The sequence below is a fragment of the Azonexus fungiphilus genome, from assembly GCF_003634965.1.
Lineage (GTDB): Bacteria > Pseudomonadota > Gammaproteobacteria > Burkholderiales > Rhodocyclaceae > Azonexus > Azonexus fungiphilus.
Map to the genome: position 1 here is coordinate 1 of NZ_RBXP01000019.1, position 113,172 is coordinate 113,172.

The 113,172-nt window shown below is 66.8% G+C and carries 106 protein-coding genes and 1 tRNA gene (1 of these 107 only partly in view); 58 read left to right on the top strand and 49 right to left on the bottom strand.

What is annotated here, in order from left to right; all coding sequences use genetic code 11:
* The 11 genes from DFR40_RS14880 to DFR40_RS14930 form a co-directional block, all read right to left on the bottom strand.
* Window positions 1-593: retention module-containing protein (locus tag DFR40_RS14880; protein ID WP_121459293.1), on the bottom strand; the 593-nt coding region annotated here is incomplete at its 3' end.
* 84 nt (window positions 594-677) lie between these two features.
* Window positions 678-1,289 (bottom strand): response regulator transcription factor, encoded by a 612-nt coding sequence (locus DFR40_RS14885; RefSeq protein WP_211329815.1) that lies wholly within the window; start codon window positions 1,287-1,289, stop codon window positions 678-680.
* Entirely contained in the window at window positions 1,289-2,707 is a 1,419-nt protein-coding gene (locus tag DFR40_RS14890) for an HlyD family type I secretion periplasmic adaptor subunit (protein WP_121459294.1), read from the bottom strand. The genes DFR40_RS14885 and DFR40_RS14890 overlap by 1 nt, the downstream gene beginning before the upstream one ends.
* Window positions 2,704-4,869, bottom strand: a complete 2,166-nt coding sequence (locus DFR40_RS14895; protein WP_121459295.1) for a type I secretion system permease/ATPase — start codon at window positions 4,867-4,869, stop codon at window positions 2,704-2,706. Before DFR40_RS14895 ends, DFR40_RS14890 begins: the two co-directional genes overlap by 4 nt.
* Window positions 4,870-4,967: 98 nt before the next feature.
* The gene (locus DFR40_RS14900; protein ID WP_121459296.1) at window positions 4,968-6,239 is read right to left on the bottom strand and encodes a 6-phosphofructokinase; all 1,272 of its coding nucleotides are present in this window, start codon (window positions 6,237-6,239) and stop codon (window positions 4,968-4,970) included.
* Window positions 6,240-6,243: 4 nt separating this feature from the next.
* Window positions 6,244-6,897 carry an adenylate kinase gene (gene adk / locus DFR40_RS14905; RefSeq protein ID WP_121459297.1) on the bottom strand — a complete coding sequence of 218 codons (654 nt, stop codon included), beginning with the start codon at window positions 6,895-6,897 and terminating at the stop codon, window positions 6,244-6,246.
* A gap of 85 nt (window positions 6,898-6,982) precedes the next feature.
* Window positions 6,983-7,753, bottom strand: coding sequence for a 3-deoxy-manno-octulosonate cytidylyltransferase (kdsB, locus tag DFR40_RS14910; protein WP_425453965.1), 771 nt, complete (start codon window positions 7,751-7,753; stop codon window positions 6,983-6,985).
* A complete protein-coding gene (locus tag DFR40_RS14915) occupies window positions 7,753-7,929 on the bottom strand; it encodes a Trm112 family protein (protein WP_121459299.1) in 177 nt (58 codons plus the stop codon). Before DFR40_RS14915 ends, kdsB begins: the two co-directional genes overlap by 1 nt.
* The gene (lpxK, locus tag DFR40_RS14920; RefSeq protein ID WP_121459300.1) at window positions 7,910-8,917 is read right to left on the bottom strand and encodes a tetraacyldisaccharide 4'-kinase; all 1,008 of its coding nucleotides are present in this window, start codon (window positions 8,915-8,917) and stop codon (window positions 7,910-7,912) included. The genes DFR40_RS14915 and lpxK overlap by 20 nt, the downstream gene beginning before the upstream one ends.
* The gene (locus DFR40_RS14925) at window positions 8,917-9,333 is read right to left on the bottom strand and encodes an ExbD/TolR family protein (protein WP_121459301.1); all 417 of its coding nucleotides are present in this window, start codon (window positions 9,331-9,333) and stop codon (window positions 8,917-8,919) included. Before DFR40_RS14925 ends, lpxK begins: the two co-directional genes overlap by 1 nt.
* 3 nt (window positions 9,334-9,336) lie before the next feature.
* Window positions 9,337-9,942 (bottom strand): MotA/TolQ/ExbB proton channel family protein, encoded by a 606-nt coding sequence (locus tag DFR40_RS14930; RefSeq protein WP_121459302.1) that lies wholly within the window; start codon window positions 9,940-9,942, stop codon window positions 9,337-9,339.
* A gap of 285 nt (window positions 9,943-10,227) precedes the next feature.
* Here DFR40_RS14930 and xseA point away from each other — a divergent pair, with 285 nt between their 5' ends.
* The 3 genes from xseA to DFR40_RS14945 all read left to right on the top strand — a co-directional run bounded on the left by xseA (window position 10,228) and on the right by DFR40_RS14945 (window position 16,055).
* Window positions 10,228-11,580 carry an exodeoxyribonuclease VII large subunit gene (gene xseA / locus DFR40_RS14935; protein WP_121459303.1) on the top strand — a complete coding sequence of 451 codons (1,353 nt, stop codon included), beginning with the start codon at window positions 10,228-10,230 and terminating at the stop codon, window positions 11,578-11,580.
* Window positions 11,581-11,616: 36 nt separating this feature from the next.
* Complete coding sequence (locus tag DFR40_RS14940; RefSeq protein ID WP_028996082.1) at window positions 11,617-12,204, top strand: superoxide dismutase; 588 nt, start codon at window positions 11,617-11,619, stop codon at window positions 12,202-12,204.
* A gap of 95 nt (window positions 12,205-12,299) precedes the next feature.
* The gene (locus DFR40_RS14945) at window positions 12,300-16,055 is read left to right on the top strand and encodes an ATP-binding protein (protein WP_121459304.1); all 3,756 of its coding nucleotides are present in this window, start codon (window positions 12,300-12,302) and stop codon (window positions 16,053-16,055) included.
* 7 nt (window positions 16,056-16,062) lie between these two features.
* Here the strand turns inward: DFR40_RS14945 and DFR40_RS14950 are convergent, their stop codons facing one another.
* From DFR40_RS14950 to DFR40_RS14960, 3 genes are all read right to left on the bottom strand, one after another.
* Window positions 16,063-16,506 carry an SET domain-containing protein-lysine N-methyltransferase gene (locus DFR40_RS14950; protein WP_170160243.1) on the bottom strand — a complete coding sequence of 148 codons (444 nt, stop codon included), beginning with the start codon at window positions 16,504-16,506 and terminating at the stop codon, window positions 16,063-16,065.
* A gap of 102 nt (window positions 16,507-16,608) precedes the next feature.
* Window positions 16,609-27,486: a hemagglutinin repeat-containing protein gene (locus DFR40_RS14955; RefSeq protein ID WP_121459306.1), complete on the bottom strand. Its 10,878-nt coding sequence runs from the start codon at window positions 27,484-27,486 to the stop codon at window positions 16,609-16,611.
* Window positions 27,487-27,499: 13 nt separating this feature from the next.
* The gene (locus DFR40_RS14960; protein ID WP_121459307.1) at window positions 27,500-29,203 is read right to left on the bottom strand and encodes a ShlB/FhaC/HecB family hemolysin secretion/activation protein; all 1,704 of its coding nucleotides are present in this window, start codon (window positions 29,201-29,203) and stop codon (window positions 27,500-27,502) included.
* A 269-nt stretch (window positions 29,204-29,472) separates the two neighbouring features.
* Between DFR40_RS14960 and DFR40_RS14965 the strand changes: the two genes are divergently transcribed.
* The 7 genes from DFR40_RS14965 to DFR40_RS14995 all read left to right on the top strand — a co-directional run bounded on the left by DFR40_RS14965 (window position 29,473) and on the right by DFR40_RS14995 (window position 36,459).
* Window positions 29,473-30,135, top strand: a complete 663-nt coding sequence (locus tag DFR40_RS14965) for a response regulator (RefSeq protein WP_121459308.1) — start codon at window positions 29,473-29,475, stop codon at window positions 30,133-30,135.
* Complete coding sequence (locus DFR40_RS14970) at window positions 30,132-31,451, top strand: sensor histidine kinase (protein ID WP_121459309.1); 1,320 nt, start codon at window positions 30,132-30,134, stop codon at window positions 31,449-31,451. Before DFR40_RS14965 ends, DFR40_RS14970 begins: the two co-directional genes overlap by 4 nt.
* Window positions 31,452-31,530: 79 nt before the next feature.
* A complete protein-coding gene (locus tag DFR40_RS14975; RefSeq protein ID WP_121459310.1) occupies window positions 31,531-31,839 on the top strand; it encodes a DUF485 domain-containing protein in 309 nt (102 codons plus the stop codon).
* Window positions 31,839-33,599, top strand: coding sequence for a cation acetate symporter (locus DFR40_RS14980; RefSeq protein ID WP_121459311.1), 1,761 nt, complete (start codon window positions 31,839-31,841; stop codon window positions 33,597-33,599). Before DFR40_RS14975 ends, DFR40_RS14980 begins: the two co-directional genes overlap by 1 nt.
* A 204-nt stretch (window positions 33,600-33,803) precedes the next feature.
* Window positions 33,804-34,058: a DUF4212 domain-containing protein gene (locus DFR40_RS14985; protein ID WP_121459312.1), complete on the top strand. Its 255-nt coding sequence runs from the start codon at window positions 33,804-33,806 to the stop codon at window positions 34,056-34,058.
* A gap of 9 nt (window positions 34,059-34,067) precedes the next feature.
* On the top strand, window positions 34,068-35,924 hold the full coding sequence (locus DFR40_RS14990; RefSeq protein ID WP_121459313.1) for a sodium:solute symporter family protein: 1,857 nt from the start codon (window positions 34,068-34,070) through the stop codon (window positions 35,922-35,924).
* 127 nt (window positions 35,925-36,051) lie between these two features.
* The gene (locus DFR40_RS14995) at window positions 36,052-36,459 is read left to right on the top strand and encodes a hypothetical protein (protein ID WP_245985700.1); all 408 of its coding nucleotides are present in this window, start codon (window positions 36,052-36,054) and stop codon (window positions 36,457-36,459) included.
* Between the two features lie 11 nt (window positions 36,460-36,470).
* On the opposite strand, the gene DFR40_RS15000 is transcribed toward DFR40_RS14995, so the two are convergent.
* From DFR40_RS15000 to DFR40_RS15010, 3 genes are read right to left on the bottom strand one after another with little or no spacing between them, the layout of a single operon-like run.
* Window positions 36,471-36,983, bottom strand: a complete 513-nt coding sequence (locus tag DFR40_RS15000) for a chorismate--pyruvate lyase family protein (protein WP_121459314.1) — start codon at window positions 36,981-36,983, stop codon at window positions 36,471-36,473.
* Window positions 36,983-37,426, bottom strand: coding sequence for a DUF192 domain-containing protein (locus DFR40_RS15005; protein WP_121459315.1), 444 nt, complete (start codon window positions 37,424-37,426; stop codon window positions 36,983-36,985). The genes DFR40_RS15000 and DFR40_RS15005 overlap by 1 nt, the downstream gene beginning before the upstream one ends.
* Window positions 37,427-37,981, bottom strand: coding sequence for a pseudouridine synthase (locus DFR40_RS15010; protein ID WP_245985702.1), 555 nt, complete (start codon window positions 37,979-37,981; stop codon window positions 37,427-37,429).
* 115 nt (window positions 37,982-38,096) lie between these two features.
* Between DFR40_RS15010 and DFR40_RS15015 the strand changes: the two genes are divergently transcribed.
* The 13 genes from DFR40_RS15015 to secF all read left to right on the top strand — a co-directional run bounded on the left by DFR40_RS15015 (window position 38,097) and on the right by secF (window position 53,059).
* Window positions 38,097-40,388 (top strand): cyanophycin metabolism-associated ABC transporter, encoded by a 2,292-nt coding sequence (locus DFR40_RS15015; protein WP_121459317.1) that lies wholly within the window; start codon window positions 38,097-38,099, stop codon window positions 40,386-40,388.
* Between the two features lie 10 nt (window positions 40,389-40,398).
* Entirely contained in the window at window positions 40,399-40,869 is a 471-nt protein-coding gene (locus DFR40_RS15020) for a cyanophycin metabolism-associated DUF1854 family protein (protein ID WP_121459318.1), read from the top strand.
* A gap of 128 nt (window positions 40,870-40,997) precedes the next feature.
* Window positions 40,998-43,241 carry a cyanophycin synthetase gene (locus tag DFR40_RS15025; RefSeq protein WP_121459319.1) on the top strand — a complete coding sequence of 748 codons (2,244 nt, stop codon included), beginning with the start codon at window positions 40,998-41,000 and terminating at the stop codon, window positions 43,239-43,241.
* A gap of 21 nt (window positions 43,242-43,262) precedes the next feature.
* The gene (cphA, locus tag DFR40_RS15030; protein ID WP_121459320.1) at window positions 43,263-45,845 is read left to right on the top strand and encodes a cyanophycin synthetase; all 2,583 of its coding nucleotides are present in this window, start codon (window positions 43,263-43,265) and stop codon (window positions 45,843-45,845) included.
* A complete protein-coding gene (gene cobA / locus DFR40_RS15035; protein ID WP_121459321.1) occupies window positions 45,838-46,587 on the top strand; it encodes a uroporphyrinogen-III C-methyltransferase in 750 nt (249 codons plus the stop codon). The genes cphA and cobA overlap by 8 nt, the downstream gene beginning before the upstream one ends.
* A complete protein-coding gene (locus DFR40_RS15040) occupies window positions 46,584-46,982 on the top strand; it encodes a Rap1a/Tai family immunity protein (protein ID WP_121459322.1) in 399 nt (132 codons plus the stop codon). The genes cobA and DFR40_RS15040 overlap by 4 nt, the downstream gene beginning before the upstream one ends.
* A 25-nt stretch (window positions 46,983-47,007) precedes the next feature.
* A tRNA-Leu gene (locus tag DFR40_RS15045) sits at window positions 47,008-47,092 on the top strand.
* Window positions 47,093-47,153: 61 nt separating this feature from the next.
* A complete protein-coding gene (gene queA, locus DFR40_RS15050) occupies window positions 47,154-48,197 on the top strand; it encodes a tRNA preQ1(34) S-adenosylmethionine ribosyltransferase-isomerase QueA (protein ID WP_121459323.1) in 1,044 nt (347 codons plus the stop codon).
* A complete protein-coding gene (locus tag DFR40_RS15055; RefSeq protein WP_121459324.1) occupies window positions 48,194-48,715 on the top strand; it encodes a GNAT family N-acetyltransferase in 522 nt (173 codons plus the stop codon). The genes queA and DFR40_RS15055 overlap by 4 nt, the downstream gene beginning before the upstream one ends.
* On the top strand, window positions 48,697-49,809 hold the full coding sequence (gene tgt, locus DFR40_RS15060; RefSeq protein ID WP_121459325.1) for a tRNA guanosine(34) transglycosylase Tgt: 1,113 nt from the start codon (window positions 48,697-48,699) through the stop codon (window positions 49,807-49,809). Before DFR40_RS15055 ends, tgt begins: the two co-directional genes overlap by 19 nt.
* Before the next feature lie 40 nt (window positions 49,810-49,849).
* Window positions 49,850-50,173: a preprotein translocase subunit YajC gene (yajC, locus tag DFR40_RS15065; RefSeq protein WP_121459326.1), complete on the top strand. Its 324-nt coding sequence runs from the start codon at window positions 49,850-49,852 to the stop codon at window positions 50,171-50,173.
* A 48-nt stretch (window positions 50,174-50,221) separates the two neighbouring features.
* A complete protein-coding gene (gene secD, locus DFR40_RS15070; RefSeq protein ID WP_121459327.1) occupies window positions 50,222-52,099 on the top strand; it encodes a protein translocase subunit SecD in 1,878 nt (625 codons plus the stop codon).
* A 12-nt stretch (window positions 52,100-52,111) separates the two neighbouring features.
* Window positions 52,112-53,059, top strand: coding sequence for a protein translocase subunit SecF (gene secF, locus DFR40_RS15075; RefSeq protein WP_121459328.1), 948 nt, complete (start codon window positions 52,112-52,114; stop codon window positions 53,057-53,059).
* Between the two features lie 82 nt (window positions 53,060-53,141).
* Here the strand turns inward: secF and DFR40_RS15080 are convergent, their stop codons facing one another.
* From DFR40_RS15080 to rsxA, 19 genes are all read right to left on the bottom strand, one after another.
* Window positions 53,142-55,586 (bottom strand): putative bifunctional diguanylate cyclase/phosphodiesterase, encoded by a 2,445-nt coding sequence (locus DFR40_RS15080; RefSeq protein ID WP_121459329.1) that lies wholly within the window; start codon window positions 55,584-55,586, stop codon window positions 53,142-53,144.
* A 323-nt stretch (window positions 55,587-55,909) separates the two neighbouring features.
* Entirely contained in the window at window positions 55,910-57,115 is a 1,206-nt protein-coding gene (nifS, locus tag DFR40_RS15085) for a cysteine desulfurase NifS (RefSeq protein ID WP_121459330.1), read from the bottom strand.
* A gap of 43 nt (window positions 57,116-57,158) precedes the next feature.
* Window positions 57,159-58,055 (bottom strand): Fe-S cluster assembly protein NifU, encoded by an 897-nt coding sequence (nifU, locus tag DFR40_RS15090; protein ID WP_121459331.1) that lies wholly within the window; start codon window positions 58,053-58,055, stop codon window positions 57,159-57,161.
* A 10-nt stretch (window positions 58,056-58,065) separates the two neighbouring features.
* Window positions 58,066-58,389, bottom strand: a complete 324-nt coding sequence (locus tag DFR40_RS15095) for a HesB/IscA family protein (protein WP_121459332.1) — start codon at window positions 58,387-58,389, stop codon at window positions 58,066-58,068.
* A 122-nt stretch (window positions 58,390-58,511) separates the two neighbouring features.
* Entirely contained in the window at window positions 58,512-58,931 is a 420-nt protein-coding gene (locus DFR40_RS15100) for a hypothetical protein (RefSeq protein WP_121459333.1), read from the bottom strand.
* Window positions 58,931-59,260, bottom strand: coding sequence for a hypothetical protein (locus DFR40_RS15105; RefSeq protein WP_147431345.1), 330 nt, complete (start codon window positions 59,258-59,260; stop codon window positions 58,931-58,933). Before DFR40_RS15105 ends, DFR40_RS15100 begins: the two co-directional genes overlap by 1 nt.
* An 8-nt stretch (window positions 59,261-59,268) precedes the next feature.
* Entirely contained in the window at window positions 59,269-59,487 is a 219-nt protein-coding gene (locus DFR40_RS15110) for a CCE_0567 family metalloprotein (RefSeq protein WP_121459335.1), read from the bottom strand.
* A gap of 10 nt (window positions 59,488-59,497) precedes the next feature.
* Window positions 59,498-59,947 (bottom strand): NifX-associated nitrogen fixation protein, encoded by a 450-nt coding sequence (locus DFR40_RS15115; protein ID WP_121459336.1) that lies wholly within the window; start codon window positions 59,945-59,947, stop codon window positions 59,498-59,500.
* Window positions 59,937-60,407, bottom strand: coding sequence for a SoxR reducing system RseC family protein (locus DFR40_RS15120; protein WP_121459337.1), 471 nt, complete (start codon window positions 60,405-60,407; stop codon window positions 59,937-59,939). The genes DFR40_RS15115 and DFR40_RS15120 overlap by 11 nt, the downstream gene beginning before the upstream one ends.
* Window positions 60,404-60,883 carry a NifB/NifX family molybdenum-iron cluster-binding protein gene (locus DFR40_RS15125; protein ID WP_121459483.1) on the bottom strand — a complete coding sequence of 160 codons (480 nt, stop codon included), beginning with the start codon at window positions 60,881-60,883 and terminating at the stop codon, window positions 60,404-60,406. The genes DFR40_RS15120 and DFR40_RS15125 overlap by 4 nt, the downstream gene beginning before the upstream one ends.
* Window positions 60,846-62,249, bottom strand: a complete 1,404-nt coding sequence (nifN, locus tag DFR40_RS15130; RefSeq protein ID WP_121459338.1) for a nitrogenase iron-molybdenum cofactor biosynthesis protein NifN — start codon at window positions 62,247-62,249, stop codon at window positions 60,846-60,848. The genes DFR40_RS15125 and nifN overlap by 38 nt, the downstream gene beginning before the upstream one ends.
* Window positions 62,250-62,367: 118 nt before the next feature.
* Complete coding sequence (gene nifE, locus DFR40_RS15135) at window positions 62,368-63,765, bottom strand: nitrogenase iron-molybdenum cofactor biosynthesis protein NifE (RefSeq protein WP_121459339.1); 1,398 nt, start codon at window positions 63,763-63,765, stop codon at window positions 62,368-62,370.
* A 120-nt stretch (window positions 63,766-63,885) separates the two neighbouring features.
* Window positions 63,886-64,158 carry an RnfH family protein gene (locus DFR40_RS15140; protein WP_121459340.1) on the bottom strand — a complete coding sequence of 91 codons (273 nt, stop codon included), beginning with the start codon at window positions 64,156-64,158 and terminating at the stop codon, window positions 63,886-63,888.
* Window positions 64,159-64,169: 11 nt separating this feature from the next.
* Entirely contained in the window at window positions 64,170-64,838 is a 669-nt protein-coding gene (locus tag DFR40_RS15145; protein WP_121459341.1) for an electron transport complex subunit E, read from the bottom strand.
* Between the two features lie 9 nt (window positions 64,839-64,847).
* Entirely contained in the window at window positions 64,848-65,453 is a 606-nt protein-coding gene (gene rsxG / locus DFR40_RS15150; RefSeq protein WP_121459342.1) for an electron transport complex subunit RsxG, read from the bottom strand.
* Between the two features lies 1 nt (window position 65,454).
* Window positions 65,455-66,540, bottom strand: a complete 1,086-nt coding sequence (locus DFR40_RS15155; protein ID WP_121459343.1) for an RnfABCDGE type electron transport complex subunit D — start codon at window positions 66,538-66,540, stop codon at window positions 65,455-65,457.
* A gap of 58 nt (window positions 66,541-66,598) precedes the next feature.
* Window positions 66,599-68,116 (bottom strand): electron transport complex subunit RsxC, encoded by a 1,518-nt coding sequence (rsxC, locus tag DFR40_RS15160; protein ID WP_121459344.1) that lies wholly within the window; start codon window positions 68,114-68,116, stop codon window positions 66,599-66,601.
* Window positions 68,117-68,126: 10 nt separating this feature from the next.
* The gene (locus DFR40_RS15165; RefSeq protein WP_121459345.1) at window positions 68,127-68,654 is read right to left on the bottom strand and encodes an RnfABCDGE type electron transport complex subunit B; all 528 of its coding nucleotides are present in this window, start codon (window positions 68,652-68,654) and stop codon (window positions 68,127-68,129) included.
* Window positions 68,655-68,666: 12 nt separating this feature from the next.
* Window positions 68,667-69,245 (bottom strand): electron transport complex subunit RsxA, encoded by a 579-nt coding sequence (gene rsxA, locus DFR40_RS15170; protein WP_121459346.1) that lies wholly within the window; start codon window positions 69,243-69,245, stop codon window positions 68,667-68,669.
* A gap of 278 nt (window positions 69,246-69,523) precedes the next feature.
* Here rsxA and nifL point away from each other — a divergent pair, with 278 nt between their 5' ends.
* Window positions 69,524-71,056 (top strand): nitrogen fixation negative regulator NifL, encoded by a 1,533-nt coding sequence (gene nifL, locus DFR40_RS15175; RefSeq protein WP_121459347.1) that lies wholly within the window; start codon window positions 69,524-69,526, stop codon window positions 71,054-71,056.
* A gap of 16 nt (window positions 71,057-71,072) precedes the next feature.
* The gene (gene nifA, locus DFR40_RS15180; protein ID WP_121459348.1) at window positions 71,073-72,689 is read left to right on the top strand and encodes a nif-specific transcriptional activator NifA; all 1,617 of its coding nucleotides are present in this window, start codon (window positions 71,073-71,075) and stop codon (window positions 72,687-72,689) included.
* Window position 72,690: 1 nt separating this feature from the next.
* Here the strand turns inward: nifA and tpx are convergent, their stop codons facing one another.
* Window positions 72,691-73,194 (bottom strand): thiol peroxidase, encoded by a 504-nt coding sequence (gene tpx / locus DFR40_RS15185; RefSeq protein ID WP_121459349.1) that lies wholly within the window; start codon window positions 73,192-73,194, stop codon window positions 72,691-72,693.
* Between the two features lie 182 nt (window positions 73,195-73,376).
* Here tpx and DFR40_RS15190 point away from each other — a divergent pair, with 182 nt between their 5' ends.
* The 4 genes from DFR40_RS15190 to DFR40_RS15205 are packed head-to-tail and all read left to right on the top strand — an operon-like array spanning window position 73,377 to window position 74,819.
* Window positions 73,377-73,706 (top strand): (2Fe-2S) ferredoxin domain-containing protein, encoded by a 330-nt coding sequence (locus tag DFR40_RS15190; RefSeq protein ID WP_121459350.1) that lies wholly within the window; start codon window positions 73,377-73,379, stop codon window positions 73,704-73,706.
* A gap of 4 nt (window positions 73,707-73,710) precedes the next feature.
* Window positions 73,711-73,980, top strand: a complete 270-nt coding sequence (locus tag DFR40_RS15195) for a nitrogen fixation protein NifZ (RefSeq protein WP_121459351.1) — start codon at window positions 73,711-73,713, stop codon at window positions 73,978-73,980.
* A gap of 3 nt (window positions 73,981-73,983) precedes the next feature.
* Entirely contained in the window at window positions 73,984-74,517 is a 534-nt protein-coding gene (locus tag DFR40_RS15200) for a flavodoxin (protein WP_121459352.1), read from the top strand.
* Complete coding sequence (locus tag DFR40_RS15205; protein WP_121459353.1) at window positions 74,514-74,819, top strand: hypothetical protein; 306 nt, start codon at window positions 74,514-74,516, stop codon at window positions 74,817-74,819. Before DFR40_RS15200 ends, DFR40_RS15205 begins: the two co-directional genes overlap by 4 nt.
* A gap of 6 nt (window positions 74,820-74,825) precedes the next feature.
* On the opposite strand, the gene DFR40_RS15210 is transcribed toward DFR40_RS15205, so the two are convergent.
* Together DFR40_RS15210 and DFR40_RS15215 are read right to left on the bottom strand one after the other, a co-directional pair.
* Window positions 74,826-75,761, bottom strand: a complete 936-nt coding sequence (locus DFR40_RS15210; RefSeq protein WP_121459354.1) for a GlxA family transcriptional regulator — start codon at window positions 75,759-75,761, stop codon at window positions 74,826-74,828.
* A 15-nt stretch (window positions 75,762-75,776) separates the two neighbouring features.
* Window positions 75,777-76,127 carry a hypothetical protein gene (locus DFR40_RS15215; protein ID WP_121459355.1) on the bottom strand — a complete coding sequence of 117 codons (351 nt, stop codon included), beginning with the start codon at window positions 76,125-76,127 and terminating at the stop codon, window positions 75,777-75,779.
* 189 nt (window positions 76,128-76,316) lie between these two features.
* Between DFR40_RS15215 and DFR40_RS15220 the strand changes: the two genes are divergently transcribed.
* Window positions 76,317-76,817, top strand: a complete 501-nt coding sequence (locus DFR40_RS15220) for a hypothetical protein (protein WP_121459356.1) — start codon at window positions 76,317-76,319, stop codon at window positions 76,815-76,817.
* Window positions 76,818-76,924: 107 nt separating this feature from the next.
* Window positions 76,925-77,257: a Qac family quaternary ammonium compound efflux SMR transporter gene (locus DFR40_RS15225; protein WP_121459484.1), complete on the top strand. Its 333-nt coding sequence runs from the start codon at window positions 76,925-76,927 to the stop codon at window positions 77,255-77,257.
* A gap of 146 nt (window positions 77,258-77,403) precedes the next feature.
* Here DFR40_RS15225 and DFR40_RS15230 read toward each other — a convergent pair whose 3' ends face one another.
* The 3 genes from DFR40_RS15230 to DFR40_RS15240 all read right to left on the bottom strand — a co-directional run bounded on the left by DFR40_RS15230 (window position 77,404) and on the right by DFR40_RS15240 (window position 79,990).
* Window positions 77,404-78,504, bottom strand: a complete 1,101-nt coding sequence (locus DFR40_RS15230; RefSeq protein WP_121459357.1) for an NADH:flavin oxidoreductase/NADH oxidase — start codon at window positions 78,502-78,504, stop codon at window positions 77,404-77,406.
* An 87-nt stretch (window positions 78,505-78,591) separates the two neighbouring features.
* Window positions 78,592-79,455, bottom strand: a complete 864-nt coding sequence (locus DFR40_RS15235) for an NAD(P)-dependent oxidoreductase (RefSeq protein WP_121459358.1) — start codon at window positions 79,453-79,455, stop codon at window positions 78,592-78,594.
* A gap of 13 nt (window positions 79,456-79,468) precedes the next feature.
* Window positions 79,469-79,990: an SRPBCC family protein gene (locus DFR40_RS15240; RefSeq protein WP_121459359.1), complete on the bottom strand. Its 522-nt coding sequence runs from the start codon at window positions 79,988-79,990 to the stop codon at window positions 79,469-79,471.
* A 109-nt stretch (window positions 79,991-80,099) separates the two neighbouring features.
* Between DFR40_RS15240 and DFR40_RS15245 the strand changes: the two genes are divergently transcribed.
* Window positions 80,100-81,032 (top strand): LysR family transcriptional regulator, encoded by a 933-nt coding sequence (locus DFR40_RS15245; RefSeq protein WP_121459360.1) that lies wholly within the window; start codon window positions 80,100-80,102, stop codon window positions 81,030-81,032.
* 167 nt (window positions 81,033-81,199) lie between these two features.
* Here the strand turns inward: DFR40_RS15245 and DFR40_RS15250 are convergent, their stop codons facing one another.
* The gene (locus DFR40_RS15250; protein ID WP_121459361.1) at window positions 81,200-82,543 is read right to left on the bottom strand and encodes a (Fe-S)-binding protein; all 1,344 of its coding nucleotides are present in this window, start codon (window positions 82,541-82,543) and stop codon (window positions 81,200-81,202) included.
* A 174-nt stretch (window positions 82,544-82,717) separates the two neighbouring features.
* Between DFR40_RS15250 and DFR40_RS15255 the strand changes: the two genes are divergently transcribed.
* Genes DFR40_RS15255 through DFR40_RS15285 form a run of 7 tightly spaced genes read left to right on the top strand, consistent with a single transcriptional unit; the run spans window position 82,718 to window position 86,613 of the window.
* Window positions 82,718-83,029: an HvfA family oxazolone/thioamide-modified RiPP metallophore gene (locus tag DFR40_RS15255; protein ID WP_121459485.1), complete on the top strand. Its 312-nt coding sequence runs from the start codon at window positions 82,718-82,720 to the stop codon at window positions 83,027-83,029.
* A 57-nt stretch (window positions 83,030-83,086) separates the two neighbouring features.
* Window positions 83,087-83,620 carry a peroxiredoxin-like family protein gene (locus tag DFR40_RS15260; RefSeq protein WP_121459362.1) on the top strand — a complete coding sequence of 178 codons (534 nt, stop codon included), beginning with the start codon at window positions 83,087-83,089 and terminating at the stop codon, window positions 83,618-83,620.
* On the top strand, window positions 83,620-84,462 hold the full coding sequence (locus DFR40_RS15265) for an HvfB family MNIO-type RiPP peptide maturase (RefSeq protein ID WP_121459363.1): 843 nt from the start codon (window positions 83,620-83,622) through the stop codon (window positions 84,460-84,462). Before DFR40_RS15260 ends, DFR40_RS15265 begins: the two co-directional genes overlap by 1 nt.
* A 2-nt stretch (window positions 84,463-84,464) precedes the next feature.
* On the top strand, window positions 84,465-85,193 hold the full coding sequence (locus tag DFR40_RS15270; RefSeq protein WP_245985703.1) for an HvfC family RiPP maturation protein: 729 nt from the start codon (window positions 84,465-84,467) through the stop codon (window positions 85,191-85,193).
* Between the two features lie 51 nt (window positions 85,194-85,244).
* The gene (locus DFR40_RS15275) at window positions 85,245-85,757 is read left to right on the top strand and encodes an HvfX family Cu-binding RiPP maturation protein (protein WP_121459365.1); all 513 of its coding nucleotides are present in this window, start codon (window positions 85,245-85,247) and stop codon (window positions 85,755-85,757) included.
* Entirely contained in the window at window positions 85,754-86,392 is a 639-nt protein-coding gene (locus DFR40_RS15280; RefSeq protein WP_245985704.1) for a sigma-70 family RNA polymerase sigma factor, read from the top strand. The genes DFR40_RS15275 and DFR40_RS15280 overlap by 4 nt, the downstream gene beginning before the upstream one ends.
* Window positions 86,386-86,613: a zf-HC2 domain-containing protein gene (locus DFR40_RS15285; protein WP_121459366.1), complete on the top strand. Its 228-nt coding sequence runs from the start codon at window positions 86,386-86,388 to the stop codon at window positions 86,611-86,613. Before DFR40_RS15280 ends, DFR40_RS15285 begins: the two co-directional genes overlap by 7 nt.
* Window positions 86,614-86,619: 6 nt before the next feature.
* Here the strand turns inward: DFR40_RS15285 and DFR40_RS15290 are convergent, their stop codons facing one another.
* Window positions 86,620-89,250: an autotransporter outer membrane beta-barrel domain-containing protein gene (locus DFR40_RS15290; RefSeq protein ID WP_170160245.1), complete on the bottom strand. Its 2,631-nt coding sequence runs from the start codon at window positions 89,248-89,250 to the stop codon at window positions 86,620-86,622.
* Between the two features lie 338 nt (window positions 89,251-89,588).
* Between DFR40_RS15290 and DFR40_RS15295 the strand changes: the two genes are divergently transcribed.
* The 12 genes from DFR40_RS15295 to DFR40_RS15350 all read left to right on the top strand — a co-directional run bounded on the left by DFR40_RS15295 (window position 89,589) and on the right by DFR40_RS15350 (window position 97,965).
* On the top strand, window positions 89,589-90,113 hold the full coding sequence (locus tag DFR40_RS15295) for a YgjP-like metallopeptidase domain-containing protein (RefSeq protein ID WP_121459368.1): 525 nt from the start codon (window positions 89,589-89,591) through the stop codon (window positions 90,111-90,113).
* Between the two features lie 84 nt (window positions 90,114-90,197).
* The gene (locus DFR40_RS15300; protein ID WP_121459369.1) at window positions 90,198-90,875 is read left to right on the top strand and encodes a superoxide dismutase; all 678 of its coding nucleotides are present in this window, start codon (window positions 90,198-90,200) and stop codon (window positions 90,873-90,875) included.
* Window positions 90,876-91,018: 143 nt separating this feature from the next.
* Complete coding sequence (gene nifB, locus DFR40_RS15305; RefSeq protein WP_121459370.1) at window positions 91,019-92,518, top strand: nitrogenase cofactor biosynthesis protein NifB; 1,500 nt, start codon at window positions 91,019-91,021, stop codon at window positions 92,516-92,518.
* Complete coding sequence (locus tag DFR40_RS15310; protein WP_121459371.1) at window positions 92,519-92,797, top strand: 4Fe-4S binding protein; 279 nt, start codon at window positions 92,519-92,521, stop codon at window positions 92,795-92,797.
* On the top strand, window positions 92,797-93,264 hold the full coding sequence (locus DFR40_RS15315; RefSeq protein WP_121459372.1) for an ArsC/Spx/MgsR family protein: 468 nt from the start codon (window positions 92,797-92,799) through the stop codon (window positions 93,262-93,264). The genes DFR40_RS15310 and DFR40_RS15315 overlap by 1 nt, the downstream gene beginning before the upstream one ends.
* Entirely contained in the window at window positions 93,242-94,513 is a 1,272-nt protein-coding gene (locus DFR40_RS15320; RefSeq protein WP_121459373.1) for an FprA family A-type flavoprotein, read from the top strand. The genes DFR40_RS15315 and DFR40_RS15320 overlap by 23 nt, the downstream gene beginning before the upstream one ends.
* Before the next feature lie 14 nt (window positions 94,514-94,527).
* Window positions 94,528-94,815, top strand: a complete 288-nt coding sequence (locus DFR40_RS15325; RefSeq protein WP_121459374.1) for a 2Fe-2S iron-sulfur cluster-binding protein — start codon at window positions 94,528-94,530, stop codon at window positions 94,813-94,815.
* An 84-nt stretch (window positions 94,816-94,899) separates the two neighbouring features.
* On the top strand, window positions 94,900-95,262 hold the full coding sequence (locus DFR40_RS15330) for a 2Fe-2S iron-sulfur cluster-binding protein (RefSeq protein WP_121459375.1): 363 nt from the start codon (window positions 94,900-94,902) through the stop codon (window positions 95,260-95,262).
* 4 nt (window positions 95,263-95,266) lie between these two features.
* Window positions 95,267-95,839 (top strand): nitrogen fixation protein NifQ, encoded by a 573-nt coding sequence (locus tag DFR40_RS15335; RefSeq protein WP_121459376.1) that lies wholly within the window; start codon window positions 95,267-95,269, stop codon window positions 95,837-95,839.
* Window positions 95,818-96,771, top strand: coding sequence for an ADP-ribosyl-[dinitrogen reductase] hydrolase (gene draG, locus DFR40_RS15340; RefSeq protein ID WP_121459377.1), 954 nt, complete (start codon window positions 95,818-95,820; stop codon window positions 96,769-96,771). Before DFR40_RS15335 ends, draG begins: the two co-directional genes overlap by 22 nt.
* Window positions 96,772-96,844: 73 nt before the next feature.
* Window positions 96,845-97,261: a YkgJ family cysteine cluster protein gene (locus DFR40_RS15345; RefSeq protein WP_121459378.1), complete on the top strand. Its 417-nt coding sequence runs from the start codon at window positions 96,845-96,847 to the stop codon at window positions 97,259-97,261.
* Between the two features lie 218 nt (window positions 97,262-97,479).
* The gene (locus DFR40_RS15350) at window positions 97,480-97,965 is read left to right on the top strand and encodes an RNase H family protein (protein WP_121459379.1); all 486 of its coding nucleotides are present in this window, start codon (window positions 97,480-97,482) and stop codon (window positions 97,963-97,965) included.
* Here the strand turns inward: DFR40_RS15350 and DFR40_RS15355 are convergent.
* On the bottom strand, window positions 97,950-98,810 hold the full coding sequence (locus tag DFR40_RS15355; protein WP_121459380.1) for a LysR family transcriptional regulator: 861 nt from the start codon (window positions 98,808-98,810) through the stop codon (window positions 97,950-97,952). The genes DFR40_RS15350 and DFR40_RS15355 overlap by 16 nt on opposite strands.
* Window positions 98,811-98,907: 97 nt before the next feature.
* On the opposite strand from DFR40_RS15355, the gene DFR40_RS15360 reads away from it, so the two are divergent.
* On the top strand, window positions 98,908-100,101 hold the full coding sequence (locus DFR40_RS15360; RefSeq protein ID WP_121459381.1) for a YbfB/YjiJ family MFS transporter: 1,194 nt from the start codon (window positions 98,908-98,910) through the stop codon (window positions 100,099-100,101).
* Here the strand turns inward: DFR40_RS15360 and DFR40_RS15365 are convergent.
* From DFR40_RS15365 to DFR40_RS15375, 3 genes are all read right to left on the bottom strand, one after another.
* Window positions 100,098-103,091: a bifunctional diguanylate cyclase/phosphodiesterase gene (locus tag DFR40_RS15365; RefSeq protein WP_121459382.1), complete on the bottom strand. Its 2,994-nt coding sequence runs from the start codon at window positions 103,089-103,091 to the stop codon at window positions 100,098-100,100. The two genes, DFR40_RS15360 and DFR40_RS15365, sit on opposite strands and share 4 nt — an antisense overlap.
* Before the next feature lie 100 nt (window positions 103,092-103,191).
* Entirely contained in the window at window positions 103,192-103,575 is a 384-nt protein-coding gene (locus DFR40_RS15370) for a bacteriohemerythrin (RefSeq protein WP_121459383.1), read from the bottom strand.
* Window positions 103,575-104,129 carry a hypothetical protein gene (locus tag DFR40_RS15375; RefSeq protein ID WP_121459384.1) on the bottom strand — a complete coding sequence of 185 codons (555 nt, stop codon included), beginning with the start codon at window positions 104,127-104,129 and terminating at the stop codon, window positions 103,575-103,577. The genes DFR40_RS15370 and DFR40_RS15375 overlap by 1 nt, the downstream gene beginning before the upstream one ends.
* Window positions 104,130-104,330: 201 nt before the next feature.
* On the opposite strand from DFR40_RS15375, the gene DFR40_RS15380 reads away from it, so the two are divergent.
* From DFR40_RS15380 to DFR40_RS15390, 3 genes are read left to right on the top strand one after another with little or no spacing between them, the layout of a single operon-like run.
* Window positions 104,331-105,548 (top strand): porin, encoded by a 1,218-nt coding sequence (locus tag DFR40_RS15380; protein ID WP_121459385.1) that lies wholly within the window; start codon window positions 104,331-104,333, stop codon window positions 105,546-105,548.
* Between the two features lie 6 nt (window positions 105,549-105,554).
* Entirely contained in the window at window positions 105,555-105,986 is a 432-nt protein-coding gene (locus tag DFR40_RS15385) for a type 2 periplasmic-binding domain-containing protein (protein WP_121459386.1), read from the top strand.
* 7 nt (window positions 105,987-105,993) lie between these two features.
* Window positions 105,994-108,363, top strand: coding sequence for a putative bifunctional diguanylate cyclase/phosphodiesterase (locus tag DFR40_RS15390; RefSeq protein ID WP_170160246.1), 2,370 nt, complete (start codon window positions 105,994-105,996; stop codon window positions 108,361-108,363).
* 1 nt (window position 108,364) lies between these two features.
* Here DFR40_RS15390 and DFR40_RS15395 read toward each other — a convergent pair whose 3' ends face one another.
* Window positions 108,365-109,204, bottom strand: a complete 840-nt coding sequence (locus tag DFR40_RS15395) for an SIR2 family protein (RefSeq protein ID WP_245985705.1) — start codon at window positions 109,202-109,204, stop codon at window positions 108,365-108,367.
* Between the two features lie 285 nt (window positions 109,205-109,489).
* On the opposite strand from DFR40_RS15395, the gene DFR40_RS15400 reads away from it, so the two are divergent.
* The 3 genes in view from DFR40_RS15400 to DFR40_RS15410 are tightly spaced (at most 5 nt apart) and all read left to right on the top strand, a layout consistent with a single transcriptional unit that may run on beyond the window.
* Window positions 109,490-110,626: a response regulator gene (locus DFR40_RS15400; RefSeq protein WP_211329816.1), complete on the top strand. Its 1,137-nt coding sequence runs from the start codon at window positions 109,490-109,492 to the stop codon at window positions 110,624-110,626.
* The gene (locus DFR40_RS15405; RefSeq protein WP_121459389.1) at window positions 110,623-111,264 is read left to right on the top strand and encodes a histidine phosphatase family protein; all 642 of its coding nucleotides are present in this window, start codon (window positions 110,623-110,625) and stop codon (window positions 111,262-111,264) included. The genes DFR40_RS15400 and DFR40_RS15405 overlap by 4 nt, the downstream gene beginning before the upstream one ends.
* Window positions 111,265-111,269: 5 nt before the next feature.
* Window positions 111,270-113,172, top strand: partial view of a response regulator gene (locus DFR40_RS15410; RefSeq protein ID WP_121459390.1) — the 5' end (the start) only. Its footprint extends 2,333 nt past the window's final position; 1,903 of the gene's 4,236 nt are visible here — the first part of the coding sequence; the start codon lies at window positions 111,270-111,272; its stop codon lies off the right edge, out of view.

Here is a 113,172-nt window from a genome sequence, read left to right on the forward strand (position 1 = left end):
TTCAGCTCCACAGGATTCGCCGACGTCGTGCTGAACGCCACATCAAACACCAGCGCCTGGCCTTCCGCTACATCAGCGTCTCCAATCGTCAGGACGATCGGCTCTTCAGCCGGCAGAACCGCCGCCTGCAGGGTATCTTCCGGAGCACCGCGCTCGGTCGCATAACCGTAGGACTGGCCGGACACCGACTCGACCACACGCAGGAACTCGACGAAGGAATGGCCTTCGTTACCGGCTGCGATTTCACCGGCAGCCGGGGCTTCAAGCAGGGCATCGAGATCGCCACCTTCGGTCAGGGCGCTGGCCAGCTGATCGAAACCTCCGCTGGTTCTGGCGACCGCACTGTCGCTGGCATCGGGTTTTTCCTGGGCAGCGACTTCGGCATCGACCTTGACCGCTTCGCGTTCGCTGACCACCATGTTCCGGCCATCGGCCATGGTCAGGACGACCTGTGCGCCATTACCGGAGACGACGGTGTCGCCCTCGCGAATGACATCGCCGGCTTTCAGACGACGCAGATTGCCTGCGCTGTCGCGGGCATAAGCTTCGCCAGTAAGGGAGGAAACCTTGGCAATAACGTTGGCTTGGGCCATGACACAACTCCTGACACTATGGGTGATGACCTAGTGTAGGGAGCGAAATGCCGATTGCCTATTGCACCAAAGTACAGTTTTCAATCAGCGCCCGGCGCCGTTGATCTTGAGTGAAAGCTGCAGCCGGTCGCGGACCCCGGTTTTCTCGAAAATCGCGGTCAGATGGGCCTTCACCGTCCGCTCAGCGATCGCCAGGCGATCGGCGATCTCCTTGTTGCTGGCTCCGCCGGCAACCATCCGGGCCACCTGACGCTCGCGCTCGGACAGCAACTCGAGCAAGCTGCCGCTCTCTGCCGTCGCCCCCTGACCGAGAATGCGCGCGGTGTTGCCGATCAGTTGCTGGAGCAATCGCTGTCCGACCCAGAGGCCGCCGTTCTCGACGACCAGGGCCACCTGCTGCAGGACCTCGGGCGCGGCATGGGTGTTGCAGCAACCGGCGGCGCCGGCAGCCAGAACATCGAGGATCAGGGCATCGTCGGGCTGATCGGCAAGGACGACGATGAACTTGCCGGGGACGAACAAGGGCGGCAGGACATCCGTGTGTTTCTCGCCGGCACGCAACCGGCACCAGCGAATCTTGCCGGCACCTGGCTGGACGCGGTTGCCCACCGAACGCAGGACGACGTTCGCCGCCGGCATCGCTGCACGCCAGTTGGGCAGCATCCGTGCTTCGCTATCGATGATCTCGTCGTTCATCAACGCTCCGTCATGGCGACGCTCTTGGCCCGCAAGACCGGCTTGAGCAGGTAGGTGAGGACGCTCTTCTTGCCGGTCAGGATATCGACTTCGGCAACCATCCCGGGAATGATCGGCAGATTGGCATCGCCAAAACCGGGCTTGTTGGTCCGTACGCGAACGAGATAGAAGGCGTTGCCCTTGTCGTCCATGACCGTATCGGCACTGATGTGCTCGAGCGTCCCCTCGAGACCACCGTAGATCGAGAAATCGTAGGCCGAAAACTTGACCATCGCCGGCTGCCCGGGCCTGAGGAAGGCAATGTCGCGGGGCAGGACACGTGCCTCGAGCAGCAATGCATCCTCGAGCGGGACGATCTCGATCATGTCCTTGCCGGCCTGGACGACGCCACCCACGGTATTGACCAGCAGGCGCTTGACGACGCCCTTGACCGGCGAGCGGATCGATGACTGCTTGACACGATCCGAGAGGGCAACGCTGCCCTCGGCCAGCCCGCTGAGCTTGGTGGTCGTTTCCGAGAGTTCCTTGCCGGCATCGTTGCGGAAACTCAGCTCGACTTCCTCGATCTTGCGCCGAGCCTCGTTGATCGCTGCCTGGGCACGGGTGATCTGGGCGCCGGCCATATCGCGCTCGCCGCGGTAACGCGAAACGTCGCGCTCGAGACGCAGCAGTTCGACTTCCGAGACAGCGCCGGAATTGATCAGCGGGCGGGTCTGCGACAGCTCCTGCGAGGTCAGGTCGTACCCCTGGGCGGCCTGGGCCCGGCGGGCGCTGGCTTCGTTCAGTTCCTGCTGACGCTGGGCCAGCTGCTGGCGAGCAATCGACAGCGCCGCCTCGAGTTCGCTGGTACGTGCGGCATAAAGCTGGCGTTCCTGCTCGACGATTTCCGGCGTTTCAGCGATCACCTCGGGCGGCGGCACGAACGCAGTACCGTCCGAAATCGCCCGCAGGCGGGCCGCCTTGGCCAGCAGACCGAGATACTGCGCCCGGTTTTCCTTGACCGACGAAACGAAGCGGGTTTCGTCGATCTTAATCAGCAACTGGTCTTCCTCGACGATATCACCCTCGCGCACCAGGATGTCGGAAACCAGACCACCATCGATCGACTGCAGGATCTGCAGCTGGCGCGACGGAATCACCCGCCCCTCGCCGCGGGTCACTTCGTCGAGCTGGGCGAACGCTGCCCAGATGATGAAGATGACGAAGACGATCCCGATCGAACGCAGCAGCACCCGGGCCCGCAGCGGCTCCTGACGCAGCATCGCCAGGTCGGCATCAGTGGCGAAATCGACGACCTCGACCTCCTCGCGGTTGGGCAAACGCCCGAGCAGGCGCTCCAGGTAGGGCTTGGCCCGCACTGCAATGCGCTCGAGCCACAGGTGTACGCGCTGCGCCAGTTGCCTCAGCCGCCCGATCATGACTTTCTCCCGATGCGACCGCTCTGCAGCGCCTGGATCACCTGATCGCGCGGACCGTCGGCGACCACCTTGCCTTCGTCGATGACGATCACCCGGGTGGCCAGGTCGAGCAGGCTGTTGCGGTGGGTGACGATGATCACCGTCTTGTGCGCCGCAATCGACTGCAGACGCTGCTTGAACTGCTGCTCCGAGGAGAAATCCATCGCACTGGTCGGTTCGTCGAGCATCAGGATCGGCGGATCCATCAGGAAGGCGCGGGCGATCGCGACGCCCTGGCGCTGGCCGCCGGACAGCGAATCGCCGCGCTCGCCGATCATCATGTCGAAACCGTCCGGATGACGATTGACGAACTCGCTCAAGCCGCCGGCCTCGGCTGCGGCAAGGACGGTCGCATCGTCGGCATAGGGCGCGCCGATGGTGATGTTGTCGCGCAGCGTGCCGTAGAACAGGGTGACGTCCTGGGCGACGTAGCCGATATTGCGGCGCAGGTCGGCCGGATCGAGCTGGCGGACATCGACGCCGTCGATGCTGACGGCGCCCCCGGTCGCCTGGTAGAGGCCCATCAGCATCTTCTGCAAGGTCGTCTTGCCGGAACCGACGCGGCCGATGACAACCACCTTCTCGCCGGCCTTGATGCTGAAGTTGATGCCGCGCAGCGCCGCCACCTGGGCGTTCGGGTAGCTGAATTCGACGTCGCGGAACTCGATGTCGCCGCGCAGTTCAGGGCGATGCACGAAACTGGCATCGGCCGGCCGCTCGACCGGATTGCTCATGACCTGTTCGAGCGAGGTCAGCGAGACCTTGGCATTGTGATACTGCATGAGCAGGCCGACCATCTGTCCGAGTGGGGCGACGGCGCGCGAGGAGAGCATGGTGCCGGCAATCAGCCCGCCCATGCTGAGCATGCCCTCGCCGATCAGGTAGACACCGACGATGATCACCGCGACATTGACCAGTTGCTGAATTTCCATCGCGCCATTGGTGGCGGCGGCGGACAGGAAGCGCATCTGGTTGTTGACGCGCGAGACGAAGGCCACCGACTTTTCCCACTTGGCCTGCATGATGCTCTCGGCCCCCTGGGTCTTGATCGTTTCCAATGCCGTCAGGCTTTCGATCAGCGTCGCGTTGCGCAACGCGCCGGCGCGATAGGTCGTTTCCGAAAGCTCGTGCATCTTGTGCTGGAGGACGTAGGCGTAGACCAGGACCAGGATCATCGCCGCCAGCACCGGCAGGATCAGCGGCCAGGCGATGATGCCGATGACCAGCAGGAAGAGAAGCGCGAACGGCAGGTCGATGAAGGTGGTCACCGTCGCCGAGGTGATGAAGTCGCGCACCGATTCGAACGAGCGCAGGTTGGAGGCGAACGAGCCGACCGCCGCCGGCCGCGCCTCCATGCGTACACCGAGCACGCGCTCCATGATCTTCGCCGACAGTTGCATGTCGATGCGGGCACTGGCGAGGTCGATGAAATAGCCGCGCAGGGTGCGCAGCACGAAATCGACGCCGACCACGAGGACGATGCCGAGCGCCAGCACCCACAAGGTCTCGAGCGCCCGGTTGGGGACGACCCGGTCATACACGTTCATCGAGAACAGCGGCAGGCAAAGTGCCAGCACGTTGATCAGCAGTGCCGCCGCCAGTACGTCGCGATACACCGGCCACTGGTCGGCCAGCGCCCCCCAGAACCAGTGGCGCAACTTGACCTCGCCGACCTGCGGCGTACGCTTGTCGAAACGGAAATGCGGACGGGCGAAGATGGCGACGCCGGCATAGCGCGCCGCCAGTTCGTCGCGGCCGACCAGTACCGTGCCCTGGCCGGTTTCCGGGAAAAGCAGGCGGGCGTTGTCGCCGGATTCGTCCCAGCCGAGCAGGACGCAGGCTTCCTCGCCCTTGAGCATGAGCACCGCCGGCAGCAGCAACTGGTCGATGTTGCTCAGCGAACGGCGCACCAGCTTGGCCGACAGGCCGGCGCGGGCAGCCGCGCGGGCGAACAAAGAGGGGGTCAGCAAGCCGCCCTCGAGCGGCAGACCGGTGACGAGCGCCGCCCGTGTCGCCGGACGGCCATGGATGCGGGTCAACTCGACCAGACAATCAAGCAGGGGATCGTGATGCAACAAATCCTCGCGGACCCCGGTCGTCACGCTCGCCACAGAAATGCTCATGCCTCTCGTTACCCCCTGTTTTCCTGGTTCCCGATTCTAACCTCAGCCTTTCGCCATAATTGCAAAACATTGCAAAGGAATTTGACGGTCGACCGCCGTTACGGCACAAAATCGGGCAGGCGGCGCGCCACCCGCCGGTTGGCCAGGCGGACGTAGTCGGGTAGACCGGCGCGATAAGGCGGCGGATCCTCGCCCTCGATCAGCGGCTGCAGGTAGGTGCGGCAGGCGTCGGTGATGTGGAAACCGTCCGCCGAGATGAACTCGGCCGGCATCCGGTGTTCGCGGTTGGCCACTGCGCTCAGCGGCACTTCGCCGATTTCCCAGCGGTAGGGGCGATCGGCGAGCCGGCGCAGGCTGAGCATGATGTTGGTTTTTCCCTGAACCGCCCGGTCGACCGCGGCAACCCCGAGGGCGTGCGCCTGCGCGACGTCGGTCCCGGAAGCCAGGTGGCGCGCCGCCCGTTGCAGGTAGTCGGCAAGCGCCAGATGGTATTTGTAGCCAAGACGGGCATGGATCAACTCGGCCACGAAACGGCCGACACCGCCGGCCCGGGTGTGGCTGGGCAGTTCGTCCGAGGCACGACCGCCGATCTCGCAGCCGCCGTCGTCGCACAGGCCTTCGGCGACGGCGATGGCGCAATAGCCGTGGCGGCGGACGCAGGCATCGACACGCGCCAGGAAGCGGTCGGCGTCGAAGGGAACTTCGGGAAACAACAGGATGTGCGGCGGATCGCCCTCGCGTTCGCTGGCCAGGCCGGCGGCAGCGGCGATCCAGCCGGCGTGGCGGCCCATCGCCTCGAGGATGAAGATGCGGGTCGAGGTGCGCGCCATCGAGGCGACATCGAAGCCGGCCTCGCGCATCGAGGTGGCAACGTACTTGGCGACCGAACCGAAACCGGGACAGGTGTCGGTCAGCGCCAGGTCGTTATCGACCGTCTTGGGAATGCCGATCACCGTCAGCGGGTGACCGAGCGCAGCGAGCGTTTGCGACAGGTGCCAGGCGGCGCCCATGGTGCCGTCGCCGCCATTGAAGAAGAAATAGCCGATCTCGTGCGCCCGGAAAACCTCGACCAGGCGTTCGAAGTGGGCCCGGTGCGTGGCCAGCGGGCCAAGATGGTAGCGGCTCGAGCCGAAGGCGCCCCCCGGGCAGTAGCGCAGGCGGGCGATGTCCTCGTCGGACTCGAGACTGGTGTCGATCAGGTCCTCGGTCAGCGCCCCGAGAATCCCGTCGTGGCCGGCATAGACCTTGCCGATCCGTTGCGGATGCAGCAAATGCAGACGGCGTGCTTCCTGGATCAGGCCGCACGCCGTCGCGTTGATCACGGCGGTGACGCCTCCCGACTGCGCGTAGAAGGCATTCCTCGCCGCCATCGGTTTACTTCAGGGCGTTGAAGACCGCCGCAGTGATGCTGTCGACGCTGCCGACACCAGCGATCTTGCGCACCTTCGGCGCCGCGGCATCGCCCGCTGCAGCCCACTGGCCGTAGAAATCGACCAGTGGCTTGGTCTGCGAGTGATAGACGTCGAGCCGCTTCTTGACCGTTTCTTCCTTGTCGTCGTCGCGCTGGACCAGGTCCTCGCCGGTGACGTCATCCTTGCCTTCGACCTTGGGCGGGTTGAACTTGACGTGGTAGGTGCGGCCCGAGGCCAGGTGGGCACGGCGGCCGGCCATGCGCTCGATGATGTCGCTGTCGGGCACGTCGATCTCGAGCACGAACTCGATCGGCACGCCGGCGTCCTTCATCGCCTGCGCCTGCGGAATGGTGCGCGGAAAACCGTCGAACAGGTAGCCGTTCTTGCAGTCGTCCTGCTGCAGGCGGTCCTTGACCATGCCGATGATCACGGCGTCCGGCACCAGGCCGCCGGCGTCCATGTGCTTCTTGGCTTCCAGGCCGAGCGGCGTCCCTGCCTTGACCTGGGCGCGCAGCATGTCGCCGGTCGAGATCTGCGGGATGCCGAACTTCTCGCAGATGTATTTGGCTTGCGTGCCCTTGCCGGCGCCGGGTGCGCCCAAAAGAATCAGTTTCATGGAAAGTCCCTCTGGTTACGTATGAAAATTCTTGTTGTCGGCTGTTATGGCGCCGTTCTCTAGACGTCCGAACTTACCTGCTTATTCAGGCATGGTCAAACAGTTTGCGCATCCTTTCGGCGTCCTCCGGGGTATCGACGCCGGGTGCCGGCGCCGCGTCCACCAGCGTCACGCTGATCCGGTAGCCGTGCCACAGCGCGCGCAGCTGCTCGAGGGCCTCGAAGTGCTCGGTGGGGGCCACGGTCAACCCCGCGTAAGCCTTCAAAAAGCTCGCCCGGTAGGCGTACAGCCCGACGTGGCGATAGGCCGGCAAATCGGCCGGCAAGCTGCGGCCGCCGCCTTCGCGGGCGAAGTGGTCGCGCGCATAGGGCACCGGCGCCCGCGAGAAGTAGGCGGCATCGCCGTCGGCGCGGCAGACGACCTTGACCACGTTGGGGTTGAAGAAGTCGGCCGGATCGACGATCGGATGCGCAACGGTGGCAATGTCGGCACCGCTGACCGCGAGCTGGCGCGCGGTCTGGACGATGATTTCCGGCTCGATCAGCGGCTCGTCGCCCTGGACATTGACGACGATGGTGTCGTTGCCCCAGCCGCGCTGGGCGACGACCTCGGCCAGACGGTCGGTCCCGGTCGGATGATCGGCACGCGTCATCAGCGCGGCGAACTCGTGGGCTTCACAGGCGGCACGCACCGCGGCATCGTCGGTCGCCACCCAGATTTCCTCGGCGCCGGACAGGTGCGCCCGTTCGGCCACGCGCACGACCATCGGCTTGCCGCCAAGATCGAGCAGCGGCTTGCCGGGCAGCCGGCTGGACGCGAAACGCGCCGGGATGACGACCTTGAAGGCCGGCGTGATCACGCTTCGTCGGCGCCCAGCTGGCGCGCTTCGTCGGCAAGCATCACCGGGATGTCGTCGCGGATCGGGTAAGCCAGTTTGCACGGCTTGCAGACCAGCTCCTGCGCCGCCTTGCGGTGTTCGAGGGGGCCCTTGCAGACCGGGCAAACGAGAATTTCAAGCAATCGGGCGTCCACGCAGCTTCTCCACTATCAAATCGGTCAATGCCGGCGACAGGCCGGCCTCGACGGGCAGCACCCAGGCCTCGCCCGTCGTCAGTCCGGCGCATTTTACTGCATCCTTCTCGGTCATCAGCAGCACCGCGTCGTCGGCGAAGGCGAGATCGGCCGCCACATAGGCATGGTGATCGGCGAAGGGATGGGCGACGAAATCGAGGCCGAGGCCGCGCAAGGTGGCGAAGAAACGCTGCGGATCGCCGATGCCGGCGACCGCATGGAGCTTGCGGCCGCGCAGCGCGGCCGCCGGGCAGCGCCGCCCTGGCTCGCCCAGGCGCCAGAACTCGCCGGCCTGCAAGCTCATCGCAAAAGCCGGCGTGGCACCGGCCAGCGACTGCGCCGCGAAATCGTTGCCAATCACCGCGTCGACCGTGGACAGTCGGGACAGCGGCTCGCGCAGCGGTCCCAGCGGCAGCCGCCAGCCGTTGCCGGCGGCGCGGCGGTCGAACACTGCCAGTTCGACGTCGCGAGCCAGCCGGTAATGCTGCAGGCCGTCGTCGCAGAGCAGCACGTCGACCTCGGGATGCGCCGCCAGCAAGGCGGCACCAGCCGCCGCCCGGTCGCGGCCGACCCACACCGGCAGCGCACTGCGCCGGGCAAGCAGGAGCGGTTCGTCGCCGACCTCGGCCGGCGACGATGCCTCCGTCACCGGCCGGGGCGCCGCCATGGCGGCACCGTAGCCGCGGCTGACGATGCCCGGATGCCAGCCGCGCGCACGCAACTCGCCGGCCAGCCAGAGGGTCAGCGGCGTCTTGCCGGCACCGCCGACGATCAGGTTGCCGACGACGACGACCGGCACCGCCAGCCGGACCGGCCGCGCCCGTCGGCGGCGCCAGGCGGCACCGGCGACGAAGAGCAGGTGCAGCGGCAGCAGCAACGGCAGCAAAAGCCACAACGCCGGCGTCAGCCGGCGTTGGAACCATTGTCGCTGCAGCCAGCCAGCCAGCATCACTGGGCCGACTGGGTGGCGAAGGAAATGTGCGGATAACCGGCCGACTGCGCCGCCTGCATGACGTCGACGACGCGCTGGTGGGTGGCCTTGGCGTCGGCATTGATGACGATCACCGGATCGTTGCGACCGCCGGCCGCCTGCTGCAGGGCCGCCGAGATGGCATTGACGTCGGTGGCCGCCAGCGGCGACTTGTTGACCAGCACCTGGCCGCCGGCGGTGACCGCCACGTCGATCTCGTTGGGCTGCTCGTTCTGCTGGTTGACGTCGGCCGTCGGCAGGTTGATCTCGAGCCCGGCGAACTTCGAGTAGGTCGTCGTCAGCATCAGGAAGATGATGATCACCAGAAGGACGTCGATCATCGGGATCAGGTTGATTTCCGGCTCTTCGCGGCCGCGTCCGCGCTGGAAGTTCATCGCTTACTTCCGGTCGCCGTGCATGATCTCGACCAGGCGCACCGCCTGCTGCTCCATCTCGACGACGAAACTGTCGACCAGCGCCCGGAAATGGCGCCAGAAGATCATGCTGGGAATCGCGATGAAGATGCCGAAACCGGTGTTGTAGAGCGCAATCGAGATGCCGTGGGCGAGCTGCTGCGGGTTGCCGGTGCCCGGCGCCTGCGAGCCGAAGATCTCGATCATCCCGACGACGGTGCCGAACAGGCCCATCAGCGGGCTGATCGAGGCGATCGTGCCGAGCGTGGTCAGGTAGCGGTTGAGATCATGGGCGACGGCCGAGCCGGCTTCCTCGATCGATTCCTTCATCACTTCGCGCGAGTTGCCGACATTGCGCAAGCCGGCGGCGAGGACGCGACCGAGCGGCGAATGGCGCTCGAGGTCGTCGAGCAGCTTGCTGTTGTCGCCGCCCCGGCGGAATTCGCCGACCGCGCGCTGGAGCAGGCCGGGCGGCACGATCCGGGCACGGCGCAGGGCCGCCAGACGCTCGATGATCAGCGCCACGGCGATGATCGAAGCCAGCAACAAGGGCCAGATGGGCCAGCCGGCCGCTTTGACGATTTCAAACACGTGACATTGTCCTTGAGGAAATTGCAGTCCGCAATTCTGCCTCCCCCTCGCCGCAGGGGCAAGCGCGGCGATTTTCCGGCGGCCGCCGGGCTTATCCCCAAAAGCTGTGGATAAGTCTGTGGAAGAGCTGTAGTGACAGCCCGCAAACCCGCAAGAAACAAGGATTCTTCCTGCCCTGCCAAAAAACGAGGCATTTCGTTAAGACCGTTTAAAATCAATAACTTGAATTTGAAAACAAATGTCAAGAAGCTATCGCAACGCGGCCTGGCCGGGTAGAATCCGGCCATGCACACCGCCCCGCCGCCTGTCAATAACTCCGTCCTCAGCGTCAGCGCCCTCAACCGCCTGGTCCGCGACTGCCTGGAGAGCGCCTTCCCGCTGAGCTGGGTCGGCGGCGAGATTTCCAACCTGACCTACGCCGCCTCCGGCCACGTCTATTTCTCGCTCAAGGACGCCGGCGCCCAGGTGCGCTGCGTGATGTGGCGCAGCCGCGCCCAGACGCTCGGCTGGCGGCTGGAGAACGGACAGAAGATCGAGGCCCGGGCGCTGGTTTCGTTCTACGAGCCGCGCGGCGAATTCCAGCTGAGCGTCGAAGCGATCCGCCGCGCCGGCCAGGGCGACCTCTTCGAGCGTTTCCTGCAACTCAAGGCACAACTTGAAAACGAGGGACTTTTCGCGGTCGACCGTAAACGTCCGCTGCCCGGCTTTCCACGCCGCCTGGCCATCGTCACCAGCGCGCAGGCCGCCGCCCTGCGCGACGTGCTGACGACGCTGCACCGGCGCTCGCCACAGGTCGCGATCAGCCTGTTCCCGACCCCGGTGCAGGGCGAAGGCGCCGGCCTGCGCATCGCCGCGGCACTGGCTGCGGCCGGCCGCAGCGACTGCGACGCGATCATCCTCTGCCGCGGCGGCGGCAGCCTCGAGGATCTCTGGGCCTTCAACGAGGAAGCCGTCGCCCGTGCCATCGCCGCCTGTCCGCTCCCGGTGATCAGCGGCGTCGGCCACGAAACCGATTTCACCATCGCCGATTTCGCCGCCGACCGGCGCGCCCCGACGCCGACCGCCGCCGCCGAGATGGCAGCGCCCGAACGCCAGCGCCTGCTCGAACGGCTGAGCCAGCTGCAGGCACGCCTGCAGCGCGCCGGCGAGCGCCGCCTCGGCGACCAGCGCCAGCGACTGGACTGGCTGGCCAGCCGCCTGGTCGACCCGGCCGAACAACTCGCCCGCCGCCACGACCACCTGACTCGCCTGGGCGACCGCCTGCGCCGCGCGCTCCTTGCCGGCACCGCCCAGCACGCGCTGCGCCTGACCGCACTGGCCCGCCGCGCCGACCTCGCCGCCCCGCGCACCGCGCTCCGCCACCAGGCCGTCGATCGACTCGCCCGACGCCTGCAGCAGGCCAGCGAATGGCAGGCGAGACAACGGCAGATGAAACTAAATGCGCTCGCCGCCGGTCTCAAGCAGCTGGATCCGCAAGCCGTGCTCGCGCGCGGCTATGCACTGGTCCGCGGCCCCGACGGACGGGCCTTGCGCAGCAGTCTGACGGTCAACCCCGGTGCCGGCCTGAAAATCAGCCTGGCGGCAGGAAGCCTCGCCGCCACCGTCACCGAGGTTGTGGCCCCGGCGGAAGCTGACTAGAATTTTTGCCTTACCCCTCAAACAACGGAGAAAACAATGGAACATCAACTGCCCGCCCTGCCCTACGCCAAGGACGCCCTCGCCCCGCACATGTCGGCCGAGACCTTCGACTACCACTACAGCAAGCACCACAATGCCTACGTGGTTAACCTGAACAACCTAATCAAGGGCACCGAATACGAAGCCCTCGACCTCGAAGCCATCGTCAAGAAGGCCCCGGCCGGCGGCATCTACAACAACGCCGCCCAGGTCTGGAACCACACCTTCTTCTGGAACTGCATGAAGCCGAACGGCGGCGGCGCCCCGAGCGGTGCCCTGGCGGCTGCCATCGACGCCAAGTGGGGTTCGCTCGACGCTTTCAAGACCGCCTTCCAGACCTCGGCCGTCGGCAACTTCGGTTCCGGCTGGACCTGGCTGGTGAAGAAGGCCGACGGTTCCCTCGACATCGTCAACATGGGCGCCGCCGGCACCCCGCTGACCACCGGCGACAAGGCCCTGCTCTGCGTCGACGTCTGGGAACACGCCTACTACATCGACTACCGCAACCTGCGTCCGAAGTTCGTCGAGACCTTCCTCAACAATCTGGTCAACTGGTCGTTCGCCGAAGCCAATTTCGCCGGCTAAGCCACTACCAGCGCCATCCCGGGGGAGACAAGAGCTCCCCCTTTTTTTGCCCGCCCGCCGGGCGACAAAGCCACCTCTCCCGCCCCACGGCAACGATGAACGCACCCGCCAGCGCCAGTCCCGAAACGCAACTGAAGATCCAGCTTCTCGGCAAGGTTTCGCTCAGCCTGGACGGCGTCGAGCACGGCAATTTCGCCTACGACAAGATCCGCGCCCTGCTCGGCTACCTGGCTGCCGCGCCGGGCCAGTGGTTTCGCCGCGACGCGCTGGCCGAACTGCTGTGGCCCAACGCCAGCGGCGAAGCGGCACGGATCAGCCTGCGCCGCGCCCTCTACGAGCTGCGCCAACTGTTCGAGACAATCGGCATCGATCCGCTCCAGGCCAACCGCAACTCGATCGGCTTCTTCCCCGACCGGCGAGTCAGCATCGATCTCGTCGAATTCATCGCCGACGCACCGGGCGACCACGAGACGACGGCCGCGATGCAGGCGCTGGCCAGACAAGCCGCGCTGTACTGGGGCAATTTCCTCGAAGGCGTGCAGGTCGCCGATTCGGCAGAGTTCGACCACTGGCTGCAGGTCCGCCGCGAAGCGCTGCTGCAGCGGGCGATCGGCATGCTCGACCGGCTCGTCGCCTGGCATGCCCGCCAGGGCCAGCGCGAGGCCGCGATCCGCCACGTCCGGCGCAAGCTCGAACTGACGCCGTGGATCGAGGCCAATTACTGCCAGCTGATGGAACTGCTGGCCGAAGACGGCCACTACGGCCAGATCTGGCAGACCTATCTCGACTGCCAGCGCTACCTGCAGCGGGAAATGGGCCTGGAACCGGAAAGCCGGACCACCGAACTGGCCCAGCGCCTGTGCCGCGAACAGGCCATTCCCCCGCAGCAACCGGCGCGCGTGCTCCAGCGCAGTCCGCTGACCGTGCTCGCCTGCCGCATCTCGCCGCCGGATGGCGCCGCCAGCGAGGACTATTTCTCCGAGCTGGCCGCCGCCGCCGGCAGCGTCCGCGATGTCGTCCAGCGGCACAACGGGCATTTTTCGGCGATCCACGCCAACCTGCTGGTCGGCTACTTCGGCTTTCCGAAGGCCCGCGAGCAGGCCGCCCGCGAAGCGATCAACGCCGCCCTGGAAACCCGCGCCTGCATTTCCGGCTTCTCCCGCATCGAATGCCGCCAGGCGCTGCATCGCGGGCTGAGCCTGCTCGACGAGCGCTACGCCTTTCCCGACGTCGATGGCGGCATCAGCCAGCAGGCCATCGCCATGCTCGGCAAGGTCCAGCGCAACGACATCCACGTCTCGCCCGGGATGTTCGAGCAGATTCGCGAGCACATCGGCGGCCAGCCTGTGGATGATGGCAACATCCGCATCCGCGAACGGCGCGAACGCCCCCTGACCCGACGCCGCGCGCTCAGCCACCCGCTGGTCGGCCGCCGCCAGGAAATGCACTTCCTGCTCGAATGCTGGCGCGACGCGGCCAATCTCGGCATCGCCTGCGTCCAGATCACCGGTGAACCCGGCATCGGCAAATCGCGCCTGCTGCAAGCCCTGGTTCGCCAGCTGCGCAGCCGCGGTGCGCGCGCCAGTACCCTGCACTGCCTGCCGGAAACCCAGCACGCCACCTACCAGCCGATCGCCGCCGCGCTGGCCAGACTGCTGCGCGACGACGCCAACCTGCCCCAGGCCGAGCGCCAGGCCCGACTGAAGAAGCGAATCGAGCGCGGCCCGGGTTTTCTTGCCGATCATGCCGAAGTCATCCAGCGCCTGCTCGGTCTGCCCTCCGCCCTCGACGCCATCAGCGACGGGCAACAGCTGACCGGACGCATCGAAGACGGCATCAGCCGACTGCTCGACGACATGACCGAAGGCGCCCCCTGGCTGCTGGTCGTCGAAGACACCCACTGGTGCGACAGCGAAACCCTGGCACTGCTGCGCCGCCTGACCAGCGAACGTTGGCGCCGGCGCCGGCAACCGCTGCTGATCGTCACCACCTCGCGCCACCCCGAACACATCGGCGACTACGCCCCGCAACTGGCCCTCGCCGCGCTGCCCGGGGAAGAAACCGCCGAACTCGCCCGCAGCCTGGTCAACGACAGCCTCGACGCAGCCCGCATCGCCGATGTCGTCCGACGCTCGGACGGCGTCCCGCTCTACGTCGAACAGCTGCTCTACGCCTTCGACCAGGGACTGGCCGAGGAGGGCATTCCCGGCAACCTGCACGACCTCCTCGCGACCCGGATCGACGCCCAGGGACGTCATCGCAAGCTGGCCCAGCAAGCCGCGGTGATCGGCCGGGAGTTCGAGCCGCAGCTGCTCGCCGCACTCTGGGACGATACCGAGGAAAACCTCCACGCCGGCCTGGCCGCCCTGCGCAACAACGGGCTGATCACCGCCAGCCAGACCCTGCCGTCATTCCGTCACGCACTGATCCGCGATGCCGCGCTGCAGTCGATTCCCAACGAGGAAAGGCGGCGCATCCGCCTGCGCCTGGCGCGGGTATTGCGCTCGCAGTTCAGCGAAAGGGTCAATCGCCACCCCGAACTGCTGGCCATCCATTTGGACGACGGCGAAGCCCCGGAAACCGCCGCCACCTGGCTGGCCGCCGGGCACCGGGCTGCCGGTGCCTCGCTGCAGCAGCAGGCCGCGCATTTCTTCCGCAACGGCCTGGCGGCACTGCGCTTCATCGGCGACACCGGGCAAGCGCGCGAAACCGAGTTTCACCTCCGCGTCGGCCTGGGCACCGCGCTGCTCGCCACCCAGGGTTACGGCAACGCCGAAAGCCGTGAACTGCTGGCCGGGGCGCTCGCGCTTTCCGACCGCCTGGGCAGCGACATCGAGGTCATCCGCGTGCTCTGGGGCCTCTGGCTGGGTGGTCGCTCGACCGGCTCGACCGAACATCCGCTGGCACTGGCCCGACACCTCGAGCAGGCTGCCCGCGACAGCGACGATCCGGGCGTCCGCCTGCAAGTGGCCTACGCCTACGGCAACAACTATTTCTGGCTGGCCCGCTACGACGAAGCCAGGAGCCACCTGGAAACCGCCATCAAGCTCGGACGGATGGACGATGGCGGGCAACGGATCGAACGCTTCGGTGAAAACAGCGCCGTACCGGCCCGCGCCTTCCTGTCCTGGATCGAGTGGATCGAAGGACGTCCGGCACTGGCCCTGGCGCAAGCCGACGCCGCCATTGCCGAGGCCCGCGCCTGCAAGCACGCGCACACGCTGGCCTTCGCCCTGACCTTTGCCGCCGTGCTCGGCAAGCACCTGCGCCGTCCCGAGCTGGCCGGCCAACACCTCGGCGAACTCGCTGAACTGGCACAAAGCAACGGCCTGCAGCTCTGGCAGGCAACCGCCGCCCTGGTCACCGGCTGGGTCCGTTGCGCCACCGGCGACGACAGCGGCCTGGCCTTCATCGAACAGGCTGCCGAGGCGGCGCACCGTGCGATGTCCGCCGTCGAGGCGACCTTTCTGGCCTTCTGGCTCGACGCCCTGCACCTGCTCGGACGCCTTGACGAAGCCGAGCAACTGGCGGCCCGCTGCATGAGCGTCATCGTCCACACCCAGGACAACTACCTGATTCCGGAAATACGCCGCATTCAGGGCGAAATCCAGCTCGCCCGCGGCAGCGCCGGCCGCCCGACGGCACTCGCGCTATTCGGCGAGGCCCTGGAACAGGCCCGCGAACAGGGTGCGACGATACTGGCGCTACGCGCCGCCAGCAGCCTGGTCCGCCACAGCCCTTCGCCGGACAACCGGGCAATCCTGCGCCACTGGCTGTCCCGCTGCGATCAGGAAATCGACATTCCCGACCTGGTCGAGGCAAAGGCCCTGCTCGACCCGATGCCCCACTGACCGCCGCTCAGCTGTCGGCAGGCGTATCCGGGCAAGGCTGCACATCGTGCTGGGCAAACCAGCGCTCGCCCTCGCAGGCGGCGCCGCCACCGGGGGCACTGTAGTTGATCGTCAATTCCTCGCCGGCCTCGATCCGACGCGCCGCCAGAAAAACGATGGCGTTGTTCTCGACATCGCCGCGGTAAACCATGTTCGCCGGATTGGCATGGTTGTACAGACTGCCGTAGCCGAGGGCCAGGGCCTGCAGCGATGCGCCGCCGGTCAGGCCTTGCCAGCTGAAGGCGTAATGGGTGATTTCCACCGGCAGATCGAAATGCTTGCAATCGACCAGCACGACCGGCGATACCTCGACCACCTCTCCCGGCTGGAATACCTTCCCGGCAAAGACCCCGCGCCCCCTGGCGGTCCCGGTCAGCGCCACGTGGATCGACGGTGGCAAGACTTTGTTCACGCAAGAACTCCGCAAAAACAAGCAAGCGGGCTGCCTGCAGCAGGCAGCCCCGGACAAGGGCCAGACAAGCTGGCCGCGTCAAGAATAACCGATCCCCTCGCCTCAGGCCGCCCCCGGACGCCCCGCGCCCTTGCCGGCATCCGAACCCTTGCCGCCGTCGATCGGCGGCGGCAGCGGAATCTTCAGGTCGATCGGCGCGACATCGGCGCCGCCCTTGCCAGCGTCCGAACCCTTGCCGCCGTCGATCGGCGGCGGCAGCGGGATCTTCAGGTCGATCGGCGCGACATCGGCGCCACCCTTGCCGGCGTCCGAACCCTTGCCGCCATCGATCGGCGGCGGCAGCGGAATCTTCAGGTCGATCGGTGCGACATCGGCGCCGTCCTTGCCGGCGTCCGAACCCCTGCCGCCGTCGATCGGCGGCGGTAGCGGAATCTTCAGGTCGATCGGCGCAACATCGGCGCCGCCCTTGCCGGCATCCGAACCCTTGCCGCCGTCGATCGGCGGCGGTAGCGGGATCTTCAGGTCGATCGGCGCGACATCGGCGCCACCCTTGCCGGCATCCGAACCCTTGCCACCGTCGATCGGCGGCGGCAGCGGGATCTTCAGGTCGATCGGCGCGACATCGGCGCCACCCTTGCCGGCGTCCGAACCCTTGCCACCGTCGATCGGCGGCGGCAGCGGGATCTTCAGGTCGATCGGCGCGACATCGGTGCCGCCCTTGCCGGCATCCGAACCCTTGCCGCCGTCGATCGGCGGCGGCAGCGGAATCTTCAGGTCGATCGGCGCAACATCGGCACCACCCTTGCCGGCGTCCGAACCCTTGCCACCGTCGATCGGCGGCGGCAGCGGGATCTTCAGGTCGATCGGTGCGACATCGGCGCCACCCTTGCCGGCATCCGAACCCCTGCCGCCGTCGATCGGCGCCGGTTGCGGCAGCGGAGCCGGAGCTCCCTTGCCATCATCCGCGCCACCCTTGCCGGCATCCGAACCCTTGCCACCGTCGATCGGTGCCGGTTGCGGCAGCGGAGCCGGAGCTCCCTTGCCATCATCCGCGCCACCCTTGCCGGCATCCGAACCCTTGCCGCCGTCGATCGGTGCCGGTTGCGGCAGCGGAGCCGGGGCCCCCTTGCCATCATCCGCACCGCCCTTGCCATCATCCGCACCGCCCTTGCCGGCATCCGAACCCTTGCCACCGTCGATCGGTGCCGGTTGCGGCAGCGGCGCCGGAGCCCCCTTGCCATCATCCGCACCGCCCTTGCCGGCATCCGAACCCTTGCCACCGTCGATCGGTGCCGGTTGCGGCAGCGGCGCCGGGGCCCCCTGGCCGTCATCCGTACCGCCCTTGCCGGCATCCGAACCCTTGCCACCGTCGATCGGCGCCGGTTGCGGCAGCGGAGCCGGGGCCCCCTTGCCGTCATCCGCACCGCCCTTGCCGGCGTCGGAATCACTGTCGCCACCGCCCGGTGCCGGCGGAGTCTGGGGCGCCGGTGCGCCCTTGCCATCGTCGTCGCCCTTGTTGCCCGGGCCCTTGCCGTCATCGGCCGGCGCCGGCGGAGCGGCCTTGCCGGCGTCGTCGCCGGCCGGCGGTGTCTTGTCGTCCTTGGGCGGCACCGATTTGTCCTCCGGCGCGGCGCCCTTGCCCTGATCGCCGCTGTCGCCGGCAGCCGGCGTGTTCGGCTTGGTGGTCGTCTTGCTCAAGGTGACGTCGGCCTGGATGCCGAGCGAAAGCGCCATCGACGAGTCCTTCTGGACGACATCGGTGACCTTGCCGGCGGCGGTGACCGACGTCGATGCCCCGCTCACCGCCGCGCCTTCGTTGCGCAGATCCTTGCCGGCGCTGACCTGCGAGCGGCCGCCGCTGTTGATCGAGACCGCGTCGTAGCTGGTGCTGCGTTCGATATCGAGGTTGGCGGCACCGCTCAGGTCGGCCTTGCGCGTCGTGCTCGTTTCCGTGGCGCCGCGCGAGGTCTCCTGGCTGACGCCGACACCGGCGCTGAGACCGAAGGCGGTCGAGCTGCTGGTGTTCTGCGCCGCCCGCAGCTGCATGTTGCCGCCGGCGTTGAGCGTGGTATCGCCGGCGCTGGCGATCTTGGTGCCTTCGAGGTCCATGTCGCCGCCGCTGCGCAGCGTGGTGTCGCCGCCGCTGCGAATGTTCACGCCGCTCTTGGTCGAGCTGCTGCTGTCCGACTGGTTGTAGCCGGCGCTGACCTCGAGCATGCCGCCGGTCTGCGACTTGCCGCCGCTGCCGGCCTTGCCGCCGGTGCTCATGCCGATATTGACCGAGGCGTCGGCGCCGCGGCTGCTCGCCGTCGTCCGGTCTTCCGCCGCCAGCAGGTTGAGCTTGCCGCCGGCGTCGAGCGTCGTGCTGCCGGCCGACTCGATGCTGGTGCCCTTGAGCGTGGTGTCGCCGCTGGTCTTGATGCGGACGTTGCCGCCCGACTGGATCGAACCGCCGACTTCCTGGACGCGCGACTTGTCGGCCGTCGCCCCCGAGGCACTGACGCTGAGGCTGCCGCCGACGACGCTCTGGGCATTGACGTTGACGGTCAACACCGCGCCGGCATCGATTTTCTCGGAACGGCTGCTGGCAGTGTTCTGCGCTGCCTTGTAGTCGAGCGAAGCGGCCTGGATGGCGACGTCGCCGCCGGCCGCGATGCGCGTTCCCTCGAGCGTCGTCTTGCCCGACGACTCGCTGCTGAAGCCCTTGCCGACGCGGATCGTCGACGCGATCGCAGTCGAGGTGTCGGCGCTGGTCTTCTCGTACGACGAACTGGCGCTGACGCGGCCGCCGACCGAGGCATCGTAGCCGGCCCCGGAAGTGACCCCGGCCTGCGCCGAGGCGCCGGCGTACATGCCGACCTTGGCGGTGTTGTCGAGCTTGGTCGAGGATTCGTAGGTGGTATCGCGGGCCGCCAGCGATTCGATGGTGCCGGCGCGCTGGTTCATCGAACCGCCGACGTCGATCTGCGTGCCGACATCGCGGATGGTGCCGCCGCCGGCGTCGCGGGTGAGATCGCCGCCGGCCTTGATCGTCGACACCACGGCCGTCGTGCTGCCGCTGACCGACTTCTCGTCGACGTTGTTGACGCGGTAGCCCATGCTGATCTCGGCCGAGGCCCCGGCCTTGGCGTTCAACTGCGCCTCGGCATTGGCACCGGCGTTGGCGCCGGCGTAGAGGCCGACCGAGGTGGTGTTCTTGCTGCTGCTCGTTTCCTTGCGGTCGTCGGCAGCCAGGAAGCGCATGTTCTCGGCCTTCAGCGCGACGTCGCCGCCGGCGGCGATGTCCGAGCCCTTGACGGTGAGATCCTTGGCGGTCAGCGACAGGTCGCCGCCGGCGCTGATCCCGGACTTGTTGTTGCGCGTCTCGAGCGTGCTGGTCTTGCCGGTCTCGACCCGCAACACGTCGAGGGTGTTGTCGGAACCGGCACTCGCCGATGCCTTCGCCGACGGCAGCAGGGCTGCGCCCCCGGCCGCCGCCGAACCGCCGGCGCCGGCCTCGTTGTTGCTGCCGAGCATCAGGCCGACGCTGGTCCTGGTGGTCTCGGTGGTCTTCAGCGAGACATCCTCGGAGGTCCGCACATCGACGCTCGCCGCGCGCAGGTCCATGTTGCCGCCGGCAGCCAGTTGGCTGCCTTCGAGCACGACCTTGTTCTTGGCATCGACGCTCATGTTGCCGCCGCTCTTGATGCCGGCGGCCTGGTTGCGGATCTCCAGGCTGGTTTCCTTGCTCTGCGTCGATTCGAGGAAGTTGACGCTGCTCTCGCTGCGGGCACTGGCGCCGACGCCGGCACCGACGGCAACGCCACCGACCCCGACGCTGCCGTTGGCCGACGCCCCGGCACCGGCGCTGTTGCTCGAGCTGGCCATCAGGCCGATCGAGGTCTTGTCGCTGGTCGTCACCGAGATGTCGACGTCGCGCCCGGCGAGCACCTCGACATCGCGCGCCTGGATCGTCGTGTTGCCGGCGGTGTCGATGCTCGACCCCTGGACCTTGACCGTGCCGTCGGCGCTCAGGCGGGTATTGCCGCCGACCTTGATCGTCGACGCCACATTGCGCGCCGACAGGCTGTCGGTCACCGTCTTTTCATTGGCCATCAGTTCAAGACCGCCGCTGCCTTCGGCCGAGGCCTGGGCGCTGGCGCCGACGTTGCCGCTCAGGCCGGCCTTGCCGGCGTCGCCCTTGGCCACCGCCCCGGCCGAGGCGTCGGCCGAGCCCTTGCCGTCGGTCACCCGGAGGAAGGTCGTGGTCGTCGTCTCGGTATGCGTCTCGACCTTGTCGAGCCCGGCCAGCACGTTGATGTTGCTCGCCTTGATGTCGGCATCGCCGCCAACATCGAGGCTGGAGCCCTGCAGCGTGACGTCCTTGCCGGCCTTGATGCTGGCGTCGCCGCCGACCGCGAAGCTGCTGGCGACGTTCTTGCTGACCGTCTGCGTCCTGGTCGTCGTGGTTTCGCCCCAGAGCCCGCCGCCGACGCCGAGACCGCTCTCCTTGCTGGTCTCGGTGGTCTTGGTGGTATCTGCCTTGCTGACGATGTTGACCGCACCTGCCGCGTCGAGCGCCGCGTCGCCGCCGACCTTGACGTCGGTGGCGGCAAAGGTGATGTCCTTGCCCGACTTGGCGGCCAGGTTGCCACCGACGGTCAGGCCGGACTTCAGCTGCTCGACGGTGGTCGTCGTCGAACTCTTGCTGCTGCTACCGAAAAGCCCTTGCGAGCCGGTGCTGGTGGAGGTCGTCGTGCGTTTCTCGAGGCTGTCGAAATTGACCCCGTCGCCGGCGTTCAGCGTCGCATTGCCGCCGGCATTGACCTGGGCCCCGACGACGTCGATGCTGCGCTTGGCGTCTATCGTCAGGTCGCCGGTCGAGATGATCTGCGCGGTACGACCGATATCGGTGGTGTAGAACTCGTCGTTGCCGGAACCGCTGCTGTAGGTGCGATTGACGACGCTGCCCTCGGTCGAGGTCAGGTTGACATCGCCGCCCTTGATCGTCCCCGAGAGGTTGGTGATGTCCTGCTTGGCAACGATGCTCAACGTCTTGGCGCCGGCGACGGTGCCGCCGACGTTGTCGAAGCGGTCGACATTGATGTTCACGTCAGCGCCGGCGATCACCGCGCCGGTTTCGATGCTGGCGCGGGTCTCGGCCGAGAGGTAGACGACCGGGACCAGCACGCGCTGGCCGGACACTTCCTGCTCGACCATCCACACGACGTCGCTCTTCAGCGCCGCCACCTGCGCCGCGCTCGGCGCCTTGCCCCATTCCAGGCCAAGCTGCTTGGCTTCCTTGGCGGCGTTGTCCATCAGGTACTGCATCTGGCTGCTCTCGCTGGAGAAGCCGGCGAGCATCGCCCGGCCAACCTGGGCAACCAGTTCCTGGCGAACCAGATAGGCCTCGTAGGCACCGTCGCCGAGGCGCTTGGCCAGCGTGTCCGGATCGTAGCCGAGCTGCTTGGCGAGCAGGTCGGAACCGGCGAAATTGCCGGCCGACAGGTAGCGCGGATTGCTCTCGACCAGGTAGCGCGCATTCGGCGCGGTGGCGATGACGAAATAGCCGTTTGGGCTGCTCGGCAGGTTGATCGTGACACCGCCGAAGCTGACCGGCCCTTGCGGCGTCGCCGGGGTCGACGGCGCCACCACGGCACCGGTACGGGAATCGATCTTGCCGCTGCTGGTATAGGTGGCGGTCTGTCCGCCGCCCTCGTCCTGCCCACCGTCGTAGCTGCGACCGGCACCGACCCCGATGTCGCTTGTTCCCGTCGTCGACGTGCCGGTCGGGGCGGTTGCCGACTTCGAATGCTGTTGCGCAGCATAGGGCGTGGAACCCGAAACCGACGACTTCTGCCCGACTTCCTCGGCCGTGATGTCCAGCCTGTTCGTCGCAAAGACGCCGGCACCGATGCTGTCGATGGTCGCGGTGGTTTTGGTCACCACCGAATTGTGATGCGGGTCGTAATCGTCTTCATACGTCCCCACGCTCGCATTGACCAGACCGATGTAGTGCGTCAGCGTCGAGTAGCGGTCGACAATGTACTCCCGCTTCAACGCCAGGTCATCGTTGAAGAACTTGCTACCGCCGTTGCCGAGGATCTCGACGTTCTTCCCGGAAATCACCCCGCCCAGATTCACGGCATAGGAAAAGCCCGCCAGCTTGACCGTTTCGGCGCCGACGATCTGGGGTTTGAAAGTCGGCTTGCCGCCGCTGTAATACTGGTCGCGCGACCACGAGTCCTTGTAGAAATGCTCGTACCAGTTGTCCGGAAAGACGTAGGTCAGGATGCCTTCCTTGTATTCCGGATCGGATTTCTGTTGCGGATTGGACAGCTCCTTGGTCACCTTCGACGTCGTGCCGCCCCAGACCCGGTCATCCCCGCCCTGAATCTCGTTGCGGATCGTCCCGGCCTGCAGCGTGATGTTGCCGAGGCTGCTGATCGTGCTGTTGTTGACGATTTCGCTGGCCACCAGCTTGACCGCCTCGTCGGCATCGATGGTACCGACGGCGCTGCTGCGCGTACCGACGTTGGTCAGCGTGTTCGACGCCGTCACCGAGGCCGTTTTGCCGCTCCAGATGGCGCCGCGGTTGGTCACGTTCCCGCCGCGCGCCTTGACCAGCAGGTCCTTCTGCGCAGCAAAGGCGCCGTTCTGGTTGTTGTCGATCTTGCCGTCGGTGGCGAAATCCAGCTGGCCGGCCGAATAGATCAGGCCGTCGTTGGCGAAATCGTTGATCAGCTCGATTTTGGCCCAGCCACTGCCGCCGGTGACGGCGAGGATCTGGCTCTTGCTGCCGGCCAGCGTCAGCGTGTTGGCGTAGACCTGCATGTTGCGCGTCGACGACAGGCGGGCCTCGTCAGCCAGCGCCAGCGTGCCGACGGCGATATCGACGGTGTCGCCGAGGACCAGGCCGCCCTTGGCGATGTCGAGGACGACGCCGCGACCGCCGTCGGCGGCGTCGATGTCGAGCACGCCGCCGGCCTGGAGGGTACCGCTGCCGCCGACGTCGATGCGGCCGCCGGCCGAGGTGCTGCGCAGCGTCATCGCGCCGCCGCTGAGCAGCGTCTTGGCGTTGTCGATCGCCGCGCTGTAATTGACAGTCAGGCTGCCGTAGGACTGCAGCGTGCCGTCGTTGTCGAGCCGGCGGACGTTGATGCTGCCGCCGCCGGCCGCCTCGTCGGCCAGCGTCAGCGTGGCGTCGACGGCGTTTTCCAGCGTATCGAAGCTGAGCGTGCTGTCGGCCGCCGCACCGCCCTGGATGGTGCCCTTGTTGACCAGGCGATTACCGCTGAGGACCAGGCGTTCGGCCTGGATCGTCGCGCCCTTGGCATTGTCGATGTCGAGGTTGTCGCCGGCGATCGACAGGGTGCCGCCGGCAGCCAGCGACTTGCTGTTGTTCAGGGTGCCGGCGACCAGCGTCAGGTCGTTCGCCCCCAGCAGCTTGCCGGCGTTGTTCAGGGTGTTGCCGACGTCCAGCTGGTCTTCCTTGTCGGCGACGCTGAGGGTCGACAGCAGCCAGGTGCCAAAATTGCTCAGGCTGGCGACCTTGACGACGCTGCCGCTCCGCGCCTGGATCCAGGCCTTGTCCGGCTGCTGGGCGTCGTTGCTGTTGTTCTCGGCGCTGCTGGCGAGCAGCTTGAAACTGCCGTCGCTGATCAGCGTGCCACTGTTGACGAAGGCGGCGCTGTCGTCGCCGGCGGCGTCGGCAATGTCCACCGCGGTCTTGCCGTAGATCGTGCCGCTGTTGCTGGTGCCGGCGGCGCGAATGGTCAGTGCGTCTTTTTCGGCGCTCAGCGTGCCGGCGTTGGCGAGCCCGGCGCTCGCCGTCAGGGCGACGCTGCCGCCCTTGATCGTCGCCCCGCCCTGGTTGTCGACACGGGCTGCCGTCAGCGCCAGGGTGCCGCCCTGGAGCACGCCACCGGCGGTATTCGTGAAATTGCCGCTGCTCAGGTCGAAGGCAGCGGTGGCGAGCAGCTTGCCGGCGTTGTCCACGCTCGCCGCAGCGACAACCAGATCGCGCCGGGACTGCAGCAGGCCGCTGTTGGCGAGCGCATTGGCCACCGTCACCCGGTCGCTGCCGACGTTGACGGTCGACAGCAGCCAGGTGCCGAAATTGCTCAGGCTGGCGACCGAGACGGTGCTGCCGGCCGCCGCCTGGATCCAGGCTTGATTCGGCTGCTGGGCATCGGCACTCTTGTTCTCGGCGCTGCTGGCGAGCAGCGCCAGCGTCCCGTCGCTGATCAGCGTGCCGCGGTTGACGAAGGCGGCGCTGCCGTTGCCGGCGGCGTCGGCGATATCGACCGCGGTCTTGCCGTAGACCGTGCCGCTGTTGCTGGTGCCGGCGGCGCGGATGGTCAGCGCACCGTTCTCGGCGCTCAAGGTACCGGCGTTGTCGAGCCCGGCGCTTGCGCTCAGGGCGACGCTGTCGCCCTTGATCGTGGCGCCGGCCTGGTTGTCGACGCGGGCCGCCGTCAGCGCCAGCGCGCCGCCCTGGAGGACACCGCCCGCGGTATTCGTGAAATTGCCGGTGCCCAGGTCGAAAGCCCCGGCGGCGAGCAGCTTGCCGGCGTTGTCGGTGCTGCCGGCGCTCAGCACGAGCGCGCGCCCCGACTGCAGCAGGCCGCGGTTGGCGAGGGCGTTGGCCACCGTCACCCGGTCGCTGCCGACGTTGACGGTCGACAGCAGCCAGCTGCCAAAATTGCTCAGGCTGGCGACCGAGACGGTGCTGCCGGTCGCGGCCTGAATCCAGGCGTTGTCAGGTTGCAAAGGATCGGCGCTCTGGTTCTCGGCGCTGCTGGCGAGCAGCGCCAGCGTCCCGTCGCTGATCAGCGTGCCGCGGTTGACGAAGGCGGCGCTACCGTTGCCGGCGGCGTCGGCGATATCGACCGCGGTCTTGCCATAGACCGTGCCGCTGTTGCTGGTGCCGGCGGCACGGATGGTCAGTGCGCCGTTCCCGGCGCTCAAGGTGCCGGCGTTGTCGAGCCCGGCGCTCGCACTCAGGGCGACGCTGTCGCCCTTGATCGTGGCACCGGCCTGGTTGTCGACGCGGGCCGCCGTCAACGCCAGGGCGCCGCCCTGGAGGACGCCGCCCGCGGTATTCGTGAAATTGCCGCTGTTCAGGTCGAAAGCCCCGGCGGCGAGCAGCTTGCCGGCGTTGTCGGTGCTGCCGGCGCTCAGCGCGAAAGCACGCCCCGACTGCAGCAGGCCGCTGTTGGCGAGGGCATTGGCCACCGTCACCCGGTCGCTGCCGACGTTGACGGTCGACAGCAGCCAGCTGCCGAAATTGCTCAGGCTGGCGACCGAGACGGTGCTGCCGTCGCGGGCCTGGATCCAGCCGGCAGCGGCGTTGCCGGCGCTGCTGGCAAGCAGGCTGAGGCTGCCGTCGCTGAGCAGCCGGCCGCTGTTGTTGAAGGCGGCGCTGCCGTTGCCGGCGGCGTCGGCGATGTCGATCGCACGCTTGCCGTAGATCGTGCCGCTGTTGCTGGTCCCGCCGGCGCGGATCGTCAGCGCGCCGGCGTCGGCGCTGAGCGTGCCGGCGTTGGCGAGGCCGCCGGCGCTCAGGTCGAGGTCGCCGCCAACGCTCTGGACGGTGCCCGCCAGACTCAGCGCGCCGCCGCTGGCCAGCGTCAGGTCGCTGCCGGCGCGCAGCGTTGCCGCGCCGAGATCGGTGCCGCCGTCGCTGCGCAGCTGCAGCGGTCCGCCGGCGTAGAGCAGCGTGCCGGCGCCGCCGAGCGCGGTGGTGCCGAAAGCCGCCGACCAGCCCTGGCCACTGCCCCAGGCGGTGCCGTCGATCGCCGCCCGGCCGCCGACCGTCAGCGCCATGCTGTCGCCGGCGTAGCGCCGGTTGTCGTCGGCGCCGCCGGCGCCCTGCGCGGCGTCGTCGAGCTGCGCCGCCTGCAGCGTCAGATCGTCGCCGGCGACCAGCGCGCCGCCGCGCAGCACGATGCCGCCGGCCGCCGTCAGGTCGAGGTCACGGCGTGCCGCCAGGCCGCCGCCGGTCAAACGGATCGCATCCGCCGCCTGGTCGCCGCTGCGCAGGCTCAGGTCGGTCTGGGCCGAGAGCTTGCCGGCGATCTCGATGCGCCCTTCGGCGCTGAGCGTGAACTCGCCGGCGGTCGCCGCCATCTCGCCGAGCATGCGCACACCGACGCCGCCTTCGGTGGCGACGATGCGGATGCGGTCGGCGTACATGCCGCCGAGCAGCGAGCTGTCGAGGGCGTAGCTGACGCTGCCGATCCCGGCCAGCGGTGCGCTCGCGGCGCGGCTGGCGTAGCTCCAGCGATGGGCGCCGAGGCTGACGCCGAGGTCGGCGGCGTTGACCTTGCCGTCCACGCGCACGGCCCGGGCGACCAGGTCGAGAATCTGCTGGGCGCTGGCGTTGAGGCCGTCGCCGGCGATCGCGATATCGCCCTGGCGCACCTCGAAACCGCCAAGCGAGCCGTCGTTGTTGAGGAAAGGCGCGCCAGTGGTCAGCGTGACCCGGTCGCTGTTGATGAAGCCGCAGCCCTGGCAGGTGATCCCGTAGGGATTGGCGACGACGACGTCGGCCTTGCCGCCGAGCACCTCGGTGAAGCCGTTGAGCTCCGAGCGGCGATTGCTGACGACTTCGTTGAGGATCACCGTCGCCTGGCGCGTCAGGTTGGTGTTGGTCATCACCTGGCCGGCCAGCTGCGAGGTCACCGACAGCTGCGTCGCCTGGGCATTGTTGAGGACGAGCCCCTTGGGATCGACGTTGTACTGGGTGAACTTGTTGTGCGACAGGCCGGCCGCGTTGCTGTCGGCGATATTGACGACGGTCGCCCCGTTCGGTGCGACATAGGTGGTGGTCGTCCCCCCGGCCGATACCGCCGACGGGGTCTGCGCCTGTAGCAGCGTCGGCGCGAGCAGCACGAGCGCTGCCGCCGACTTGCTCTTGCCGTGGCTCCTGGCGCATTCGGCGACGGCCACCCAGACACCGCGGCTGGCATTCCAAACGATTCGATAAATGCGGTTCATGATCGATCAATCCTCAAAATGCGTAAGAGACACGGAACCAGGTTTGCGGCGCTTCCTTCTTCCAGGCGACCGGCACGTCGACCGGGCGGCTGTTGTAGAGCTCCCAGGCGGCCCCGCGCCACTGCGCGGAAAGGCCGACGGTGGCGCCGGCCAGCTGGCCGTGGGCGGTACCGCTGGCGATGCCGCGGACGCTGCCGGTGTCGTAGGCGGCATACAGCCGGCCGCGCCAGCTTTCGCCGGCGAAAGCGGCCTGCCACGGCCAGGCCAGTTCGTTGCGCCAGTAGTAACCGCGGTCGCCGGCGATGCTGTTGCGCATGAAGCCGCGGACACTGCCGATGCCGCCGATCTGGATCTGCTGCGAACCGTAGAGCGGGCGCCGGGCGTACTGGTAGCTGAGCTGGCTCGACCAGTTCAGGGACAGTTCGCCGATGGCCAGCGCGCGGCTGTAGCCGAGATCGAGGTTGATCTTCTTGAACTGGGCGCGCGGCGCGTCCGGATCGATGTCGTCCGGGTCCTCGAGCGCCCCCAGCGTCCGCAAGCCGCGCGCGTAGACCAGCTGGGCGTTGATCACGCCGCCGCCGGCGAGCAGGAAACCGTTGGCGCCGAATTCGGCGGTCGCCAGCTTGCGGCTGTTGACCTCGAGCAGCTGGCGCATCATGTAGTTGCGCGCGTCCTGCAGCGAGACCCGGACGAACACCGTCAGCTTCGACGCCTGGTCGCGGTAGGCCAGCCGGTCGACGGTCAGCGACTGGGTCCGGGTTTCGCCATTGGTGTGCATCTTGTTGCCGGAAGCCAGCTGCAGCACGTTGACGTAGGTCGAGCGGCTGACATTGACGCCGAGCGACCAGTTGCCGACCGGCACCCAGAAATCGAAGGCGTCGCTGCCCGAGTTGTGTTCGCCATCGTTCGGCTGCGAGCGGCGGCGGGTGACCATCCAGCGCTCGTTCAGCCCGAGCGGCGAATCGATCGTCGCGGTCAGCGCGTAAGCGTGCTTGCCGGTCGATTCGCTGCCCATGTTGTCGTAGCCCATGAACAGGTGCGCCGGCAGGCTGCGCCGGTTGCGGACGACGACGATGCTCTGCCCCGACTTGCTGCCGGGACGCACTTCCATCGTCGCCTGGTTGGCCGCCAGGCGGTTGATCTGGTCGATCCCCTGCTCGAGGTCGCGCAGGTTCAGACGATCGCCCGGCGCGCCGGGAAAGGCGCCGGGGACGAAGATCTTGCGGGCGTCCTCGCCCTCGAGCTGGTAAGACTCGATGACGCCCTCGACGACGACGATGCTCAGGCGGCCGCTGCCCAGATCCTGCGCCGGCAGGTAGGCGCGCGTGGTGATGTAGCCCTGTTCGATGTAATCGGCAGTGATCCCGGCCAGGATCTGCTCGATCTCGGCGACGCCGAGGCAACGCCCGACAAAACGTGCCGACAGGTCGCGCACGGTGCGCTGGCGCAGGCGCTCGCCGCCGTCGATGACCAGTTCGTCGATCTGCCGGCAGGCGCCGCCCGGGCTGACGGCAGGCTGCGGTGCCTGGCGCAGGTCGGCACCACCGACCGCCGGCACCGCCTTGCGCGCCCGCTCGATTTCTTCCTGCAGGCGTTCCTGCAGCTGGCGCTGGACGAAATCAGCCTGGCGGCCAGCAGCGTCGATGTCGGCCGGTGTCTGTGCGTGTGCGGCCAGCGCCGGCACCGCGAGCAGCCAGACGAGGCTCCGGCGAGCCATACGACACAAATCGAAAAACCTTTTGTTTTCAGACACTTTTAACTTCCCCCGAGGCTCATCCGGCAAGCGCGACGCAATGCGCACGAATGAATGTTGGGGAACTATGACAAGCCAGCGTGAAGCCTCCGTTAACTGGGCCCGGGCCGGTCACGGACGCTGGCCGGCATGGCGGCGTTCTCGCCGCCGCCGGATGCGACTAGAATTCCTGTTTTGGCGAAGGCGCCGGCGGCAGGCCGGGCCGTTGCAACGTGCAGCCGGGGGGAGCGACGATGAGAATATTGCTGGCCGAAGACGATCCGCTGATCGCCTCGGCGATACTCGCCAGCCTGCGCAAGCTCGATTTCTCGGTGGACTGGGTCGAAGACGGACGCAGCGTCGAAAGTGCCCTGGCCACCTGCGACTACGGCATGCTGATCCTCGACCTCGGCCTGCCGGGCGTCGACGGGCTGGAAATCCTCGAGCGGATGAAGCGCGCCGAAAAACAGACGCCGGTGCTCATCATCACCGCCCGCGGCGGCGTCGAGGACCGGGTCGGCGGCCTCAACGCCGGTGCCGACGACTATCTGGTCAAGCCGTTCAGCCTCGAGGAGCTGGTCGCCCGCGTCTTCGCGCTGCGCCGGCGCACCCAGGGCTGGAGCAGCAGCGAGTTGCGCCTGGGCAAGCTGGCGGTTGACCCGCGCAAGCGTCAGGTCCGCCTCGACGAGCAGGAAATCCACCTGTCCGACCGCGAGTTCCGGCTGCTGATGGCGCTGATCGAGGTGCCCGGCCAGGTCCTCAGCATCACCCAGCTCGAGGAAAGGCTCTACGGCTGGGGCGAGGAAATCGCCAGCAACTCGATCGAGGTCCAGCTCCACCGCCTGCGCAAGAAACTCGGCAAGGACTGGATCCGCAACATCCGCGGCATCGGCTTCAAGCTGGTCGAAGCCGCGTGAATTCGATCCTCACCCGGCTGCTCGCCTGGCAGATCGGCACGCTGATCGTCACCGCCGCCTTCATCACCGCACTGACCTACCAGCTGACCTGGAGCGAGTTCAGCCGCGACCGCGACCTCTCGCTCGAGCAGGTGGCCTGGGCGGTGATGCGCCACCACGGCATGCACCCGGAGATCTACGACCTGTCGCAGCGCCATCTGAGCATCATCAGCCAGGTCTGGGATGCCGACGGCAGGCTCGTCTTCGCCTCCCGGCCCGACCTGCCGATGCCGCGCCAGAAACCGGGGCTGAGCACCTTCGAATGGCAGGGCGAAGAGTGGCACGCGATGGTCGTCAGCGACCGCGGCGTCACCGTCCAGGTCGGCAACCAGGCGAACGCCCGGGCGCTGTGGTTCCGCGAGTTCGGCGCCTCGCTGATCGTGCCCTTCTCGGTGCTGGTGATCATCATGGGCAGTTTCATCGCCATCGCCGCGACCCAGGCCTTCCAGCCGCTGCGCCAGTTGCGCCAGGAAATCCAGCGGCGCAACCCGGAATTCCTGTCGCCGCTGTCGCGCAGCCAGTACCCGGACGAGATGCTGGTCATCGTCGATGCCCTCAACGACATGCTGACCCGCCTCGACCAGGCTTTCCTCGCCCGCCAGCGCTTCATCGCCGACGCCGCCCACGAGTTGCGCACGCCGCTGACGGCGCTGCAGCTCAATGCCGACATCGCCCTCGGCGAACCCGAGGGACGCACCCGCGACGAGGCCCTGGAAAACCTCCGTCGCGGCGTCGAGCGCGCCACCCATCTGGTCAACCAGTTGCTGCACCTGGCCCGTTTCGATCCGCAGTTTGCCGCCCAGCGCCACTGGTCCACGGTCGACCTCGCCGAACTGGCAAAAACCGAAATCATCGAACACGACGTCCTCGCCGCCGCCAAGCAGATCGACCTCGGCCTCGCCGTCGACGGCGACGGCTGCATCGAGGGCGACCGCGAGGCGCTGCGCATCGTCCTCTCCAACCTGATCGACAACGCCATCCGCTACACCCCGGCCGGCGGCTGCATCGACGTCCGCGTCGCCGGCGACGCCGGCACGGTGACGATCACGGTCGAGGACGACGGCCCAGGCATCCCGGTCGCCGAACGCGAACGGGTGTTCGAGGCCTTCTGCCGCCTGACCAGCTCGATCCCCGGCAGCGGCCTCGGCCTGGCGATCACCCGCGAAATCGTCCGCCAGCACCGCGGCCGGATCACCCTCGACACGGCGCCGGGCGGCGGCCTGAGCGCCGCCGTCGAGCTGCCGCGCAAACCGGCCAACCACATCCGGACGTCTTAAGTCGTTTGTAAGGTCGACTCACCGATGATGAAAGCGTTGCAGTAAAGGCAACCGCTACAACAACGTGAGGAGGTAGACCATGTCCCAAGAGATTTACGCCCGCATACGGGCCAATCCCAAGTACCAGCAACTGAAAGACACCCGCAATGCGTACGGCTGGGTGATGACGATCATCATGCTCGTCGTCTATTACGGCTACATCGCGCTGATCGCCTTCGACAAGGAATTCCTGGCGGCACCGCTGAGCGCCAGCGGCGTGACCACGCTCGGCATCCCCATCGGCGTCGGCGTCATCGCGTTCACGATCATCATCACCGGCATCTACGTCCGCCGTGCCAACGGCGAGTTCGACAAGCTCAAGGCCGAGATCATCAAGGAGGTGCAGTAATGCGTGACCTGACCAAGCAACTGTTCGGCGCGCTGGCCCTGCTCGCCGTCGCCGGTGCGGCCTTCGCCGCCGGCGCCGACCTCGGCCAGGCCGAGAAGCAGGCGACCAACTGGACCGCCATCATCATGTTTGCCGTCTTCGTTGCCGGCACCCTCTACATCACCAAGTGGGCCGCTGCCAAGACCAAGTCGGCCGCCGACTTCTACACCGCCGGCGGTGGCATCACCGGCTTCCAGAACGGCCTGGCCATCGCCGGCGACTACATGTCGGCCGCTTCCTTCCTGGGTATTTCGGCCGCGGTCATGGCCAACGGCTACGACGGCCTGATCTACTCGATCGGCTTCCTCGTCGGCTGGCCGATCATCACCTTCCTGATGGCGGAGCGCCTGCGCAACCTCGGCAAGTTCACCTTCGCCGACGTCGCCGCCTACCGCTTCCAGCAGACCCCGATCCGCGCCTTTGCCGCCACCGGCACGCTGGTCGTCGTCGCCTTCTACCTGATCGCCCAGATGGTCGGTGCCGGCCAGCTGATCAAGCTGCTGTTCGGCCTCGAGTACTGGATGGCGGTGGTCATCGTCGGCGTGCTGATGATGGTCTACGTGCTCTTCGGCGGCATGACCGCAACCACCTGGGTGCAGATCATCAAGGCGATCCTGCTCCTCGCCGGCGCCTCGTTCATGGCCTTCATGGTGCTGCTGCACTTCGGCTTCAGCCCGGAAGCGATGTTCGCTGAAGCGGTCAAGATCAAGACCGAACTCGCCGCCAAGGGCCTGATCGCCGACGCCGTCAAGGCCGGCGCCGATGCCGCCACGGTCGACGTGACTGCCGCTGCCGCCGCCAAGGGTCTTTCGATCATGGGCCCGGGCAACTTCGTCAAGGATCCGATCTCCGCCATTTCCTTCGGCATGGCGCTGATGTTCGGTACCGCCGGCCTGCCGCACATCCTGATGCGCTTCTTCACCGTGCCGGATGCCAAGGAAGCCCGCAAGTCGGTGTTCTGGGCGACCACCTGGATCGGCTACTTCTACATCCTGACCTTCATCATCGGCTTCGGCGCCATCACCTTCGTGCTGACCAACCCGCAGTTCCTGGACGCCAAGGGAGCCCTGCTCGGCGGCGGCAACATGGCGGCCATCCACCTGGCCAATGCGGTCGGCGGCAACGTCTTCCTCGGCTTCATCTCCGCGGTTGCCTTCGCCACCATCCTGGCCGTGGTTGCCGGTCTGACCCTGTCGGGCGCTTCCGCCGTGTCGCATGACCTGTACGCCACCGTGTTCAAGGAAGGCAAGGCCGATTCCGCCGCCGAACTGCGCGTCTCCCGGATCACCACGCTGGTCCTCGGTGCCGTCGCCGTCGTGCTGGGGATCGCCTTCGAGAAGCAGAACATCGCCTTCATGGTCTCGCTGGCCTTCGCCATCGCCGCCTCGGCCAACTTCCCGGTGCTCTTCATGTCGGTGCTGTGGAAGAACTGCACGACCAAGGGTGCGGTCATCGGCGGCTTCCTCGGCCTGATCTCCTCGGTCGGCCTGACCGTCGTCTCGCCGTCGATCTGGGAAGCCGTGCTCGGCAATCCGAAGGGCTCCGCCCTGTTCCCCTACACCTCGCCGGCCCTGTTCTCGATGACCATCGGCTTCGTCGGCATCTGGCTGTTCTCGATCCTCGACAACAGCGAGCAGGCGAAGAAGGAACGCGCTGCCTACCTCGACCAGGAAGTCCGCTCCGAAACGGGCGTTGGTGCAGCCGGCGCCAGCGGCCACTGAGCCAGTATCGACAAGAACAACACTGCTTCAATCTTCAAGGGGAACTTCGGTTCCCCTTTTTTATTCCGGCTTGCGCTTTGTTTAACAAATTACGTTTAGTCAAACTTTGTCAGTCAGCTGTAAGTTTGGAAACACAAACTCCAGATCGTGGTGGTGAGGTAAGGCTACGACCCACCCGTTCAAATTTTCTGGAGGAGACAAACAATGAACGATCAAGGCAAGGCCTATTGGTCAGCCACGCTCGGACTGCTGGGAAAAATCCTGGTGATCTGGTTCGTGTGCTCGTTCGGTGCCGGCATCATGTTTGCCGATGCGCTGAACAGCATCAAACTCGGGGGTTACCCGCTGGGCTTCTTCTTTGCCCACCAGGGTTCGATCTACATCTTCATTGCCCTGATCTTTTATTACGCCAAGGCAATGGGCAACCTCGACCGCAAGTTCGACGTGCACGAAGACTAAGGAGCCAGCATGGATCTGCAAACTATGACTTACCTGGTGGTCGGCGCGTCCTTCGCGCTGTACATCGGGATCGCGATCTGGGCACGTGCCGGTAGCACGTCCGAGTTCTACGCTGCCGGCGGCAGCGTCCACCCGATCACCAACGGCATGGCCACGGCCGCCGACTGGATGTCGGCAGCCTCGTTCATCTCGATGGCCGGCCTGATCGCCAACATGGGCTACGGTGGTGGCCTGTTCCTGATGGGCTGGACCGGCGGCTACGTTCTGCTGGCGATGCTGCTCGCCCCGTACCTGCGCAAGTTCGGCAAGTTCACGGTGCCGCAGTTCATCGGCGACCGCTTCTACTCGCAAACCGCTTCGACGGTGGCGGTGATCTGTCTGCTGACCGCATCGATCACCTACATCATCGGCCAGATGACCGGCGTCGGCGTTGCCTTCTCCCGCTTCCTCGGCGTCTCCAGCGACACCGGCATCTACATCGGCATGGGCATCGTCTTCGCCTACGCCGTGTTCGGCGGCATGAAGGGCATCACCTACACCCAGGTCGCCCAGTACATCGTGCTGATCCTGGCCTACACGGTTCCGGCCATCTTCATCTCGCTGCAACTGACTGGCAACCCGATCCCGCAACTGGGCCTCGGTTCGTCGATTGCCGGCACCGACATCTCCCTGCTGCAGAAGCTCGACCAGGTCGTCACCGACCTCGGCTTCGGCCAATACACGACCTCGGTTCCGGGTTCCACCCTGAACATGTTCGTGTACACGATGTCGCTGATGATCGGTACCGCCGGTCTGCCGCACGTCATCATGCGCTTCTTCACGGTGGCCAAGGTTTCCGACGCCCGCTCGTCGGCCGGCTGGGCCCTGGTCTTCATCGCCCTGCTGTACACCACCGCCCCGGCGGTCGGCGCGATGGCCAAGCTGAACCTGCATGGCACGGTCAACACCGCGGTCGGCCTGGAAACGGCTGCCGATGGCTCGATGAAGGTCAATGCCGACGTCGTCAAGGCCAAGGCTGATGTCTATGCCGCCGAAGCCTCGCTGGAATACGACAAGCGTCCGGAATGGATGAAGCGCTGGGAAAAGACCGGCCTGCTCAAGTTCGAGGACAAGAACGGCGACGGTCGCATCCAGTACTACAACGACAAGACCAAGAGCGCCGACGCCAAGGCCAAGGCCGAAGCCGCCGGCTGGAAGGGCAACGAACTGACGGTCAACGCCGACATCATCGTGCTCGCCAACCCGGAAATCGCCCTGCTGCCGAACTGGGTCATCGCCCTGGTTGCTGCCGGTGGCCTGGCTGCCGCGCTGTCGACCGCTGCCGGTCTGCTGATGGCGATCTCCGCTGCCGTCTCGCATGACCTGGTCAAGGGCGTGTTCATGCCGAACATCTCGGAAAAGAACGAGCTGCTCGCTGGCAAGATCTCGATGGCTGTCGCCATCGTCATCGCCGGTTACCTCGGCCTCAACCCGCCGGGCTTCGCTGCCGGTACGGTTGCCCTGGCCTTCGGTATCGCCGCTGGCTCGCTGTTCCCCGCCATCATGATGGGCATCTTCTCCAAGAAGATGAACAAGGAAGGCGCCATCGCCGGCATGCTCGCCGGTCTGGCAGTGGTGCTGTTCTACGTGTTCGCACACAAGGGCATCTTCTTCATCAAGGGAACCGACTTCGTCGACATGATCGGCGGTCCGAACAGCTTCTTCGGCATCACGCCGGAAGCCTTCGGTGCGATCGGTGCGCTGGTCAACTTCGCTGTTGCCTTCGTGGTCGACAAGATGACCAAGGAACCGCCGGAGCACATCCAGCACATGGTCGAAAACGTCCGCATCCCGCGCGGCGCCAAGGCTGTCGATGGCGCTCACTAAGCAGTAATGCGGTAAGCTTCCCCGTCCGCATGACGGACGGGGAATTTCGAAACCCCGTTGGCGTCGTCGGCGGGGTTTTTTATTGAAATGCCGGACTCACCGGCCCGTGGAAGCACCGAGGTTTCATATGGTATTCAATGTCCATGTTGCGCTCACCTGGATCCTGTTCCTGGCGCTTTTCCCGATGGCCTTCTTCTGGTTGCGCCGCGCCTGGCGCATCGCCATCAACAAGGATTTCTCGGAAGTCGCCCTCAAGCATGGCGAGCCGCCACCGAATCCGGAAAAATGGGCGCCTTACGAAGCAGTGATCAATCTCGTCGCCGGCAGCATCGCGCTGGCGGTAATCGCCGGGGTCATTGCCGGCGAACTCGACTACGACACCTGGATGGCGATTGCCGGCAGCACCATCTGGTGCAAGTTCTTCCTGGGCTTCGCCCTGAGCCGCCAGGCTCACCCGATGAATCTGCCCGGCTTCCTGCAGCGCAGGATCAGTTTCAGGCCGCAGAAACCGGCAGCCGACGGCGAGGAAAAGTAAGCCGCAGCCGATCAGACCGGTGCTGGCAGCTCCCGAAGAAACACCTCGGTCACGAGAACGCTGCTGCCACCGAGATGATGGCGCGAACGCCTGGCCCAGTAGCTGGCCGCCTCGCCCGCTACCTCGCAGACCCTGCGATGCAGGGGATGGCCACGCTCGATACGGAGAAACTCGATCGGGCCGCGCCGGAACCCCGGGTAGGTAAATAGCAGCGAGCCCAAGGAACGGCTGCCGAGACGCCCGAACCAGCGGCCGAGCCGGCCGCTTCTGACGGTCGACAGCACGCTGTGGGCAAAAACCACGGCCACACCGTCACATTCCAGCAGCACTTCACGAACGGGCAAGCGCCCCTGGGCGGCGTCATCGGCAAGCGGACGAAAGCGCCCCTGGCGCAAGACGCGCACCCGGAACCCGCGACAGTGACGCAAACAGCGTGCCGTCAGCGAGTCCGGCTCGAGCAGCCACTCGCGCAAGGGCGCAGCCGGCCCGTGCGCCGGCAAGCGCGACCGCCAAACCGACCGCATCAGCGTGGCTGCGGCGCGCGCTCGAGGCCGCGCAGCTTGCTGCCCGGGGCGATGCCGCGCTGGGCGAACCAGCCGCGATTCATTTCCAGCGCGTAACGCGCTGGGCGACGGGCGCAGTGGTTGTCCTCGGTCTGCGGCGCCATCTCCTCGATGTTGATGATTCGCCCCTCGCCGTCGATGAAGGCCACCGACAGCGGCAGCAGCGTGTTGCGCATCCACATGCAGTGGGTGTTCTCCTGCGGGAAGACGAAGAGCATGCCGCGCTGCGGCGGCATCGACTGGCGATGCATCAGGCCGACCTGGCGATGCCGGTCCTGCGCCGCGACTTCCGCCTCGATGCGGTGAAAGCCGGCACCGAGCTCGATCACCGGCAGCGTCTCCTGCGCCATCGGCGCCCCCGTCAACAGGGCCGCACAGAGGCCGGCCAGCCATTTCACCTGCATTCAATCACCTCGCAAATCATCGATCGTTCCTTCCAGCAGCCGCCACTCGCCGAGCCCCAGCCCGGCCACCGAGAGCCGGCCGACCGCCGCCCGCACCAGGCGCAGCACAGGATACCCGATCGCCGCGCACATCCGCCGCACCTGGCGGTTCTTGCCCTCGGCGATGCGGATTTCCAGCCACGCGGTCGGAATCGCCGCCCGGTAGCGGATCGGCGGGTCGCGCTGCCAGAGGCCGGGCGGCTCGTCGATGCGCCTGACCTGGGCCGGTTGCGCGGTGAAATCGGAGAGCCGGATGCCGGCGCGCAGGCGCTCGAGATCGGCTTCCGCCGGCTCGCCCTCGACCTGCGCCCAGTAGGTCTTGACCAGTTTGTGCTTCGGCTCCGCGATGCGCGCCTGCAGGCGCCCGTCGTCGGTGAGCAGGAGCAGTCCCTCGCTGTCGGCGTCGAGGCGGCCGGCGACGTAGACATCCTTCAGCGAAATGAACTCGCCGAGCCCACGCCAGCGTCCTTCCGGCGTAAACTGGCTGAGCACGCCGTAAGGCTTGTTGAAAATCACGATTTTCGCCACGTCGACCGGACAAGGAATTAAAGTCGCGATTTTACGGCAGGCGACGGTCAACCGTCCGCCCGCCGACACGTTAAAGCCCACTCCTCGCCCCTACGAGACCCTGATGCAGCACGCCGAAATCGCCGTTCCCGCCGCCCCCGCGACACTCCCCGAACCCTGGGCGGCAACGATCGGAAACCGAATCGCCCCCACCGAAACCCTGGCCGCCTGGCTGGAAACCGACCTCGACGCCCGCCTGCGCTTCGCCCGCGGCCTGATCGCCGTCACCGACCAGCGCCTGATCGCCGTCGATGCCGACGGCAACAGCCGCGAATGGCCGCTCACCGCCGGCCTGCGCCTCGACCACCACGACCATGCCGGCGTCGGCACGCTCGAACTGCTCGACGACAACGGCCGCCTCGCCTGCTGGCGCTACACCCTGGCCAACAACCTGGCAGCGCTGCGCCTGATCGACGAATTCGACCTGCACCGCGACAGCCGCGTCAGCGGCCAGCCGCCGCAGCGCCCGGAAGCCGAGAGCTGCCCGAAGTGCAAGACACCGCTGCCGCCGGGCGCCGAGGAATGCCCGATCTGCAATCGCGAGGCGACGGTCGCCCCGTCGACGTGGACGCTGTTCCGCCTGTGGCGCTTCGCCCGCCCCTACCGCTGGCAGCTTTTCCTCGGCTTCGCGCTGACCCTGGCCTCGACCGCGGCGCAGCTGGTGCCGCCCTACCTGACGATGCCGCTGATGGACAACGTGCTGATCCCGTTCCAGAACGGCCAGCCGATCGACTGGAACCTGGTCGCCATGTATCTCGGCGGCCTGCTCGGCGCCGCCGTGCTGGCCTGGGGCCTGGGCTGGATCCGCACCTACATCCTGTCGCTGGTTTCCGAGCGCATGGGCCGCGACCTGCGCACCCAGACCTACGACCACCTGCTCGGCCTGTCGCTCGAATACTTCGGCGGCAAGCGCACCGGCGACCTGATGGCGCGCATCGGCAACGAGACCGACCGCATCAACATCTTCCTCTCGCTCGACCTGCTCAACTTCGCCACCGACGTGCTGATGATCACGATGACCGCGGTCATCCTGTTCAGCATCAACCCCTGGCTGGCGCTGGTCACGCTGCTGCCGCTGCCGGTCATCGCCTGGCTGATCCACTTCGTCCGCGAGAAGCTGCGCACCGGCTTCGAGAAGATCGACCGCGTCTGGGCCGAAGTGACCAACGTGCTCGCCGACACCATCCCCGGCATCCGCGTGGTCAAGGCCTTCGCCCAGGAAAAGCGCGAGGGCGAGCGCTTCCGCGCCGCCAACGAACACAACCTGCAGATGAACGACAAGCTCAACCGCACCTGGTCGCTGTTCACCCCGACGGTGACGCTGCTCACCGAGGTCGGCCTGCTCGTCGTCTGGGTCTTCGGCATCTGGCAGATCGCCCATGGCGATTCGACGGTGGGCACGCTGACCGCTTTCCTCGCCTACATCGGCCGCTTCTACACCCGCCTCGACTCGATGAGCCGCATCGTCTCGGCGACCCAGCGCGCCGCCTCGAGTACCAAGCGCATCTTCGACATCCTCGACCATGTTTCCAGCGTGCCCGAGCCGACCAACCCGGTGCATCTGGAAAAAGTCACCGGCCGCATCGAACTCAAGCAGGCCTGCTTCCGCTACGGCACCCGCGCCGTCACCAAGGACGTCGATCTGGTCATCGAACCGGGCGAGATGATCGGCCTGGTCGGCCATTCCGGCTCCGGCAAGTCGACGCTGGTCAACCTGATCTGCCGCTTCTACGACGTCACCGAGGGCCAGATGCTGATCGACGGCGTCGACGTGCGCTCGGTGCCGGTCGCCGAGTTCCGCAGCCACATCGGCCTGGTCCTGCAGGAGCCCTTCCTGTTCTTCGGCACCATCGCCGACAACATCGCCTACGGCAAGCCCGACGCGACGCGCGAGGAAATCGTCGCCGCCGCCCGCGCCGCCCACGCCCACGAGTTCATCCTGCGCCTGCCGCACGGCTACGACTCGCTGGTCGGCGAACGCGGCCAGGGCCTCTCCGGCGGCGAGCGCCAGCGCATCTCGATCGCCCGTGCGCTGCTCATCGATCCGAAGATCCTGATCCTCGACGAGGCGACTTCGGCGGTCGACACCGAAACCGAGAAGGAAATCCAGAAGGCGCTCGACAACCTGGTCAAGGGTCGCACCACGATCGCCATCGCCCACCGCCTGAGCACGCTGCGCAAGGCCGACCGGCTGGTGGTCATGGACCGCGGCCGCATCGTCGAGGTCGGCAACCACGATGCGCTGATGGCGGCCGAAGGCCACTATCACAAGCTGTACATGGCGCAAGTCCGCAACGTCGACACCGAGGCGCCCGAGCCGGCCGCCCCGGACCTGCCGAAAACCGCCACCGTCTGAGGAAACCGCGATGAGCCAGGCAAATTTCACGCTGACCCGCGACGCTTACGGTCGACTGGTCTTTCAGGCCGAAAACGGCGACCGCCACGAGGGCGTCACCCCGGTGCGCGCCTTTCCGATCGCCGCCCCCGACGACGGCATCTCCATCCTCAGCGCCGAAGGCCACGAGATCGGCTGGGCCGACCGCCTCGCCGACCTGCCGGCGGCAAGCCGCGCACTGATCGAGGAAGAACTCGCCAGCCGCGAGTTCGTGCCCGAGATCGCCCAGCTGCTGTCGGTGTCCAGCTTCGCCTGCCCGAGCACCTGGCAGGTCCGCACCGACCGTGGCGACACCGCGCTGGTGCTCAAGGGCGAAGAGGACATCCGGCGCCTCTCGGCGACCCGCCTGCTGATCGCCGACGGCAACGGCATCCAGTACCTGGTGCGCGACCTCGGCCGGCTCGACCGGCACAGCCGCAAGCTGCTCGACCGCTTCCTCTAGTGGCGGCGATGTAACGCCCGGTAGCAGCGGGTAACACTTTTTACCAACGGTCAGCCGCAGACCGGCAAAAACGTTAATAATCGCATTCGCACTCAACGCATCCTTCCCTGCCGGCAACAGCCAACAACATGAAGAAACAAGACATCATCTTCCGGGAGAGCTTCTCCCTGCGCGGCCCCAGCATCTGGACCTATCCGCCCAGCCTGGAAACCTGGATCGACATCGGCGAACTCGAAGACCTGCCGTCGAACAAGATTCCCGGCCTCTACGAACGGCTCGCCGCCTGGCTGCCCGGGCTGGTCGAGCACCGCTGCAACTACGACGAGCGCGGCGGCTTCCTGCGCCGCTTGCAGGAAGGCACCTGGGCCGGCCACATCCTCGAGCACATCACGCTCGAACTGATGAGCCTGGCCGGCCTGCCCGACGGCTTCGGACGCACCCGCGAAACGACCACGCGCGGCGTCTACAAGCTGGTGGTCAGCGACTTCCACGGCGAATGCACCCGCCTGGCGCTCGACACCGGCCGCGAACTGCTGCTCGCCGCGATCAACGACGAAGCCTTCGACCTCGAGGCGGCGATCAAGACGCTGCGCCGCAAGGTCGATCGCAAGTACCTCGGCCCGTCGACCGCGGCCATCGTCAATGCCGCCGAAGCGCGCAAGATCCCGCACATCCGCCTGCTCGACGACGGCAACCTGGTCCAGCTCGGCTACGGCGCCGCGATGCGTCGCATCTGGACGGCCGAAACCGACGCGACCAGCGCCATCGCCGAAACCATCTCGCGCGACAAGGACCTGACCAAGGAACTGATTTCCTCGGTCGGCGTGCCGGTCCCCGAAGGCCGCGAAGTCGACAGCGCCGACGACGCCGTCGAGGCGGCCGAGGACATCGGCTACCCGGTTGTCGTCAAGCCGACCGACGGCAACCATGGCCGCGGCGTCTTCATCGATCTGGTGACCCCGGAAGCGGTGCGCAAAGCCTATGCGATCGCCGTCGAGGAAGGCTCCGGCGTCCTCGTCGAGCGCTCGATCCAGGGCATCGAGCACCGCCTGCTGGTGGTTGGCGGCAAGCTCGTCGCCGCCAACCGCAGCGACCTGATCACGATCAGCGGCGACGGCAAAGCCACCGTCCAGCAGCTGATCGACAGCCAGATCAACACCGACCCGCGCCGTGGCGAAACCGAGTTGCACCCGCTCTCGATCATCCGCATCGATACCGCCGCCAAGATCGAACTCGAACGCCAGGGCCTGACCGGCGACAGCATCCCGGCCGCCGGCCGCGAGGTGCTGATCCAGCGCAACGCCAACCACGCCTTCGACTGCACCGACGACGTCCACCCCGACACCGCCGCCGTCGCCGCACTGGCCGCCCGCGTCGTCGGCCTCGACATCGCCGGCATCGACCTGGTCTGCCAGGACGTCGCGAAGCCGCTCGCCGAACAGGGCGGCGCCATCGTCGAGGTCAACGCCGGCCCGAGCCTGCTGATGCACATCAAGCCGGGCATCGGCAAGCCGCGCCCGGTCGGCCAGGCGATCGTCGACAACCTGTTCGCCGAAGGCGCCAGCGGCCGCATCCCGGTGGTCGGCGTTTCCGGCTCGCGCGGCAAGACGCCGGTCGCCCGGATCGTCGCCCACATGCTCCACCTCTCCGGCAAGCAGGTCGGCCTGGCCTGCAGCGACGGCCTCTACCTCGGCCGCCGCCAGGTACAGAAAAGCGATGCCGCCAACTGGACCGGCGGCCGCCGCCTGCTGCTCAACCGCGCCGTCGAGGCAGCGGTGATCGAGAACGGCGGCAAGGTCATCCTCGGCGAAGGCCTGGCCTACGACCGCTGCTCGGTCGGCGTCGTCACCAACGTCCTGCCGGCGGTCGAAGACCTGTCGCAATGGAATATCCAGCCGACCGGCGGCGAGTACTACACGACCTGGCGCTCGACCTACCGCACCCAGGTCGACGTCGTCCTCAAGTCCGGCTACGCGGTACTCAACGCCTGCGACCCGCAAGCTGCCGACTTCGCCGAGCTGTGCGACGGCGAGGTCATCCTGTTCGCCACCGATCCCGATTGCCCGGCGCTCGACGCCCACCTGCAGGCCGGCAAGCGCGGCGTCTATGTCAGCGAAAGCCGCATCTACCTCGGTACCGGCCAGGACGAGATCCGCCTCTGCCGGCTCGGCGACGTGCCGGCGATCGGCAAGGCCAAGCGCCCGGAGACCATCGCCAACGTGCTCGCCGCCGTCGCCGCCGGCTGGGCGCTCGGCCTGACCCAGGACGTCATCGTCACCGGCATCCGTACCTACGGCCTCGAACTGGCCGACCCCTTCGCCCTGCTGCCCCGCCGCGCCCGCAAACCGGCCGCCGGCGGCAGCCGTAACTAACGCTCGGAACACAAGACCACCATGGACGTTTCCCGTATCCGTGCCCTGCGCGGCCCCAACCTGTGGAGCCGCCACACCGCCATCCAGGCGATCGTCAGCTGCAGCGGCGCCGAGTGCGCCATCGCCGGCCTGCCCGGCTTCGAGGCGCGCCTGCGCGCGCGCTTCCCCGAACTCGGCGAGCTGATCCCGACCGACCACCTCGACACCGTCTCGATGGCCCACGCCCTCGAGTTCGCCGCCCTCGGCCTGCAGGCGCAGGCCGGCTGCCCGGTGACCTTCTCGCGGACGGCGCAGACCGTCGACAAGGGGGTTTACCAGGTGGTCGTCGAGTACACCGAGGAAGACGTCGGCCGGCTCGCCTTCGAGCGTGCCGAACAACTGTGCCGCGCCGCCCTCGACGACAGCCCCTTCGACCTCGAAGCGACGCTCAAGGAATTGCGCGACCTCGACGAGGACATCCGCCTCGGCCCCTCGACCGGCGCCATCGTCGCCGCCGCCCAGGCTCGCGGCATTCCCTTCCGCCGCCTGACCCAGGGCAGCCTGGTGCAGTTCGGCTGGGGCAGCAAGCAGAAGCGCATCCAGGCCGCGGAAACCAGCCACACCAGCGCCATCGCCGAAGCCATCGCGCAGGACAAGGAGCTGACCAAGCAACTGCTGCACGCCGCCGGCGTCGCCGTCCCGACCGGCCGCCCGGTCGACGACGAGGACGATGCCTGGCGGGCTGCGCTGGAAATCGGCCTGCCGGTCGTGGTCAAGCCGCAGGATGGCAACCAGGGCAAAGGCATCTCGGTGAATCTGACCAGCGAGGAACAGGTGCGCCACGCTTACCGGGTCGCCGTCGGTTTCTTCGACGACATCATGGTCGAGAAATACCTGCCCGGCCACGACTGGCGTCTGCTGGTCATCGGCGACAAGCTGATCGCCGCCGCCCGCCGCGATCCGCCACTGGTCGTCGGCGACGGCACGCACACCGTGCGCGAACTGGTCGACATCGTCAACAGCGATCCGCGCCGCTCCGACGGCCACGCCACTTCGCTGACCAAGATCCGCTTCGATGAAATCGCCCTCGCCCGCCTCGCCGAGCAGGGCTATAACGCCGACTCCATCCCCGAACGCGGCGTCCGCGTCGTGCTGCGCAACAACGCCAACCTGTCCACCGGCGGCACCGCCACCGACGTCACCGACGATGTGCACCCGGAACTCGCCGCTGCCGCCGTCGCCGCCGCCCAGACGGTCGGCCTCGACATCGCCGGCATCGACGTCGTCTGCGACACCATGTTGAAGCCGCTGGAAGACCAGGGTGGTGGCATCGTCGAAGTCAACGCTGCCCCCGGCCTGCGCATGCACCTCGACCCGTCCTTCGGCAAGGGCCGCCCGGTCGGCGAAGCGATCGTCGGCATGATGTACCCGGACGGCGACAATGGGCGCATCCCGGTCGTCGCGGTCACCGGCACCAACGGCAAGACGACGACCAGCCGCCTGATCGGCCGCATCTTCGAGGCCAACGGCCTGCGCGTCGGCATGACCAGCACCGACGGCATCTACGTCGAGAACAAGCGGATCGACGACGGCGACTGCTCCGGCCCGCGCAGCGCCCGCAACGTCCTCGCCCATCCCGACGTCGATGCCGCCGTCCTCGAGACCGCGCGTGGCGGCCTGCTGCGCGAGGGCCTCGGCTTCGACATGTGCGACGTTGCCGTGGTCACCAACATCGGCCTGGGCGACCACCTCGGCCTCAACTACATCACCACCGTGCACGACCTCGCGGTGATCAAGCGGGTGATCGTCGAGAACGTCGCGCCGACTGGCACCGCCGTGCTCAACGCCAGCGACCCGGTGGTCGCGGCGATGGCCCAGCACTGCCCGGGCCAGGTCACCTTCTTCGCCCTCGATCCGATGCATCCGGTGCTCTCCGCCCACCGCGCCCAGGGCAAGCGCGTGCTCTACGTCGACAAGGACGAGATCGTCTGCGGCGAAGGCCGGCGCAAGCACCGCATCGCGCTCTCGCGCATCCCGCTGACCCGCAACGGCACGATCGGCTTCCAGGTCGAGAACGTGATGGCCGCCGTCGGCACCGCCTGGGCGCTCGGCTACGCCTGGGAAAGCATCGAGCAGGCGATCGCCGGCTTCGTCAGCGATGCGGCCACCGCCCCCGGCCGCTTCAACGTCTTCGACTACCGCGGCGCGACGCTGATCGCCGACTACGGCCACAACCCGGATGCCATGCTGGCGCTGGTCAAGGCGGTCGAGGCAATGCCGGCGAAGCAGCGCTCGGTGGTCATCAGCGGCGCCGGCGACCGGCGCGACGAGGACATCAGCCAGCAGACGGAAATCCTCGGCGAAGCCTTCGACGACGTCATCCTCTACCAGGATGCCTGCCAGCGCGGCCGCGCCGACGGCGAGGTGATCGCCCTGCTGCGCCAGGGCCTGGCCAAGTCGAAACGGGTCCGCCATGTCGACGCGATCACCGGCGAATTCCTCGCCATCGACACCGCGCTCGCCCGCCTGCAGCCCGGCGACCTGTGCCTGATCCTGATCGATCAGGTCGAGGCGGCACTGGCCCACATCGAGCAGCGGATCGCCGAAGCGCGTGCCGATGGCTGAGCCCGGCAAGGTCTGGCTGGTCGGCGCCGGCCCCGGCGACGCCGACCTGCTGACACTGAAGGCGGCGCGCCTGATCGGCGCCGCCGACGCCATCGTCTACGACCACCTGGTTGGCGAAGGCGTGCGCGCGCTGTTCCCGGCCGCGGCCCGCCAGCACTATGTCGGCAAGAAGGCGGCGAAGCACACGCTCAAGCAGGAAGAAATCAACCAGTTGCTGGTCGATCTCGCCCGCGCCGGCCTCAAGGTCGTCCGGCTCAAGGGCGGCGACCCCTTCATCTTCGGCCGCGGCGGCGAGGAGCTCGAAGTCCTCCACGCCGCCGGCATCGCCTTCGAGGTCGTCCCCGGCGTCACTGCCGCCGCCGGCTGTGCCGCCTACGCCGGCTTTCCGCTGACCCACCGCGAGCACGCCCAGTCGGTAACCTTCGTCACCGGCCACCTCAAGGACCACAGCATCGATCTCGACTGGCCGGCGCTGGCCCGCCCCGGCCAGACCGTCGTCTTCTACATGGGCGTCGGCGGCGCCCCGGAAATCTGCCGGCAGATGATCGACCACGGCCTGCCGGCCGAAACGCCGGCCGCCATCGTCCGCCGCGGTACGCTGCCCGACCAGCAGACGCTGCTGTCCACGCTCGGCCGGCTGCCGCAATGCATCGCCGAGTCGGGCATCAAGCCGCCGGCGCTGATCGTCGTCGGCAGCGTCGTCGGCCTGCACGAAAAACTTTCCTGGTTCGAAACCCCATGATCCGACTGCTCATCCTCTGTGCCGCGCTGCTCGCCGGCCACGCCCACGCCTACACCGCCCAGGAAATGCTCGAGGACTGTCGCCAGGCCGAGCGCCTGCAGAACGGGGAAAAGAACAGCGATCCGCTGTTCGCGATGCGCAGCGGCCGCTGCATCGCCTATGTCGCCGGCTTCGCCGACGGCTACTCGGTCAGCGATTATCTCGCCGAACGCGTCGGGGTCCGCCTCAACGCCTTCTGCCTGCCCAAGGACGACCTCTCGCTGCGTCTGGTGCGGGCCGTCGTCATCCACGTCGAACGGGTCCCGCCGGACACCACCGCGAGCACCGCGACGCTGGTCGCCGGCGCACTGGCCAAGGCCTTCCCCTGCCCGGATTCACTTGAACCAAAGAAGTGATTCAGGGATAATCCGCGCTCCATTCGCCCCGATGGCGGAATCGGTAGACGCAGCGGATTCAAAATCCGCCGCCGAAAGGCGTGCCAGTTCGAGTCTGGCTCGGGGCACCAGTAACGACAAGCCGGCTTTCCCCAAGGAAAGCCGTTTTTGTTTGCCTGCCGGGCTCCTGTCATGTCCCTGACCGTCGACGACTTCGACTTTCCCCTGCCGCCCGAACTGATCGCCCAGCACCCCGCCGCCGAACGCAGCGGCAGCCGGTTGCTGCATTTGTGCGGTCAACGGCCGGTCGACCGTAAATTTGCCGAGCTGCCGACCCTGCTCGCCCCCGGCGACCTGCTGGTGTTCAACGACACCAAGGTGATCAAGGCGCGCTTCTTCGGCGTCAAGGAAACCGGTGGCCAGGTCGAGATCATGCTCGAGCGCATCGTCGATGCGCGCCACGCGATCTGCCAGATCCGCGCCAGCAAGGCGCCGAAAACCGGCTGCCTGCTCCGTCTGGCCGATGCGTTCACGGTCCGGATGAGCGGCCGCGCCGGCACCGACGGTGATTTTTTCGCCCTGGAGCTGGTCGACCGTGACGACTTCTGGGAACTCGCCGAAACCTACGGCAAGCTGCCGCTGCCGCCCTACATCGCGCATCCGGCCGAGGGCGCCGACGAGGCCCGCTACCAGACCGTCTATGCCCGCGAACCGGGCGCCGTCGCAGCACCAACCGCCGGCCTGCATTTCGACGAGGCGATGCTCGATACGCTGCGCGCCCAGGGCGTCGGCACCGCCTTCGTCACGCTGCACGTCGGCGCCGGCACCTACCGGCCGGTGCGCGTCGACAAGATCGCCGACCACCGCATGCACAGCGAACGCTACGAGGTACCGGCGGCCACCGCCGCCGCCATCGCCGCCACGCGGGCGGCCGGCGGCCGCATCGTCGCCGTCGGCACGACCAGCCTGCGCACCCTCGAATCGGCTGCCGCCGACGATGGCAGCGTCAATACCGGCAGCGGCGAGACCGACATCTTCATCACCCCCGGCTACCGCTTCAAGGTGGTCGACCGGCTGATCACCAATTTCCACCTGCCGAAATCGACGCTGATGATGCTCGTCTCGGCCTTCGCCGGTTACGACGCGATCCGCGCCGCCTACGCCCACGCCGTCGCCGGACGCTACCGTTTCTTCAGCTACGGCGACGCCATGCTGCTCGAACGCACCCAGCCATGACCGCCGCTGCCGAGGACATCCGCGCCGCCCGCTTTCCGGAGGACAGCGAGGCGGTGCTGGCCATCTTCCGCGAGTACGTCGCCAGTCCCAGTGTCAGCCTCGACTACCAGGGCCACGCCGGCGAATTCGCCAGCCTGCCGGGCAAGTACGCAGCCCCCGACGGCGGCCTGCTGCTCGCCCTGCAAGCCGGTGCGGTGGTCGGTTGCGCCGCCTGGCGCCGGGTCGACGCCGAGCGTTGCGAACTCAAGCGTGTATACGTCCGGCCGGCCGCCCGCGGCACCGGCCTCGGCCGCCGCCTGGTCGAACAGGCGCTGAAGCTGGCCGGCGCCGCCGGCTATCGGCGCGTCTGCCTCGACGTCCTGCCCGAATTCACCGCCGCCCGCCAGCTCTACGCCGAACTCGGTTTTCGCGATGCCGAGCCGGTCAGCTTCAACCCGATCCCGGGAACGGCCTTCCTCGGCCGCGACCTGCCCTACGCCCCCGACGAGACCATCCGCGCATGCAATTCGAACTCCTGAAAACTGACGGCGGCGCCCGCCGCGGCACCCTGACGCTGGCCCACGGCGTCGTCCAGACGCCGGTCTTCATGCCGGTCGGCACCTACGGCACGGTCAAGGCCATGACGCCGCAGAGCCTTGACGACATCGGCGCGCAGATCTGCCTGGGCAACACTTTCCACCTCTGGCTGCGCCCCGGCCTGGAAGTGGTCAAGGCGCACGACGGCCTGCACGACTTCATGAACTGGCGCAAACCGATCCTGACCGACTCCGGCGGCTTCCAGGTCTTTTCGCTCGGGGCGCTGCGCAAGATCACCGAGGAAGGCGTCAAGTTCAGCTCGCCGCACGACGGCGCCAAGCTCTTCCTGTCGCCGGAAATCTCGATGCAGATCCAGAAGGTGCTCAACTCGGACATCGTCATGATCTTCGACGAATGCACGCCCTACCCGGCCAGCCACGAGGAAGCGGCCAAGTCGATGCGCATGTCGATGCGCTGGGCCAGGCGCTCGCGCGACGAACACGACAAGCTGGAAAACGCCAACGCGCTGTTCGGCATCGTCCAGGGCGGGATGTACGAAGACCTGCGCGACGAATCGATCGCCGGCCTGTGCGACATCGGCTTCGACGGCATGGCCATCGGCGGCCTCTCGGTCGGCGAACCCAAGGACGACATGGCGCGCATCCTGGCGCACACGGCGCCGCGCCTGCCGACCAACAAGCCGCGCTACCTGATGGGCGTCGGCACACCGGAAGACCTGGTCAACGGGGTGAAGAACGGCATCGACATGTTCGACTGCGTGATGCCGACGCGCAACGCGCGCAACGGCCACCTGTTCACCCGCTTCGGCGACGTCAAGATCAAGAACGCCCGTTACCGCGCCGACACCGGCCCGCTCGACCCCTCGTGCAGCTGCTACACCTGCACCCAGTTCACGCGCAGCTACCTGCACCATCTCTACCGCAACGGCGAGATTCTCGGCGGCATGCTCAACACCATCCACAACCTGCACTTCTACCAGACGATCATGGCCGAGATGCGCGCCGCCATCGAATCGGGAAAACTGGACGAATGGTCAAGCGCCTTCGCCCGCGACCGAACGTCCGGCGAGTGCTAGAATCGCCCGTTCTGATTTTTCGTTATCCGGAGACTTTCCAATGATTAGCCTTGCCCACGCCCAAACCGCTGGCGCAGCCGACCCGACCGGCGGCTTCATGCAGCTGCTGCCGATGATCCTGATGTTCGTCGTGCTGTGGTTCCTGATGATCCGCCCGCAGATGAAGAAGGCCAAGGAACACAAGGCACTGCTCGCCGCGCTGCAGAAGGGCGACGAAGTCGTCACCGGCGGCGGCCTGGTCGGCCGCGTGACCAAGGTCGACGACAGCTACGTCACCGTCGAAATCGCCCAGGGCGTCGAAGTCGTCGTCCAGAAGCCCGCGGTCGGCATCGTGCTGCCCAAGGGTACGCTGAAGTCGCTGTAATCCATCCCGAAGGGCGGCTGCGGCCGCCTTTTTCGCTTCAAAGCCGCCATGAATCGTTACCCTCTCTGGAAGTACGTCACCGTCGCCATCGCGCTGGTCTTCGGCTTCATCTACACCCTGCCCAATTTCTTCGGCGAGTCGCCGGCCGTCCAGGTCTCCAGCGCCAAGGTCACGCTCAAGGTCGATAGCACGACCCAGGCCCGCGTCGAGGACGCACTGCGCGCCGCCGGCATCGCCCACGACGGCATCCAGCTCGACCCGGTCGGCGTCAAGGCCCGTTTCAAGGATACCGACACCCAGCTCAAGGCCAAGGACGCGATCGAGCGCGCGGTCAATCCCGACGCTGCCGACGCGCAGTACGTGGTCGCCCTGAACCTGCTCAGCGCCTCGCCGCAATGGCTGACCTCGCTGCATGCGCTGCCGATGTACCTCGGCCTCGACCTGCGCGGCGGCGTGCACTTCCTGCTCCAGGTGGACATGCCGGGCGCGCTGACCAAGCGCCTCGACTCGATTGCCGCCGACCTGCGCAGCCTGCTGCGCGACAAGAACATCCGCCACGCCGGCATCAATCGCGACGGCGACCGCATCGTCATCAAGTTCCGCGATGCCGAGACCCGCAGCGCGGCCAGCCGCGCGCTCGGCGACAACGTTGCCGACCTGGCGCTGGCCGAGGCCGGCCTTGGCGACGACCTGCGCCTGATCGCGACGCTGAAACCGGAAGCCGGCAAGAAGATCGCCGAATTCGCGATCAAGCAGAACATCAACACGCTGCACAACCGGATCAACGAACTCGGCGTCGCCGAGCCGGTGATCCAGCAGCAGGGTGCCGACCGCATCGTCGTCCAGCTGCCGGGCGTCCAGGACACGGCCAAGGCCAAGGACATCCTCGGCCGCACCGCGACGCTGGAAATCCGCATGGTCGACGACAGCCCCGGCGCGCTGGAAGCCGGCCTTGCCGGCAACCCGCCGTTCGGCACCGAGGTGTATACCGAACGCGGCGGCTCGCCGCTGCTGGTCAAGAAGCAGGTCGTCCTCACCGGCGACCGCCTGACCGATGCCCAGCCCGGCTTCGATGGCCAGACCCACGAACCGGCCGTGCACCTGACGCTTGACTCCGCCGGCGCCCGCATCTTCAAGGATGTCACCCGCGACAACGTCGGCAAGCGCATGGCCATCCTGCTGATCGAGAGAGGCAAGGGCGAAGTCGTCACCGCCCCGGTCATCCGCACCGAAATCGGCGGCGGCCGCGTGCAGATTTCCGGCCGCATGACCACCAGCGAGGCCAACGACGTCGCGCTGCTGCTGCGCGCCGGTTCGCTGGCCGCACCGATGGACATCGTCGAGGAACGCACCATCGGCCCGTCGCTCGGCGCCGAGAACATCGAGCGCGGCTTCAAGTCGACGATGTGGGGTTTCCTGGCAATTGCCGTATTCATGATCGCGTACTACCAGATGGTCGGCCTGATCTCGGTGATCGCCCTGGCTTCCAACCTGCTGCTGCTGGTCGCCCTGCTCTCTCTGCTGCAGGCGACGCTGACGCTGCCCGGTATCGCCGCCATCGCGCTGACGCTGGGCATGGCGATCGACGCCAACGTGCTGATCAACGAGCGCATCCGCGAGGAACTGCGCGCCGGCATGCCGCCGCAGGCGGCATTGTCGGAAGGCTACGAACGCGCCTTCGGCACCATCCTCGACTCCAACATCACCACGCTGATCGCCGGCCTGGCCCTGCTCATCTTCGGCTCCGGCCCGGTGCGCGGCTTCGCCGTCGTCCATTGCCTGGGCATCCTGACCTCGATCTTCTCCGCCGTCGTCGTTTCGCGCGCGATGATCAACCTGGTGTACGGTCGCCAGAAAAAGCTGACCAAGATCGCCATCGGTACCGTCTGGAAAGACGGCATCACCACGGTCGACGGCCAGAAATAAGGAAAAACGGACATGGAATTCTTCCGTATCAAGAAAGACATCCCCTTCATGCGCCATGCGCTGGTGTTCAACGTCATTTCGTTGCTCACCTTCCTGGCCGCCGTCTTCTTCCTCGCCACCAAGGGCCTGCACCTGTCGGTGGAGTTCACCGGCGGCACGCTGATCGAAGTCAAGTACGAACAGAGCGCCGACCTCGAGAAGATCCGCGGCGCCCTCGGCAAGAACGGTTTCTCCGACTTCTCGGTGCAGAACTTCGGCTCGTCGCAGGACGTGATGATCCGCCTGCCGCTACGCGACGCCCAGGATAGCGCCAAGCAAGGCGAACGGGTGATGGCGGCCCTGGCCGGCGAAGCCCCGGGAGCCGCACTGCAGCGGGTCGAGTACGTCGGCCCGCAAGTCGGCAAGGAACTCGCCGAGAACGGCGCGATGGCGCTGCTGGTGGTGATCGTCGGCATCATGATCTACCTCGCCTCGCGCTTCGAATGGCGCTTCTCGGTCGCTGCGATCATCGCCAACCTGCACGACGTGATCATCATCCTCGGCTTCTTCGCCGCCTTCCAGTGGGAATTCTCGCTGTCGGTGCTGGCCGCGGTGCTGGCCGTGCTCGGCTACTCGGTGAACGAGTCGGTGGTCGTCTTCGACCGCGTCCGCGAAACCTTCAAGAAGGTCCGCGGCCTGAGCACGCCGGAAGTCCTCGACCACGCGATCACCAGCACGATTTCGCGGACGATCATCACCCACGGCTCGACCCAGGTCATGGTCCTGTCGATGCTGATCTTCGGCGGCGAAACCCTGTACTACTTCTCGCTGGCGCTGACCATCGGCATCTGCTTCGGCATCTACTCGTCGGTGCTGGTTGCCAGCCCGCTGGTGATGTGGATGGGCGTCTCGCGCGAACAGTTCATCAAGGCGAAGAAAGTGGCAGCCGAGGGTGTTACCGACGACGGCGCCTGCGTCTGAGTTGAGGGTCCGCCGACCCGGATTGGGCAACCCGGTCTGCCGATGGCAGGCCGGGTTTTTCTTTTTGGGGATGGGGGATGGCTTAGCGAATTGGCAGGGAAGTGTCGAGCGCTTGCTGCAAGCCCTCGTCGTTCATCCAGCTATGCGCCGGCTGCGGACGTCCGAACAGGTAACCCTGCAGGAGTCGGCAGCCCATCTGGCGCAACAGCTCGAGCTGCTCACTGGTCTCCACCCCTTCGGTGACGACGCTCAGTTCGAGATCCGCTGCCATCGAGACAATCGCGCGTACGATCTTCTGGTCCGAGGGACTGTTCTGCAGGTTGCGGATGAACGACTGGTCGATCTTGATGATGTTCACCATGAAGCTGGAAAGATAGCTCATTGACGAATAGCCGGTCCCGAAGTCGTCGATGGCGATGCGCAAGCCGAGGGCTCGCAGACGACCGAGAACCTGGGTCACATTGCCGTCTTGCCCGAGGAGCATGTCCTCGGTGACCTCGAGGATCAGGCGTTCGGCAGGCACGCCTTCCTCGGCCAGAATCACCGCCAGCCGCTCGGGAAAATCCTCGGCGTTGATGTCGGTGACCGAGACATTGACCCCCAGATAAGGATGAGAAGCCGCGCCGAGGTAAGGTTTGAAAGCCCGGCAGGCGGCGCGCAACATGCTCAGGGTCAGCTCCCGGATACAACCGGTCTCGATGGCGGCACGGATGAATTCGGGAGGCGGCACCCAGCCCAGTTCCGGATGCTGCCAGCGGGCCAGCGCCTCGAAGCCGGCGATGCCGCCATTCGACGCAGCCACGATGGGCTGGAAATAGACCTGGATTTCGCCGTTGGCCACCGCGTTCGGCAGCCCGGCTTCCAGGCGGAACTGACGCAAGGCGCGCTCGTGGATGATGCCGTCGAAAAGAACCACCTGGTTGCCCCGCCTCCGCTTGGCTTCGTGCATCGCCGTATCGGCCTCGCGCAACAGGCGGTCCCTGTCGATTTCACGCGGCGCAGCCATGGTGACGCCGAACGCTGCCGAGACGGAAAGTCGGTGCCCGGCAACATCAAACGGTTCGACCAGCATGCCTTCGCACTGGTCGCAAAACGCCTGCAAATCCTCGATGTCAGCGCCCCGCCGCAGGATCACGAAGGCATCTCCGCCGAAACGGACGAGCTGACTCTGCCCGTCCTGGAAACTGGCCAGGCGCTGCGCGACACTTGCCACCACTTCGTCGCCGAAAGAATGCCCGTAGGTGTCGTTGATCAACTGGAAACGGTTGATGTCCACCATCGCCAGAACCAGGCTACGACCACCGCTCCATTTCCCGGTCAGCAGTTGCTCGTTGAGCCAGGCCCGGTTCGGCAGCCCGGTCAGATCGTCGTGGGTTGCCTGATAGTGCAAGGCCGCGTGACGCGCCGCCAGAATTCGGGCACGAATCACCACGGCGGCCAGCACCAGGAGCAAGGCGGCGACGATGGCCGCAAAACCGAACAGGAAGATCCGGTATTCGGGGTCAAAGACGGAGGGCGGACGGTGGAGCAACAGGCCGCCCGACGGAAGGTCGTGCTCGGAAAGGCCGAAGCGCTGCAGTTCCCGATAATCGAAGATCAAGGCCTGTGGTGTTTCGTAGACCACCGGAATCGCCGCCGCCGACTCGCCGGCAAGCACCCGCTGGGCCATGCGAGCAAGCAGGCGGCCGTTTTCCAGACCACTGTTCATGTAGCCCCCCAAGGCGCCGTTGCCGACGGTTGTATCCAGGTCGGAATAAACCGGGCGGCTGGTCCGGGAACGAGCGAAGGCGACAATTTCCTCGGGACCGAGCGGATGTCCGCCCGCCACCCTGGGCAGCGCGCCAAGGGCGAACAACAGACTGTCGGTGCCGAGCAGTGGCAGATGCCCCTCGACTTCGCCAAGGGTTCGCGCCACCCAGTGCTCGGCAACCACCCCTTCGCCCAGCCCGCCAAGCGCGTCGGCGATATGCGCCCGCGAACCGGCACCCGACTCGTCTGCCGCGGTCAGGAACACCAGGCGCCTGACCTCGGGATGAAGCTGCTGCGCCAGCTTGATGGTACGACTGAGGTCGAAGCGTTCCGCCACGCCGGTGACATTGGCACGGCCACCGACAATCTGACGTGGATCGCCATTGATGCCGGCAAAGACAATCGGCACGCCCGCGAACATTGGCTGCCTGATGGCGAATTCCAGGGCATTGTCATCGACGGTGACCAGTAGATCGAAACGACGCCCCGCATGTTTCTCCGCCAGATAGCGGGCAAACCGTTGGCGAGCTTCGGGCTGTGGATGCCGCTTGGTATCCATCCACTCGACGTGCAAGGTCGGGCGCCCGGCAACGACGCCCCCCCAGGCTTCCAGACCGTCGAGGATGTGATCCTCCCAAGTGTAGCCGTGATGATAGGACATCAGCACGAGCACCCGCGATGGCTCCTGGGCCATGGCCCCCCCGGCAACCAGCAAGCACTGCAGAAGACAAGCCATCAACAGGCGCCGGCAGGCAGTGGCCATGTTTTGCTCCGTCATCTATCGCTCCTTGTGCAGGGGGTTGCCAAGATTTTCCCGCCAACGGGTCGCGTTCGGACTGAACGTATCTAAATAGTAAATATATCAACTATATTATCATATGCCAATACCTATTCGCAAATTACAAATTCACCACAAGGCGGCAAAACTCTGGAGATTTGCAGGGCCGACTCACTTGCCGGCTGAATTGGCAGCCACGGCTTTTTCGCCTGTAGGGGATTCGGCCGGACAGGGCAGATGGCACCCGGCAAAAAAAACGCCCCGGAATTGCTCCCGGGGCGGCGAAGTTACTACAGAGAGAGACTGATGCAAAAACGAGGAGGTCAGGCGTAGGTCGGGGCGAAGGCCTGCTCGGCCGAGACCGGGCCGCCATCGCGCCAGTACGGCGACAGCTTGCGCAGTTGCGCGATGATCGGTGGAACCGCCGCGATGACGCGATCGATCTCGGCCTCGGTATTGTCCACCGACAACGAGAAGCGGATCGTGCCGTGGGCGGCGGTGTAGGGAATGCCCATCGCGCGCATCACGTGCGATGGCTCGAGCGAGCCCGAGGTACAGGCCGAACCGGAACTGCAAGCGATGCCCATCTTGTTGAGCAGGAGCAGGATGGCCTCGCCCTCGACGTATTCGAAGGCGATATTGCTGGTATTCGGGAGGCGGTTGCCGGTATCGCCGGTAGCGAAGGCATGCGTCACCTGTGCGAGGATGCCCTGCTCGAGCTTGTCGCGCAGCCGGCGGACCTCGCCGTTTTCCCGGGCCATGTTGGCCAGCGCCAGCTCGCAGGCCATGCCGAGACCGACGATCGACGCCGAGTTCTCGGTGCCGGCACGCCGGCCGCGTTCCTGGTGACCACCGCGCAGCAGCGGGCGGAAGCGGCAGCCGCGGCGCAGGTAGAGGACGCCGATGCCTTTCGGGGCGTGCAACTTGTGACCCGACAACGAGAGCATGTCGATCCGGGTGTTCTTCAGGTCGATCGGAATCTTGCCGACCGCCTGGACCGCGTCGGTGTGGAACATGATCCCCTTTTCGGCGGCAAGCGCGGCCATTTCCTCGACCGGGAAGATAGTCCCGGTCTCGTTGTTGGCCCACATCGCCGAAACGATGGCAACCCGGTCATGCAACAGCGACTTGTACTCGTCGAGGTCGAGCCGCCCCTTCTTGTCGACCTTGAGCTTATGCACGACATAGCCCTCCTTCTCGAGCCAGTCGCACAAGGTCAGGATCGCCGGGTGCTCGACGTTGGTGGTGATCACCGTGTTGCGTTCCGGTTGTGCCTTCAGTGCCGAGAGGATGGCGGTCGAATCGGACTCGGTGCCGCAGGAGGTGAAGATGATCTCCGAATCGTGCTCGGCGCCGAGCAGCGCCTGCACCTGGGCGCGGGCCTTCTTCAGCGCCTTGCCGACCTCGCTGCCGAAGGCGTGGATCGACGAAGCGTTGCCGAAATGCTCGGTGAAGAAGGGCAGCATGCTGGCGACGACGGCGGGATCGACCCGCGTCGTCGCGTTGTTGTCGAGGTAGATCGGTTCCATGGCGATGTCCTTGGCGTTCTCTGTCGGGGTTGGGGTGTACGCTTCAGGCCTCTACGGGCATGTGCGACGAGGGCAGCACCTGGACCAGTTCGCCCAGGGCCTCGATCATCTTCTGCTGGATGCCGCCAAGCGTCGCCGCTTCCATCATGCAACCGGAGCAGGCGCCCTTGAGGTGGACGTAGATCTTCTTGCCCTGAACGTCGGCCAGTTCGACATCGCCGTGGTCGCGCTGGAGCATCGGGCGGACCGACTCGAGCACTTCCTCGATCTTCTTGATCTTCTCGACGATCGACAGCTTCTTGCTCGGCGGCTTCGGCGCCTCCGGTGTCGCCGGGCAGACCGGCGGCGGCGAGACTTCGCCGGGACCGGCACGCGAGGCCTTGACCTTGGCCAGGATTTCCTCGATGCCCTCATGGCAGGCGGCGCAGCCGCCACCGGCCTTGGTGTAGAAGGTGACTTCCTCGACGGTGTTGAGGTTGTTGGCGTTGACCACGTCCTCGATCATCACCGCGTCGATGGCGAAGCACTTGCAGATCAGCGCGCCTTCCTCGTGGTCGTCGTGCCATTCCTCGCCGCGGTAGTTGGCGATGGCGGCCTGCAGGGCTTCGCGGCCCATCACCGAGCAGTGCATCTTTTCCGGCGGCAGGCCGTCGAGGTAGTCGGCGATGTTCTGGTTGGAGACTTCCAGCGCCTGGTCCAGGGTCATGCCCTTGATGATTTCGGTCAGCGCCGAGGACGAAGCAATGGCCGAACCGCAACCGAAGGTCTGGAAGTGTGCGTCCTCGATGATTTCCGTTTCCGGATTGACCTTGAGCATCAGGCGCAGCGCATCGCCGCACTGGATCGAACCGACGTCGCCGATGCCGTTGGCCTCCTCGAGCGGCCCGGAATTGCGCGGGTTGAAGAAGTGCTCGCGGACCTTGTCAGAGTATTCCCACATGATCGCGCCCTCAGATCGAGAACGACGAGCCGCAGGAACACTGCGCGCTGGCGTTCGGGTTGTCGAACTTGAAACCGGTGTGGGTCAGCGTGTCGACGAAATCGACGGTGACGTTGTCGATCATCGGCATGGTCATCGGATCGACCAGCAGCTTCACGCCCTCGACTTCGACTTCCCAGTCGTCCTCGGCCTTCTCGGTTTCCAGCTTCATGCCGTACTGCAGGCCGGAACAGCCGCCGCCCGAGATCATCAGGCGCAGGCCGGCGACCGGCGTTTCGGAACCGCGGATGAAACGTTGTACAGCCTTCACGGCGGCAGGGGTCAGATTGATCATGGCGATTCTCCGAAGGGTTGATGAGCAGCTATCTGCAATCCCTGTGCCAACCCGGCGATCAGCGCCAAGCCCATGAATTCAATGGATTGTTGGAGCAGGAGGGCTTGTCGCGTTTGCGACAATCAACCAAGCACGTGTTCGTAGGCCCGACGCAGCAACTGCCGTTCGACCTCGCTCAGGCCGCGCGCCTCGGTGATCGCGATGAAGCGGCTGCCGGTCCGTTCGGCGGCGGCGAATGGCGGATCGATGCCGGCAAAACTGGCCAGCAGCACCGCCACGTCGCCGTCGGGCGTATCCACCCAGGCCTGGAAATCGGCCTCCGGGACGATCGCCCCCTCGGGCAGGCCGAGCTGGAGCTCGGCCTCGCGGACGACGGCGGTCGGATGATGGTGCAGGGTCGGTGCATGGGCTTCGTCGCGCAGCGTCGCCAGTGCCGGCAACGGAGCAAAGGCGACAACCCCCGACGACAGGCAGAGGAAGCGGACGCGGCCGCTGGTCGCCTGCTTGTGCAGCAGGATCAGGCGGGGCAGCAGCGTCTTCATCAGGCGAACTCGCCGAACACCGGTTCGCCACGCAACTGCGCCGGCCGCCCCCAGACCTGGACGGCCTCGACGTAGCGCCGGGCATCGCCGGGGCAAGGCAGCAGCACCTGGTACTCGGCGAAGACGCGGCCGTCGGCGAAGAAGGTCAGCGAGCCGCTGCGCTGCCCCTGCCAGCTGCCGACCAGGCTGACTTCGCGCGAGTAGGGATCGACCGTCTCGGCGAAAGCCAGCCCGTCAACCTGCGGTTCGTCGCCGATCGACAGGCCGAGCTTCTCGACCTGTCGGCGCAGGGCGGCGCAGATCGCCGCCGCGAGCTCGGGGTCCGGCACCGGCATCGTCAGGCGGTCTGGCTTTTCTGCGCCGCCGCCAGGCGGGCGCTGGCCTGCGCCCAGGCCTCGCAGGCGTCGTAGGTGGACTGGGCGATGCCGGGAATTTCGTGATAGGCCGCCGGCAGCCGGTCCTCGACCAGGTCGTGAAGCTGCGACGCCCATTCGGAAGCGATCCGCTTGAGCTTCTTCACTTCCTTGTCGAGGGCGGCAAGTTCTTCATCGCTCATGGCAGCCACCTCACAGCCCGGCGACCGCCGGATGCTGGCCGATCCGCTCGAGGGCAACGGCCAGCAGCTTGTCGGCCTCGTCCTTCATCTTCGACAGGCTGGCAAAACCGAAGCGATGCACGTCGCGCAGCGTCTTGTCGACGGCGACCAGCTTGCCGACGGTGATCAGCGCCCGGCCGAAGCCTTCGTGGGTGAGATGCACCAGCGGCACGGCGAGCAGCTTGCATTCCTTTTCGATGAGCACGGCAATCGCGTTGTAGAACGCCTTGACGCGGGCGATCGTCTCCTCGTCGGGGTCGCCGACCAGCGGGATGGCGGCCTTGCGCTCCTTGGTCATCACGTAGGGATCGAGGATCTGGTCGACACCCCAGCCGGCATAGGTGCCGTAGGTGTCGAGGGCGCGCATCTGGCGGGCCATTTCCTTGACGAAATCGGTTTCGAAGATCGGATCAGTGCTCATGGTGGAACTCCTGTTGGGAAACGGGGGAATGACCGGCGACCGGGATCAGCCGCGGCGCCGGCAGCAGCCCGGGTAGCAGCGCGACAAGCAGGCGGGTGATCGCCAGCGCGGCAACGAAGCCGAGCATCGCGCCGATGGCCGTGGCACTGTCGCTGCCGGCCAGCGCGGTGCCGAGCCAGGCGCCGAGGAGCATGGCGAAGGCCGGGAAAAGGTAGCCGAGCAGCGCCGACAGGCTGAGCCGGCCGGCCGGCAAGGTGACGCTGACCAGGTCGCCGGCGCGGATGCCGGGCGTCGCCGGCAGCGTCAGCAGGGTTGCCGGGCGGCCGGCCGCCATCTTGCCGATGCCGCAGCTGCCGCCCTGGCCGCAACTGGCGCAGCCGGCGGTTTCCATGGCGACGATGGCGAGTCCGCCCTCGACCCGCTGCACGACGCCGCGATGTTCGATCGGTGCGGCGCTCATCCCTGCCACCCCTCGTCGTCCATCGCGGCGAAGCGGTCGCTCGCTGTCGCCTTGGCCTGGGCGGCGATTGCCCGGTCGACCCAGGCCACGCCGCCGTCGCGGATGGCGCCGGAAATCTCGACCAGCAGCTCCTCGACGGCATCGACCTCGCCCACCCGGATCGGCTGGATGCCTACCGCCATCAGTTTCTTGATCGCCGAGGCGCCGATGGCCATGACATAGACGGCAGCGCAGCCGGCGAGGAAATCGACCTTCGCCGCCAGCTTGTCCTCGTTGCCGTCCATCGCCTCCTCGGCGAACTCGGCAACACCGACCAGGGTCGCCTTGTCCGGCGTCACCTCGTAGATGACGAAGCCCTCGGCGGCGCCGAAATGCTGATTGACGCGGCAGCGGTCGGTCGAGGCGAAGGCGATCCGCAGCATGGCCTGCGGCGCCTGCTTAATGGACCAGACCAGCTGCAGTCGACGCGACGACATGGCGTTGTCCGACGCCATCGCGGTCGTCGGCCCAGTAGCGTGAATGATAGGCTTCGAGTTCATGATGTTGTCCCAGCATCAGGTTGGCGAGATCGAACAGGGCCTGCCGCGAGCCGCAGTAGCCCACCCAGCCGCGGGCATAGCCGCCGACCAGGTCGTATTGCGGAAAGCCGGCGCGCAGCAGCGGCAGGCCGAGGCGGCGAGCGGTGTCGGCAGCGTGCGAGTTGGCGATCACCAGTTGGGCGCCGCCGGCGCGCGCTGCCTTTTCCATGTCCTCGAGGTCGCCGACGACGACCTGCTCGATGGCCAGTCCGGCCAGGCTGTCGTGCCGGTGCGGGCTGACCGCGGCGACGATCTCGGCGCCCATGCCGCGCAGGAAGCGGACCTGCATGCCGAGCAGGTCGGGATCGGCGGCCAGCGCGATACGCGCGAAACCGAGCATGAAATGGCTATCCACCATCGCGTCCTGCAGTTGCGCGCGCTGGCGTTCGATCCGCGCCGGCACCGGCTGGCCGGAAATGCTGGCAAGCGCCTGGGTGAAGGCGTCGCAATCGTCGAGCCCCATCAACCCGGCAAAACGGTAGTCGGGAACGCCGGTCAGCTCGTGCAGCAGATCGGCCGCCCGGGCCAGCGACGGCCCGATCACCAATGTTGCGGTCGACTCGCCCATGGCCTCGATTTCCGCCCGCGGCGTACCGCCGATGGTCAATGACGAGAATTCGGCCTCGACCAGGTGACCGTCGAGCGAATCGGCGATGTCCGGGACCACCACCGGGCGCAGCCCGAAAGCCTCGATCCATTCCTTGATCGCCTCGATGTCGCCGGGCGTCAGCATCGCCGACGCCAGCACGTTGACCTGGCGCGGCCGCCGGCCGGCGCAGTCGCTTGCCGGCACCAGCGTGCGCAGCAGCGCCTCGAGCGCCAGCGCATAGCCGCTCTCGAGGCAGCCGAGGTAATCCGGGGTATTGACCGGGACCACCGCCACCCCGGCAAACTCCGGGTAGGCCGCGCGGAATTCCTTGAGCGAGCGCTGGATGTCGGTGCCCTGCGTTTCCGACAAGCCGGTGGTGACCAGGCCGATGATCTCCGGCCGGCTCTTCTCGGACAGCGTGCGCAGCGCCTCGACGACATTCTCGTCGGCGCCCATGATCGACGACACCTGGTCCATCGCCGTCGTCTGCAGCGGGATCGGCTCGCGGAAATGGCGCACGAAGAAGACCTTGCCGAAGGCGGTGCACCCCTGCGAGCCATGCATCAGCGGCAGGCTGCGGTTGAGCCCGAGGAAGGCGAGCGAGGCGCCGACCGGCTGGCTGACCTTCAGCGGATTCACCGCCAGCGCTTTCTTGGATTGGATGATTTCGGCCATGGGGACGTCGTCCTGATCTGATTAACGTATTCCTTGCAAGGAATGCGCCACCGAAAAAACGCTTTTTAAACAATGCACTGCGGAAAATCCAAATGTCGCAAACACGACAAGCTCTGCATCAAGCCACCAGTACCGTCCCCGAACCGCCACCGGCCCACGGCGCCGGTTTCCTGACCGCGGCCCACACCGGGCTTTCCATCGACAGCGCCAGCTGGCGGGCGAGTTCGCTCATGCCGGCGTAGCCGGCGTAGCCGAATTCGCGTTCCTGGTTGATGTCGAGGAAGGGAATGCGCGCCTTCAGCGCGGTATAGAGGTTGCGGCCGCCGGCGATCAGGATGTCGGCCCGGTACTCGTGATAGGTCGACAGCAGCGCCTTCGGGCTGCCGTCGTCGATCATCTTGGTGTCCTCGCCCATCAGCTCGCGGATGCGCGCCTTGTCTTCCTCGGTCGATTTCTTGGTGCCGGTGGCGACGACCTTCATGCCCAGGTCCTGCAGCGCCGAGACGATCGACCACGACTTGACGCCGCCGGTGTAGAGCAGCACCCGCTTGTCCTTCAGCCGCGCCCGCCAGGGTTCGAGGGCGGCATTGGCGCGGGCTTCCTCGCGGGCGATCACCGCCTCGGTACGGGCGATCAGGCCGGGATCGCCGATCAGCCGGGCGAACTCGCGCAGCGCTGTGGAAACGTCCTGGACGCCGTAGAAACTGCCCTCGAAATAGGGTTGACCGTAAGCGTCCTGCATCTTGCGCGCGACATTGAGCAGGGCCTTGGCGCAGACCACCATGTTCACCTTCGCCCGGTGCATCGTCTGCACCTCGTGGAAGCGCGCGTCGCCGGAGAGCGTGCACAGGATGCGCAGGCCGAGTTCGTCGAACAGCGGGGCGACGTGCCAGAACTCGCCGGCGATGTTGTATTCGCCGATCAGATTGACGTCGTAGGTCGGCAGGCCGTCCGGGCGCGGATTCGCCGGCTCCGGTTCGCGGGTGCCGATGACGTGCTTGAACATGGCTTCGCCGGCGAGCCGGTTGCCGAGGTTCTTGGTGCCGTAGAAACCCGCCGCATCGACCGGCACCACCGGCACGCCGACACGCTCGGCGGCAGCCTTGCAGACGGCATCGACGTCATCGCCGATGAGCGCGGTGACGCAGGTGTTGTAGACGAAGACGGCGGCCGGCGAGTAACTGTCGACGGCCTGCTTGATCGCGTGGAACAGGCGCTTCTCGCCGCGGCCCATGACCACGTCGGTTTCCGAGAGGTCGGTGGTCATCCCGATCTTGTACAGGGTGACGCCGCTCGAGCGCGTGCCGCGGTTGTCCCAGGACGACCCGGCGCAGGCGATCGGCCCGTGCACGATGTGGGCGACGTCGGCGATCGGCAGCAGCGCGATCTGGGCGCCGTCGAAGGAACAGCCGCCGGCGGTGGCGCCGGGCTTGGGCCGGGCGCACCCGGACTTTTCCTTGTGGTTGTGGCTGCAGGCCGGCTCGTCGAGCAGGGCCTGGATATCGCTGGCTTTCATGCGCGTTCTCCGGTTGTCCGGTCAAACTTCAGCAAGATGGGTGCCACTGATCAAATATCTGTTTTCAAACGATTTCTGCAAAGCCGACGATGTCGGAAAAACGACAAGCCGCGGTCGCGCTCAGTCGTCCTCGTCGGCATCGCGGCGCGGCACCGTCGCCGGGTCGCAGATGATCGCCCGGTAGATCTCGACCCGGTCGCCCGGGCGTAACGGCGCATCGAGCTTGACCAGCTTGCCGAAGATGCCGACCTTCTGGGTCGCCAGGTCGATCTGCGGAAACTGCCCGAGGATGCCAGAACGGTCGATGGCGTCCTGCACCGTCGCCGCGTCGGGGACTTCGATGTTCAGCCACAGTTGCTGGCCGGGTTCGGAATAGGCGATGCCGATCTGCATGCGGGCGCTCCTCAGGCGGTGGCGGGACTCGGCCGGGCGGCGGCGCGCTCGGCCAGGCGGCGTTCGAGCAGGCGCTTGCCGGCGAGCAGGAAACCGAGCACGGCGAAGGCGCCGGGCGGCAGGATCATGAGCAGGGCACCGCCGTAGCCGGGCACCTGGACTTCGAGAAAGGCGAAGGCCGGGCCGAGCAGCTGCGAGGCCTGGGCGAACAGCGTGCCGGCGCCGAGGAATTCGCGGATCAGGCCGATCAGCGTCAGCGCGCCGGTGAAGCCGAGGCCCATCGCGATGCCGTCGACCGCACTGGCCAGAATGCCGTTCTTCACCGCGAAAGCCTCGGCCCGGCCGAGGATCGCGCAATTGACGACAATCAGCGCGATGAACAGCCCGAGCACCTTGTACAGCTCGTGCACCCAGGCATTCATCGCCAGGTCGACGATGGTCACCAGCGTCGCGATGAGCACGACGAAGACCGGAATCCGCACCTGCGAGCTGACCGTCTGCCGGATCAGCGACACCAGCATGTTGGAGACGACCAGTACCGCCGTCGTCGCCAGGCCCATGCCGAGGCCGTTGGTGCCGCTGGTGGTCACCGCCATCGTCGGGCACAGCGCCAGCATCTGCGCGAAGACGACGTTCTGCTCCCAGAGGCCGTCCTTGAAGATCTTCGAGTTCTCGCTCATGGCCAGCTCCTAACCGGTGATTTCCTGCTTGCGGGCGGCGAAGAAGTCGAGCCCGCCCTTGACCGCCTTGACCACGGCGCGCGGCGTGATGGTGGCGCCGGCGAACTGGTCGAAGACGCCGTTATCCTTCTTCACGGCCCATTTCTCCGGCCCCGGATCGGCCAGCGACTTGCCGTCGAAGGCGAGCACCCAGTCGTCCTTGCGCAGCTCGATCTTGTCGCCCAGGCCGGGCGTCTCGCTGTGCTTGAGGACGCGCACGCCGAGCGTGCGGCCGTCCATGTCCACCGCCATCAGGATCTGGATCTCGCCGGCGTAGCCGCGCTCGGCGACCTTGAACAACGCCGCCCTGACCTCGCCGCCGTGGCGGGCGCGATAGACGGTGATGGTTTTTCCGTCTTTTTCGAGGTCGACCGTGTCCTTCAGGAAATCGTTGTCGGCCAGCCCGCGCGGCAGCACTTCCGCCAGCGAATCGCGCAGGTCCTTGGCCTCGGCGGCGGCGATGGCCGGGCCGGTGGCCGCCGACACCGCGGCCAGCGCGGCACTGGCCAGCAAGGCAACGGCACCGAGCAGCAGCGGCTGGTAAGCGAGCTTCTCGCGCAGGATGTCGAGCTTCATCTCAGGCTTTCTCCGGCTGATCAAGGGGTTTGCCGCGACGATCGCGGCCGAGGATGCGCGGCTTGACGAAACGGTCGATCACCGGCGTCAGCGCGTTCATCAGCAGCACCGCGAAGGCCATGCCCTCGGGGTAACCGCCGAAACTGCGGATGACCCAGGTCAGGAAACCGATGCCCAGGCCGAAGATCAGCTGGCCGGTGGCGGTATTCGGCGACGTCACGTAGTCGGTGGCGATGAAGAAGGCGCCGAGCAGCAGCGCCCCCGACAGCAACTGCGCCTCGGCCCCGAGGAAACGGCCGGGATCGAGCGCATGCCCGATCGCCGCCGGGATGGCGACGCCGGCGAGCACGCCGAGCGGCGCCTGCCAGGTGATGACGCGGGTGAGCAGCAGATAGAGGCCGCCGCACAGGATGAGCAGCGCCGCCGACTCGCCGAAACTGCCCGGGCGCAGCCCCAGCCACGACGTCGCCGGCGCCGCGGCAAGTGCCTGGCCGAGGTCGAGGCCGCGCGCCAGTTCGGTCTTGGCGTGGCCGAGCAGCGTCGCGCCGGTGATTGCGTCGGGTACCGGCAAGCTGCCGAGGAAGATGCGCAGCCCGGCGACGAAATCCGGTGCCGGCAGCGTCGCCATCGGCAGGGGCAGCACCCACAGCGTCAGCGGCAGCGGGAACGACACCAGCAGCGCCACCCGCGCCACCATCGCCGGGTTGAACACGTTCTGGCCGACGCCGCCGAACACCTGCTTGCCGATCACGATCGCGATGCAGCCGCCGAGCACCGCCACCCACCAGGGCGCCCAGGGCGGCAGGGTCATCGCCAGCAGCCAGCCGGTGAGCGCGGCCGAGCCGTCGAGCAAGGTTGCACGGATGCGCGGACTGCCGGTCAGTTTCAGCGCCAGCGCCTCGCTGCCGACACAGGAGAGGATGCACAGCAGCCACAGGAAGAAGGACGGCCAGCCGTACAGCCAGAATCCGTACAGGGTTGCCGGCAACAAGGCCAGCTGCACCCGGAACATCGTCCGGCCGACCGAATTGCCGCCATGGGCGTGCGGGGAAGCTACCGGCGGGGTGGTGATCGCAAGCGGGGTCATGAGGAGGGACCTTCCAGCAGAAATGGGCAAACCGGGGCAAGCGGCGTTTCGACGAAACTCATGTCCCCGCCTCCACCGTCTGGGCAGCCGCCGCGGCCTTGGCGGCCGCCGCCGCTTCCCGCTCGGCCTTGCGCCTGGCGGCCGCTTCGGCCTTTTCGCGGGCCTCGCGGTCGAGGCGTTCCTGGCGCTGCAGGGCCAGCTTGCGGGTGGCCTCGTTGCGCAGCTTGCCGCGCTCCTGGGCCGCCAGCTCGCCCTTGGCATGGACGAAGTACTGGACCAGCGGGATCTTCGACGGGCAGACGTAGGCGCAGCAGCCGCAGGCGATGCAATCCTTGAGGCCGATATCGACGGCGTCGGCGTAGGCCTGGTTGCGGATGCGGGCGCTCATTTCGAGCGGCAGCAGGCCGACCGGACAGGCCTTGACGCAACTGCCGCAGCGGATGCACGGATCGGGTTCGCGGCTGGCGACCTCGGCCGCGTCGAGGGCGAGGATGCCGCTGCTGCCCTTGACCACCGGCACCCGCCAGTGCGGAATCTGCATCCCCATCATCGGACCGCCGACGATCCGCCGCGCCAGCCCGAGGCCATCGCCCTTGAGGCCGCCGGCGAAGGCGAGGACGTCCTCGGCGAGCGTGCCGATGCGCACCTCGACGTTGCCCGGATCGGCGACGCAGTTGCCGTTGACCGTCAGCAGCCGCGAAATCAGCGGCTTGCCTTCGCGGATCGCGGCGCGCACGGCGAGCGCGGTACCGACGTTGTGCACCAGGATGCCGATGTCGAAGGCGCGGCCGTCGGCCGGCACCTCCTTGCCGGTCAGCACCTGGATCAGCTGTTTTTCCGAGCCCATCGGGTAGCGCGCCGGCACCGGCCGCACCTCGATGTCCGCCTGGCCGGCAGCGGCGGCCTGCATGGCGGCGATCGCTTCCGGCTTGTTGTCCTCGATGCCGACCAGCGCCAGGCGGGCGCCGCAGGCGTGACGCATGATCCGGATGCCGTCGACGATGGCCGCGGCGGCATCGCGCATCAGGCGGTCGTCGCAGGACAGATAGGGTTCGCACTCGCCGCCGTTGATCACCAGCGTCGTCACCTGCGAGCGCGCGGCGCCGCTCAGCTTGACCGCCGACGGGAAAGCGGCGCCGCCGAGGCCGACGACGCCGGCGGCAGCGACGCGGCGGCCGATCTCGGCCGGCGCCAGGGCGAAGGGATCGGCGCAACCGTCCAGTTCGCACCACTGGTCGCGGCCGTCGGCCTCGAGGATGATCGCCGGCAGCGTCAGTCCCGACGGATGCGGCGCCGTGACTTCGCTGACGGCGACGATGGTGCCCGAGGTCGGCGCATGAATCGGCGCCGACACCGCGCCCTGCGCCTCGGCAATCAGCTCGCCCTTGAGCACCGTCTGGCCGACCAGCACCACCGGTCGCGCCGGGCTGCCGAGATGCTGCTGCAGCGGCAGGTAGAGACGGGCCGGCAGCGGCATCGTGCGCACCGGGCGATCGGCGGCCGGGCGCTTGCGGTCGTCGGGATGGACACCCCAGTCGTCGCCGGCCAGCTGCTTGAACAATTGCATCAGTCCCATGGTCGTCGCCTCAGGCTGCCAGCGGCCTGGGCATGACCCAGTGCTGCAGGGTGACCGGCAGCGGCTTCATGCTCAGCGCCTCGGTCGGACATTTCTCGACGCAGCTGGCACAGCCGGTGCAGGCCTCGCGGAAGACGTTATGGACCTGCTTGGCGGCGCCGATGATGGCGTCGGTCGGGCAGACCTTGCTGCAGCGACAGCAGCCGATGCACAGCTCCTCGGCGACCAGGGCGATCTTCGGCCCGTCGTCGGCGAGCCCGGAGAGATCGACGCTGAGGCCAAGCCGGGCGGCGATCGCCGAGGCCAGCGCCTTGCCGCCGGGCGGGCAGCAGGTCGGCGGCGCCGAGCCGTCAACGATCGCGGCGGCCGCCCCGGAACAGCCGGGGAAGCCGCACTGGCCGCAGTTCGAGCCGGGCATCATGGCGATCAGTTCGTCGACCACCGGGTTGCCCTCGACGCTGAGGAACTTGCTGGCGATCCCGAGGACGACGCCGAGCACGGCGCCGAGCAGGGTCAGACTGAGGACGGCGGCGAGCATGACATTCCTCCCTTAGACGTTGAGGCCCGAGAAGCCCATGAAGGCCAGGGCGAGCAGGCTGATGGTGATGAAGGCGACCGGGGCGCCGGCGAAGGCGGCGGGCACGCGGGCGAGCGCGACGCGTTCGCGCAGGCCGGCGAAGATCAGCAGCACCAGCGTGAAGCCGAGCGCCGAGCCGAAGCCGTAGAGCAGGCTCTTGAACAGGCTGTACTGCTGCTGCACGTTGAGCAGCGCGACACCGAGCACGGCGCAGTTGGTGGTGATCAGCGGCAGGTAGATGCCGAGCGACTGGTAGAGGCCGGGGCTCGATTTCTTGATGAACATCTCGGTGAACTGGACGACCGAGGCGATCACCAGGATGAAGCAGAGGATGCGCAGGTAACCCAGGCCGAGCGGTTGCAGCAGCCAGTTGTCGAGCATCCACGAGGCGGCGCTGGCGAGCACCAGGACGAAGGTCGTCGCCAGGCCCATGCCGAAGGCGCTGTCCACGCTCTTGGAAACGCCCATCACCGGGCACAGGCCAAGGAACTTGATCAGTACGACGTTGTTGACCAGCGCCGTGGACAACAACAGGAGGAGGATTTCACTCATGGTCCGCAAACTCGGAAAGGAGATCGCCCCCTCCTCTGCATAAGGCATGCCAAGCCCCTGGCGGGGCCGCCGCTGCCCAGCCGGCGCCATTTTCACGGTCGACACCCCAAAACGGTGCATTTTCAGGACAAGGGCTTGTCGCAAAAGCCACAGCGGAATTGTCGATTTCCCGCCGAAGCCGCGACAAACGGGGCATCCGCGACAATCGCGGCGGCGCGGCATGGAAACTGCTTTGTCACGGTCGACGCCTGTTCAGGCCCAATTTCCGGAGTTTGTCCATGTCGGCCCAGCCCCTCGCCCAGCCCAGCAACGAAAACGACCCGAGAACCAGCCTGCCGCCCGAGGTTTACCGCCAGGCCGTGAGCCAGGCCGACCTGGCCATCTCGATCACCGACCCGGCGGCGCGCATCCTCTACGCCAACGAGAGCTTCAGCCGGATCACCGGCTACGGCCGCGACGACATCGTCGGCCTCAACGAATCGGTGCTCTCCAACCACACCACCCCGCGCGAGGTCTATGCCGACATGTGGACGGCGCTGCGCGCCCGGCGGCCGTGGTCGGGCAAGCTGCTCAACAAGCGCAAGTGCGGCGACGTCTATCTCGCCGAACTGTCGATCACGCCGGTACTCGACGCCGCCGGCGAGATCACCCACTACCTCGGCATGCACCGCGACGTCACCGAGCTGCACCGGCTCGAGCGCACCGTGCGCAACCACAAGCAGCTGATCGAATCGGTGATCGACGCGGCGCCGGTCGCCTTCGCGCTGCTCGACCCGTCCGGCCGCGTCGTCCTCGACAACCAGGAATACAAGAAGCTGGTCACCGACATGCGCGCCAAGGAGCCGGCGCACCGGCTGCTCGACGCGCTGGCGCCGGAATGGTACGAGGCGCTGGCCGGCGACATCCGCCGCTGCGAGTTCAGCAACCGCGAAATGCGCCTCGACAGCCCGGGCGGCCGCGCCCGCTGGCTGTCGGTGAGCACCTCGGCGATCGAGATGCACAGCGAGTGCGCCGACAGCTACTTCTGCGCCGCCGGCCAACCGGGCCTGCTGCTGGTCATCGCCGACATCACCAACCTGCGCGAGGAGCAGGAGCGGGCCAAGGGCGCCGCACTGAAGGCCTCGCTGGCCGACGAGGAGCGCACCGCGGCGATCCGCGAGGGCCTGTCGGCCGCCGTCTTCCGCCTCGAGGAACCGCTCAACGTGATGGCCTCGGCAATCGCCGTGCTCCAGCGCCGCGACCCGGCCAGCGCCGAGATGCTGCGCCACGCCCTCGACACCAGCCGCGAGCACATCGAGACGCTGCGCCAGGTGATCCCGCAAAGCCCGCAGGAGATGGTGATCAGCGTCAATCTGAACGAAGTCCTGCGCGACGTCCTCGAAGTGTGCACGCCGCGCCTGCTCAAGGCGGGGATCACGGTCGACTGGCAACCGTCGCCGGTTTTGCCGCCGCTGACCGGTCGACCGTTGCAGTTGCGGATGCTGTTCAAGGCGCTGGTCGAGAACGCGATCGAGGCGATGAACGTCAAGGGCTGGCTGCGCCGCGAGCTGCAGATCACCAGCCAGCTGGTCGACGACTGCATCCGCGTCGCCGTCCTCGACAGCGGCCCGGGCATCCCGATGGAGTGGCGGCACAAGGCCTTCGAGCCCTTCTTCACGGCCAAGACCGGCGTCGGCAAGCACATCGGCACCGGCCTCTCGCGCGCCCAGCAGGTCGTCGCCGACCACGGCGGCATCATCGATCTCGACGAGAGCCCGAGCGGCGGCTGTGCCGCCATCGTCGAATTCCGCGTCGACGGCGACCCGATCTGAGCAGGACGACCACGCCATGCAAGATACCCAGCCCCTCCATCTCGCCGACGAATGCCCGCCCGGCGGCGGCTTCTGCCGCACGCACGAGCTCAACATCCTGCTCCTCGCGGCGCTCTATGCGGTCAGCCGCGAGCTGAGCCGCTCGCTCAACTTCAACGAATCGCTGCGCGAAGTGCTGCGCGTGCTGCACGAGGAAGCCGGCCTGGCCCACGGCCTGATCGGCGTCGTCGATGCCGAAAGCGGCAAGCTGGCGATCCACACCATCTACAACCCCGACGGCCCGAACGCCGACAGCGCCCAGTACGGCCCCGGCGAGGGCATGATCGGGCTGATCCTGGAGCGGCCGCGGACGATCAAGCTGGCCCGCGTCGCCGACGAACCGCGCTTTCTCAACCGGATTCGCATCTACGCCGAGGAACTGCCCTTCATCGCCGTGCCGATCAAGGTCGGCGGCAACCTCCAGGGCGTCCTCGCGGTCCAGCCGGAAGCGCCGGAAGACGGCCTGCTCGAGGAGCGCGCCCAGTTCGTCGAGATGGTCGCCAACCTGATCGGCCAGAACCTGCGCCTGGCGATGGACGTCGCCCAGGAGAAATCGACGCTGCTCGAGGAGCGCGACCTGCTCCGCCGCACCGTCCGCCACCAGCACGGCTTCGACAGCATGGTCGGGCATTCGGCAGTGATGCGCCGGGTCTTCGAGCAGGCGCGCATGGTCGCCAAGTGGAACACCACCGTGCTCATCCGCGGCGAGACCGGCACCGGCAAGGAGCTGATCGCCAACGCCATCCACTACAACTCGCCGCGCGCCCGCAACATGCTGATCAAGCTCAATTGCGCGGCGCTGCCCGAGAACCTGCTCGAATCCGAACTCTTCGGCCACGAGCGCGGTGCCTTCACCGGTGCCGTCGAGGCGCGCAAGGGGCGCTTCGAGCAGGCCAACGGCGGCACCCTGTTCCTCGACGAAATCGGCGAAGTCTCGCCGGCCTTCCAGGCCAAGCTGCTGCGCATCCTGCAGGAAGGCGAGTTCGAGCGGGTCGGCGGCAGCAAGACGATCAAGGTCGACGTGCGCATCATCGCCGCCACCCACCGCGACCTCGAAACCGCCGTCGAGATGGGCGACTTCCGCGAGGACCTGTTCTACCGCCTGAACGTCATGCCGCTGTTCCTGCCGCCGCTGCGCGAGCGCATCGAGGACATCCCGGAGATCGCCAAGCACCTGCTCGGCAAGATCGGCGGCGACCAGAAGCGCAAGCTGACGCTCAGCGACATGGCCCAACGCCGCCTGGCCAGCCACGACTGGCCGGGCAACGTGCGCGAACTGGAAAACTGCCTGGAGCGCGCCGCCGTGCTCTCGGAAGACGGCCGCATCGACGTCGACCTGATCCGTTTCCCGAGCACCCGCGAGCGCGGTTCGGCGCGGCCGCTGCGCACCGTCCCGGCGAGCAGCAGCGGAGCAGCGCCCGGGCCGGCCGAGGTAGACATCAACGATCCCTCGCTATCCGAGCGCGAGCGGGTCGTCGCCGCGCTCGAACAGGCCGGCTGGGTGCAGGCCAAGGCGGCCCGCATCCTCGGCATGACCCCGCGCCAGATCGCCTATCGCATCCAGACGCTGAACATCGAGGTCAAGCAGTTCTGACTCAGGCGAGCGCCGCCAGCGCCGCCGCGTAGTCCGGCTCCTGCTTGATTTCCGGAACCAGCTCGGCATGCACGACGACGTCCCGCTCGTCGAGGACGACGACGGCGCGCGCGGTCAGCCCGGCAAGCGGGCCGCTGGCGATGGCGACGCCGTAGGACTCAAGGAAGTCGCGGCCACGCAGCGTCGACAGCGTCTGCACGTTGGCCAGCCCCTCGGCCCCGCAGAAGCGCGACTGGGCGAACGGCAGGTCGGCCGAGATGCAGAGGACGACGGTGTTGGGCAGCGCCGCCGCGGCCTGGTTGAAGTGGCGCACCGAGGTCGCGCAGGTCGGCGTGTCGATGCTCGGGAAGATGTTGAGGATCTTGCGCTTGCCGGCAAAGGCGGCCAGCGTGACGTCAGAGAGATCCTTGGCGACCAGCGAGAAGGCCGGGGCGTGGTCGCCCTTGGCCGGGAAGCGGCCGGTGACGGCGATCGGGTTGCCGGCCAGCGTGACGGAATGGGACATTCGGGTGCTCCTGAGTTTATGGTTGTTCGAGCCGGATCAGACTGCCGGCCACGACAAAGATTCCCGCAAACCGGCGACTGTCGCAAACCCGACAAGGCAAGCACACCCCAAGCCATTGAATAAATTCGGATAAATCCTGGCATCTCCCTTGCAAGGCAAAGCCCATCGACAAGGAGACCGCCATGCCCAAACCCAAGAAACATGTTCTCGTCTGCGTCCAGGGCCGCCCCGCCGGCCACCCGCGCGGCTCCTGCCAGGACAAGGGCTGTGCCCGCACCTGGCAGGCCTTTTCCGACGAATTCACCAGCCGCAACCTGTGGGCCGCCGGCTTCCAGCTGACCAACACCGGCTGCCTCGGCCCCTGCCACCTCGGCCCCAGCGTCATCGTCTATCCCGAGGGCACGATGTACGTCGGGGTAACGCCGGAAGATGTCGGCACGATCATCGACGAGGACCTGATGTTCGACCAGCCGGTCGCGCGCCTCCGGGCCCCCGCCGACGTCTGGGCCTGAGATCATGGCCAGCGTCCAGTACGACATCGGCGACCTAGTCTATGCCGCCGAAGACATCCTCAACGATGGCGGCATGCCCGGCATCGACGAGGCCGAGGGCCTGATCGCGCCGGCCGGCGCGCGCGGCGTCGTCGTCCATTACGGGCATGCGGAAATCGATCCCAGCCGCGAGATCTACCTGGTCCGCTTCGAGACCGGCCCCGACGGCACGCTCGGCAACCCGGTCGGCGTGCTGCCCGAGGAGCTGACCCAGGATCTGACGGTCGACGCCTGAAAAATGGAAAAAATCGGCATCTTCTTCGGCACCGACACCGGCCGCACCCGGCTGGTTGCCAAACAGATCGCCCGGAAACTCGGCGACGCCGCTGCCGCACCAATCAACATCGGGCGGACGACGGTGGCCGACTTCCTCGCCTGCCGCCGGCTGATCGTCGGCAGTCCGACGCTGGGCGACGGCGAACTGCCCGGCGCCTCGACCGGCCTGGCCCAGCCGAGCTGGGAGGAGTTCCTGCCGCAGCTCGCCACGGCCGACCTCGCCGGCCACACCATCGCCATCTTCGGCCTCGGCGACCAGCGCAAATACCCCGGCGAGTTCGTCGACGCCATCGGCATCCTCCACGACGCCCTGGCCGAACGCGGCGCCACGCTGGTCGGCCGCTGGCCGGTGGCCGGCTACGAATTCACTGCCTCGCGCGCCGTCGATGGCGAGGAGTTCCTCGGCCTGGCGCTCGACCAGCACCACCAGCCGCTGCTCAGCGAAGCCCGCATCGACGCCTGGCTGGCGCAGATCCGGCCGGCACTGCTGCGATGAACGCCAATCCCTGGTCGCTGCCCAAGCACCGCGCGCTGCGCCGGCTGCTGGTCAGCCTCGACGCCCGGGTCGCCGAGGCCTGCGACGTCGCCCCCGACGACGGCGCCGATCCCGCCATCGTCACGCTGCGCCACGCCGAACTCGCCGACCTGCGCGCCCACGTCTACCTGCACGGTCAGCGGCCGGGCACCTACGGCGTCTTTTTCGAATACCCGAACCCGTTGCCCGGGATCATCGAGACCGAAGAAAACCTGCCGCTGCCCAAGGCCCTGGCCAGCCTGGCGCTGCACTTCGCCGCCTGACGCGGCTCAGTCGGCGGCGCGCCCGGGCGAACCGGCCGCATGCTGTTTCCACACCCGGCGCAGGTCGCGCGCCGAGGCGAAGCCGGCGCCCTCGGCGGCACGCTCGACGCTCTGCCCCTGGGCGATCAACTGGCGCGCCAGCTCGACGCGCAGGCCGTGGCGGTAATCGAGCAGGCCGATTCCGGCCTCGTTGCGGAACAGCCGGCTCAAATGCCGCGGGCTGACATGCACCTGCGCCGCGATCTCGCCGACCGAAATATCCGCCGCCGGATCGCGGGCGATCAGGTCCTGCGCCTTGTGCACCGCCGGGTGCAGGTGGTTGCGATGGGCCAGCCAGGGCGACAACTGCGGGTCGGCGCCGGTGCGCCGCAGGTAGATCACCATCCGCCGCGCCACCTGCGTCGCCAGCAAGCCGCCGGCAAAGCGTTCGACAATGGCCAGCGCCAGGTCCACGCCGCCGGCGATGCCGGCCGAGGTGAACACCGATCCGTCCTCGACGAACATCCGGTTCTCCAGCACCTGTGCCTGCGGCGCCCAGTCGCGCAGCATGGCGATCAGCGCGTGGTGCGTCGTGCACCGGCGACCGTCGAGCAGGCCGGCGCGCGCCGCCAGCAGCGAACCCGAGCAGATGCAGGCGAGCCGGTGGCGGGCCGGGTCGAACTGCGCGTGCAGCCAGTCGATGATCGCCAGCGCCGCCGGCGTCGCGTAGTCGCGCGGCTCGTCCTCGGTGCCGAGCAGGAAGACCAGGGTGTCGTCGGCCAGCGTCTGCGGCAGCGGATCGACGCGATTGACCACGCCCAGCGAATTGACGCACTCGGCCTGCGGCCCGGCCACGCACAGGCGGAACGGCGCACCGGCCTGCGCCGCCATGTGGATGACCTCGGCCGGCCCGGCGAAATCGAAGGCCGTGTGTTGCGGATGCAGGATGAACAACATGTCCATGGCAAAACTCCCGAATCAGGCCAGGCGCAGCAGCCCCGCCGCGCCCGCCGTAGCAGTGTCGCACGAAGCACCGCCCGGCAGCTCGGCGGCCCAGCCGAGGCGGCGCAATTCGGCCACCAGACCGGCAGCGCCGACACCGGCCACGATCACCCGTGACGCCCGCCGCCGCCACAACCAGAAGCGCAGCGCCAGCGGCACGCCGGCCCCGACAAAGCGCCGCTCGACCGGCATCGGCCAGCCCTCGGCAGCGCCCAGCGCCACCGCCGCCGCGCCCAGCCACCAGCGCTCGAACAGCCGCCGCACCAGTGCCGAATCGCCGTCGACACCGGCCGGCAACGGCAACAACAACAGGACTTCGCGTTCCATGATCGTCTCCCGTGACGGTTTCCCTGGAGACGAAGCTTAGGCGGGCAACAGAACCGCCGACAGACCGGAACGGGACCGGAAGCGGACGGAATCGGACATTCGATGCCGGCGCCCACGCAGCACCCGGGAATGACAATGCGCTGAACGGCAGGCAAAATGCGAAACATTCCTGTTTGGAGACGACAGCGCATGCCCACCGAAAACCCCTCCGATCTCGAGATCGCCCTCCCCGCCAACCCGTGGCTCTACGGACCGCCGCTCTTTCTCGCCGCGAACGCCGCGCTTTACGGGACATGGCTGGGTTGGCTGATCGTGTCGATCGTTCTCGGCGGGCTGGCCGCATGGGCGCTGATGCGCGCGCAATGCGTGCGCGTTCGTTTCGACACGAAGGAAGCGATATTCGTCAATTCACCGCTCAATCCCCTCCGCCAGCATCGAACGGTTTCGCTGGCCGCCTACTCCCGCGTCTATGCAACGGCTTTTATCAGAAACGGCGGCTGGTCGATCCACCTCGCCGGCCCGCACGGCGAACACGTGCGACTGGCGGCAATTCCCGACTTTCCCTCCATCTCGCTGCGCAATGATCGTATCCACGCGCTGTGCACGGAGATCGCCCGCGGCCTGGGCATTTCAAACGACGGTCTCGCCGGCATGCAGGCAAGCGCCCGGAACCGTCCTGCGCCCGAATGACAGCCTGAAACCCGGCAAGTTGCGCACATTTCACCGCGGGCAACAAGACTGCACATTTCCCGCCTGAAAACCTAGACTTGCGCCTCGTTCGTTACGAGATAGAAGCCGTGAAAAACTGGTTGTTTCTGGCAATTGCAATTACCTCGGAAGTCATTGCAACCTCGGCGCTCAAGTCGAGTGACGGCTTTACCAGATTGGCGCCGTCCCTGATCGTCGTGGCCGGCTATGGCGCTGCTTTCTATTTCCTGTCGCTCACGCTGAAGGTCATCCCGGTGGGGATTGCCTATGCGGTCTGGTCCGGACTCGGAATCGTCCTGGTCACCGCCATTGCGTGGTTTTTTCATGGTCAAAGGCTCGACGCATGGGGCTTTGTCGGCATAGGCCTCATTGCCAGTGGCGTCGCCGTGCTCAACCTGCTGTCAAAGACCAGTGCGCACTGAGAACGGCCATGTTTCGCGCTTCCCGCCCGGTTTCGTTGGCGCGATCAATCCACCTGTTCACGACTTCTCGGAAAATGCCCGAATCTGACGGTCGACCGTGAAATCCGGGCATTTTCTATGATGTCGAAGCGGGTGGGAGCGGTTTATCACACGTTCGCGCTATAACGTTCAAGCCAGTGAGCATACGGTGCCGGCAAGACCCAGGAAGGTTTTTCAACGCCAAGTACCTTGGCTGCTTGATAAGCCCAGTGAGGATTAGCCAGATGGGCACGGCCAATCATGACCAAGTCCATCTGATGCTCGGCCACGACTCGCTCAGCCGTCGCCGGCATGTCAATACCCCAGGATGAAGCCACCGGCATCCCGGTGGCGCTGCGTACTTTCTCGGCGATTGGCGCCAGGAATGCCGGTGCCCAAGGTATGTTGGCCTTGAGCGTGGAAAAACCCACGCTGACGTTCAACATATCCAGCCCCGCCTTACGGAAGGCGACAGACAAGTCGATGGACTCCGCCAGCGTTTCCTCGTCACAGCCATCGAATTCGATGACGCCGAAGCGTGCAGTCAGAGGTAAATGCTCGGGCCATACTTCGCGGACAGCTGCGAGAGTTTCCAGCAGGAAGCGGCTACGCCCCGCATAGTCGCCACCATATTGGTCAGTACGCTGGTTGGCGTGTACCGAGAAGAAGCTTTGGGCCAGATAGCCGTGCGCAAAATGCAATTCCAACCATTCGAATCCGGCGTCAAGGGCCCGTTTGGCAGCAGCAACGAAATCATCACGCACCCGGGCAATGTCTTCAAAAGTCATCGCCTTGGGGACTTTCGCTAGATTGGCACCGAAGGCCACTGCTGATGGGGAAAGGGTTGCCCATCCACGAGGGTCGCCATCGGCAATATGGTCATCCCCCTCCCAGGGGCGATTAGCACTGGCCTTGCGACCAGCGTGGCCAATCTGAATGCCGGGAACGGCACCACCTGCCTTGATCGCTGCTGCCAGCTTGGCTAATTCGGTTGCTTGCGCATCATTCCACAAACCCAGGCAAGCCGGTGTAATCCGTCCCTCGGGTGCAACGCCGGTTGCTTCCACAATGACCAAGCCAGCCCCGCCACGAGCCAGTGTCGCGTAATGAACGCGATGCCAGTCATTCACCAGTCCATCCACCGCACTGTACTGGCACATGGGAGGGATGGCGATGCGATTGCGGAGCGTGATGTCCTTGAGTTTGAAGTTGCTGAACAGTGCTGACATGCTGATTAACTCCTGAAAGGGCTACGGCACGCCAAGGAGACGTGCCGTTGAAATTTATGGCCCAAGCCTAATCGGATGTGATGAAACTCATACCGGGAACAGTTTGACCACGCTGGTCAGATGTTCACCACCTAAGCCACATCGTTCCGCTTCAGCGAATACCCGCTGAGCCGCAGCCAAGGTCGGTGCCGACTCCGGCGCAGGCGCCGATGCCAGCACGTACGCAAAGTCCTTGGCAACCAGTTCGACCGGAAATTGCGGGGCAAAGTTACCGGCGAGCATGCTGTCAGCGGCTCGTTTGGCAAACGGACTGCACACAACCGTCCCTGCCACTGACTCCAGCACACGGCCGACATCGACGCCGGAGTGCTTCAGGATGCTAATAAGCTCAGCCATCGCCGTCACCTGTATCCCCAGCAGTGCGTTAGTTGCCAACTTGGTCATGGCCGCGCTACCCAACGCCCCGACATGGTGAATGGCGCTGCCCAACGTGTTCAGCACCGGTTCCGCCCGCCTGACTGTCTCTTCGCTACCGCCCAGAAAATAAATGAGCTGACCAGCTTCAGCTTGTGGGCGCGACCCAGATACCGGGGCCTCCAGAAACTGGATACCGGATGCCTCGCTGGCTTTGGCTAGCTCGAAAATCCAGTTCCGCGATAGCGTCGAGCTGTCGATGGCGACAGCATTCGGCCCCATCGCACCCAGCGCCCCCGATTCCGGGTCAAGCCAAACGAACCGCGAAGCACTGTCGTCACGAACCATGGCAATGACAAAGTCTGCCTCGGCGGCAGCAGCACGGGGGGTAGAGGCAACCTGTGCGCCCAATTTGGCCAGCACCGCGGAGGCTTCAGGCGAGCGATTCCAGACGGTAACTTGATACCCTGCTTTCAACAGCCGGGCGGCCATCCGGCTACCCATGGCCCCCAACCCCAGGAATGCTATGTTCGACATGAGTCTCTCCTGATCAGCGGGATGTGTTCTTGATTTCCCGGGCTGCAGCAACCATTCCCTCCAACCAGTCCTGATGCCCGTTAATCATCGGGTTCGGTTTGGCTTGAGCAAGTGCCTGCGCCGGTTTACCGACTTGGGTTTCCTGGGTCAGGATGCGCACACGGCCACCTGAGAGTTCCTCAATCAACCAGGCATGATGAACATCCAGGCGATCTTCCGGTGTCGAGCCGGCCCAGCCATGCCAAGCAATGCGAGCCGCTTGTCCGACAACCGGCGGCACATGTTCGACCACCTTGGCCTCAACAGGAAAACCAAAGGTTTCGAAGTAGAAGCGGTCGCCGTTTGCCAGTTCCGGGCCTTTGCCATCGTAAAAGCGTGTATTGGCGGAGTTGGCGTAGTAAGTCGGCCAGAGGTGCGGCGTATTCAGCAAGGGCCATAGTTCCTCGACGCTCAATCCGGTGACGATGACTTCGTTGGAGCAGTAGTTGTCGGTAAAGCCGGGAACGTAGCCTGCAGGCCAGAGAATGTCGCTCATGATATTTCCTCGATTCGATGAAGTAGTTGACGAGACGCACTGTACTTTCAACATCGTTTCGAATAAATCACCTTAAACTCACATTATTTATTACATCAACGAACAAGTGATGCGAACATTTGATACGACCCAGGTCGGTAGCATTGAGCTCTTTTGCAAGGCCGCCGAGTTAGGCAGCTTTTCCGCCGCGGCGGAAACCCTGGGGCTGACGCCGGCCTCGGTCAGCCGGTCCATAAAGCGCCTCGAAGAACGCCTGGGGGTAAGGCTTTTCTCGCGGACAACGCGCAACGTGCGGCTGACGGCTGAAGGCGAGCTTTACTGGCAGGAGTGCCGCCAAGCATTGGAGCAGATTGCAGCGGCAGAACGGGCGATTACGGGGAATCAAAAAGTGCCGAGTGGTTTGCTGCGCATCAGTGTCGGTACGCTCTACGCCAATTACCGTTTGCTCCCGATGCTTCACCATTTCACGACGGCCTATCCGCAAATCGAGTTGGAGCTCAGTTTGTCGAACCGGGTCGCCGACATCGTCGATGAGGGTTACGACCTGGCCATCCGCATCGGCACACCTCAAGATTCAAGACTGATTGCGCACAAACTTGAAGATGCGACGGTTGGCATCTTCGCCACACCGGGCTATCTTGCCCGGCGAGGGGTGCCGCAAAGTCTTGACGACCTTGCATCACACGACTGCCTGCAATTCATCTTGCCGACAACGGGTCGTCCCATGCCCTGGATACTGAGCATGCCGGATGGCAAGGAACTGGACTACACCTTCCGCAGTCGTTTTCGTCTGCTTGATGACGCATTCGGTTGCATCAGCTGGGGCAATGCAGGCGGTGGTTTGTTCCAGACCTATCACTTCATTGCCGGGCCAGCCGTTGCCAGGGGCGAACTGGTCGAGGTACTTCAACCGTATGGCGGACGCTCCCGGCAGTTCTCCGTGACCTATCCTCAAAACCGGCACTTGTCCGCAAGGGTTCGGGCATTTGTCGATTTCATGCTGGAGCAACTGCGTTTTTCGGCCGCCCCCAATCCGCGATGAACAAGCAATGACCACTTCCGGCCAAATAACGGTCGATGCCCGGTTGAGTTTGCGAAGGACAGCAAAGGGTCGATTCCCGCCAATCAAGCTGTCACAACGCGCCCCAGCCACTTCAACTTCTCGGGAAATTCCGCAAATTTCACGGTCGACCGCAAAATCCGGGTATTTCAGCTGTCCAGCGCCTGCGCCAGCAGCACCGCCACATGCACCGCCTGACGGCCGCTGCCGTCGGCGATCTGGTGGCGGCAGGAGAAGCCGTCGGCGACGATGAGGGTGTCGGCGCTGGCGGCGCGGATTGCCGGCAGTAGTGCGAGTTCGGCCATGGCCAGCGAGGCGTCGTGGTGTTCGGCTTCCAGCCCGAAGCTGCCGGACATGCCGCAGCAACTGGCGTCGATGATCTCGAATTCGAAATCGGGTATCCAGCCGAGCACCTTCCTGACCGACTTCATCGCGCCGAAGGCCTTCTGGTGGCAGTGGCCATGCACCAGCGCCCGACCGCCGGGAATCGGCTTGAGGTCGAGCTTCAGGCCCTTGTTGCCTTCGCGCATCAGGAATTCCTCGAAGAGGAAGGCCTGTTTCGAGAGCTGACCGACGTCGGGGCCGAGGCCGAGGCTGTAGAACTCGTCGCGCAGCGCCAGCAGGCAGGACGGTTCGAGGCCGACGATGGGGGTGCCGGCGGCCAGCGCCGGGGCGAGCGCGGCCATGACCCGGCGCGCTTCGACCCTGGCTTCCTCGACCATGCCTTGCGACAGGTAGGTGCGGCCGCAGCATAGCGGGCGTTCGGGTTCGCCGTCGGTTTTTGCCGGTTCGAGCAGGTCGACCGTAAAACCCGCGGCGCGCAGCACTTTCAGCGCGGCAGCGGCGATTTCCGGCGTGTAGTAATGGGTGAAGGTATCGACGAAGAGCACCACCTTGCCGCGCTCGCCGCTCAATGGCGGGGTGTCGGCCTGGAAGCCGGCTGCTACGATTTCCGGAATCGGCCGCCGCGCCGAGATGCCGAGCCAGCGCTCGGCGAGCTTCGCCAGCCAGGGCGAAGTGTTGCGCCAGCGCACCAGCGCCTGCAGCGTCGGCCGCCATTCGTGCAGCCAGCGCGGCAGCGCGCCGAACAGCCGGGCCCGGCGCGTTACGCCCAGGCGCTCGTTCTTCTGCGCCAGGTATTCGGTCTTGATCAGCGTCATGTCGACCGCGCTCGGGCATTCCTTCTTGCAGCCCTTGCACGACACGCAGAGGTCCATCGCGGCGGCGAGGTCGGGGTGGGCGAAAGGGTCGTCGCCGAGTTCGCCGTTCAAGGCCGCCTTGAACGCCTTGACCCGGGCGCCGGTCGAATGTGCCGGGTCGTGCGTGATGCGGTAGCTCGGGCACATCACGCCCTTGCCGTCGCGCTGGCACTGATGGTTGTTCATGCACACCGCCACCGCCTTGGCGTAGTTGCCGCCGGTGGCGGGAATGCCGGCGTAGGCGTCGCCAACGCCGTAGGTGTCGTAGGCCGACCAGTCGAGATGGGTTTTCATGAAACGGGTCAAGCAAGACGAACGCCAGCGAAAAAACCCGGCAAATCAAAGAACTGTTAGGCACCGGCCTTGTCAGTTTGGCGACAAGCGATTTTTTTTGTAAGAAACCCGGCCCCGGCGCCGACCAAGCAGCAGGCAGGATTTCTGCCCTTACCCACCACAATGGAGATCAACATGAAAAAGCAGACCCTCACCTCGCTGGCCATCGGTTCCGCCTTCGCTGCCGTCGCCCTGACCCCGGTCGCCCATGCTGCCGACAACCCCTTCGCCGCCAAGCAGCTGAACGCCGGCTACCAGCTGGCCCAGGCCGACACCAAGGGCAAGGAAGGCAAATGCGGCGAAGGCAAGTGTGGTGCCGAGAAGAAGGCGGCCGACAAGAAAAAGGACGGCAAGTGTGGCGAAGGCAAGTGCGGCGCCGACAAGAAGCCGGCCGACAAGAAAAAGGACGGCAAGTGCGGCGAAGGCAAGTGCGGCGCCAGCAAGTAAGCCGTTTTGCCTGACCGGGCCGGCGGCGCTCGCCGGCCCATGACCTAGGAAATCCCGATGACGCAATCCCTGATTCCCCGCCAGCCGGTGCCGGCGCTCGATGTACCGCAACTCTCCGGCAACCGCCTCAAGCTGGTCTTCAACGAGGCGCCGGCCTTCACGCTGCTGGTCTTCTACCGCGGCTACCACTGCCCGCTGTGCCGCACCTACCTGAGCGAACTGAACCGCCTGCACGACGATTTCGTCGCCCGCGGCGTCATCGTCAAGGTGCTCTCCTCGGATACCGAGGAACGCGCCCGCCGCGCCGCCGACGAATGGTCGCTCGACAAGCTCGACCTCGGCTACGGCCTGAGCGAGGCCGATGCCCGCGCCTGGGGCCTGTACATTTCCACCGGCCGCGGCCTGACCTCGACCGGCGTCGAGGAACCAGCGCGCTTTTCCGAGCCCGGCGTCTTCCTGATCCGCCCCGATCTCACCCTTTACTGGGCCAATGTCCAGACCATGCCCTTCGCCCGGCCGCACTTCAAGGACATGCTCGGCGCCATCGACTTCGTCGTCGCCAAGGACTACCCGGCGCGCGGAGAAGCCTGATGAACCCCCGCCCGCCGCACGGCGCCGGCCTCGGTTTCCGGCGCGAACTGATCGCCCCGCTGCAGGCCGGCGTGCCGGCAGCCATCGATTTCTTCGAACTGGCACCCGAGAACTGGGCCGGCATGGGCGGGCGCTCGGTGCGGCAACTGCGCGAATTCAGCGAACGCTACCCCTTCGTCTGCCACGGCCTGTCGTTGTCGCTGGGCGGCAGCGGGCCGCTCGACGAGGCGCTGCTCCACCGCACCCGCGATTTCATGCGCGAACACGGGATGACGCTGTACACCGAACACCTGTCGTGGTGCGCCGACGACCGCCAGCTCTACGACCTGCTGCCGATCCCGCAGACCGAGGCAGCGGTACGCTGGACCGCCGAACGCATCTTGCGCGCGCAGGACATCCTCGGCCGGCAGATCGGCATCGAGAATGCCTCGACCTACATCGAGCCGCCCGGCGCCGAGATGAACGCCGCCGAATTCATCAGCGCCGTGGTCGAGGCCGCCGACTGCCTGCTCCACCTCGACGTGAACAACATCTACGTCAACAGCCGCAACTTCGGCTTCGACGCACACGCCTTCCTCGCCGCGCTGCCGCTGGCACGCACCTGCTACGTCCATGTCGCCGGCCACTACGTCGAGCCTGACGGGCTGATCATCGACACCCACGGCGCGCCGGTGATCGACCCGGTGTGGACGCTGCTCGCCGACGCCTACGCACGCATCGGCGGCGAGGTGCCGACGTGCCTTGAACGCGACTTCAATTTTCCCGATCTGGCGGCGTTGACCGTCGAAGTCGACACCATCGCCCGGCTGCAGGCCGCGGCAAAGCAGCGCAAGGCGGCCTGAACATGGAATTCCAGCGTTTCCAGCACGCCTTCGCCAACCACCTGCGCGACCCGCGCCGCGCCCCCCGCCCGGTCGGCGTGCCGGCGCGCGGCATGGCCGTGTATCAGGAACTGGTCGGCAACAACCTGCAGGGCTTCGTCGACAGCGCCTTCCCGGTCTGCCGCGCCATCCTCGGCGAAGCACGCTGGCAACGCCTGGGGCGTCGCTTCCGCCGCGACTGGCCGCTGCAGACACCATGGTTCCGCGAAATCCCGCGCGAGTTCGTACACTTCCTGGCGCAGACGCCGGGTCTGCGCCTGCCGCGCTGGCTGCCGGAACTGGCGCATTACGAATGGGTCGAGCTGGCCGCCGACATCGCCGACGCAGCAATCCCGCCGCACGATCCGGCCGGCGACCTGCGCCACGGCACGGTCGTCCTCAACCCGGTGCTGTTCAACCTCGCCTACGCCTGGCCGGTGCACCGCATCGGCCCCGACTGGCGGCCGCGCAAGGGGCAGGCAACGCAGTTGCTGGTCTACCGCGATGCCGACGACGTCGTCCGCTTCAGCGAAACCAACCCGGTCACCGCCCGCCTGCTCGCGCTGCTGGCCGCAAGCCCGCAAAGCGGCCAGGCCGCGGCACGACAGATCGCCGCCGAACTGCAACACGCCGACCCCGAGCGGCTGGTCGATTTCGGCGTCGAGCTGCTCGCCGACCTGCGCCGGCAAGGCATCGTGCTCGGCACGCTGTAAGTTTTTGTCCCCCTGCTCCGACCAAGGAACAAACGCCAACGGAGCCCGACCATGTACCACGTCCTCACCACCCTCACCCACCGCCTGCTCGCCGGGCTCGACCTGATCGGCCTCTGGCTCGGCCTGCTCTCGCTGCGCCTCGTGCTCGGCTGGGAGTATTTCGAAGCCGGCCGCGAGAAATTCCTCGGCGAGAACTGGTTTGCCGACATCCAGGAACGCTTTCCCTTTCCGTTCGACACCATCCCGGCCGACCTGAGCTGGCAGCTGGCCACCGGGTTCGAGCTGGTCGGCGGCATCGCCCTGGTGCTTGGCCTGGCCACGCGTTTCTTCTCGCTGTCGCTGATCGTCCTCACCGTCGTCGCCATCCTCAGCGTGCACTGGCCGGAGAGCTGGCAGACGCTGGCCGAACTGGGCCAAGGCTATGTCATCACCGACGACGGCCACGGCAACTTCAAGCTGCCGGCGATCTTCCTGGCGATGCTGCTGCCGCTCCTCCTGCTCGGCCCCGGTTGCCTCTCGCTCGACCACTGGCTGCGCCGGCGGACGACGGGAGACGTCGCTTGAGCTACCATCGGGCGCATCCGCGTCCGGCCAGGGAGCCCGCCATCGTCACCGCCGCCATCATCGACGACGCCTTCGTCAGCCAGGTCCGCCGCGACATGCTCGCCTTCGCCCAACTCCAGCTGCGCGACGCCGCGCTGGCCGAGGATGCCGTCCAGGAGGCACTGACCGCGGCGCTCACCGGCGGCCGCGACTTTGCAGGCCGCTCGGCGCTGAAGACCTGGGTCTTCGGTATCCTCCGCCACAAGATCGTCGACCTGATCCGCCAGCAAGCGCGGACGACGCCGATCTCGGCCTTCGGTGGCGATGACGACGACCTCGACCAGGCCTTCGACACGCTGTTCCGGGAAAACGCCCACTGGCAGCCGGCGCATCGCCCGGCACAATGGCTAGACCCCGAGGCTTCGCTGCAGGAAAAACATTTCTGGTCGGTGTTCGACGCCTGCCTGACGCACCTGCCGAAGAACACCGCCCGCGTCTTCATGATGCGCGAGTTCCTCGAACTCGATACCGCCGAGGTCTGCGCCGCGGCCGGAATCAGCACCAGCAACTGCCACGTCATCCTGCACCGGGCGCGCAGCGCCCTGCGCGGCTGCCTCGAAAAAAGCTGGTTCGTCGCCGGAGAACGTCCATGCTGAACTGCAAGCAAGCCACCCGCCGCATGTCGGAAGCCGAGGATCGTCCGCTCGACCTCGGCGAGCGCCTCGAACTCGGCCTGCACCTGGCGATGTGCCAGGGCTGCCGCAACTACCGCCGCCACCTGCGCGTACTGCGCACCGCCTGCCGCGGATATCGCGAGCAACTGCTGGGCGGCGAAGCCGGCGAGGCTGCCCGCTCCGAACCGCCATCCGGACGCTGAGCGGCGTCAGAACATCCAGCGCAGCTGGAGCGACGCGGTCTGGCTGAGGAAGCCCTCGCGGTGCGAGGCTTCGTAGCGGCCGGTGATCTCGGTTCCGCTGCCGGTGGTGTAGGTGACTCCGGCGCCGGCACGCAGGCGCCAGGCCGACTGGCGGGTGCCGTAGGTCACGAAGGCGGCGTCCGGCGCGCCGGCATAGGCCGAGGTGATGCTGGCATCGCGGTTGTAGAAGTCGTAGCCGGCACCGAGATTGGCACTCGCCTTCAGCTGGCTGCTGAAGGCATGGGTGAGCATCCCGTCCACACCGAGCACCAGGGCATCCGAGCTGCGCGACTTGACTTGCAGGTTGAGACCGCCGGCCCCCTTCTCGCGATACGCCTCGTCCTCGATCCAGGTGTAGTCGAGGCGGATCGACGGAATGAGGGTGGTGTTCGGCGCCAGGGCGAAACGCCGGTCGAGCGCCACGCCGGCATGCGCGGTCTTGCTCGCGTAGTCCGACCTGGCGCCAAGTCCGAGCAGGTTGATCTGGCGATACCCGTCGTTGCGCATGTAGCCGCCGTCGATCTGGAACGACAGGTCGCTGCGGGCGTCAAGTGCCCGGCGGCCGTAGACGATGAGCTGGTAGCTGTCCACATCGGCGCGCTGTTTCGGGCCGCCGGCGTGACTCGAGACGTCGGTCGCGGCATAGGCAAAGGCGACGCCCATGTCGCTGTCTGCGGAGAGGCTGCCGTCGACGCCGGCGACCAGCCCGCGGGTACCGGCGCCGTAGCCGCGGACGCCGTTGCGGTTGTCCTGGCGGGAACGGGTGACGAAGGGTTTCAGCCAGAGGTGCCGGTTGCCGAGAAAGGCATCGCCGGAGGAAATGCCGCGCGTCATGTCGATGCGCGACTGCACCACGGCGTTCACCCCGCCCATGGTGTCGCGGGCCAGAGACAGCGAGTTCCCGGTCAATAGCGGCAGCGTCTGTTCGACCTGGGCGGCGACCTCGCCGGCGCTGCCGCTGCCGAGGATGCCGGTCAGCGCCTGGTTGAGTTCGGGCGAATCGGTGCCGCTACCCGCCAGGCCATCCCAGACCGCCGCCGCACCGAGGGCGCCGGGGCGATCCGGAGAGACGGCCGCGCCGATGCTGGTCATGCCGGTGTCGCGCACCACCAGGTCAACGGCGTTGCTGCGGAACAAGGCCGAAAAAGCGTAACGCAGGGAGTTGTCGGTCACCCGCAGACCGTTGTCGGTGACGCCGCCGGTGGCGGTCAGGACGTTGGTCAGGTCGCTGCCGTTGAAGGCGGGTTTGACATCGACGGTGAAGGTGCCGCCGAGGTTGGCGCTGCCGCCGACCGCCAGCGTGCTGTAGCTGCCGCCGGCAGCGGCCAGCCCCAGGGTGCCGGTCGCGCTCTGGGTAAAGTTGCCGCCGACGCTGCTGGCAATCGGCGAGCCGGTGGCGATCGGGTTGGCTGCCGTCGCCCCCTGTTTCAGGTAGAGGCTGCCGGCATTGTTCAGGTTGGCCAGGGTTCCCAGGGAAATGCCGCCCAACAGGGTGCCGCCGACAGCATTGTCCACGTCCAGCGCGACACCGTTGGCAACCTGCACGGCGGTGACGGCGCTGGCGACGCTGCCGCTGTTCACCACGCTGCCGGCACTGGCCGAGGTAACGTGGATACCCACGCCAGTGGTGACGAGTGTGCCGCTGTTGCTGATGTCCACGCGTCCGCTATCGGACTCGGCCAACAGGCCGGTGAGGGCGTTGATGCGGCCTGCGTTCGCCATGCTGATCGCCCCCTGGGCGCTGGCCGCTGCCATCCCCGCATCATGGGCTGCAGCAATGACGCCGCTGGCCGCGTTGGTGACGGTAACGCTGCCGACACCATCGGTATAGGCACTGATACCGTGGAAATCGGGGCTGACCTGGGCCAGGTTGGGATTGCGGTTGGCGGTGATGCTGCCGCTGTTGGTCACCGTCACGTTGCCGCCGGTGCCGGCGGCAACGACGGCATCGTAATGGTCGGCGACGATCGTGCCGCTGTTGGTGATTTCGGCACCGCCATTGGCAGACCAGGCAATCAGGCCCTGGCGCGTCGTCGAGCGCACGCTGCCCTGGTTGTCGATGCGCGCCGTACCGTTGTAGTCGATGGCGCGGGCACCGGCCTGGTAGGCATGAACCGTGCCCAGGTTGGTGATGCTGACAGCGACCGGCGACAGGCTGGCCGAACCGCCATCGGCATACAGGCCGCGTCCGCTGGCGACCGTCACCGAGCCCCGGTTGATCAGGGTCACCGCGCCGTTGTTGGAGGTGGCGGTGATGCCATCGGAACTGGCACCGAAGCTGGCAACGGTGGCAGCGCTATCGACGCTGAGATCGTTGCGAGTGCTCGTATCGTTACTCTCCGAGCGCAACCAGACCGCACCGAACGGCCCTGCCGAAGTCACGCTGACGCCGGCGCCGATCGTCAGGTTGGCATTCCAGCCGGGCTGGCTGGAGTACATGTACACCGCCGGGTAATCGCTGCGATTGAGCACCGTGGTTCCGTTGATGGTCAGGCTCTGGTTGAACGGCCCGCTCGCCGAGGGATTGCTGAGCACGGCCACTGAGCTTGCGGTGACATCGGTGACGGTCAACGCGGAATTGCCGGCATTACCCTGCATCTGAATATCGGCGCTGCATTGCAACGCGGCAATGTTGCCTGAAGTCGTGCAACCAACCGCGAACGCATGCGGGGAGAAAACGGAGGCGCCAAGCAGAAACGAGGCATTGGCAATCTGGATCGAGAGGCGACGGGACGGAAAGCGGTGATGGCAGGAAGGAGGCATGATCGATTGGGGGATGTCGGTTGTTGGCCCGGTCTTGAAAGCCGGAAGGCATATGCAATGATCTTACGGAAATTTCGATCGAATATCGACCCCGGGCCGCCACGCCGACACTGCCCCTATCCAGGATCGCCATTTCACCCGACAATCCGCGCCTTGCCCGGACGTCAACCGCCTTGACCAGCACGCTCCCGCCCTATCTCGCCGCTTACCCGGCCAACCTGACCGAACCAGTCGCCCGCCTGCTGGCGCAGGGGCGGCTGGGCGAAGCCCTGCGCCGCAAGTATCCGGCCGCCCACGCGATCCGCACCGACCGGGCGCTGCACGACTACGTCCAGGCGCTGCGCGCCGAGTACCTGCGCAACGCGCCGCAGCCGAGCAAGATACTGTTCGATGGCAAGCTGCAGTCGGTCGGCCGGGCGCTCGGCACGCACACGCGGATCGCCCGCGTCCAGGGCGGCAAGCTGAAGACCAAGCACGAGATCCGCATCGCCGCGGTTTTCCGCGAGGCACCGCCGGAATTCCTGCGCATGATCGTCGCCCACGAACTGGCGCACCTGAAGGAAAGCGAGCACGACAAGGCCTTCTACCAGTTGTGCCGGCACATCGAAGCTGACTACCACCAGCTCGAATTCGACCTGCGCGCCTATCTCTGCCACCTCGCCGCCGGCGGCCCGCCGCTGTGGCCGGCGACGCCCTGAACGGCAGCGGAACTTCCTGGCCGGCATCATGCCAAATGGAACCCGGCATGCCGGGGACAACCCACGCCAAGGAGACCCCAGATCATGTCACTGACCCGTTTTGCCGCCATCGCGCTGGCCTGCCTGCCGGGCATCGCCGCCGCCCAGTTCAGCCTCGCCCCGCTGCCCTACCCGGCCGACGCGCTCGAGCCCTACATCGACAGGACGACGATGGAAATCCATCATGGCCGCCACCACGCCGCCTACGTCAACAACCTCAACACCCAGGCCAAGACCACGCCCGAACTCGCCGCCCTGTCGCTGACCGCGCTGCAGGGCCAGATCTCGCGTTTCGGCCCGGCGGTACGCAACAACGGCGGCGGCCACTACAACCATGACCTGTTCTGGCAGTTGATGGCGCCCGAAGGCCAGCGCGGCAAGCCGTCACCGGCGCTGGAAACGGCGATCAACACCGCCTTCGGCTCGCTCGAGGAGATGAAGAAGCGCTTCGACCAGGCCGCCCTCAGCCGCTTCGGCTCGGGCTGGGCGTGGCTGATCGTGACCCCGGACAAGAAGCTGGCGGTGACGTCGACCGCCAACCAGGACAATCCCTTGATGGACCTGCCCGGGATCGACCGCGGCACGCCGATCCTGGCGCTCGATGTCTGGGAACACGCCTACTACCTGAAATACCAGAACAGGCGCGCCGACTACGCCACCAACTGGTGGTACGTGGTGAACTGGAACGAGGTCAGCAAGCGTTACGAAGCGGCACTCCGCTGAAAACCGGGGCGGCTGTCGGCTTTGCGACAGCCGCCCCGACAAGGTCCGCCGGACAAAATGGCAATTCCTTGATTTGACGGGATAAAACACACTGGCACAGCGATTGCTGAAATGGCTCCGAACCGATTTCGAGGAGCCCGACCGTGGAACTTCCAGTCATCAGCAACAATGCACCGGCCGCCGACGGCGGTTGCTCGTCCAGCGGCTGCGGCAGCGCGCCGGATGCCCTGGCCCACCTGCCCGAGCACATCCGCGCCAAGGTCCAGGACCACCCCTGCTATTCCGAGCAGGCGCACCACTACTTCGCCCGCATGCACGTCGCCGTGGCGCCGGCCTGCAACATCCAGTGCAATTACTGCAACCGCAAGTACGACTGCTCGAACGAATCGCGTCCGGGCGTCGTCTCCGAGCTGCTGACGCCGGACCAGGCGATCAAGAAGGTGCTCGCGGTGGCCGCCGAGATCCCGCAGATGACGGTGCTCGGCATCGCCGGACCGGGAGACCCCCTGGCCAACCCGGGCCGCACTTTCGAGACTTTCCGCCAGCTCTCCGAGAAGGCTCCGGACATCAAGCTGTGCGTGTCGACCAACGGGCTGTCCTTGCCCGAGCACGTCGACGAGATCGCCAAGCACAACATCGACCATGTGACGATCACCATCAACTGTGTCGATCCGGAAGTCGGCGCCAGGATCTACCCGTGGATCTACTGGCAGAACAAGCGCATCTTCGGCATCGAAGGCGCGAAGATCCTGATCGAGCAGCAGCAGAAGGGGCTACAGATGCTGACCGAGCGCGGCATCCTGGTGAAGGTCAATTCGGTGCTGATCCCCGGCGTCAATGAAGAACACCTCAAGGAAGTCTCGAAGGTGGTCAAGGCCAAGGGTGCCTTCCTGCACAACGTCATGCCGCTGATCGCCGAGGCCGAACACGGCACCTACTACGGCATCATGGGCCAGCCGGAACCGACCCAGGAAATGCTGCAGGAGCTGCAGGACGCCTGTGCCGGCGACATGGCGATGATGCGCCACTGCCGCCAGTGCCGCGCCGACGCGGTCGGCCTGCTCGGCGAGGATCGCGGCGACGAGTTCACCATGGACAAGATCGACGTCATGGACGTCGATTACGAAGCCGCCATGGTCCGCCGCAAGGCGGTGCACGACGCGATCATCGACAAGCTGGAAGCCGAGCGCGGCGTCGCCAAGCCGAAGCCTGCCGGCATCCCGGCAGGTTCGCGGCCGGTGCTGATGGCGGTGGCCGGCAAGAACGGCCTGGTCGCCGAGCACTTCGGCCACGCCCGCGAGTTCCTGATCTACGAGGCTTCGCCGGACGGCGTGCGTTTCATCGGCCATCGCAAGACCGAGCTCTACTGCGGCGGCATGGATGCCTGCGGCGACGGCGACGTGGTCGAAGCCGGCGCCAGTGAATCGCTGCTCGACCGCAACATCCGGATCCTGTCCGGCTGCGAGGTGGTGCTCTGCGCCAAGGTTGGCTACGAGCCCTGGGCCAAGCTCGAGGCAGCCGGCATCGCGCCGAACGGCGAGCACGCGATGGAGCCGATCGAGGAAGCGGTGATGGCGGTGTACGAAGAAATCGCGGCGACCGGCAGATTGCTGCCGCAAGCCGATTCCCTGAAGGTGGCGTAAATGGCACTCCAGATCACCGAATCCTGCGTCAATTGCTGGGCCTGCGTCGATGTCTGCCCGAACGACGCGATCTTCCAGGACAAGCCGCATTTCCTGATCGACGACATGAAATGCACCGAATGCCTGGGCGATCACGCCGATCCGCAATGCGCGGCGATCTGTCCGATCGAGATGGCGATCGTCAACGAACTGGGCGAATTCCTCAACCCGCCCGGCTCGCTGACCGGCATCCCGATCGAGAAGCTGAAGGAATTCGGCCTGTGGCGGGAGGCAGCCTGATGGCGGTCGTCACTTTCTACGAGAAGCCCGGCTGCAAGGGCAACCTGCGCCAGAAGACGCTGCTCGCGGCGGCCGGCCACACGGTGCAGGCGAAAAACCTGAAAACCGAGGCGTGGACCGTCGAACGCCTGCTCCAGTTCGTCGGCAAGCTGCCGGTCGCGCGCTGGTTCAACCCGGCCGCGCCGGCCGTCAAGCACGGCGAAATCGTGCCCGAGAACATCAGCGTCGAGCACGCGCTGCAGTTGCTGCTGGAAAACCCGCTGCTGATCCGCAGGCCGCTGATGGAAGTCGGCGACGAACGGATGGTCGGTTTCGATCCGGCCGCGGTCGACGCCTGGCTCGGACTCAACGGCGTCGAGCTGCCGGCCGGCGACATCGAGGCCTGCGTGCATGGGCCGGCCGGTCACGGCAGCTGCGGCAGCCACGCGCACGAAGAAGACGACCATGCCGGTTGCGGGACTCACTGACGGCGCCGTCGAAATCGCACCGGGCGTCCACTGGGTGGGCGCCCTCGATCCGCATCTGCGTTCCTTCGACATCATCCTGAAGACCGCCAACGGCACCAGCTACAACAGCTACGTGGTCCGTGGCGAAAACGGCGTCGCGGTGATCGACACGGTCAAGGAAAACTACGCCGACGATTTCTTCCGCCGCCTCGAATCGGTGGCGCGCTACGACGAAATCACGACCATCGTCCTCAACCACCTCGAGCCCGACCACAGTGGCGCGCTGCCGGCACTGCTGCGGCGCGCGCCGCAGGCCCGCGTCTACCTCTCGTCGCGCGCCCAGATGATGCTCAAGGCCCTGCTCAAGCCGTCCGGCGAACCGCCGCCGGCCTACATCCCGGTCACCACCGACGACAGCGTCGACCTAGGCGGGCGCACGCTGCGCTTCCTGCACACCCCCTACCTGCACTGGCCGGACACCCAGTGCACCTACCTGGTCGAGGATGGCATCCTCTTCTCCGGCGACGTCTTCGGCTGCCATTTCTGCGATGCGCGGCTGTTCAACGACCGCGTCGGCGATTTCCGCTTTTCCTTCGAGTACTACTACGCGCACATCATGCGCCCCTTCCGCGAGTACGTGCTCGACGCGCTGGCGCTGATCGAGCCGCTCGAACTGACGGCGATCGCCCCGGCGCACGGGCCGATCCTGCGCCACGCACCGCGCGACTACCTGCACCGCTACCGCGAGCTGGCCACGCCGCGGCTGCACAACGAGGCACGCGTCGAAAAGACGCTGCTCGTCTTCTACATCTCGGCCTACGGCAACACCCGGCGCATGGCCGAGGCGCTCGCCGCCGGCGCCGAATGCCTCGGCGGCGTGCGCGTCTCGCTGTACGACCTCGAAGGCGGCGAGTCCGGCGTATTCACAGACCTGATCGAGGAAGCCGACGGCCTCGCCATCGGCAGCCCGACGATCAACGCCGACGCGGTGCGGCCGGTATGGGACCTGCTCTCGTCGCTGACCACCGTCAACGTCAAGGGCAAGCTCGGCGCCGCCTTCGGCTCCTACGGCTGGAGCGGCGAAGCGGTGCGCCTGATCGAGGACCGCCTGCGCGGACTCAAGCTGCGGCTGCCGCTCGAAGGCCTGCGCATCAAGCTGGTCCCCGACGCCGGCGAGCTCGACGCCTGTCGCGCGCTCGGCGAACAACTCGCCCGGCACCTGACCGGCCGCCTGGAAACCCGCGAAATCGACCTGGCCGCCCTGGCCTGACCCTGGAGAAAGCCATGCCCAAAGCCAAAGTCACCTTCGAAGACATCGGCGTCGCCGTCACCGTGCCGGCCGGCACCCGCCTCATCGAAGTCTCGGAAAAGGTCGGCGCCGGCATCACCTACGGCTGCCGCGAAGGCGAATGCTGCACCTGTCTGACCAAGGTCGTCGCCGGCGGCGAAAACCTCGCGCCACCGAGCGTGCTCGAGGATCAGGTGCTCAAGGACAACCTCGCCCCGCGCGGCCACCGCCTCGCCTGCCAGGCCCAGATCCTCGGCGGCGAACTGGTGGTGCGGCCGGCCTGAGGCGCAGGACAAGGAACAAGACTAAAAGCAGGCAAGCCATCCCAAGCCAGAGAAAACCGATCAACCCGCATTCAGGAGCCCACCATGGCACTCATCACCTTCAGCAGTCCGATGCACAAGGACAAGACCGTCTACGCCGTTGCCGGCAGCCACACCCAGACCATCCTGGCGCTGGCCAAGGAACATCACATCCCGATCGACTTCGGTTGCCAGGAAGGCAACTGCGGCACCTGCCTGGTCAAGGTCTCGTCGGTGGACGGCAAGCGCCGCCCGATGGGCGGCCCGCTCAATCCGCGCGAAGTCGCCGCCTTGCTCGAGTTCGGCCACATCACCAAGGCCGAGGTCGAGCAGATGTACGTCGACGACATCCCGCCGACGCAATGGCGGCTGGCCTGCCAGATGATCGTCCGCGACGAGGACATCCTGGTCGAGTACCCGAGCAAGTGACGCGATGAACGGCCCGGATCGTCTGCCCTGGCGCACGCTGCTCGGCGACGCGCTGCTCGCCGCCCCGGCGCGCGGCGCGGCGGCGGCCGATCTGAACCGGCCGTTGCTGGCCGCCCTGGTCGCCGGGCAGGCTGCCGGCGACGGCTGCCTGCCGGCCGACCTCGGCCTGGGCGAGGCGGTCTGGTGCCACCTGCTCGCCACCTATTTCCCCGGCCAGCAGCCGCAGCCGTACCAGCGCACGGTCGAGCGCATTCCCGAATGGCCGGACCTGCAGCGCCTGCTGCTGGCCAATCGCGCCGCCACCAGCGCCTCCGAGCTGATCGTCGCCAGCATCGTCGCCACCGCCTGCGCCGGCCGCGACCATCTCTGGCAGGACCTCGGCCTGAGCAGCCGCGACCAGCTCAGCGAGCTGATGTGGCGCAACTTCCCCGGCCTGGCCCGGGCCAACAGCGGCGACATGAAATGGAAAAAATTCCTCTATCGCCAGTTCTGCGCCGAAGAAGGCATCTACGTCTGTCCCGCGCCCTCCTGCGGGGTCTGCAAGGATTATGCGAAATGTTTTGGACCGGAGAACTGATCGCCCGCAACGCCCCCGTACGCCGCCGCGTCAGCAGCGAGCGGACGCCGCTGGTCGAACGCGCGGTTGCCGCCTACGTCGGCCTGGCGATCGGCGATGCGCTCGGTGCCACCGTCGAATTCATGACCCCCAAGGAAATCCGCGCCCACCACGGCGTGCATGACCAGATCAGCGGCGGCGGCTGGCTGCGCCTGAAGCCCGGTCAGGTCACCGACGACACGACGATGGCCCTGGCCCTCGGCGAAGCCATCCTCGCCGCCGGCCGCGTCGACGCGCTCGCCATCGCCGACGCCTTCGACGCCTGGATGCGCGCCAAACCGGTCGACATCGGCAACACCGTCCGCCGCAACCTGGTCGCCTTCCGCACCAGTCGCAATCCGCAGGCGCCGGCGAGCGAGCACGACGCCGGCAACGGCGCTGCCATGCGCTGCCTGCCGGTGGCCCTGGCCTGTCACGGTCAACCGCCGGAAACGGTCATTTCTGCCAGCCGCGCCCAGGCGCACGTCACCCACCACAACGCCCTTTCCGACGCCGCATGCGAGACGCTGATCTTCATGGTCCAGGACTTCCTCGCCGGTCGCAGCGCGCACGACGTCGAACGCCAGCGCCTCGGCCCGCTGGTCGCCGCCCACCCGGTCTTCGCCTGGGACCGCAAGCACTGCGAGAACCCCGGCGGTTACGTCGTGGACACGCTGCGGGCGGTTTTCCAGTCGTTCTACGCCACCGAGTGCTTCGAGGACTGCCTGATCGACATCGTCAATCGCGGTGGCGACGCCGATACCACCGGCGCCATCGCCGGCATGCTCGCCGGCGCCCGTTACGGGCTGGCGGCGATCCCCCGGCGCTGGCTGCGCGCCCTCGACGAAGTCACCCGGGTACGCTGCGAAAAACAGGCCGAAGCCCTGATCCGCCTTGCCGAAAGCCAGCACTGACCGGGGCCGGTGACTTTTTCCGGCGAATTCGGTAAATTCCCGCGCCGCTCCCGTTCGCTTCCTTTTTCCGGCCATGGCCCACAGCATCCAGATCGTTCATCGTCAGGACGACGACCGCGTCTTCATCGACATGCCGGACAGCCCGGACAACCCCTGCATTTCCTGCGGCATCTGCTGCGCGCATTTCCGGGTTTCGTTCTACTGCGGCGAGCTCTCCGACGGCCTCGGCGGCTTCGTCCCGGCCGAACTGACCAGCAAGCTGACTCCGCTGATGGCCTGCATGAAGGGGACGGAGACCGGCCATGGACGCTGCATCGCGCTGCGCGGCGCGCTCGGCCAACCAGGCATCGCCTGCGCGATCTACGCCAACCGGCCGACGCCCTGCCGCGAATTCCCGACCTGGCTCGAAGACGGCACGCCCAACCCCGACTGCCAGCGCCTGCGTGCCAGTATCGGCCTGCCGCCTCTGGCGGCACAACGACAGGATTGACAGGCCGGTACGTTCTGTTGCAAACGGTTACTTGAACTCGCCCGGCCGGCTCCTTATTCTGTGACTCATGTGCTGAACAGACATCAGCCCTGACGGTCAGACCTCCTCCCCCCAACCCCCCGGACCGTCCTGAAAGCCTCGTACTCCCCCGGTGCGAGGCTTTCGCCTTTTGTGGCCGGCGTTTATCCTCGGGCTCCCGTTTTAGCGAGCCGCCAACGATGGCCAGACGCAAGAAGAAACCACCGCCGCGCATCATCCATCTCTCGCCCGGCGCGCTGCCGACCCGGCTGGTGGCAGACACCGCCGGCCGCTGCCTGGTCTTCAGCGACGCCAGCTGCCTGCGCCAGGGCGGCCTGGCAGCGGTCTTCTACGCCAGCGACGCGGCAGCGCCGCAGGTCGTTACCCGCAGCGTCGCCGCCGCCGGCAGCAACCAGCTCGAACTGCACGCCGCGCTGCTGGCGCTCGAACAGGCCGCGCTGCTGTTTCCCGGGATGCCGCTGGCCTTGTTTTCCGACAACCGTGACACGGTCGACCGCCTGAATCGGGCAAAAATGCTCGGCCTGGCGCAGGATCCGGAACTCGCCCGGCTGCAGCCGGCGACCGGGATGTTCACGGTCGACACCGAAATTCGCTGGATTCCCGGCCACGGCAGCTGCCGCGGCAACGCCGAGGCCGACCGCCAGGCACGTCAGGCAGCGAGCTGAGCTGGCGCCTGTGCCAGGGCCGCGGCCAGCGTGCGCATCGCCGCCAGTTGCGGCGCCTCGCGCAGGCGGATCATGCCGGTCGGCACCCGGCCGATCTCCGGCGGCACCGCCTCGATCACCAGTTCATCGGCGAGCGGCGACTGCTCAACGACCCGCCGCGGCATCAGCGTCCAGCCGAGACCGACCGCGACGCAGCCGAGGATGCCCTCGAGTGTGCCGAACTCCATCGCATCGGCCAGCGCGTGCCCCTGGCTGCGCTGCCAGGCGAGCGCCCGGGTGCGGTAGGCGCAACCCTCGCGGAAGAGGATCAGCGGCTGCTGGCGGGGATCGCTGCCGGCGGCGTGCACCTGGACCAGTTCCTCGACGATCAGCTCGTCGAAGACCAGTTCGGGGTGGACGACCGGCCCGGCGACGAAGGCGCAGTCGAGCTTGTGATGGACGATACGCTCGGCGAGCGCGGCGCTGGTATCGGTGAACACCCGCAGTTCGAGGCCGCGATGGCCGGCGCGCACGGCCTTCAGCGCCCGCGGCAGGTGCAGCGCGGCGAAGGTTTCCATCGCCCCGATGCGCAGCTCGCCGGCACTCTCGCCGACCAGGCGCACCGCCGCCGCGGTCTGCCGCTCGAGCATCAGCATCCGCCGCGCGTAGTCGAGCAGGACGCGCCCCGACGGCGCCAGCTCGAGGCCGCGCCCCTTGCGAATGAACAGTTCGGTACCGAGTTCCTCCTCGAGCCGGCGGATGCGCCCGGTGACGTTGGACTGGACGGTGTTGAGCTTGCGCGAGGCGGCGAGGATGCCGCCTTCCTCGACGACGGCCTGGAAGGTACGCAGCGAGAGGAGTTCCATACCTATCTCCAATAAGAAACGGTGCGTTCTTGATAAATCATTTGTTGAGATAGCTTAGCGCGTTTATCTTGCCCCTCACAACAACAAGGAGACACACATGGACAAGGATCGCCTGAAGGTTCTCGGTGCCGGCATATTCAGCCTGCTGCTCGGACTCGGCGTCGCCCGCTTCGCCTATACGCCGCTGCTGCCGCTGATGCAGGCCCAGGCCGGTCTCGGCGTCGCCGACGCCGGCTGGCTGGCGGCAATCAACTACGGCGGCTACCTGAGCGGCGCGCTGCTCGCCGCGCTGATCGGCGACCTCGTGCTCAAGGACCGGCTCTACCGCCTCGGCCTGCTCCTGGCCGTCGCCAGCACGGCGCTGATGGGCCTGGCCAGCGACCCGCTGTTGTGGGCGCTGTCGCGCTTCGTCGCCGGCCTGAGCAGCGCCGCGGCAATGCTGTTCGGCACCGGCCTGATCCTCAACTGGCTGATCCGCCACCATCACCGCAGCGAACTGGGCATCCACTTCGCCGGCGTCGGCCTCGGCATCGCCGGCTGCGCCGCCGCCGTCGCCGTCATGCAGCAGTGGCTCGACTGGCGCCAGCAATGGTTCGCCCTGACCGCCCTCGGCGCCCTGCTGGCGATCCCGGCCTGGCGCTGGCTGCCGCCGCCGGACACCAGCGGCGTCACGCGCAGCGGCGAGAAACTCGAGGACAATCCGCCCTCGCCGCTGTTCCTGCGCGTCTTCCTCGCCGCCTATTTCTGCGCCGGCGTCGGCTACGTGATCAGCGCCACCTTCATCGTCGCCATCGTCGATCGCCTGCCCGGGCTCGCCGGCAACGGTACCCTGGTCTTCCTCGCGCTCGGCGTGGCGGCAGCGCCGGCCTGCATCGTCTGGGACCTGATCGCACGGCGCAGCGGCGAACTCAACGCGCTGATCCTGGCGGCCCTGCTCCAGGTCGCCGGCATCCTGCTGCCGCTGGCCGGCGGGCTGGCCGCGGCACTGGCCGGGGCGATGCTGTTCGGTGGCACCTTCATCGGCATGGTCAGTCTGGTGCTGACCATGGCCGGCCGCTACTACCCGACCAGGCCGGCCAAGATGATGGGCAAGATGACGCTTTCCTACGGTGCCGCGCAGATCCTGGCACCGGCGATCACCGGCTGGCTGGCTGCCGGTCGGGCCGGCGACTACGCCATCGGACTCTACCTGGCGGCGGCGGTGATGCTGCTCGGCAGCGCGCTGCTTTTCGCACTCAAGGCGGTCGAGCGACGCGGCGCGCGCCTGCGCGTCGCCGGCGAATTCGCCTAGCGCTGGCGGGCGGCGACCAGCGCCGGGATCGCCGCCGCCGGCACCGCCGGGCTGCAGTAGAACCCCTGGTACTCGTCGCAGCGGTGGCTGCGCAGGAAGGCCAGCTGGCCCTCGCTCTCGACGCCTTCGGCAATCACCTTGTGCTCGAGCTCGGCGGCGATGCCGATGACCATGCGCACGATCGCGGCGTCGTTGGCACTGGTTTCGAGATCGCGGACGAAGGCACGGTCGATCTTGATCTTGTCGATCGGGAAGCGCTTCAGGTACGACAGGCTGGAGTAGCCGGTGCCGAAGTCGTCGATCGACATGCCGACGCCGATCGCCTTCAGGGCTTCCATCAGCTTGACCACGCGCTCGGGGTCCTCGACGATGACGCTCTCGGTGATCTCGAGTTCGAGCCAGGGCGCCGGCAGGCCGGTGCGTTCAAGCACCTCGCGCACCAGCGCGACAATGTCGGCGCCGTGAAACTGGATCGCCGACAGGTTGACCGCCATCACCTTCGGCGGCATGCCGGCGTCCAGCCAGGCCTTGTTCTGGCGGCAGGCCTCTTCCAGCACCCAGGCGCCGATCGGCAGGATCAGCCGGCTCTCCTCGGCGATCGGGATGAAGCACGCCGGCGAGACCATGCCGAGTTCGGGATGGCGCCAGCGCAGCAGGCTTTCGAAGCCGACGATCTCACCGCTGCCGAGATCGACCTGGGGCTGGTAGTGCAGCTCGAGTTCGCCCCGCGCCAGCGCACCGCGCAAATCGCTCTCGAGGCGCAGGCGCTCGGCCAGGCGCTGGTTCATGTCGGCCGAAAAGAAGCGGAAGCTGCTCTGGCCGGAATCGCGCGTGTGGTGCAGCGCGGCGTCGGCGTTGCGCAACAGCGTCGCGACTTCGTCGCCGTCGTCGAACAGGCGGCAGATGCCGGCACTGGCGCTGAAGACGACGTCGCTGCCCTCGACCGCGATCGGCCGGGCGAGGTTCTCCAGCAGCTTGCGGATGAAGACTTCCGGACAGCCCCGGCCGTCTTCGGCGGCGACCAGTACGCCGAACTGGTCGCCGCCGAGCCGACCGAGCGCATCGCCGTCGCCGAGCGAACGACTCAGGCGCACCGCCATCCGGCGCAGCACGGCGTCGCCGGCAGCATGCCCGAAGGCATCGTTGATCCGGCTCAACTGGTCGTCGAGATCGATCAGCAGCAGCATGCCGCGGCGGCCGCCGGCCAGCCACTCGTCGATCAGCCGCGAGAAGCCCAGGCGATTCGGCAGCGCCGTCAGCTGGTCGAAATGGGTCAGCGATTCGATGCGCGCCTCGGCCGCCTTGCGTTCGCTCAAGTCGGTGACGAACACCGACCAGTTGACGATGTCGCCGCCATCGTTACGGATCGCATTGATCAGGCACTCGATCGGCAGCAGGCTGCCGTCCTTGCGCATCGCCCGCAATTCGCCCTGCCAGCGGCCCTGGGTTTCCAGCGTGGCGATGATCGCGGCCAGCGTCGCCGGTTCCTCGAAACTGTCGACGAAGAAACGCGGCAGACGGCCCTTCAGTTCGTCGAGCGTGTAGCCGCTGATTTCGGTCACCGCCCGGTTGACCGTCAGCACCTGGCGATCGCGGTCGAGAATCAGCACCGCATCGCTGGCATGATCGAAGAAATGGGTGATCAGGCGTTGCCGCTCCTCGGCCTCGAAGCGCTCGCTCATGTCCCAGGCGACGCCGGCCAGGCCGCGCGCTTCGCCGGCATCGCCATAGACCGGCACGCGCAGGAACTCGAACGGACGCAGGCAGCCCTGCAGCTGCAGCCAGACCAGCTGGCGCACCGGTGCGCCCTTGCGATAGACGGCGAGCTGGCCGTCACGCAAGCGCCTGGCCTCGTCCGGCGGGAACAGAATGTCGACCGTACTGCCCACCACCTGATCCATCGGGCGCTGCAAATATCGGCAAAAAGCCTCGTTGACCGCCAGAAAGCGGCCGTCGTTGTCGAGCAGCCAGGCCGGATCGGGAATCGAGTCGAGCAGCGCCCGCGCCTCGCGCGATTTTTCCTCGAAAGCCCGGGTCATCCGCGCCGCCAGCGCCTCGGCCTCGCGGTAGCCGCGCGACCATGCGCGCAACAGCGCCAGCAGCGCGGCTAGCAGGACCAGGCCGAGAACGCCGTAAATGGCGGCGCGGCGCTGCCACTCGGCGAGCACGTCGGCCTCGGCAAAGCCGACGGTGAATACGAAGGGCTGATCGGCAACCTGGCGGTAGCTGAAAATGCGCGCCTCGCCATCAAGCCGTGCCTGACGGCGGAAGGCGCCGGCCGGTTCGCCGGCGGCCAGGCGGGCCGGGATCGGGCTGTCGAGGAGGCGCAGCCCTTGCTGAGACGGCAGTTGCGGCCAGCGCGCGAAGAGCGCCATGTCGCGGCTCCACAGGGCGACGATGCCGCTGCGTCCGAGATCGAGTCCCTGGTAGTAATGCTCGAAGTAATCGGCACGCAGCGTCGCCAGCACGATGCCGGCAAAATTGCCGGCGGCATCGTCGATGCGCCGGGCGAAGACGATGACGACGTCGCCGGTGACCCGGGAAACGATCGGCTCGGAGATCACCAGGCCGGCGCCAGCCTCGCTGCGCAGGCGGACGAAATAGTCGCGGTCGCCGATGTTGACTGCGGCCAGCGTGCCGCTGGCGTCGTAGAGGTAGTTGCCGCGGGCGTCGGCGACGCGGAAGCTGTGCACTTCGGGGAAGGCCGCCTGGTAGCGGCGCAGCTCGGCCTCGACCTGAGCGCGCGGCTGGCGCTCGAGCACCGCGCCCCGGAGACGCGTCGAAAAATCGAGCAGATGCTGGTCGATCTGCCGGACCGAGGCGAGGAAATGGCCTTCGAGCAGCGTGCTCAGCGTGCCGCCGAGGCGTTCGGCCGAGGCGATCTCGCGCTCCCGCGATTGCTGCAGGTCAAGGACGACCCAGCCGAGCAGACCGAAAAAAATGGCGGCAACGAAGAACGCACCGAAACGCCAAGACCATTTCGCCGCCATTCACTTCCCCTGAAGATTTGTAAGAGTTGCTTTTTTTCGCGAGTCTACCACGCAAAAGCCGCATCCCCCCGGCATTTCCCCAGGTGACAAAAGCCTTTTTTCAGGACTGGCCGGTGGCCTTCAGGCGAGCCGCCAGCGCCGCGTCCATGGTCGCTGCATGCGTCACAAACCATTCCGGCAGGCCGCGCACGTAGTCGCGTGCCAGCCTGAGCCGGCCGGCGGCGACGGCGCGGCCGAAATGGGCGAGTTCGCCGAGCACGCGCAGATGCTCGCCGTGGTGCTCGCCGATCGCCGGGAAGCGGCAGGCCTTCATCAGCCGGCCCTCGTGCTCGAAATGGCGGCGGCTGTGCTCGACCAGTTCGGCGAACAGCCCCGGGAAAGCCGCGTCGTCGGCGACTGCCAGGGCGTCCACAAGGGCGACGAATTCGCCGTGGGTGGCGTCCATGGCCGCCACCCCGAGCGTGAAGCGCTCGTCCCAGGGCATCAGACGGCGCCGTGGTTCACGCGCTTGTTGTTGTTGGTGCGGGTCAGTTCCAGCTCGACCGTCGATTCGGCGAACTTGTACTTGTTGCCCTTGAGCGCGTTGTACATCGTGACCACCTTCTCGGCCGCGCCCTGACCCTTGAAATCGCTCTTGTCGAGCGCCGCCAGGTCGCCCAGTTCGTTCCAGGTCATGCCCTGGACCAGGGGAATGAATACGGCCCTGGCGCCGTTCACATCGGCGATGAAGGGATTGTCGATGTTGACGACGAAGAGGATGACCAGCGTCTCGGCGGTGATGTCGGCACCGAACTTGTCGATGAAGCCGTGGTAGTACTGGAACTCGTCGAGCGAGCCGGAGATGAACAGCAGCTTGTCGCCGTCGGCCAGCGCGATGGCCTGCTTCATGACTTCGACCGGCGGTTTGCGGCGGCCCTGGTCGTCGGCGATCTCGCCTTCGGTGACGACCAGTTCGCCGCGATAGGCGGCGATGCTGCCGCTGGCGACTTCCTTGAAATTGGCGTTGAAGAAGAGCGGTTCGTAGCGATCGAGCAACATGTGTTTTTTCCTTCCCTGAGTTGAAATTGTCCTGGTATCCGGGATTAGCAATTTCCTTGCCGCGCTGGAAATCGCCTGTTTACGAGGGTCGACCGTCAAATCCGGGGAAAATTGTCGACATTCCGACAGCGACAAAGACGCTAGACAAAGCGCATAATCCATTTCACCAATCATCACGCCTGCCTTGCCCGCCGCGCCGCCATGACCCACGCCCTCCGGCTCTCCTGCCTGCTTGCCTGTCTCGTCGTGCCGACCGCGGCAACGGCCGAGACGAGCACCGGCGACAGCTTCTGGAACGGCCTCGCGATCCGCGGCTTCGGCACGCTCGGCGTCGCCCGCAGCAACGACGAACGCGCCGAATTCGTCCGCGACCTGTCGCAGCCGGACGGCCTCGGCCGCCACTGGAGCGGCAAGCTCGACAGCCTGCTCGGCCTGCAGGCCAACCTGGCACTCGGCGACAATACCGAGGCGGTACTCCAGGGCGTCACCCGCTACCGCTACGACGGCAGCTGGCGCCCGGAACTGACCTGGGCCTTCATCCGCCACGATTTCCGGCCGGACTTCACGGTCCGCGTCGGGCGCATGGGCACCGAATTCTTCATGCAGGCCGACTCGCGCAACGTCGGCTACGCCAACCTGACGTTGCGCCCGTCGCCCGACTACTTCGGACCGATCGTCGTCTCCTATTTCGACGGCATCGACGCCAGCCTGACCGGCGACACCGGCCGCGGCCTGCTGCGGGCCAAGGTCTTCGCCGGCCGCGCCGCGGAGAAGACACCCTTCGTCAAACCCTTCACCTGGGACCTCAGCGGCTCGCGCATGGCCGGCGGCTACCTCGACTACCTGAGCGGCCCCTGGCAGTTCCGGATCAGCCGCTCGCTGATCCGCTTCAAGCACCAGCAGCCGGTCAACGCCGCCGCCACCCAGGCCGGGATTCCCTTCGACCTGCTCGCCGCCGCGCCGGAACTGTCGATCACCGGCCGTCACGCCATCTACGACTCGCTCGGGGTCGTTTACGACGAAGGCCGGCTGCAGGTCCAGGCGCAGCTGAGCAGCATCCGCTACGACTCGGCGGTGTACGAAGACACCCGCGCCGCCTACGTCGTCGCCGGCTACCGCATCGGCCAGTTCACGCCCTTCGTCGGCTATGCCCGCACGCATTCCGACCCGGCCCGGCTGCGGACGCCGCTGCCGGCGCCGATGGCCGAGGCAGTGCGCGGCTTCATCGCCGCCACCCACGCCGACCAGGCGACGGTAACCCTCGGCACGCGCTGGGATTTCCAGCGCGACATGGCACTCAAGGCCCAGCTCGACATGGTGCACGGCAACCGCGACTCGCGCTTCCCGATGCGCGATGCGCAACCCGGCTGGGACGGCCGGCTCAACGTATTCAGCCTGGCGCTGGATTTCATCTTCTGAGCCGCCATGACCACGCCGACGCGCCTGCTCCCCCTGCTGCTGCTCGGCAGTCTCGCCGGCACCGCCGCCGGCGAGCCGCTGGTGGTCGTGGTCAGCGCCCAGCAGCGGATCGAGCGCCTGAGCCAGGAGGACGTCACCAACATCTTCCTCGGCCGCTTCCGTACCCTGCCCTCCGGGCTGCCGGCGGCACCGATCGACCAGCCGGCGAACAGCCCGCTGCGCGCCGCCTTCTACCAGCAACTGGTGAACAAGGACGTCGCCAGCATCAACGCCTACTGGAGCCGCCTGCACTTCTCCGGCAAGGCAACGCCGCCGCGACAGACCAACAGCGACGGCGAAGTCCTGCGCCAGTTGCTCAGCCAGCCGGGTGCCATCGCCTACGTCGAGCGCCGCCAGGTCGATGCCCGCCTGCGCATCGTCTTCGAATTCCCGCCGTGAGCCGACCATGAGACGCCGACTGTTGCGCGACGGCATCCTGCTGCGCTCGATCGTGGTCACCATCCTGGCCTTCATTCTGGTCGGCGTGGCGACCATCGCCTACACCGCGCACGCGGCCCGCATCCAGGCCGAGACCCAGTCGCGGGTGCACCTCGAGCAACTGCTAGACACCGTCGAAAGCACGCTGCGCGTCGCCTGCTTCGTCAAGGACGTCCAGCTCGCCCGCGAAGTCGCGCTCGGCCTGCTCAGCAATACCGAGATCCTGCGCGTGACCATCCACGAAGGCAGCTTCATCCTCGCCGACATCCAGCGCCCGGGCAACCGCGGCAGCACCGACGTGGCCGGCAGCCTGGTGCGCAGCATCAACTCGCCGTTCATCGAAGGCGACGTCATCGGCCGCATCCGCCTGACCCCCGACCCCGAGGTCATCGAGCGCCGGATCCGCGACGACATCATCGGCCAGGCCCTGCAACTGGCCTGGCAGCTGGCGCTGATCGCCGGGGCCATCGTGGTCACGCTGCTGGCCTTCGTCATCCATCCGATCAGCGCCATGTCGCGCAACCTGCACGCCATGGACCCGACCGCCGGCGACCGCCTGCAGAAACCGCCCGGCCACGCCAGGACCGAAATCGGCAACCTCGTCGACGACGTCAACGCACTTGCCGGCAGCCTGGTCCAGGCGCTCGAGAAAGAGCAGGCGCTACGCCTGCAGGGCGAGATGGACGAGCGTCGATACCACGCGATCTTCGATAACGCCGAAAGCGGCATCTTCATCGTCGACCGCGCCGGCCGGCTGACGTCGTGGAATCCGGCCTTCGCCCGCCTGCTCGGCATCAGCGGCGACGCAGCGCGGCGCCTGAGCGAACTGCCGTGGGCCGCGCCCGAGGAGATCGCCGGCCTGATCGAAGCCGCTTTCACCAACCGCCAGCCGGTCAGCATCGACGCCCGGCTGCAGCCGCCTGGCCGCCCGCGCTTCTGGCTCAAGCTGGTGCTCAGCCCGGTCGGCAGCGACATCCTGCAGGGCGTCGCCCACGATGTATCGGCGCTCAAGGAGGCCGAGGCCGCCGCCCGCCGCCAGGCCCTGAGCGATCCGCTGACCGGCCTGGCCAATCGGGCCAGCCTCGAGCAACAGCTTGGCCAGCGGATCCGCCAGCACCACCTGCAGCCGGGTCGCGGCTTCACGCTGCTGCACATCGACCTCGACAAATTCCGGCTGATCACCGAAGGCGTCGGCGTCACCGCCGGCGACGAAATCCTGCGCGCAATCGCCGGCCGCCTCGGCGCCACCGTCAAGAGCGAGGACACCCTCGCCCGCCTGTCGGCCGACGTCTTCGCCGTCCTCCTCCAGGATCTCGACGACGACGGACATATCGACAAGGTCATCGAACGGATCATGAACAGCCTGCGCCAGCCCTACCTGGTCGACGGCTCGCCGATCCAGCTCACCGCCAGCATCGGCATCACGCTGTTCCCGAGCGACGGCGGCGACGCCCCGAGCCTGCTGCGCAACGCCGAACTGGCCTGCGACAAGGCCAAGCTGGCCGGAGGCAACCAGGCCGCCTTCTTCGACGCGACCCTGGCCGAAACCGCCGAGCAGCGCCGGCACCTCGAGAACGACCTGCGCCAGGCGGTCGCCCAGCGGCAGTTCTCGCTCTACTATCAGCCGATCGCCGATCTGGCGCGCCACCGCATCGCCGGCGCCGAGGCGCTGATCCGCTGGCACCACCCGGAACGCGGGCTGGTCCCGCCCGATCAGTTCATCCCGGTCGTCGAGCAGAGCGGACTGATCAACGAGATCGGGCTGTGGGTGCTCGACAGCGCCTGCCGCCAGCTCGCCGAATGGCAGGCGGCGGGGTGCCCGCACTACCTGTCGATCAACGTTTCCGGCCGGCAGATTCCGGACGGCCTGCCACCGCAGGCGGTGGCCGCGGCCATCGCCCGCCACGGCATCGCCCCCGAGCGCCTGGCGCTGGAAATCACCGAGGGCATCCTGCTCGGCGACATCGGCGTCGCCCGGGCCTGGCTGCTGGCCGTCCAGCAGCTCGGCGTGCGCCTCTACCTCGACGATTTCGGTACCGGCTATTCCTCGCTCTCCTACCTCAAGCGCTTCCCGCTCGACACGCTCAAGATCGACCGCAGCTTCGTCCAGGACATGCAGGCCGAGAGCAGCGATCACTCGCTGGTCGAAGCGATCGTCGCGATGGCGCGCAGCCTGCGCCTGCGCGTCGTCGCGGAGGGTGTCGAAAGCGCCGCCCAGCTGCAGATGCTCGAGGCGATGGGCTGCCACTACGCCCAGGGCTACCACCTCAGCCGGCCGGTGCCGGCCGCCGATTTCGCCGAGGTCGTCGCCGGCATCGACCGGCGACTGGCCGGCTGAATCAGGCGGCGACGTCGGCGCCGATGAAGTCGAAGACGTCGCCGTCGATGATCTCGAGCCCGATCTTGCGGCAGTAGCGCTTTTCCTTCTCGGTCGGCGCCGGGATGAACACCCAGCCGGCCGGCTGCGCCGACGACCAGATGATGTCGGCCATGACCATGCGCTCGGTGTCGCGGTTCAGGCGCATGCCCATCAGCAGGTACTGCTTGCCCTTGCGCAGTTCCTTGACCTCCGGCGGAATCGAGAAGCCGCCCATCAGCTCGGTGATGAAATCGACGTAGTCGGCGTCCGAGGCGATATACACCGCTTCCGGCCGCGGCGTGCCCATCGGCTTGAACAGGATCGGCTGCGTCGTGTCGATGTGCTCGACCCGCGCGTAGGCGCTGCCGTCCCAGGCGTAGAGCTTGTAGCGGAAATCGGTGCCGCCGATGCGGGCGATACCGACGACCAGCGTGTGCGGCACGCCGGCGTACGAATCCTGCAACTGGGTGTCGCGGTTGATGTCGATCACGTAGCCGGGACGGATCGCCTGCAGCCAGTCGTGCACCGCACCGCGCGTCCACTGCGTCTCGCCGTAGGTGCGGTTGAGGAAGCGGGTGACGGTACTGCGCCCGCGCTTGAGTTCGACGTTCATCGCCGCCCGCGGGAATTCGTACATCAGCTTGGGCGCCATCGGCTTGCCGTCGTTCATCGCGATGATCAGCGAATCGCTGTCGGCGGGGATCGGCGCGCCGCTGGCGACGCTGCGGACATCGGCGAGCACGCCCGGTCCGAGATAGGGAACGATGCTGCCATCCTTGAGGCCGGCCAGCAGTTTTGCACGCAGTTCGGGAGTCATCATTTTTGCTCTGGAGTTGGGGTCGACCGTGACAATGCAAAATCCAGGCCCATCCCCCGCCCCCCGCCGGCAGGGCAAGTCCCGGCGGCGGTCGCGACCGCCTGTCGGTTTTGCGACAAGGCAGGTGCCGACGATTTCCGCTTGGAAACATGGCACGGCCGGGATTAGGATGCAGGAACAAGCCAGGGGCATACGAACAACATGGCAAAAACAAAATATTTGGCCGATAATTAACAAAAACATCAGTTCGCAATTGCGTGCGGAGGAAAGGTTGGCCCAATGACGGAAATGCAACGCCCGACAATCCTGGTCGTGGACGACACGCCCGACAACCTGGCCGTGGTCGGCGGCATACTTGAAAGCGACTATCGCGTGCGCATCGCCAATTCCGGCGAGCGGGCGCTGCGTGTCGCCGCCAGTGACCCGCGCCCGGAACTGATCCTGCTCGACATCATGATGCCCGGCATGGACGGCTACCAGACGCTCGAGCGGCTGCGTGCCGACCCTGCACTGTGCGACATCCCGGTGATCTTCGTCACCGCGATGGACGCCGCCAGCGACGAAGCGATCGGCCTGCAGTTGGGCGCGGTCGATTACGTGACCAAGCCGATCAATCCGGCGATCCTGCTCGCCCGCCTGCGCACCCACCTCGAACTCAAGGCCAACCGCGACCGCCTGGCCCGCCACAACGAGCTGCTCGAAGCCCGTGTCGCCCAGCGCACCCGCGAAGTCGAACTGATCAAGGACGTCAGCATGCACGCGCTGGCGACGCTCGCCGAAAAGCGCGACAACGAGACCGGCAACCACCTGCTGCGCACCCGCGGCTACATCGAGGTGCTGATGAACGACCTCGCCGGACAGGCCGATTTCGCCGAGGAACTGACCCCGCTCCGGCGCAAGCTGATCGCCAAGGCGGCGCCGCTGCACGACATCGGCAAGGTCGGCATTCCGGACAGCATCCTGCTCAAGCCGGGGCGGCTGACGCCGGAGGAATTCACGATCATGAAGACGCACGCCTGCATCGGCGCCGCGGCGCTCGACGAAGCGATCGCCCGGGTCCTCGCCGATCGCCGCGAGAACCGGCCGGACGAGGACGAACGCTACTCGCTGGACTTCCTCGAGACGGCCCGCGAAATCGCCGGCGGTCACCATGAAAAATGGGACGGCAGCGGCTATCCGCAGGGCCTGAGCGGCGATGCGATTCCGCTGTCGGCGCGCTTGATGGCCCTCGCCGACGTCTTCGACGCGCTGATCTCGAAGCGCCACTACAAGGAAGCCTTCCCGCTCGAGGAAACGATCGGGATCATCCGCGCCGGCCGCGGCGCGCACTTCGACCCGCGCATCGTCGACTGCTTCCTGACGCACATCGACGCCTTCACCGCGATTGCCAACCAGTACTCGGACGCCCCGGAAAACCACCCATGACCCTCGCCTCCTGCCGCCGCCTGCTCGCCGCCTGCCTGCTCCTGGCCAATACCGCCCTGGCCGCCGCCGATGAAGCCCCGCCGGTGTTCAGCGAACGCCTGGCCACCCGGGAAACGCTCGAGCAGTTGCGCGCCGGCGGCCACGTCCTGTACATCCGCCACGGCTACACCGACAACAGCCGCGCCGACCGCTTTCCCGATCTCGACCCGAACGACTGCGCCAGCCAGCGCCTGCTCTCGGACGAGGGCCGGGCGCTGATGCGCGAGGTCGGCCAGCGCTTGCGGGCGGCGCGCATCCCGGTCGGCGAGATCCTGGTCAGCCCGATGTGCCGGACCCGCGATTCGGCGGCGCTGCTGTTCGGCGACAAGTTCTCGCTCAGCGAACCGCTGATGTACTCGGCGAACATGACCAGCGATGAAAAGAAACCCCGCCTCGCCGCCCTGGCGGCGATCCTGCGCGAGCCGGTCGGCGCCGGCCGCAATCGCGTGCTGGTCGCCCATGCCCCCAACCTCGCCGACCTGATCGGCTTCTTCGTCAAACCCGAAGGCACCGTCGTCGTCTTTGCCCAGCGCGGCAGCAAGGGCTACGAATACGTCGCCAGCATTCCGCCGCGGCTGTGGCCCGAGTTGCTCCGCTGACCACCATGCCGATGCGCCGTCTGCAGTTCCTGCTGCTGTTCTTCCTGCCGGTGGTGCTGGCCATCGCGACGGCCTTCCTGTTCGGCTGGCAGGTACTCAAGGAACACGAGCAGGACAACCGCCAGCTGACCGCAGCCCAGACCGAAGACCTGCGCCGCCAGGCGGCGGCCAACCACCTGGTCCTCGACATGCAGCGCATCCAGAACCTGCTCGTCGAAACCCTGCGCGGCGCCCGTGCCGGCAGCATCGACCAGGCCGCGGCCTATCGCATCCACACCCGCGTTGTCGACGGCCTGGCCGAACTCGAAAGGCATCTCGCCAACCTCCGCGCCGACACGCCCCACCCGGAACTGGCGCCGGCCTTTGCCCGCGGCCAGGCTGCCTTCCGTGAATATCGCCAGCAGGCGGTATCGACCACCGACATCGTCGCGATCGATCCGCGCGTCGCCGTCGACCACGTCGAGAACGCCTTCGTGCATTACATGAATTTCGCGACGCAGATGCACGACCTGTCGTCGAGCCTGTCGCGCGCAGCGCTGGCGCGGATGGAAGACGGCGACCGGCGCCTGCACGGCAATCTCGACAAGGCAGCACGGACCTCGTGGCTGCTGTTTCTGGCGATGGTCGCCTTCTGGCTGGCGCTGGTGTGGACGACGGCGCGCTACCTGGCGATCGTTTCCGGCGCCCTGACCCGCCTCGGCCAGCACCACGCCCTCGACGACAAGGAACAGGCCGAGCTGCACCAGGTCAAGGGCTTCTTCCTCAAGGACCTGGCGGACGCGACGCTGGCCTTCGGCGACAGCCTGCTCGGCCGCGAACGCGCCGAACGCAAGCTGCGCCAGGAGCAACAGCAACTGACATTGCTTCTCGACAGCCTCCCTGACCTGATCTGGTTCAAGGATGCCAACGGTTGCTACCGGCGCTGCAACCCCCGCTTCGAAAGCTTCATCGGCAAACCGGCCAGCGAAATCATCGGCCGCAGCGACCTCGAGCTGTTCCCGGCCGACGCAGCGGCCGGCTACCGGGCCGCCGACCGGCGCGCCGCCGAGGCCGGGCAGCCGGTGGTGCACCAGGAATGGCGGCATTTCCCGGACGGCCACCGCGAGTTGCAGACGATCCACAAGATTGCCGTCCGCGACGAGCAGGGCAGGCTCTACGGCGTCCTCGGCGTCGGCCGTGACATCACCGCCGAGCACCTGGCCGAGGCAGAGCTGAGAACCAGCCGCCAGGCCTTGCAGCGGACCCAGTCGATCGCCCAGATCGGCAGCTGGACGATCGATTTCGCCGACCACCGCCTGCACGCCTCCAAAGAGGCCGCCGACATCCTCGGACTGGCCAGCGCCAGCCCGCTGGCGGCCGACCAGCTGTTTGCCTGCGTCGACCCGCGCGATCGCGACGCCGTCCGCGACAGCTGGCTGGCGGCCTGCCAGGACGGCGTCTTCGACGTCGAGCACCGGAGCGCCGGCAAATGGCTGCGCCAGCGTGCCGAAATCGAGCGGACCAGCGACGGCCAGCCGCTGCGCGCGATCGGCATGGTCCAGGACATCAGTTCGGTGAAGGCAGCGACCGAAGCGCTGCAACGCCGCGAGGAACTGTTCTCGACGATCATCGGCCAGGCCGAGCACGGCATCCTGCTGATCGACCTGAACAGCCTGCGCTTCGTCGAGTTCAACGATGCCGCCTGCCGCCATCTCGGCTACAGCCGCGAGGAATTCGCCCGGCTCGACATGGCGGCGATCCAGGCCGACGCCGACGCGCGCGCCGCCATCCCGGAAAACATCCGCAACATCCTCGACCAGGGCGCCAGCACCTTCGAGAAACGCTATCGCTGCAAGGACGGCTCGATCCGCAACTTCTGGCTGTCGGTCAAGCCGATCCACCGCGACGACACGGTACTGGCGGCGATCG

Bases quoted from the DNA above. Each gene is read 5' to 3' on its own strand.
- DFR40_RS14885 (WP_211329815.1), bottom strand. From the start codon at position 1,289: ATGAACGACGAGATCATCGATAGCGAAGCACGGATGCTGCCCAACTGG.
- DFR40_RS14890 (WP_121459294.1), bottom strand. From the start codon at position 2,707: ATGATCGGGCGGCTGAGGCAACTGGCGCAGCGCGTACACCTGTGGCTC.
- DFR40_RS14895 (WP_121459295.1), bottom strand. From the start codon at position 4,869: ATGAGCATTTCTGTGGCGAGCGTGACGACCGGGGTCCGCGAGGATTTG.
- DFR40_RS14900 (WP_121459296.1), bottom strand. From the start codon at position 6,239: ATGGCGGCGAGGAATGCCTTCTACGCGCAGTCGGGAGGCGTCACCGCC.
- adk (WP_121459297.1), bottom strand. From the start codon at position 6,897: ATGAAACTGATTCTTTTGGGCGCACCCGGCGCCGGCAAGGGCACGCAA.
- lpxK (WP_121459300.1), bottom strand. From the start codon at position 8,917: ATGCTGGCTGGCTGGCTGCAGCGACAATGGTTCCAACGCCGGCTGACG.
- DFR40_RS14925 (WP_121459301.1), bottom strand. From the start codon at position 9,333: ATGAACTTCCAGCGCGGACGCGGCCGCGAAGAGCCGGAAATCAACCTG.
- xseA (WP_121459303.1), top strand. From the start codon at position 10,228: ATGCACACCGCCCCGCCGCCTGTCAATAACTCCGTCCTCAGCGTCAGC.
- DFR40_RS14940 (WP_028996082.1), top strand. From the start codon at position 11,617: ATGGAACATCAACTGCCCGCCCTGCCCTACGCCAAGGACGCCCTCGCC.
- DFR40_RS14945 (WP_121459304.1), top strand. From the start codon at position 12,300: ATGAACGCACCCGCCAGCGCCAGTCCCGAAACGCAACTGAAGATCCAG.
- DFR40_RS14955 (WP_121459306.1), bottom strand. From the start codon at position 27,486: ATGAACCGCATTTATCGAATCGTTTGGAATGCCAGCCGCGGTGTCTGG.
- DFR40_RS14960 (WP_121459307.1), bottom strand. From the start codon at position 29,203: ATGGCTCGCCGGAGCCTCGTCTGGCTGCTCGCGGTGCCGGCGCTGGCC.
- DFR40_RS14965 (WP_121459308.1), top strand. From the start codon at position 29,473: ATGAGAATATTGCTGGCCGAAGACGATCCGCTGATCGCCTCGGCGATA.
- DFR40_RS14975 (WP_121459310.1), top strand. From the start codon at position 31,531: ATGTCCCAAGAGATTTACGCCCGCATACGGGCCAATCCCAAGTACCAG.
- DFR40_RS14980 (WP_121459311.1), top strand. From the start codon at position 31,839: ATGCGTGACCTGACCAAGCAACTGTTCGGCGCGCTGGCCCTGCTCGCC.
- DFR40_RS14985 (WP_121459312.1), top strand. From the start codon at position 33,804: ATGAACGATCAAGGCAAGGCCTATTGGTCAGCCACGCTCGGACTGCTG.
- DFR40_RS14990 (WP_121459313.1), top strand. From the start codon at position 34,068: ATGGATCTGCAAACTATGACTTACCTGGTGGTCGGCGCGTCCTTCGCG.
- DFR40_RS14995 (WP_245985700.1), top strand. From the start codon at position 36,052: ATGGTATTCAATGTCCATGTTGCGCTCACCTGGATCCTGTTCCTGGCG.
- DFR40_RS15000 (WP_121459314.1), bottom strand. From the start codon at position 36,983: ATGCGGTCGGTTTGGCGGTCGCGCTTGCCGGCGCACGGGCCGGCTGCG.
- DFR40_RS15005 (WP_121459315.1), bottom strand. From the start codon at position 37,426: ATGCAGGTGAAATGGCTGGCCGGCCTCTGTGCGGCCCTGTTGACGGGG.
- DFR40_RS15015 (WP_121459317.1), top strand. From the start codon at position 38,097: ATGCAGCACGCCGAAATCGCCGTTCCCGCCGCCCCCGCGACACTCCCC.
- DFR40_RS15020 (WP_121459318.1), top strand. From the start codon at position 40,399: ATGAGCCAGGCAAATTTCACGCTGACCCGCGACGCTTACGGTCGACTG.
- DFR40_RS15025 (WP_121459319.1), top strand. From the start codon at position 40,998: ATGAAGAAACAAGACATCATCTTCCGGGAGAGCTTCTCCCTGCGCGGC.
- cphA (WP_121459320.1), top strand. From the start codon at position 43,263: ATGGACGTTTCCCGTATCCGTGCCCTGCGCGGCCCCAACCTGTGGAGC.
- cobA (WP_121459321.1), top strand. From the start codon at position 45,838: ATGGCTGAGCCCGGCAAGGTCTGGCTGGTCGGCGCCGGCCCCGGCGAC.
- DFR40_RS15040 (WP_121459322.1), top strand. From the start codon at position 46,584: ATGATCCGACTGCTCATCCTCTGTGCCGCGCTGCTCGCCGGCCACGCC.
- queA (WP_121459323.1), top strand. From the start codon at position 47,154: ATGTCCCTGACCGTCGACGACTTCGACTTTCCCCTGCCGCCCGAACTG.
- DFR40_RS15055 (WP_121459324.1), top strand. From the start codon at position 48,194: ATGACCGCCGCTGCCGAGGACATCCGCGCCGCCCGCTTTCCGGAGGAC.
- tgt (WP_121459325.1), top strand. From the start codon at position 48,697: ATGCAATTCGAACTCCTGAAAACTGACGGCGGCGCCCGCCGCGGCACC.
- yajC (WP_121459326.1), top strand. From the start codon at position 49,850: ATGATTAGCCTTGCCCACGCCCAAACCGCTGGCGCAGCCGACCCGACC.
- secD (WP_121459327.1), top strand. From the start codon at position 50,222: ATGAATCGTTACCCTCTCTGGAAGTACGTCACCGTCGCCATCGCGCTG.
- secF (WP_121459328.1), top strand. From the start codon at position 52,112: ATGGAATTCTTCCGTATCAAGAAAGACATCCCCTTCATGCGCCATGCG.
- DFR40_RS15080 (WP_121459329.1), bottom strand. From the start codon at position 55,586: ATGACGGAGCAAAACATGGCCACTGCCTGCCGGCGCCTGTTGATGGCT.
- nifS (WP_121459330.1), bottom strand. From the start codon at position 57,115: ATGGAACCGATCTACCTCGACAACAACGCGACGACGCGGGTCGATCCC.
- nifU (WP_121459331.1), bottom strand. From the start codon at position 58,055: ATGTGGGAATACTCTGACAAGGTCCGCGAGCACTTCTTCAACCCGCGC.
- DFR40_RS15095 (WP_121459332.1), bottom strand. From the start codon at position 58,389: ATGATCAATCTGACCCCTGCCGCCGTGAAGGCTGTACAACGTTTCATC.
- DFR40_RS15100 (WP_121459333.1), bottom strand. From the start codon at position 58,931: ATGAAGACGCTGCTGCCCCGCCTGATCCTGCTGCACAAGCAGGCGACC.
- DFR40_RS15110 (WP_121459335.1), bottom strand. From the start codon at position 59,487: ATGAGCGATGAAGAACTTGCCGCCCTCGACAAGGAAGTGAAGAAGCTC.
- DFR40_RS15115 (WP_121459336.1), bottom strand. From the start codon at position 59,947: ATGAGCACTGATCCGATCTTCGAAACCGATTTCGTCAAGGAAATGGCC.
- DFR40_RS15120 (WP_121459337.1), bottom strand. From the start codon at position 60,407: ATGAGCGCCGCACCGATCGAACATCGCGGCGTCGTGCAGCGGGTCGAG.
- DFR40_RS15125 (WP_121459483.1), bottom strand. From the start codon at position 60,883: ATGTCGTCGCGTCGACTGCAGCTGGTCTGGTCCATTAAGCAGGCGCCG.
- nifN (WP_121459338.1), bottom strand. From the start codon at position 62,249: ATGGCCGAAATCATCCAATCCAAGAAAGCGCTGGCGGTGAATCCGCTG.
- nifE (WP_121459339.1), bottom strand. From the start codon at position 63,765: ATGAAAGCCAGCGATATCCAGGCCCTGCTCGACGAGCCGGCCTGCAGC.
- DFR40_RS15140 (WP_121459340.1), bottom strand. From the start codon at position 64,158: ATGCAGATCGGCATCGCCTATTCCGAACCCGGCCAGCAACTGTGGCTG.
- DFR40_RS15145 (WP_121459341.1), bottom strand. From the start codon at position 64,838: ATGAGCGAGAACTCGAAGATCTTCAAGGACGGCCTCTGGGAGCAGAAC.
- rsxG (WP_121459342.1), bottom strand. From the start codon at position 65,453: ATGAAGCTCGACATCCTGCGCGAGAAGCTCGCTTACCAGCCGCTGCTG.
- DFR40_RS15155 (WP_121459343.1), bottom strand. From the start codon at position 66,540: ATGACCCCGCTTGCGATCACCACCCCGCCGGTAGCTTCCCCGCACGCC.
- rsxC (WP_121459344.1), bottom strand. From the start codon at position 68,116: ATGGGACTGATGCAATTGTTCAAGCAGCTGGCCGGCGACGACTGGGGT.
- DFR40_RS15165 (WP_121459345.1), bottom strand. From the start codon at position 68,654: ATGCTCGCCGCCGTCCTCAGTCTGACCCTGCTCGGCGCCGTGCTCGGC.
- rsxA (WP_121459346.1), bottom strand. From the start codon at position 69,245: ATGAGTGAAATCCTCCTCCTGTTGTTGTCCACGGCGCTGGTCAACAAC.
- nifL (WP_121459347.1), top strand. From the start codon at position 69,524: ATGTCGGCCCAGCCCCTCGCCCAGCCCAGCAACGAAAACGACCCGAGA.
- nifA (WP_121459348.1), top strand. From the start codon at position 71,073: ATGCAAGATACCCAGCCCCTCCATCTCGCCGACGAATGCCCGCCCGGC.
- tpx (WP_121459349.1), bottom strand. From the start codon at position 73,194: ATGTCCCATTCCGTCACGCTGGCCGGCAACCCGATCGCCGTCACCGGC.
- DFR40_RS15190 (WP_121459350.1), top strand. From the start codon at position 73,377: ATGCCCAAACCCAAGAAACATGTTCTCGTCTGCGTCCAGGGCCGCCCC.
- DFR40_RS15195 (WP_121459351.1), top strand. From the start codon at position 73,711: ATGGCCAGCGTCCAGTACGACATCGGCGACCTAGTCTATGCCGCCGAA.
- DFR40_RS15200 (WP_121459352.1), top strand. From the start codon at position 73,984: ATGGAAAAAATCGGCATCTTCTTCGGCACCGACACCGGCCGCACCCGG.
- DFR40_RS15205 (WP_121459353.1), top strand. From the start codon at position 74,514: ATGAACGCCAATCCCTGGTCGCTGCCCAAGCACCGCGCGCTGCGCCGG.
- DFR40_RS15210 (WP_121459354.1), bottom strand. From the start codon at position 75,761: ATGGACATGTTGTTCATCCTGCATCCGCAACACACGGCCTTCGATTTC.
- DFR40_RS15215 (WP_121459355.1), bottom strand. From the start codon at position 76,127: ATGGAACGCGAAGTCCTGTTGTTGTTGCCGTTGCCGGCCGGTGTCGAC.
- DFR40_RS15220 (WP_121459356.1), top strand. From the start codon at position 76,317: ATGCCCACCGAAAACCCCTCCGATCTCGAGATCGCCCTCCCCGCCAAC.
- DFR40_RS15230 (WP_121459357.1), bottom strand. From the start codon at position 78,504: ATGTCAGCACTGTTCAGCAACTTCAAACTCAAGGACATCACGCTCCGC.
- DFR40_RS15235 (WP_121459358.1), bottom strand. From the start codon at position 79,455: ATGTCGAACATAGCATTCCTGGGGTTGGGGGCCATGGGTAGCCGGATG.
- DFR40_RS15240 (WP_121459359.1), bottom strand. From the start codon at position 79,990: ATGAGCGACATTCTCTGGCCTGCAGGCTACGTTCCCGGCTTTACCGAC.
- DFR40_RS15245 (WP_121459360.1), top strand. From the start codon at position 80,100: ATGCGAACATTTGATACGACCCAGGTCGGTAGCATTGAGCTCTTTTGC.
- DFR40_RS15250 (WP_121459361.1), bottom strand. From the start codon at position 82,543: ATGAAAACCCATCTCGACTGGTCGGCCTACGACACCTACGGCGTTGGC.
- DFR40_RS15255 (WP_121459485.1), top strand. From the start codon at position 82,718: ATGAAAAAGCAGACCCTCACCTCGCTGGCCATCGGTTCCGCCTTCGCT.
- DFR40_RS15260 (WP_121459362.1), top strand. From the start codon at position 83,087: ATGACGCAATCCCTGATTCCCCGCCAGCCGGTGCCGGCGCTCGATGTA.
- DFR40_RS15265 (WP_121459363.1), top strand. From the start codon at position 83,620: ATGAACCCCCGCCCGCCGCACGGCGCCGGCCTCGGTTTCCGGCGCGAA.
- DFR40_RS15270 (WP_245985703.1), top strand. From the start codon at position 84,465: ATGGAATTCCAGCGTTTCCAGCACGCCTTCGCCAACCACCTGCGCGAC.
- DFR40_RS15275 (WP_121459365.1), top strand. From the start codon at position 85,245: ATGTACCACGTCCTCACCACCCTCACCCACCGCCTGCTCGCCGGGCTC.
- DFR40_RS15285 (WP_121459366.1), top strand. From the start codon at position 86,386: ATGCTGAACTGCAAGCAAGCCACCCGCCGCATGTCGGAAGCCGAGGAT.
- DFR40_RS15290 (WP_170160245.1), bottom strand. From the start codon at position 89,250: ATGCAGGGTAATGCCGGCAATTCCGCGTTGACCGTCACCGATGTCACC.
- DFR40_RS15300 (WP_121459369.1), top strand. From the start codon at position 90,198: ATGTCACTGACCCGTTTTGCCGCCATCGCGCTGGCCTGCCTGCCGGGC.
- DFR40_RS15310 (WP_121459371.1), top strand. From the start codon at position 92,519: ATGGCACTCCAGATCACCGAATCCTGCGTCAATTGCTGGGCCTGCGTC.
- DFR40_RS15315 (WP_121459372.1), top strand. From the start codon at position 92,797: ATGGCGGTCGTCACTTTCTACGAGAAGCCCGGCTGCAAGGGCAACCTG.
- DFR40_RS15320 (WP_121459373.1), top strand. From the start codon at position 93,242: ATGCCGGTTGCGGGACTCACTGACGGCGCCGTCGAAATCGCACCGGGC.
- DFR40_RS15325 (WP_121459374.1), top strand. From the start codon at position 94,528: ATGCCCAAAGCCAAAGTCACCTTCGAAGACATCGGCGTCGCCGTCACC.
- DFR40_RS15330 (WP_121459375.1), top strand. From the start codon at position 94,900: ATGGCACTCATCACCTTCAGCAGTCCGATGCACAAGGACAAGACCGTC.
- DFR40_RS15335 (WP_121459376.1), top strand. From the start codon at position 95,267: ATGAACGGCCCGGATCGTCTGCCCTGGCGCACGCTGCTCGGCGACGCG.
- draG (WP_121459377.1), top strand. From the start codon at position 95,818: ATGTTTTGGACCGGAGAACTGATCGCCCGCAACGCCCCCGTACGCCGC.
- DFR40_RS15345 (WP_121459378.1), top strand. From the start codon at position 96,845: ATGGCCCACAGCATCCAGATCGTTCATCGTCAGGACGACGACCGCGTC.
- DFR40_RS15350 (WP_121459379.1), top strand. From the start codon at position 97,480: ATGGCCAGACGCAAGAAGAAACCACCGCCGCGCATCATCCATCTCTCG.
- DFR40_RS15355 (WP_121459380.1), bottom strand. From the start codon at position 98,810: ATGGAACTCCTCTCGCTGCGTACCTTCCAGGCCGTCGTCGAGGAAGGC.
- DFR40_RS15360 (WP_121459381.1), top strand. From the start codon at position 98,908: ATGGACAAGGATCGCCTGAAGGTTCTCGGTGCCGGCATATTCAGCCTG.
- DFR40_RS15365 (WP_121459382.1), bottom strand. From the start codon at position 103,091: ATGGCGGCGAAATGGTCTTGGCGTTTCGGTGCGTTCTTCGTTGCCGCC.
- DFR40_RS15370 (WP_121459383.1), bottom strand. From the start codon at position 103,575: ATGCCCTGGGACGAGCGCTTCACGCTCGGGGTGGCGGCCATGGACGCC.
- DFR40_RS15375 (WP_121459384.1), bottom strand. From the start codon at position 104,129: ATGTTGCTCGATCGCTACGAACCGCTCTTCTTCAACGCCAATTTCAAG.
- DFR40_RS15380 (WP_121459385.1), top strand. From the start codon at position 104,331: ATGACCCACGCCCTCCGGCTCTCCTGCCTGCTTGCCTGTCTCGTCGTG.
- DFR40_RS15385 (WP_121459386.1), top strand. From the start codon at position 105,555: ATGACCACGCCGACGCGCCTGCTCCCCCTGCTGCTGCTCGGCAGTCTC.
- DFR40_RS15390 (WP_170160246.1), top strand. From the start codon at position 105,994: ATGAGACGCCGACTGTTGCGCGACGGCATCCTGCTGCGCTCGATCGTG.
- DFR40_RS15395 (WP_245985705.1), bottom strand. From the start codon at position 109,204: ATGATGACTCCCGAACTGCGTGCAAAACTGCTGGCCGGCCTCAAGGAT.
- DFR40_RS15400 (WP_211329816.1), top strand. From the start codon at position 109,490: ATGCAACGCCCGACAATCCTGGTCGTGGACGACACGCCCGACAACCTG.
- DFR40_RS15405 (WP_121459389.1), top strand. From the start codon at position 110,623: ATGACCCTCGCCTCCTGCCGCCGCCTGCTCGCCGCCTGCCTGCTCCTG.